Here is a 115,343-nt window from a genome sequence, read left to right as displayed (position 1 = left end):
ATGTAGGAAAACCGATACCAAGAGTTGCAACTGATAATCCTACTAAAATAGATGCAGCAGCGACACCTTTTTTCCAACTTTTCATCTTTTTCTTCGTACGTATCGATTGTTTTACATTTCGTTTTACTTTTTCCTTTTCAATTTCAGAAGCCCCAATTTCTTCTAGTTCTTTTTCATCTATATCAATATCATTTAATAGTTCATAAATGTCTTTCATATTGCACTACCTCCAAAACTAATATTCGTAGCATTTTGTTGTAGTTTCTTTTTCCCCCGGTACACTCGATTATCAATTGCTGCCCGAGTTAATCCTAACTTGTCACCTATTTCCTCTGTCTTCATACCAAGTAAATATTTCATAATGAACACCTTTTGATCTAGCGGTTCTAATTGATTAATGAGCTTCAATAATTCTTCCCTATCTTCCATAACGATTAATTCGTCTTCTGCTGATTTTTCTGTACTAATATAAAACTCATCTGAAATGATTTCTACTGTTTTAGTCGATTTCCGGTAATAATCAATTGCTTTAAACTTCGCAATCGCTGCGATCCACTTTTTAAAATCACTCGGCTCTCCATGAAATTTATTTGCGTTATTCCAAATGGAAAGAAATATATCGTTTATACATTCCTCTATGAGTCCATCATTTTGAATTGGGAGTAGAACTTTATGCGTGATCCCCTTTATGAGTGGTAAGTATGTATCGACAACAAATTCTAACGCGTCTTCTTTTTGCCGCTGTAATCTTTTTATAAAATTTTTCTCATTTGATTTCATGTAGCGATTCCCCTTATTGTTTTGTAAAAGCTTTTACATCCTATATAACGTCTGAGAAAATTTTTTCTCTCATCTTTTTTATTTTTTGTATGTAATGGAATACTTTCCCTTAGCCATTGTCTCATATAACTATGCGTTCAAAGAAAATTTTCTCAAGTCTGTAATTTAATTCATGTAGTACACTATTTATATAGTCATTTTTTAACTTGGTGTACATTTTATTTCGTTAATCTACTATTTTAATTTAGGAGATGAGATGTGTATGTGTGGAATTACAGGTTGGGTAGATTGGAAGGAAGACCTTTCAAATCAACATGTTATTTTAAAAAAGATGGCAAATCGTATTCAGCATCGTGGTCCAGATGCTGAAGGATTTTGGTTTTCACCTCATGCGGCCTTTGCACACCGGCGTTTAATTGTAATTGATCCAGAAGGCGGTACACAGCCGAAGACATTCCGTGCTGGTGATTATACGTATGCTCTTACTTATAATGGAGAAATTTATAATTTCCGTGAACTTAAAGAGCAGCTTCAAAAATGTGGGCATGCATTTGAAACCCATTCAGATACAGAAGTGTTACTACATGCTTATCTAGAATGGAAAGAAGACTGCGTACGACATTTAAACGGAATTTTCGCTTTCGCCTTATGGGATGATCAGAAGCAACAATTATTTTTAGCGCGTGATCATTTAGGTGTAAAACCACTCTTTTACACAGAAAGAAATGACAGCATTATTTTCGGATCTGAAATAAAAGCATTATTAGCGCATCCATCTGTTCCTGCTGAAATTGATGCGGATGGCATAAATGAAATATTTGGATTAGGCTTATTTCGAACTCCTGGATGTGGCGTCTTTAAACATATTCAAGAAGTGCGTGCTGGACATTGTATAACGTTTACACGTCATAAAAAAGTAGTTACGAAGTATTGGAATTTAGAAAGTAAGTTCCATACAGACTCTATAGAAGATACATCTTCGCATATTTTATCTATTTTACAAGATACAGTAAAAAGACAATTAATTGCCGATGTCCCTCTCGTCTGTATGTTATCAGGTGGATTAGACTCTAGCGGGATTACTGCACTTGCGGGTAAAGAATTTGCTGCGGAAAATAAAACACTTCATACGTATTCCGTTGACTTTGTAAATAGTGCAAAAGATTTCGAGCTGACATTTGCTCGCACTGGTTTAGACGCTCCTTGGGTAAAACGCGTTTCTGAACATGTCGGGACAGCGCATCATGATATTATTGTGAATGCTGAAGAATTAGCAAATCACTTATTCGTTCCCCTTCATGCGAAAGATTTACCGAGTGCTGGTGAAATGGAAACTTCACTATATTTACTATTTTGCGAAATGAAAAAAGATGCGACCGTAGCTTTATCCGGTGAATCGGCTGATGAAGTATTCGGTGGATACCCTTGGTTTCATCAAGAAGAATTACTATATGTAGATAAGTTTCCTTGGCTAACAAATTGGAAAAATACATCTCCTCTTCTACTAAATGAAGTAAGTAACCAATGTAATCTAGAAAACTATATTGATACACGATTCCAAGAAGCGATACTTGAAGTACCTACTCTTGAAGGGGAAAGTAAAAAATCCGCGAAACAACGCCAAATGTTTTATTTATTTTTAACAAGATTCCTTCCTTTCTTACTTGACCGTAAAGATCGTATGAGTATGGCTGTTGGATTTGAAGTTCGTGTACCGTTTTGCGATTATAGATTAGTTGAATATTTATGGAATGTTCCTTTCAACATAAAAAGTATTGATAATATTGAAAAAGGCATTTTACGTAGAGCACTACAACCAGCTTTACCTGACGATGTACGTAATAGAAGAAAAAGCGCTTATCCAACTTCACAAGATCCACACTACTTACAAACAATCCGTAATTTAACACTTGATATGTGTAGTAATAAAAACAATCCTATTTTCTCACTTATTAACCATTCCATCTTACTTTCAATTGCTGATCAAAGTAATAAAGAGATTAACAATTTTGAGGCAAGAAGTGCCATGGAGTATATGCTACAAGTAAATGAATGGTTAAAAACATATCATATTCATATTGCTTAACAAAAAGGAGTTCAAGGATAAAAGCCTTGAACTCCTTTTATATTAATTAGCACATTGTTTATTATCAGTATCAATAGACCACCCAATAATCGTGGCACAATCTCTACCTTTCCACTGCAGTACATTTGTTAATACTGGCTCAATCTGCAAGCTATTCCCGTCATGTAATATTTCTACTAAAGATTGATCATCATCAAACCTTCGTTTATCACACTCTAAAATACCGTCCGTTGCCATTACAATGTGATTCATTCCTTTTTCTAATCCTCTTACACCTGACGTAAAGCAAGGTGTATTTGCTGCAAAAATATTTTTCCTGCCAATATATTCGTAATTTTTCCGTTTATTTAATCGTCCTTTTCCATTTTTCGTTTTCTCAGAATGGAATAAATACGCGAAACAATCACCAACTGATAACCAATATAAAAATTCGCCTTTTCGTAAACAAATTAAGCAAGCGAGTTCCTCATCATCTTGATCACACTTTTTAATAAATAACTCATCTGTAAATAACGCTAATAAGTACATATGTGTATGATGAAAAGCTAAATGTATTGGATATGAGAATAACTCTTTTAGTTTTTCTTTTCTTTCCGAAATCGCTTCTATTATATAATCTATATTTTTTGTTTTGTGATGTGTATCAAAAATCATAACAAATTCAAAGTGTAATTCAGGATCCCACCAAGCCAGCACCGCATCTCCTCGTTCATATGCATCACTCTCTTGATTTCCCCCATATACGCCGACTGAAAGAGGACCACATTTTTCAACATGTATTTCATCTACATACATCTGTTCATGACTAATCCATTTGAATGTATTCACAGCTATCATCCTCTCTCTTGCTAAATGTATACCTTTACACATAGATTACCTTATATTTCAATAAAAATAAACTTTTTCAACATTTTTTATCCAAATAAAAGGATTTTATTTCTAAAACAACGAATATATCTTACTATACGATATAAAAAGGGGATTTATTATTATGAACAACATTAATCAACATTGGGAGAGCATTTATTATCACTTACGATACGAATACGAGGACAACCTTTCCCACCAAGCAATTCGTATTTTACAAATCGTTTCTCGTGAGAAAGATATAACAATTGGAAAAGTCGCTACTGAGCTTAGTCTTTCTCATAACACAGCATCTGAACATATAAAACGCCTTATTCAAAAGGGTTTCATCGTTAAAGAGAGAAATAAAAAAGATGAAAGAGTGGTAAACCTTACATTAACAATTGAAGGAATTGAAGTATTAGAAAAAAATACTTTACTAGATAAAGAAAAGATAAAAATATTAGAATCACAGTTATCAAAAGAAGAACAACAATTAATTGAAAAAGCATTTTCCTTATTAGCGAAGGAGGCAAAATATGCATTTCCTCGTTAAAATAATCGTTTCGGCACTTATTATCGGCGTTATCACTGAAGTCGCTAAACATTACAGTACGATAGGTGGCTTTATTGCTGCTCTTCCTCTCGTGAGTTTACTTAGTCTATTTTGGATTTCATTCGAAGGCGGAAATAAACAAGAATTGAGTCAATTTGCTTTAGGGGTATTATATGGATTCCCCGCATCAGCACTACTATTATTTATTGTCTATATTGGTTTAAAAAATTCATTTACACTTAGTACATCTGTCCTACTTGGTATAGGTGTTTGGTGTATCGTTTTTGCTTGTCAAAAATTATTTCAAACTTAGGAGGAATTAACATTCATAAATTTGTAGAAATAATGGGGCAAAATATAGAAGTACATATAAAAGGAGATGGTAAACAAACTGTAGTCATTCAAACCGGAATGACTTGCTCATTTTATGATTGGTTTCCTATTATAGAAAAGCTTTCAGAGCACTTTACAGTTGTTTCATACCATCGCCCAGGTTACGGAAAAAGTGATTTAGGCAATCAGCCGCGTACAATAAGGCAAGTTACAAAAGAGCTACATATGTTACTAAACAAACTAGCTATTCAAGAACCATTTATTCTAATCGGTCATTCCTATGGAGGATTATGTGCACAACATTTTGCGATGTTACATGAAGATAAGCTGCAAGCACTTATTTTAGTTGATTCTACTTCGATGAACTTACACCGTTTAGATGAACTTCATTTACCAATTTCTGATCAAACTGATTCTGATGATGTTTGGTTTCAAAAATATAATATATATTCCAAAATGGATGTAGACACACTTTATAATGAACTAAAACCTATTCTCACCGATCAATCAAAACAGCAAATTGAATTCTCTACCTCGCCTTCATTATATAAAGCGACAGCTTCTGAACTATCGGAGTGGAAAAACTGTGCTCTCTCACTAAAAGAGCTATGTAAAACATTAGAAATACCATTAATCGTTATCGGTAGAGATCCTCAATATTCTATTACTCAATTGACTAATGGTGGCATGCCAAAAGAGGAAGCAACACAACTTGAAGCAATGTGGCAAGAACTAATTCACGAACAATTACACCTCTCAACTAACAACCAATATATTCTTGCCGAACATGCTAGTCACGGTATAGAAAATGATCGACCAGATATTATTATTAAGGCGATTCATTTCTTACATATCAAAAAAGGAAGCAACTAAAGCTGCTTCCTTACTTATCTATTCATAATCTTCTTCATCATCGATTTCTTCGTAATATGAACTTCCATTACTTACATATATAGGGCCATTCGCAACATCAATACGTAGTACCCACGCCCATGGCACAGCTAAACGTTTATGTATCGCTCGCCAAAAGCTCATTGATTTTCTTTCGTACTCCTGGAACTCCTGAAGTAACTCTTTGTAGGAGGAACCGTCTAACTGAATATTTGCTTCTAACAAACGAGAATGGGCATAGTACTGTAACTCTAGTTCAGCAGCAATTTCCATTTCTTCTTCCGTTGCCATACCAATGATTGTTCCATCTTCTGGTGCAATTTCATATACGTTTTGAACTTCAATAAGCCCTTCTTTCTCTTTCTCAAACATGTAAACAGCCTCCTTTAACATATATTTTTTATGTTACAAAGTCATACTTCTACAATAACTTCTCTCTTTCCTCTTTTTTTGATAAACTTTTACAAAATATTTAACCGATGACCTGTTTTCTCTATTCTTTCAGCAGAAATGAAACGATTTTTATCAAAATTTAATTTATACACATCAGGCATATGAAGTGTTTTCCAAAACTCAAAATCATATTTCGAATTAAAATAATTCATGAGTAATACCATAATATTTCCATGCGTACCTATTACAATATTCTTACCTTCATATTGTTTTAATATATTTTGCATACATATTACAGCGCGCCTTTGTGCGATATCATTCGATTCTCCGCCTTCGTATGCAAAACTCCAATCTTCCCACACATTCTGCATAGCATCATTAAAATTTGATACTGGCTCTGTGCTCAATAATCTTTCACGCAAATCTTCTTCTGTTTGTATTGATAATTTATATGTATTCGCAATTCCTTGTACAGTTTGGATTGCTCTTTTGTACGGACTAGAAATAACAACATCAATATGTTTATCTTTTAATAAATGTGTTACATTCTCTGCATCACAGTGCCCTTTTTCAGATAAAGGTCGTTCCCGTTCTTCTTTTGTATATGTAGAATGGGCATGGCGAACGAAATATATTGTTGTCATTTTTCAACCTCCTTTCTTATTTTCAATTTATATTCAATAATAAGATTAGAAAATCCTGTATTACAAAAGAGCACTTTGCATAAGCGCTCTTTTGTTTACATAATAAAATTATTTCATTATAATTTATTTCTGAATTCCTCACTTATGACAATATCTCGAATAAAGTAATCCATATTACTTAGAAGTTTTTCAAATGCTTTTTCACTCAAATTGTTCATCATAAAGACAATCTCAATCTTATTCCCTTTTTTATCAGTACCATAGAAACTATTTGTTAATACAAATGCCGTAGAACCACCTTTCTGTCCAGCAAATTCGAACATACCCTCTCCTACGGTTCCTTTAAATATATTCTCAATCTCACCTTGCATTTGTGGTGTAAAATAATTTCTGCTATTTATCTTTTCCAGTAAACTCATGTAATCCTTCGCATTTGCACTTATAAACCGATCTGACCAAATACGCTGAAAGTCCATATCGGCTTTTAAAGATATCTCGCGTTTTGTCCATTCTTTCTCGTCTTTCATCCATTCATGTATTTGCCATACATGCTTAACATATTCATCATTAGACATATTACGTAGCTTGTCCAATGCTTTATTTTGAGGAATATGCAGTTCTTTTTCAACATAGCCCCTCATATATAATGCCCCTGTATACGTTGGATAAAATTCATCGTGACTATTTAAGCCTAACTCTTTCAAACTTTCATTTATCCGCGCTGCTCCAAGCTTGTCCAATAAATATGATGCATTCGCATTCGAACTATAATGGATCATTCCTTTCACTACTTCTTCTAAAGAAGTTTGACCACCCTTCACTAACTCTTTAACTTTTACATCATCTAGCCATGCAGGGTGTGCACCACCATCAGTATTTTTCACATAGTATTTTTCTAATTCTTTCAATGAAATTTGCTCGTCTTTTCTTATTTTCCCTTCAGCTACTTGCTTAGCATATTCAATTGCTATAACGATTTTCGACATACTTGCTAGCGGTAGTTTTTCTTTTTCATTTATTGATGTCAATGTTTCACCATTTCTTTTAACAATTAAAGAAGTTGTTTTATCATCCTTATGTTCTTTTATATAATTTAGCACATAATTAGAGTCTTCTTTGGAATTGACATATTCCTTCACTGAAAAGAAAGCTATACAGCCTACTATAGTAATTCCAGCTATAATTCCAACAACTTTTAATCCCCTCATGATACTCCCCCTAAAATAAACATATTATATATTATACTAAATAAATTTCCCTTTTTAAGTAATAATTAGATTATTTATACAAAAACACTTCTTTTCTTAAACAACAAAAAAACATGCCTTCATTAGGAAAGCATGTTTTGTGATATCCTTCACATTGTTTAGTTAAAAAATAAATGTTTACTTACCATGATGTAACATTAAATCACTAAGTTCTTCTTCAATGTGATTTAATTTCGCAACGCCTTCTTTCCATTTATGAATATAACGTGAAACCCCAACAAAAAACAAAACAATAATTGTGGAAAGAATAATACCATATACGATTGCTACAGTACTCATAGTTACACTTCCTTATAATTAGTAATGTGGTTATTAGTTATATTTTTATTATAAACCTTTTTCTTTTAAAATACTTCGATTTCAACTTTTTGTAACAAAATTGATTTTTCTAACATTTCGTTCGTGAAAATGGCATATTTTTCACAAATTATACAAAACTTCACCATATGTACTATTACCATATGAGTTATATTATTAAATAGAATAAAGGGGATGATATACTATGACGACTTGGTTTATTGTAATGTTAGTTGTATTTGGAGCATTTAAAATTATCGTTTCTAGCCTTCCTAACTCTGTTATTGAATCCATTATTAGTCGCTTTGAAACACATCCACAACTTGAAGAAGAGAATGTGACTATTACAATTCACGGAAATAACGTAGAAGGCGAACAGAAATCAAAAATTATTCATGATTTTAACGAAGGTTTATTTTTAGATCGCTATTATGCACCACCCCATAATGAAGGCACTCCTTTAATTATCCATGCAAAACGTGGTAAAAAAGATTTCACATTTTATATTTACAGTCATGAAGAGCATGTTGATGTTGTAAAGCAATATAAAAAGAAGGTAGTTGCTTATAGTTTACGCTCTAAAAACCTTCAAAATAGTGATATGTTCGTGTCAGCTGATTTAGCTTAATACTCATGTATAAAAAGGAATCCATGGCATATGGATTCCTTTTTACTATTTACTGAAAAATAAGCTCTGTCTTTAAACTATCTTTCGGTAACAACCAGCCTTTTTTCTCTAAACTCGCTATTAATAATTCCCTTTGTTTTGTCGCAATACTTTCTTCATTTGTTTTAAATGACACTTCTATTACGAAGTCATCTTCTAATTTCCCAGTATTACTTAATGGCCAAATTTCAATATTTGCTTTTATGTTTTCAAAATCTCCTGTATATCGCTTCATTAATACAGGACCGTAAATACGGGAATTCTTTAACATCTCTTCTCCCCAATTTGTATACAACCATTTGTTCATTTTCCCTGGTAATTTTTCTATTAACATGTTTTGAGCAGCTTGTTCATTTGGTAAATCAAGTATCCCATATCCTTTAGCACTGTAGCTTTTCTTATTTGAAATGCTTAATGTTTTCTTCTCAAATCCCCAATCTATTTCCGCCTCATAACTATCCGTATTACTATCGAATCCTTCTTTTTTAGCTACTTCTAGTGCATCTTGAATTACACCATTTTGAATAGGATATCTTTTTTTATATGTTAGTTCAAAATCTTTACTAAATTCTTTCTTTCGAATTCTAGCAAACCAACCTTCCTCGCTTAAACTTTTATTCGCAGTATCTAAAAATTGTACTTGTATTCTTTCATATTTTGTACCAGCCTGGAAATGTTCTAACACCTCTTGCTTCATCTCTTTGTTATCACCTAATACTTGTTCTGGCTTCAATAATAACTTCACTTCAAAACTAGGTTTCATTGGACTAGCTGCAAACCCTTCCTTAACGTTATAAAGGAAACAACAAAAGAAAATGCTTACGAATACAAATACTTTTTTCATATACCTATCCCCTTTACATTTCAAATGACTTCTACACGTTCCATTGCAAGTGAATATACATTTTCATATCCTGCTGTACTTAGCTTTTGTTGTAATCGATCCGTATCCTCTTTCAAAGCGTGCACTAGCACCGTATGTTCTGGTAATAATGTATTTAACATCTCTTTAACGTCTCTTATACTTTGGTGAACTTTATACACAACTCGATTCACCCTACATGTATTCCTTACATGCTCTTTCATAACTTTTTCTGCAAAACTCCCTTTCGCAATATGCCCAGTAAAAATAACGGCATTCCGTTTTTCATTCCGAAGTTGTTCATAATATAACTGCGCTCGTTTCGTTTGCATATTCGCATCACTCATTACAACTATTCCGTAACTATTTTGCATACTAATATCATTATCCATCACTATTATGTTTCTTTTTAAACTCTCCATAACCCATTTAAGTTCTTCATTATTTTTTATCCAATCTTTATATACGAACATCTCTTCAAACCCAGCCAAAATTTCTTTATCTACTATAAGCGGAAATTCTTTATATCGTTCATATAAATACAATACTATATCTTGTGCCCTACCAAGTTGTGGCAGCGGTAATAATGCTATTCCTTTATTTTGCATAACTCGTTCAATTTCTGCACATAGATCGTCTAATCTTTCATTTTGCGAAACATCCTCTGTGTGATAAGCGGCATCTACAATTGCAACTTTTATATTGTGGCCCAATTTCTCAGGTAAATTAGCTCGTAGTATATTAGACTCTGCTGAATAGTCGCCTGAATAAAATACGTATGTATTACACATATCAACTAAAAACCAAACAGCTCCTAATACATGCCCACTATATCCCCATTGAAACCGCAATGTAGGAGTAATTTGTACCCATTCATTTGGATTGCTAATCTCATCAATACATACATAATTTAAATCTTTTATGTGTTGGTCGCTATAAGGTAAATTCCACCCTTGCATCACATTATAGTTTCTCCATTTTTCATAATATAACGGCAGTTTCTCCTTCGTATAACGAGTCGTCCAAATTTTTTTCTTATATCCATACTTCGCTAATAAAGGTAAACCCATCGTATGATCTTCATGAATATGTGATAAAAATATCGCATCTAAAAATGGAGCAGCTTCTCTCTCTATTTTTGGATAACCATCCTCATAAGATCGATTAATACCACAATCAAATACTATTTTCGTCTCTTTATTTTTTACAAAATAGCAGGAGCGACCGTACTCTCCTGCTCCTCCCCATACTTCTACCCTCATCATGCTACCCCTTTTCGCTTTTGCTCCATATGTTGCAGCAATAATAAGCACATTGTTGTAAGTCCAACAGAAACAACAGCCATCGCCATGCCTATAGATACTTCACCCTGTTCAAATTGGGCAAAAATAAACGTTGCTGACGTTTCTACTGATGGAGGTAATACGAGAAGCGATGCTACTAACTCTCTTATCGAAATTGTAAATGTCATCGCCCATCCAGCAATAATGCCTGGGATAATAAGAGGCATTATTATTTTTCTAAAAATATAAATATAATTTCCAGAAAAAACACTTCCTGCCTGCATGAGAGAATCATCAATTTGTCCGAGTGATGATTTTACATATTGCACCGTGTAAGGTAAAAACAGAACAACATACGTTACGATAACCATGATTGGTGTATTGTAAATTGACATAGGCATATATGGTGAATTCCAAAATAGAATAAGACCTACAACCATAACGATTCCTGGTACCATATTCGGTAACATACCGCACATATCAAGCCATTTTTCAGAGGTTTTTTTCCCCTTTCGAATCATAAGTGCCAAAAAGACTCCAATCATTACCGCGATAATCGCTGTTACGAGTGAAAAAAGAAAACTATTCCATAAAGCCTCTAATCCCGGAGATCCTATTGTAAACAATGCCTCATAATGGCTTGTTGTAAAGTTATTTACATGTAAACCGCCGCCTCTTAATTTTGACAAAGAAGCAATAAGTATAGAAAAGTATGGAATTCCAATTGATACGATTAATAAACCAATTACATACATCCATGCTACAACGCGCGTAAATATAGACAAAGTATATCTTTTAGATTTCACACCTTTTCCACTAACCATTGCATATGAATACTTTCGATTCAATACATTTTGCATATACCAAATAAGCATACAAGCACTAAGTAATAAAGAAGATAATGCTGTTGCACTACTAAAATCAATTGGCCAACTCGAAATAAATTTATGGATTTCTGATGTTAACACGTGGAATCCTATTCTACGTCCGAATGTAGCCGGTGTTCCAAATTCAGCAATCGTCTTTACGAAAATGAGTAAAGCACCCATTACATAACTTGATACTAATAACGGCAATATTATTTTTCTTAAACGATAGAAAAAACTTCCGCCATGAACTGCTGCAGCTTCTTCTTTACTACTCCCAATCTGAAGTAACGTGTTTTTCAGCATGAAATAAAGAAATGGGAATAAATGCAGACTCATAATTAATACCATACCTCCTAAACTAAAAAACGATGATGAAACTGTCTTTAGCATAGGAAAAAATTGTTCAAAATAGCCGTTAGGTTGCATGAACAAAATCCAGCCCATCGATCCAATATACGGCGGTGTCATAAATGGAATCATAAAAACAATATCTAACTTACTATACTTTCCTACATCTGTTTTGCTCATAATAAATGCCAATGGAAATGCAAATATTGTAGCTCCTATTACAACGAGTACACCTAGAAGCATCGAATTTAGAAAAATCCCAGCTAATCCACCACTCTGTATCACTTCAAAAGGCTTTAAAAAATTCCAACTGCTATTTTCATATACACTAGAAAATAAAATAAGAAAAAGTGGAATGACGATTAACATCGCCACAAGTAATAATGCTACCGTCATTCCAACTTGTCTTACTGATACGAATCGATTTACCATGGAATCACCATCTTATTGAAATACTTTCTTAAATTGTTTTCCTATTTCATCTTGCTCTTTCTCAACTGTTTTCCAATCAATATTTAATACTGGAATCTCTTCTACATTTGGTCTATTTTCAGCTTTTATATCTGTTCTACCAGGCAATAAATACGCTTTAGAAACTTGTTTTTGTACATCATCGGATAATAAATAATCAATAAACTCTTTTGCACCTTCAACATTTTTACTATCCTTCATAATCCCAGCTGCACGTGGGCTAATAACTGTTCCGCTTTTTGGATATACGATATCAACAGGTTCACCCTTTGCTTTTGCGCTATACGTCATATAATCAACACCCGCAATGACCATATCTTTCGCACCTGTTACAACTGGGTCTAACGCTTCCTGATTTGCTCCTGCTACTGTAACTTCATTTTTCTTAAGCTGCTCAAATAAATTCCATCCATCTTGTCCATTCTTTTTCACGTATCCTGTTACAAAGTCTAAAGCTGAACCTGAAAGTGCTGGATCTGGAAGATTCACTTTCCCTTTCCATTCTCCTTTCGTTATATCGCTCCAATCTTCAGGCGCTGTCTTCACATTTTTTGTATTGTACACAATCCCTAATGCTGAAGCACTATACCCGAAATAATGTCCTTTATCATCTGACCATTCAGAACGCAGCTTATCAGCTTGTTTCGCTTCTTTATAAGCTAACGTTTGACCCTCTTTCTTTAATCCTTCCATCGCTGGTAATGATGCAAGTACGACTACATCAACGACTGGATTTTTCTTTTCAGCTTCCATTCTCGCTAAAATTTTACCAGTTGTCCCTTGAAACATTTCCACCTTTATACCAGTTTTCTTTTCAAAGTCTTTTTGAATTTTTTCTGCTAACCCTTTTGGCCCTGCACTATATACAACAATTTTCTTTTCAGTCGTATTTTTACTTTTCGCATCTGCATTGCCTGTCTTTGAACTACACCCTGTTACTACAGCCGAAAATAATAAAGTACATACAAATAAAGACTTAAGCGAACTGAATTTCTTCATACGATTCTCCCCCTATATGATGAATACATTTTTTTGGCACATATAACGATACTGGTTTACCGATGCTTAGCTTACTATTGTGATAGGCTGTCCAGATGCCTAAAGTCCCCATATTTACTTTCACTTCATAACGTTCTCCTACATATGTAACGTGCTTAATTTCACCTGTATACATTTCGCACACTTCATTTTTCGTCCAGCTCACATGCTCTGGACGAATCATTTTTTCACCCTCTACAAGCCAATTCGCCTTACCAACAAATTTGGCAACAAATTCATGAGACGGTTTCACATAAATATCTTCCGGTGTTCCTTTTTGTAATACTTCTCCTTGTTTCATGACAATAATTTGGTCTGACATTGACATTGCTTCTGTTTGGTCATGAGTGACATACAGTGCAGTTAAACCAATGGAATGAACGATATCCATAAGCTCTATTCTCATTTCTTCTCGCAAAATTGCATCGAGTGCACTTAGCGGTTCATCAAACAAAATAAAATGAGGTTTTGTTACAATTGCTCTAGCGAATGCGACACGTTGTTGCTGTCCACCAGAAAGTTCGTGTGGATACCTTTTCTCCATACCTTGCAGGCGAACTCGCTTTATCGCATCTTCTACTTTTTCTCGCAATTGATTCGTTTGCTTTGTAGCTCTTAAACCAAATGCAACATTTTCAAAAACAGTCATGTGCGGCCATAAAGCAAAATCTTGAAATACCATACCGATATTCCGTTCATGAGGAGATGTCTTTATCTTTTTTGCAGCAGAATACATGCACTGGTCTCCAAAATATATTTCTCCCTTATCTGGTTCTTCAAGCCCTGCTATCATTCTAAGTAAAGTCGTTTTCCCACACCCCGAAGGTCCTAAAAGTGTAGTGAATTCCCCTTGTTTCATTACAATCTGCAACGTCTTTAACGCCTGTATTTTTCCAAATGCCTTTTCTAATCCACTAATTGTAATATCCATTGCTTCACCTCTCTCCCCTCATTCTTAACCTGCTTTCATTCTATATGGAAGATTTATACTGAATGTTAATGTACTGTAAAGATTAAATTAAAAAACTTCTAATAAACTATTTATTTCTATAGATTTTTTCTATAGTTAAAATAAAAAAGGCGGCAATTCATAATGAATCTCTTAAAATTAGAAATTGTAGTACTTATTAAGAAATACAAAAAGCTTACAATCGTTGCAGAAAAACTTGGCGTTAAACAACCAACTATTACATTTCATATAAAAAGCTTAGAAGAAGAACTCGGTGTATCTCTATTCGAATTACGTTCTGGAAGGTATTTCTTAACAGAGGCTGGTGAGGCTTTGCACCATTATGCTTGTAAAATAGATGCACTTATGAAAGAAGCTAGACGTGTCACGCAAGAGTTTAAAGATTTTCATAAAGGTGCTATAACAATCGGCGCTAGTTATGTACCAGCGACTTATCTTTTGCCAGAAGTCGTTCATCAATTTCAATGTGAATTTCCCAATATAAAAATAACGCTACTAGTGAAAACAGCCCCTGAAATTCGAATGATGCTACAAAATCACGAAATCGATCTTGGGATAATTTCCGCTGCTCCATTTGATGAACCACTTTTAAAACAAACGAATATAATGCCCGATACACTTGTTCTTGCCTTTTCCAAAGAACATCATTTTTCAAAGAAAGACAATGTATCGTTACAAAATATCGAAAAGGAACGCATACTATTGCATCGTAATCCATCTACAACGAGAGATTTACTTACACAATGGACGTTGGCGCACAACATTACATTCCAATCTGAAATTGAATTAGACTCATTAGAAACGATGAAACAAATTTTAAAATATGGTAATGGAATTGCCTTTATTTCTAAACTTGCTATCGAGCAAGAAATACAACGAAATGAGCTATGCTATATACCAATCCCTGAATTTGAATTTCAGCGTAATATTTATACGATTCATCATGAGGACAGATGGAATTCTAAAATCATTTCTTTTTTACTACAGAGCATCACTTCATTTGCAACAAAAAATTAAAAGGCTGTCGTTATGCACGACAGCCTTTTAAACTATAAATCTATTTATTTTTCTTTGCCTCAATTTTTGCTTGCGCCTCTTCAGCCTTATCTAATGCTTCTGATACTTTCTTCTCTTTTTCTTTCACTTCATCTATACTATCGACAGCTTTAATAAGTTTATCGATTCCTTCTTCTTCTACCTTTCTACGCTTTGCCACTCTTTCATTTACTTTCTCTTCCACATCTTTTGCTTTTTGAAGCATATTCTCTGCATTTGATGTTACAGCTTTTTCAAGTTCATCATCTTTTTTCTTTTGTAACACTTCATTTGCAATGTCTTTCGCTTCTAAATACTTACCGTCTTTTAATGCTGTTGCTCCGTGATCCATTCTCTCAGCAACTTCTTTATATGATTTCGCTTCATTTCCTGATTTCTCTTTTTCTGCTTTTTCGAACCACATTGTTGCATCACTATACTTTTCATCTTTCAATGATTGCATACCTGTTTCAATATATGTGTCATAATTGCTACATCCAGCCATTACGACTAATAGAAAAAGCATAACAAAACTTAATTTTTTCATGCTGTTGTCTCCTTTTCTTTGCAAGCTCACTTTACTTTAACATACATGAAAAAGAGTTTCAAAAACTAAAATACTAATTTAGTCATTTTTATAATGATAAGTCAAATTTTTATTATTTTCTTATTTTTAAGCGGACACATCTACTTGTTTTTTCGCCATATGTTGCTTTACTCCAACTAATACAACTAACAATAACCCTCCACCTATTGTCATCATAACAATGCTAGTTGGCAACATATCTAATAGTAGTCCATATACAATCATACCAAGCGGTGCGATTGCAGTCGCAATTGTTTCAAGTAGGCCAAACACACGCCCTAGGTAGCTCGGATCTGTCGTTTTTTGCATATGTACTTGCATTGGAATGTTTACAATCATAATTGCTATACCAGTTAACATCATAAAAGCAATATAGTAAATAAAACTTGCTACTTTTGGAATGATAACTAACAATGGAAAGGCTGTACATAAACTTAAACCTGCAAACAAAAACAGTCCAGTATAAATAGAACGAAACGGATTATTCACTTCTTTACGCACTGATAAAGCAATCGCTCCCATTAGCATCCCGACTGCTAACATTCCCTCTACAGTACCGAGTTGCTTTGAAGATAAATGCAATGTATGGACGATAATGTACGGAAGTGCAACTGTTAGACCACACGCAAAAAAGTTTACCCACAATGCTATTTTCATTAGACCATATATTTCACGTTGTCTTTTTACATATAAAAAACCTTCTTTTATACTCGTCAAGAAATGCTCTGTACTTTCAGCCACTTCTTTTTTATATAAATCAAATACGATAAATAATTGCAAAATAACCGCTAAAAAGAACGTAATGCTATTTAATAGGAAAAACGATTTAATTGAAAAGAAACCATATACAACTCCGCCAATAATCGGGCCTAAAATATTTGATAAAGAAGCCGCCGTTTGATTTAAAGCACTCGCTTTTTGAATACGTCCTTCATCTACTAAACTCGGAATAGACGAAGTTAATGCAACAGAATAAAAACTTGCACAAATTGATAATAATGCTGCTGAAATATAAATAAAAAGAAGTGATGGCCCAAATATAGTAGCAAGAATAAACATACTAAGCATCGTTAAACTACTTAATAAATCAGTACCAATGACAAGCCATTTTCGATTCACACGGTCTGCTACAGCACCAGCAATTGGGCCACAGATCATCCTTGGAAGTGATCCGCAAACGAGCGTAATTGCAAAACCCATCCCTGAACCAGTAGTCTTTAATACATATAATCCCATTGCGAACGTATAAATACCTGCGCCTAATAAAGACGTCATTTTTCCAATCATCATTAAAATGATATTTCTAGTTGCAATCTTCATTCTTGAATCATGTTTTCCTATACTTATATCTCCCATTTTTGACTCTCTCCCCTTAAAAGTTAAATCGTGTTAAACTTATTATATAATCAACTTTCCAATTTTCACAACAAAAAGTTAAATACAATTAAACTTTTTAAATATAAAGGAGCAATAATATGGCAACTCTCGGTGAAAAAATTAAAGCATTACGAAAAGAAAAAAAGCTTACGCAAACAGCACTGGCAGGTTCGGAACTGACAAAAAGTATGCTTAGTCAAATTGAAAATGGAAAAGCTACACCTTCTATGAAAACATTACAATATATTGCGGAAAAACTTGAATGTGAAACGAGCTTTTTATTAGAAGAAGATGAAGAAGAAATTGTGGAACTCATTCAAAAAATGGAGCCATTAATAAAATCAAATAAATGCGATGAAGTATACAAGACTTTACTACCTATCGTTCAAAAAGAACTACCCCTTACTTTAAACACAGCACGTTTATATAAACAGTTCATAACTGGAGCGGCCATTATGAACGATTACAATATTGAATATTACGTTGAAACAGCTGTTTCTATATTTGAAAAATATACTTTGTATCGTGAAAGTACTGAAACGAAACTACTGTTTTACTATATGCTCTTCAAACGTAAAAAATATAAAGAATGTTTACAGATGATTGCTACAATTCGTGATGAATATAAAGCGAAGAATTTAGAAATGGATCTCATTACACATATACAACTATACTTAAAAGAAGCCATTATTTTACTCGCATACGGCAATTATAAAAAATGTGAAAAAGTCATTTTAGATGCACTTGCATTTTCAAAAAAACATCAAGTGTATTATAAAACAGATGAATTTTATCGCATTTTATCTTACCAAAAAGTCATTACAGCTGATAAAGAACAGTATTTATATTACATAAAAAAATCAGAGCAATTTGCCATTTTTACAGAAGATATTCTATCCATTGCGATTATTGATATTTTAAAAGCTTACTACTACAACACAATTACTAATGAATATACAATCGCATTAGAACATCTAGAACAATTCCGAGAAAAACTAAAAGATGAACCAATCTTTCAAGACGATGGATTATATTATCTTGAAAAAGGAAAATCTTTGTATGGCTTAAAACGTTATAAGGAAGCTTTGGCAATATTAAAACACGCTACCATACCAGATTATATGAGTCATCCACTTGATCAATCGTGGGTATTAACAGCTGGGTCTTATCGTGCCCTGTGTCATATAAAACTTCAAGATAAAACAGCTGCTCTGAAAGAAGCAAAAGAAGCAGTTCAAACGATAGATGGTTATCCTAATTCCATCTTTTCTTCATTTATTAAAGAAACATTACAAATAATACAAAAACTTTAAGAATGTCTCTAAATGGTATATTATTCCTCTTTTTTAGCAAAGATAATAATGATAGGAGGAATATAAATGAATATACAACGTGCAATAGAGCTTTCTGTGTCAGCGGAACAAGCCAATGTCAGTTTTCAAGGCATGCCTGTTATGATTCAACACGTCGATGAAAGCAATGAAACCGCCCGCATATATGAAGTAAAAAACCCAGAACGCGAATTAACTGTTCCAGTTAATAGCTTAGAGGAAATATAAGAAATGCCACTTCTCTTTTGAAGTGGCATTTTTCTTCTTTCAGATTACTTATTATAAATTTCTTCAACCCTTTATTTTACATGAGCTGAAAAAATAAGAATTTTCTACTTCTTTTCTTTTTGTGACCTGCTAAAATACAAACTATGGATTAATTATTCGTACTATACATTAAGGAGGAAAAATAATGGCATCTACTTTAGAAAAAAACAAGCCTTATTATGCAGTTATATTCACTTCTAATTTATCAAATGATACAACAGACTATAATACCTTTGCCGAAGAAATGGAGAAACTTGCAAAGCAACAACCTGGATTTTTAGGTGTAGAAAGTTCAAGAGGTAATTCTGGACTCGGAATAACAATTTCTTATTGGGAATCACTTGATGCGATTGAAAATTGGAAAAAGAACACCTTACATAAAGAAGCGAAAAAAAGAGGTCGTGAGCAATGGTATGAAAACTTCCACCTGCGTATTTGCCTTGTTGAGAAAGAATTTAAGTTTCAAAGAGGCACAATATAACTATGAAAGAAAAATTAGCTCTCGTTATTGTTCATGAAATATATGGTGTGAACGACCATATGCATCACGTTATCCAGCACTTTACTTCATCTCATATAGATGTATTCTGTCCTAACCTTCTACAATCGCAACATGCATTTCATTATCATGATGAAGAAAAAGCATATGAACATTTTGTAAATCATATTGGATTTGATTATGGAAAAAAGCAAATTGAAGAATTCATTTCTCATCTTTCTAGTATTTATACACATATTGGACTTATCGGCTTTAGTGTTGGAGCTACCATCTCATGGCTATGTAGTAACGATCCGAAAATAAATTTTATTATCGGATGTTACGGTTCTCGTATACGCGACTATGTTCACATAAAGCCTACATGCGCTACACTACTTATATTCCCTGAAAAAGAAGCTAGTTTTTCAGTATCCTCTTTCATTCAAACATTGCAGCAACAGAATAACCCTTTATTAGAAATAAAACAACTACACGGTGAACATGGATTTCTAAATCCGTACACTGAAAAATATAACGAGCACTCTACAAAACAAGCATACAATTTAATAGATTCATTTCTTGTAAAGTGAAACTTTAATCAGTGGGGGGTTATCCCCCACCTAATCTCTTTTCTTACGTTGAGTTTTAAGGTGTGGGTCTTACTGCCCATGCGTGATAAAAACAATCTTATAAAGGAGACTCGAATGACGCTGACATTACTCTTACTTATTTTCATACTCATTGCCTTTATCTCAGCGCTAACTATCATTTTTAAAACCGTAAAAAAAGGGAGATTTTTCAACCGCCCCTACTTACAATCTATTATCATTTGCATTTTATTTTTTACAAATTGGATTTTATATGTAACAACTTTTTATTCGTTACTCCCCGAGAAAGTTAGCGAGTTCATATTCCTGCCCCTTTGGTTTTTCCTTTGTATTTTAGGATTTATCGCTTTTTGGCACGAATGGAGAAATAATCGTGTGTTCTCGATATGTATTGGTTTTCTTTCCTTTATTAGTTTTTTATTTGGGTTATTGTTGTTAGTTCTTTCCGGAATGTAATAGAAGAAGGAAGAAAAGCCAACTTTCAACTTTTCTTCCTTCTATGTTTACCTTTAGTTTTCACTGTCACTGATTCACAAGGTGTATAATATATTTGAGGTGTCGCCTTATCAACAAACATCATAAACGTAACGAAACCGATAATAAAGAAAATAAACAACGTTAACAAAATTGCTCCTATCGTTAAAAGTATCATAACACCACCCCTATATTTTTTATGTTATTACACTTTTCGCTATGATATGAGCGTAATCCTTTTTAGAAAAAGAAACGTAACAAAATAATCACAATCACTCCTGTTAATACTGTACCTAATAAACTACGAGTATATATCGCTACAAGAAATGTTGGAATTGCTGCAATAAGATAATCCCACTGTATCGTCTCATGCATAAATAAAACTTGTGCTAAAAGCGCTGCTAATATCGCAATTGGTATGTAATTTAACCATTTTAAACCCCAGTCTGGAATTTGTAGTTTACTAAATACGAGTAGAGGTAAAATACGTGGCACGAGTGTGACAGCTCCTGCTGCTAGTAAAAGTAATAATACGTCTAATCTCATTTCCATTTTTCAATCACCACTCCAATCGTCGCAGCTAGTAATGTTGCGATAATAACCGCTATACTATCTGGCATAATTAAGTGTGAAACGTATGCAAGTATAATCGCTACAATTGCAACACTTAAATGAATTGCTAGCTTTGGTTTACTACTTATGAGCTGAAGTACAAATAATCCGATAAACATCGCTGGTAATGCATAATCCATCCCGTATGTATGTGGATCTGGTATCCACTCACCAAATAGCCCGCCAATGATAGTAGCAAGAATCCAGTTTAAATAAGCCGTTACATTTAGCCCAATCATCCATCTTTCGCCTAAATATCCTTTTTGCGCTGCATGCTGCACTGCGACGCCGAACGTTTCATCTGTAATTTGCGAACCAATAATGACGTTTTTTAATAGAGGTAGTTTCGTAAAGTACGGCGCGAGGGCAGCACTCATTAATAAATGGCGTAAATTAACAAAAAACACAGTAAAAATAATTGCGGAAGCAGGAGCACCGGCTGCATACATACCAGCTAATATAAATTGGGCAGAACCTGCATAAATTAAAGTCGACATAAATGCAATTTCAATGATAGAAAAACCTGTTGTTTTTGCAATTACACCAGCTGCTATACCGATGCTCAAGTAACCAAATACAGTTGGTAAACAATCTTTTACTCCTTGCTGAAATGTATCATCGCTCTGCAAAGCTACATGTGCCTCAGCTTTACTCATCTCTATCATCCTCCATTCCTTCTAAAGTTCGTTTTCCTGTTACGACATGAACTAAATCTATATTTTCACGCCATAACGTATCTAACTTATCAGCTCCAAATTCCTTTGTGATTTCTTCAACCATAATATCGTGTCGCACATACTCTGTAGCAACGAGAACTAGCGCTGGGTCATACGTTGTAACGGCCCATGAAGTGCTATCATTTGAGAAGTTCGCAATTAATACTTCCTCTCCATCACGAGCAATAACAGTTAAATGACCACCCATTCTCTTTTCAACAACGTGGGGCGTCATATAATTATGGTGAAATGTCGCTCCTATTTTTGTTTCTGGAGCTCCAAATAAGATTGAGAATATATTCACGCCTTCCTCTTCCTTTTGATGAATGTATGGCTCAATTTCATGCACTTGATCTTCCCATACAGAAATCCATAACTCTTCCTTTGCCCTATTAATTATATTGCATATCTCTTTTAAAACACGATCATTTGAGCGAATATGCGAAATTACATCTATTTGTCGCTCTTGTTCTAAACAATTTAATTTCTCATCTAAAAATTCAAATGACTTTTCAAAGTCTTTTCGCATTCGATTCATTAATTCGGTAGCTGGTACTGGTACATATTTAACTGGTTCAGAGGGTACAATATGCACCGCTCCTTTATCCATTAACTTACCGAGTACCTCGTAAATCATAGAACGAGGTACTCCTGTTTGTTTACTCACTTCATAGCCCGTTACTGGCGAATGTTTTAACAATCCAATATACGCTTTACATTCATATTGAGAAAATCCTAACTTTTGTAACTCCTTTATAATTTCATCCATCGGTAACCCCTCACAATCTAAATCGCCCTTACTTCAAAACGACGATTTTGCTTCCCTTTACTTTTTACTTTATCAATAACAAGTGTTCCTATTTCACTCGTATTTTTCACATGTGTGCCTCCACAAGCTTGTTCGTCTAAATTTTCAATTGTAACAATGCGGATTTCTTGGATGGTAGTTGGCAGGAGATTTATTGCTGTTTTAATCATTCCTACAGCATTTTCTGCTTCTTCGCGGCTCATATAACGAGTGGAAATTTCTTTATTTTGCTTAATAAGTTTATTCACTTCCTCAACAATTTCTTCTACTTCCACGCTCGATAACTCTTGTAACTCATTAAAATCGATACGTGCTTTATCAGGATAAATTTGATTTCCGGTGCATAGAGCTCCATACTTTTCATAAACAACAGCTCCGATAAGATGCAGTAAAGAGTGATGACGCATTAAATTATGACGTCTTTCCCAATTTATCTCTAATTTAACTGGACCTAATTTTACTTGAGCTTCATCTTTTATATAGTGAACTATTTCTCCTTGCTCCTTCTTTACTTTTTCAACTTCAAATACAGACCCATCTTGTACAATGACACCCGTATCACATTCTTGCCCTCCACCAGTTGGATAAAAAACTGTTTCCTTTACAAATACTTTATTCCCTTCTACTTTTATCACTTCTGTTTCGCAACTCGTTTTGTATGCATCTTCTAAATATAATGCCGTTGTCATACTCTCACCTCTTTAGTAGTTATAGTTATACCTACTAATATAAAAAAGAAGCTCCGTAAAGTCAATTGATAATTCTGAAATTTAAAATTAATAAAAGACTCCTTTATTAGGAGTCCACTATCTCAATATTTCATTCGCTTCTTTTTCATAAATTTTATCAAATGACGTCATAACGCGCTGTGATGCTTGAATCATCTTTTGATCTGTCATAAGATCGGCCATCTCTTTCGTCATATCTACATTTGAATTTTCTAGCATATGATTTTTTACTATTCCTGTTCCGTTCGGTAAATTAGCAATGTTTCCTTCTGCTAGTGTAAAGCTTTTATTTTCACGTTGTACGAGACGTGCATTCGTTTCTGCATCTACTGTTTTTGTCTGTAACTGTGCAATTACTATTCTCTTAATATCTGGTTTTTGCAAAGTTCCATCGTTTACTTCTCTATAAATTTCTCCATTATTAGATACGAAGAATTCAACATTTTCAGGAATATGAATACGCTCATTATTAACATCCATAACATAAGCACCTGAAGATGTTTGTAAATATCGATCACTATTTAATGTGAAACTACCATCTCTCGTTAAAAACGTTTCATCATTTTTAGAAGTAACAAAAAATGATGTTGTGCCGGCCGCGCCGTCATCTAAAAAGAAATCTGTAGCGCTATTTGTCATTTGTATATTTCCTTGTACTAAATTCACATGCGTTGCAGCTGGTACTACAGCGTAATCGACCGAACCGATATTTGTTACCGCCCCATCTCCGCGGCGATATGTGTCTTGTACATCAAATACTTTAGACGTCATATTTTCTGCTTTAAATCCTGTCGTTTGAGCATTTGCAACGTTATTCGAATGAACATTAATGCGCTGCATGTAATTCATCATGCCCATAGAACCTATATAAAGACCGTTCATATTCGTTTGAATAAGGCAAGCGCCTTATTCTTCACCTCTTTTCTACGATGTTTGTAACATTTGTTTTGCTAAATGTTCAGCTGTAGCGATATGTATATTTTTCTTTATGTCTTGGCCATCTGTCATTAATACAATAGGAGCTGATGATACTGCTGGAATTTTCAACAATTCGCCACTACTTGCTGTTTCATCAAATTTCGTAAACACAATACCATCTATATGAATATCTTTAAAGTTTGTAATAATTTCAATCATATCTTTGCTTTTCATTGAAGCTGATAACGTTAAACAAATATAATCTGGTTCTACTTGTCCCATTGTTTCAATCATTTCTTCCACTGTTTCTGACGTACGATAATTTTTCCCTGCCGTATCAATTAAAATATAATCGACGCGTGCTTCTTCTTTAAAATACGTAAGCGCTCTTGTCATTGCAGCTTCATCACGTACAGCAATTACTTCAGATCCAATTGTCTTTACGTTATCTTGCAATTGCTGTACTGTTCCTATGCGCGAATGATCTGTCGTTATAAAACCAACTGTTTTTTTCTTACCGTGAAATTGCCATGCCATTTTCGCGAGTGTCGTCGTTTTACCAACGCCAGTTGGACCGATTAATGCAATTGTTTGTACTTCTTTTTCAAAGACGTTTTCCGTATTGAAATGAGATTTCATATCTTCCAATATGTACCTGATAACTTCTTCTTCCGTAATCATCGTTGCATTTTCAAACTTTATTTTTAACTTTTCAGCATATGCATGAATGAAATATTGTTCCACATCGTTTTGTTCTAGCATCCGAATTACTTTTTGAATAATAAACGGTACAGATTCTTGATTTTCTTTCTTTGGAACTACTTCTTCTTTCTTTACTGGAACGACTTGTTTCACAACTTTTTTCTTTTTCGTTACTTTCGTTACTTCCGTTTCTTTCATCGGTTTCACAACGACGATTCCTTTTTCAAACAGCTTTAATAGTTTCTCTTTTTTTCTTGCCCATTCTTCACTATTTCCTGTTTGCATCGCCGCGTATGACATAGAAGTCGTTACGTTTTCTAAATTGTGCAGTACTGATTGAATTCCATTCGCCTTCACAATTTGTTCTGAAGGATCGTTCACAACATCCATTAACTGTTCATGAAATTGAGCTGTACCTTCATTCACTTCTTCCTGTTTTTCTTCTGGAAAAGCAACTAACATTTCATAATCCTTTTTCCAAAAAAACGGTATATTTCGTTTTACACTTTCATCGACAACATAATAATAATCTGTACCATATTGGTCAAATAACTTTCGATACAATTCATTTTTCGAAGCTGCTTTTATTCGCATTAACGCTTCTTTCTTTTCTGTACTTTCCATTACTTCACCCCCTACTATTCAATATAGGCAATTTGATCCACAACAATTTCTGGTGCTAATTCACTAATACAAAGTACTTGTGCTTCCACTTGATAACGTTCTAGCAGTCTTACAATCGCAAATCTAAAATCTTTTCTACGTGTTAATAACACTGGTTCTCTTCCCATTAAACGTGCTTGCTTAAAGACGCGCTGCACTTGCTCAACGACACGTGTTTCTAAATCTAAATCCCAGTTTAATAAGTAACCTTGATATGAATTATTCACAACATCCGCATCTAACTCGATTGAATCAGAGAAGAGCGCTGCATATATTTTTCCGTCCGGATTTTTCGCATTTTCACAAATAACTTTTGAAATACATTCACGAACAAATGATGTTACACCATCCACGTGGTTTTGATAAATTTCTTTGCCGTCAATAATACCTTCAATAATTGTTGGTAAATCACGAATAGAAATACCTTCTTTTAGAAGTTGTTTAATAACATTTTGAACAAGTGATAAATCAATTTCTTTTTTCTTAATCTCTTCTAATAGAACGCCATTATCATTTTCAAGCGAGTTAATTAAGTCTTTTACATGTTGGCGCTGAATTAATTCATGAAGATTACGTCTAACGACAACATCTAAATGTGTAATTAATATGCTAAGTGGCTCTAAAACTTGATAGCCTTTCATTTGTGCATCTTGCACCATATGCTCTAGAATCCAATATCCATCTTCACCGAAAATTGGATCTTTCGCTGGCTCTGCATCTAAATCAGCCATTACGTTTGGTGTTTTCAGTGCTAATAAATAACCTGATTTTAAAACACCTTCAGCCGCCTTCGCACCTTTAATTCGAATAATGTAACGTCCGCGTGGCCTAAAGCTCGTATTATCTTTAAAGTTAATTCCAGGAACGTTAATACCAAGGTCAGTAATAATTGACTTCCTCATAAGAACAACTTTATCACGCGCTGTTTCCCCGTTAATTTTTTGCTTTACAAGTGCTGCTAAATCTAAACCGAGTTCTACTATAATTGGATATTTATCCGTAAATACTCCGAATGAATCTTCCACTTGTTGCAGTTGTTCATCTTCGCCTTGGATCATTTCTATTTCTTTTTGAAGCTCGTCTTCTTTTTCTTTCTTTATTCGATTTTTATTACGAATTCCTAAGAAGATAATTGTTCCGCCAACGAGTGCGAATGGTAGAAACGGTAGCGGAGTAAAAATACCCATTGCGATAAATAAACCACCGAGCGCATATACAACGACTTCATGCGCTAATAACTCTTTAAAGATACCTTCTGTTACTGTATCCGGTGAACCGTCAAATACACGAGTTACGATAATACCAGTTGAAATCGCAAGCATAAGCGATCCAATTTGGTTTACGATTCCGTCACCGACAGTTAACTGTGTATAATGAAGAGCCGCATCCGCAAAGCTCATCCCTTGCTGCATCATGCCGACAATTAAACCGAAAATAATGTTTACGAATAAAATGACAATCCCGAAAATAACGTCCCCTTTAATGAACTTTCCGGCACCATCCATCGCCCCATAAAACTCTGTTTCCATATTTAATTTTTTTCGTTTTGCTTGTGCATCTTTTTCTGAAATAATACGCTGGTTTAAATCAGCATCGATAGACATTTGTTTCCCTGGTAAAGAATCAAGTGTAAAACGAGCTGCTACTTCAGCTGTACGAGACGCACCGTTTGCAACGATAAACTGGAATATGATTAATACTGTAAAAATAACGATACCAATTAATAAGTTTCCGCCAATTACGAACTGGCCGAACTCTTCAATAACATGACCTGCATTTCCATCTGTCAAAATCGCTCGCGTCGTCGAAACGTTAATCGATACGCGGAAAATCCCGATTAATAACAACATCGTTGGAAATGACTTTAATTCATCCCACTCGTTAATACTTGTCGCTCGCATATAAATAAGCACTGACATACTTAGTAGAAAAACGATAATGATATCAAGTATAAATGGTGGAAGTGGAATTAAGAGCGCCACTACGAATGACGCTGCTAAAAAGATAGAAAAATAGGTTCTTGCAGACTCTATCTTAAACAAAGAGATCTCCTCCAAACGCGCTATTATACTTCAAGTTCGTTCGTCTGAATTAAATAGCGCATAACTTCAATTACAGCTACGTATAAATCTTCTGGAATCGTCTCATCTTCCTCGACTTGATAATATAAAGAACGAGCAAGCGGACGGTTTTCCACCATTGGTATTTCTTGTTCACGGGCAAGCGTTCGTATATATAATGCGAGCTCATCTTCCCCTTTTGCAACGACAATTGGTGCTGCATCAACGTGTTTATTGTAACGAAGTACGACCGAAATATGAGTCGGGTTGTTTACAATAAACGTTGCGCCATCCATCTTCTTCGCAATTGTTCCTTGCAAGATTGCATGCATAAAGTTTTTTCGTTTCCCTTTAACTTGCGGGTCCCCTTCATTATCTTTATGCTCTTGTTTCACTTCTTCTTTTTTCATCTTAATATCTTGCTCGTACTCCCATTTTTGATAAATGAAATCAATAATAGAAAGAACGATTAAAATAATTAAAATTGCTAAGAAAATAAATTTAATTTGCCTAATAATTTCAGTAAGTGACGCAGTCCAGTTAAATCCAATCATGCTCACGATTTTCTCTAAATTCTTTTTAAAAAGAACGTAAGCGACGTAACCGATTAATCCCATATAAAACAGTGATTTCAAAATATCTACTAAACTTTTACGACTAAACAGTCTCGTGAAATAGTTTTTCGGATTAATACGTGATGCTTTCGGTTTAATGACTTTAGAAGAAAATAGGAACCCGACTTGAATCATATAATTGAATAAATGAAAAGCGTATACGAGTATTAATATCGGAGCCGATACTTTCAGTAATAAAATCCCCATTAAATAAAAATACTCGGTTGAATCTGTATTTTTTCCAATTTGATCAAACAGCACCGCTACGGAATTTGCAATCTCATACCCTAGCCAGTCCCCGAAGAAATAAACGACAACTGCTAATACGAGAATGGAAAATAAATTATTTAAATCTTTACTCCGGGCAATATTCCCTTCTTCACGCGATTTTTTACGCTTCTGCGGGGTGGCCTTTTCTGTTTTATTATCCTTTGCCATGCGCGTCCCCCTACTTCGTTAAGAAAAAGTTAAATAGTTTCGTATATTCTTCAAGTAATACATCCGTCATATTTTTAAACACATAACCGAGCATCGGTACACTCATCGCAATAAACAAAATACCACATGTAATTTTAATTACGTATGCATTCATAAAAACGTTTAATTGCGGAGCGTTTTTTGCAATTAAAATTAGAACAAAGTTAATGATGAATAAACTTCCCATAAGCGGAAGAGCAATTTCAACCGCTGATGTGATCGCAAATAATAGCGTTGCGAGTAGACTATCTAAGAAACTAGTCGTCAGCAATTTTGAAATCGCCTCTGTATATTGAAACGACTTTAAAATCGTGGCAACGAAATAATTAATGCCGCCAAGTGAAATAAAAATAATGAGAAAAAATATATCAAAAATGGTTGATAGTAAAGTAGACTGTGAGCCCGCATTTACATCAAACAAACTTGCTTGTGATAAACCGATATCAAAGTCTAAAATATGCCCGGCCATTTTCGGAATGTTCCACAGCATTTCTACAATTTTTGAAAGTGATAATCCAATTACAATTTGCGTTCCTGCATAAGCTGCAACGTCCCAAACTGTCTTGATGTGAGAGACATCCACTTGATCAGCCACTGTAATTGAAAGAGCAAGTCCAACAGTAACCTTCGCCATTGCTGGAATGGATCGGCCTGAGAAAAACGGTAAAAAATATAAAAATGAAGTAATGCGACAAAACGCAAAAAACGTTGCCGCCCATAATTCCATATTCATTTCAGTTCACCTATCTTAGTACGAACGCAATAGCGATGGGATTTTATCAAATAAATCTAAAATAAGCATCGTTAACTCTTGGAACATCCACGGACCTAAAATGATAATAACGAGCACAATACTCGCCATTTTCGGTAAAAACGTCAGCGTTTGCTCTTGAATTTGCATCATTGCCATAATAACCGCGATAATAATAACGACAATCAGACTTACAACGGCAATCGGCATTAAAATCATAACCCCTTTATAAAAAAAGGTTTGGAAAATATCTATAATTGGTGACGTATTCATTTATATGACTCCTATCACATAGCATCCAGCGCTTCAGGCGACCGTCTTAAACATAATATCGACGATTTTTGTATATCCACCTAAATATACGAAAACGAGTATTTTAAACGGTAAACTTAAAATCATCGGCGGTACCATCATCATCCCGAGGTACATTAAAAGTGTACTAATAATCAAATCTATAAATACAAACGCTAAATAAATGAACATCCCTGTAAGTAACCCTTTTTGAATTTGCGTTAACGTAAAGGATGGTACGAGTGTAAATAAGGAAAGATCCTTTAAATCTTTCGGCAACTCTTCTCCGCGTACTTTCAGCATCATTTTTAAATCATGCTTATACGTATGCTTTGACATATATTCTTTCATAATAGGAGCTGTCGTTTCCGCAGCTTGACTTACTGTTATTTTCTCTTTCGTCATCGGATCCCACACATCACTCTTCAGTTGCCCGAGTACAGGCTGCATCGTAAAGAGTGATAAAAATAATGCAAGTCCAACAAGCACTTGGTTTGGTGGTAAATTCATTACCCCAAGTCCTTGACGTGTAATCCCTAGAACGATCATAAAATAAGTAAAATGTGTAAATAATAGAACGATAGAAGAAGATAATGATAAAAGGGTAACGAGCGCAAATAGTTGTACACTTGAATTACTCGTAAACTCTTTTCCATTTTCGAAATTAATAAAACCGTTCGGGGCTGCATACGCTGGATTTACAAAAATAATTGAAAAAACGATAGAAAATACGAAAATAACGGCTAATAATGATAACTGTTTCTTTATTCTCATGATGGATCCTCTACTTTTTTCGTTTCACTCTTCACCGCGTCTTCTAGTGCTTGTTGAAACTGATTTCCTGTTCCGGTTAATTGCACAGACTGCACACCGTTATTACTAATAACAGTGAACACTTGCTTTCCGTCCACTTCAAATAAAAAGGCACTCGTTTGATGATTTAAATACACACCGTCTTTTACTTGAATATGGCCATTTTCACCCTGCTTAAAAAACTGCTGTTTGCGCGTCTTTTTCGTCATATAATATGCACCGTAGCCGAGCGCACCAAACAGTAAAACGACTTGAAATAAGGTCGTCATATACGACATATGACTCCTCCTCTACTCTTTATCTTGCATTTGACTTTGCGCTTTCATAAGCGCCGCTTGTTTCTTATCAGCTTCAATTTCAGAAATGATAATACCGAATTTCTCGTCCATTACGATTGCTTCACCGATGCCGACTTTCATATTACTTAAATACACATCTACTTTATGTCCTAAGTTTTTCTCTACTTCCAGAACATCGCCAACTTTTAACTGCTTTACATCACCAAGTGTAATAGATGACTTTCCAAGCTTTACACCAAGTTCAATCGAAATATCTGAAACAGTATCAATATGTGCTTTACCTGCTTCATTTCGCTTTCCTGCAAAATCTTCTAATCCCATTAATGACACGGGAGATACTTCATGCTTCATATGGATCCTCCTACTCTACAAAACTTTTAAATAGGAGCGCCTTACGCGTTCCATCTTTTCCAATAAAACAATTAAATTTATGCTTTCCATCTACATAACCAAGTAATTCATCCGAAACTTTCGTATGAAGCGGAATAATATCGCCTTCTTCAATTTGTTCAATCTCACTCATTGTCATTTTCTGCTCACCAATTGCAACGTGAACAGGTTTGTACACTTGATTTACTTTCATTTCCACTTCAGACGTATACTTTTTACGCTTGTCTGAAGAATGTTCGACAATATTTTCAGACGTTAACTTATCCATAATTTCTTCAACAGATAAGAATGGAATTCCGATACGCACCGTCGTATTCCAAAACTCTGTTTTCATATTTACGTTAAGTAATGAAATGATATCACTCGCTGTCGTAATCTTTAATGCATTCGGATCTGTTTCTGTCGTTACAAATTTCGGTTCAATCGCAACAACACTTTCAAATGATTGCTCTAAATTTTTACAAAGAAGTAAGAATATATTATCTAGCGTTAAAAACTCAAACGCTGTTAACGGTCTGCGCATCGTAAAGTTACGCTTACTATCTCCGCCAAGCCAACATTCATGAATATAAATAACGAATGCTAAATCAATCTCAATAACAATTTCTCCAAGCTCTGGTAAACCGAGATCAATTACGCAATATAAATAATAATCTTTCGGCATTTTCTCCACATACTCACTCGTAAATGGAACTTGCTCAACTGTTGAAGGTTCTAGTTCAATTGGAATACGCATACGCGCTGATAACGTCTGTGACGTCTGTTTTCCAAACGTAGAAGCAATCGCTTGCAAACTACGTAAATGCTCAACACCGAACTTCTCTGGTCTATTAAAATCATACTCTTGAAATTTCTCTTGCTTTCCTGCTTCTTGTGCGAAAGCTGGCATTTCCTCGCCTTCATTTACCGCCTTCAGCAGGGCATCAATTTGCTCTTGGCTTAATTTTTCGCCACTCATGACAATCCCCTTCCCTACCTTTTCAATTCAACGATTTCAACGTACATCTTTCCATTCTTCGTCAAAATCTTTCCGGTTCCAATCTCTTCATTCTCAAGCATAAGACGCACCGTATTTTTCGTTGAATTTTCAAGACGATACAATGTACCTTTCGTAATATGAAGCAGATCTTCAATTTTCTTTTTCGTATTTCCGATTTCAAAATAAATTGTTAACGGAATATCATCTTGTAATTTCAAATCTAGCCAACTCCCATATCATGTTCACGAAAATTTCATGTTCTCTCTATATATGAAACTTCTTATTTTGAAACGTCGATATTTAATATTTTTTTAATATATCCTTGCGTTTCTTTAAATGGCGGTACGCCTCCGTACTTTCTCACATTCCCAGGACCAGCATTATAAGAAGCAAGTGCCAATACTAAGTCGCCGTTATTTTTCTTTAAATAACCGCTTAACTCTTTCACGCCACCTTCAATACTTTCAGCTGGTGAAAAGGGATTCTTCACACCCATCTCCTTCACATTCGCTGGCATAAGCTGCATAAGACCCATCGCACCTGCATGTGACACCGTTTTCGGATTAAAATTAGACTCTACTTCAATCATTTTTTGAATTAACGTTTTTGGAATTCCATATGTACGACTTACTCGATCAATAATATCCTCATACTTGCCCTCATTGGAAGAACGTATTTTTTGAATATTATACTTCTTCGTTAATTCCCACGTATCAGCGGCCTCATTTTTCGTTTCTGGGAAACGTCGTTCAAACTCTTTTTGCGCAACTTGCACTTCATCTGCTTTCTTCGTTTCAGCCTTTTCTTCAAGCTTACTCGCTTCCTCTACTTTATTAATAGTTTCTGCCGGTTTATTAACAACCGCTTCTATTTTCGTAGATTGTACCGGCTGACTCATATCTTCTACTTTTGCCGGCTGCGTAGTAGCCTTCGTCTCCTTCGCAGGTTCACTCTGCAACTTCTCTTGAAAACGACTACTAACAAATGCTTGTGGACTACTTAGCTTTTGCTGAATTTGCCCTTTCTTATATGCAAGCACTTCTTTTACTATATTTCCAACTATCATAATATCACCTTTTCGGTAAACAAAGATAATCTAATATTAGAGTTTTTTTTTAAAGTTTGCAATAATCCTTTTAATAATTATGTAATAAAAAAATGAATATATTGTTAAACTGTTATTTTTTTATATTTATTAATTCGAATTTTTAGTTGACACCCGCTATGACAGGGATTACAATAAATCTCGAAATTGATTTTTTCGCATATTACCGTTTTTCAATTTGCAGAAAAGTCAATATAAAAAAATGGGGGTTTCTTAACATGAGAATTAATACAAACATTAACAGCATGCGTACTCAAGAGTACATGCGCCAAAACCAAGCAAAAATGAGCAATTCTATGGACCGTTTATCAAGCGGTAAACGTATCAACAACGCTTCTGACGATGCAGCAGGTCTTGCAATCGCAACTCGTATGCGTTCACGTGAAGGTGGCTTAAACGTTGCAGCCCGTAATACAGAAGACGGTATGTCTTTAATTCGTACAGCTGACTCAGCTTTAAACTCTGTGTCAAACATCTTACTTCGTATGCGTGACCTTGCAAACCAATCTGCAAGTGGTACTAATACTGATAAAAACCAAGCTGCAATGCAAAAAGAATTTGATCAATTAAAAGAACAAATTCAATACATTGCGGACAACACTGAGTTTAACGACAAAAAACTATTAGACGGATCTAATAGTACTATTAATATCCAAACTCTTGACTCACATGATAAAAATAAACAAATTACAATTTCACTTGATTCTGCATCACTTAAAAACTTAGATATTAAAGATTTAGCAATTGGCTCAGCAACAATTAACCAAACTGATCTTGATACTGCTACTAATTCTATGAAACGACTAGCTACTCCAGCCACAGATGGAAAAGTACTAGCTCAAGACATTGCAGATGCAAAAGCAGCCTTTAACAAAGTCCAATCTGCTTATACGCCAGCAGAAGTTGATAAAATTCAAGATGCTTTCAAAGCTTATGATAAATTAGCTGCTGATCCAGCATCAAAGGCTACTGATATTGCAGATGCCGCAAAAAATGTTAACACTGTATTTGGAACATTAGCAACACCTACGGCAACAAAATTTGATCCATCTTCTGCTGTTGAAAAAATCGACAAAGCAATTGAAACAATTGCTTCTAGCCGTGCTACTTTAGGTGCTACGTTAAACCGCCTTGACTTTAACGTAACAAACCTTAAGAGCCAAGAAAACTCTATGGCAGCTTCTGCTTCTCAAATCGAAGACGCTGACATGGCAAAAGAAATGTCTGAAATGACTAAGTTCAAAATCTTGAACGAAGCTGGTATCAGCATGCTTTCTCAAGCAAACCAAACTCCACAAATGGTTTCTAAATTATTACAGTAAGCCATTTGAGTTAGTTTCCTGAATAAACCTCTCTGCTTGCAGAGAGGTTTATTTTTTCTGTATAGATAGATTATTTATAAAACTTTTTTTTATGTGGAAGAGAGTATCCGCGATGCTTAGAAGCGGTCAGTGCTTATCTTGATCCCCTCTTATGTTAAAACACAAACAGTAAATAAGCATAAGCCCCTCTATCCTTCCATAACTGTTTATTAGCTTTAGAACACTAACTATATCAATCTATAAGGAGTGTCTATTATGCGTATTGGTACGAATGTTTTAAGTATGAATGCTAGGCAGTCGTTGTATGAGAATGAGAAGCATATGAATGTGGCGATGGAGCATTTGGCGACCGGTAAAAAGTTAAATACTGCTTCTGATAATCCCGCTAACATTGCAATTGTGACTCGTATGCATGCGAGAGCAAGTGGTATGCGCGTGGCGATTCGTAATAATGAGGATGCAATATCGATGCTTCGCACGGCGGAAGCTGCCCTTCAAACTGTGACAAATATTTTACAGCGTATGCGTGATTTAGCCGTTCAATCCTCAAACGGTACAAATTCAAATAAAAACCGGCATTCGCTGAATAAAGAGTTTCAATCTTTAACAGAACAAATTGGCTATATTGGCGAGACGACTGAGTTTAATGATTTATCTGTATTTGACGGTCAAAACCGCCCTATTACATTAGACGATATCGGTCATACAATAAATATGACGAAACATATTCCCCCTTCCCCTACACAACATGACATCAAGATTTCAACGGAACAAGAAGCAAGAACGGCAATTCGTAAAATCGAAGAGGCTTTGCAAAGTGTGTCACTTCATCGTGCCGACCTTGGTGCAATGATAAATCGTTTACAGTTTAATATTGAAAATTTAAATAATCAAAGTATGGCGTTAACAGATGCTGCATCTCTAATTGAAGATGCAGACATGGCGCAGGAGATGAGTGATTTTTTAAAGTTCAAATTATTGACTGAAGTTGCACTTAGTATGGTTTCACAAGCGAACCAAATTCCGCAAATGGTCTCTAAACTACTACAATCATAAAAATGAATCTTCCTTCTTTGGAACGATTCCATACAAAACAAAAGGGAAATACATATAAACTATGTATCTCCCTTTTATTTTGTACCCAAATTTTATTACTGTGTTACCGTCATAACTTGTCCGCTACGGTCAACCATTATTTTCATTTTACCGTCTTGTGCATTATATAGACCTAGTTTATGTAATTCCATTTTACAATCTTGTACGAAAGTTGGTAATTTACGTATTTGATCAATATCCGAACTTGTAATGAAATGAATTAAAAGCTGCGTCATACCTTTAATATCTTGTACAAGCTCTTCTTTCTCTCGTTTTAGCCTTTCATTTTCCAGTTGTAACGACTGCAATTCACCTTCTAGACTACGTGTATTCTTTGCTTCTCTAGAACGCCCTGCTGCCATGCTAGAAAGCTTATAAATACCTTCCATAAACTGATGTAGTTCGTCTTCTTTTCTTTCACTACATTGATTAATTGTTTCAAAGTTATCAACGATACCAGATATAACTGTTACAAGATTTTTTTCATCCTCTTTATGCTGGATTTCTTCTTTTAATTCGTACTCGTTTTCTTGTTTTCTTGCAGCGATTGTCTCTTTTACTGGTATATATTTTCGCTTTCGTCCTGGTTTTTGTTTTTCAATATTTTCAAACGGTATTTCACGTTTTTTTAATTTATAATACGTATTTTGCAATTGACTTTCTGTTTTTGGAAAAAGATTTAGTTCATTTTTACTTACGTATTTTGAAATATTTAAAATGTTTAAACCGTGACGTTGACAAAATTGATACACTTCATACAGTAGCTCTAGTTCAGACTTCAGCCATGTAATTGCTGATTTTTCATATGCTCGCATCCCGCCATTTTTTTCTATATCTATTTGAAATAATACCATTCTATTATGTAAATCAACTAATTCTTCATACTTTACTTGGAATTCTTTTTCTATTTTTTTAAATTCCACCTCTAGTTGCATATCGTTCATTTTATTATTTGACATGTTTTGCAAAAGACCTAATACATTAATTGCTGTGTGGTGATACATACTCTGTGCCACTCCCCCTCATCCTTTCACAATTCTCATCTGACTCCCATGTCTTTTAAGAAAATAGCAATTTTTACATATCCATATTATAACAGTTCGAAATTATCTGTCAAATAATAAACATACAAAAATGTATAGAAAGTATAAAAATTTGGAAAATGTTTTTTATTAATATGCAAAATTGCATATTAATTACATTTAATTATATTATATGGTATTTTGAATGTTTTTTCACCGAAAAAATTTGCGTTACCACGAAATATTACTAAAATAACAATCGAAAATACGTTTGCTTATATTTTTAAATCAAAAATCTCTAAATAAAGATTATTCACACATACAGCGACAAACACCCAAGAAACCTTTCATTTTTCTACCAGCTTAAAGTATAGAATACTAAAAAGGAATTAGCCATATGTAGCATTGGCTAATTCCTTCCTCTCTCTAACAGAATAGAGTTATAAACCCAGTCTTCAAATCCTCAATCAAAGTCTCACTTCTTCTTACTTAAAACTACTTCATACCTCTGAACTCACATCGCATGAGACTCTATTAAGCACTGAAAACTTCCTTACATAAGTAGTTCCTCTATTCCTACTAAATAGAAAAATGTTATACGCCAGCTCTTCTACTTACCTATAACCACTCCATATCTCTGGTCTCAACATCGCATAGGGCTCTATTAAGCACTGACCGCTCAACACTTAGCTAGAGCTTCTATTCCGGCTAAATAGAAGCTTTTAAAGCACTAACTTATCAACTAAACCAATTAGCTCTTGAATATCTGGCTTACTTACTTGAGCATTTGCTCCTACAGCTTCACCTTTATGGAATAATTCATTTGTAATTAATGAAGAGAAAATAATGACTGGTAAACGATTCATTACTTCACTATCCTTAACCACTTTCGTTAAATGATGTCCATCCATTTTTGGCATTTCAATATCCGTAATTAGCAAGTGAATATGCTCAAACATTTTTTCGCCTTGCTCTTTCGCTAATTTTTCAATTTGCGCTAACGCTTCTGCACCATTGCTGAAGAAGTTCATTTTTGTATATCCAGCTGATGATAATGTTTCTTCTAATATTTGGCGAAGCATCGCTGAATCTTCTGCAATGTAAATTACTTTTTCAGCTCGATCTGTTTTTTGTTCTAATCCTGCAATTGATTTATTGTCATAACCAGTGCCGCTAATTTCACATACAATTTTTTCATAATCTAATAGTAAGATGATTTTTCCATCTAGTTTTACAATACCAGATGTCGTTTCTTCTAGTCCCATAGATAATGAAGCTGGTTCATCAATTTGTTCCCACGAAATACGTTGAATACGATGCACTTCATCAACGCGGAAAATAACTTTCATTTGGTTTAATTCTGAGATGATAAATTTCGTTTGATCAAGTGGCTTTGTTGACTTTAAATTAAGAGCCATTGCCAAGTTAATAACAGGTAAAATTTCACCACGTACTTGAACAACACCTTCAACTGCATGATGAGATTCTGGCACAGTTGTAACAGGGAATGGATTAATGATTTCACGTACTTTCATAACATTAATACTAAATAGGTTTTCACCAACAGTATACGTAACAATCTCTAATTCATTTGTTCCGCTTTCTAATAAAATACTTTGTGCTTGTGACATAAAGGTGTCGCTCCCCTTCCATTAATTCCGTATATCTAATTATTAAGCTTTATAAAAGAGAAAAAGTCAACTACCTATATAAAAAATATAGATAGTCGAACAATTCATTTTATTAAAAAACAATTAATCTTGTATAAACGAAGCAAGTGCTTCTAATAACACTTCCTGCGCTCCTACAATTTCTGTCGGCATTGCTTCCCATTTTTTCGAAAGCTCCGTCTCTACTCTTATTCTCAGCTCAGAATTCATTTCTGCTAGCACATATTCTTTCGTTGCTATATCAACATCAAGTAGCGCAAGTGCATATAATTCCGGATCATTTATTTTTTCGAATAATCGTTTTAATACTACCGGTGCTATATGTTTTAATTTTTCAATATGAATTTCCTTATCCGAAAATAGTAACTCATATTGAATAAACGTAACATTTTCTTTAATCACTTTAAAATAACAATTATTTTTTTTATCATTTACAAAATAACCATTTGGATCTGCAATAATACTTTCTACTTTACGAATTAAATCTGGCAAACTATTCGCCGCCATTACAGTTCGCTGCTCAACCTCACTCGGCGAAATGAATGTAACGCGATACTTATTTTGCGCCATCCTCCTCACCTCTCCTTTTATAAAAATCTATTGTCACGTACTATCCAGAAGGCACTTGCCTACTATGAAATGATTATCTCATCCCCAACTATCTCAGTACGCCTTCATAGCTCTATTCTTACAACTAGGAGCTCTTCTGGATCATAGCTTTTTATCCACACTAAACTTTGCTTACCTCTTCTTATACTACCCTAGTAACTCTCCATACCTCTGTCCTTACACACCAGTCGATTCCCTATTAGGCACTAACCGCTCCAAAACAACGCTGGGTCCTCTCGTCAATCCTAAAAAGAGCTTTTAAGATCTTTTTAAGAACTTTTCAATAACTCTATGTTATTAAACCAAAACGCTATCTGCTGATCCGTAATATTTGGCAACATAACAAAAAACTCACGACACTTCATCTCATCCTTAAACAGTTGATACTTCCAAACAGTATCGCTACCAACACTTATGAAATAAAACTCATGGATACGGCCAATGATTGCTTGTTTTTCGCCAAATGAATACGGTGGCACTTGCTTAATTTCAAATTGATCTGGTAAATATACATGCTCTTCTCGTTCTATTTTTAATACTTGCTCGGCAAGTTCACGTTTATTTTCGAAAAAAGGCAATTGTAAAATTCGCTCTTGTCTTGTCATACGAATAAAAAACCCTTTCTACTCCATTACATTTTTTCCATGCGATATATTATCGAATTAAGTTTACAACTTCATTTAATACTTCATCTGAAACTTTAATTACTTTCGCATTTCCTTGGAATCCGCGTTGGTATAACATTAAGTCAACGAATTCTACAGATAAATCTACGTTAGCACCTTCTTGTGCACCACCGCGTACTTTACCTGCACCGTTTTGACCAGATGTACCAAGAGCTAAAATACCTGTTGTATTCGTCGCTGTATAGTTACCATTACCTGTTTTCATTAGTCCGCCTTCGTTCGGGAACATCGCAACAGCTAATTGACCTGCAGATTTCATACTTCCATCAGAATATTTTACCATCACATAACCACCATCAGCAATGAAGCAATCTTTAACCGTCGCTGCTGCTCTACCATCTACGTCTGTTACTGATAATGTTTTATCTGTTGGATGATTTGTTAAATGGCTTAAGTCTAATTTTATAGAACCGCCATCAAATGGAATATTGGCTCCTTGCTCTTTCGGATTTGGATTTCCAACAGCATCAAATGTCATATTACCACCTGCACCTGGAACATCTTTAAACTCTGTTTCTTTTTTCGAGTCATTGCGCATTTGTACTTTATATGTATAGTTATGTTCACTCGTTTGTTTAAACTCTACACGCATTGTCCATGTATTCCCCGCATTATCATATACAGGTAAATCTTGTGTAATTTGTTTTTCACCAGTTGGAATATTCCCTTTAATTGTCCCTTTTGATGTTCGAATACCACCAATTGCTGTTCCCATTGGAATTTGCAACGGTCCTGGAATTCCAGATAAATCAACTTCACCAGTTGCCTCATTTGCAGGGTATGCAAACACGTATTGACCTTCAGTATTCGTAATATAGTAATCTGAAGATATCCCAAACGTACCTTTACGAGTAAATTCCATATTTCCGCCTTTTGAATCACCTACAACGAAGAAACCATTACCTTCCATTGCTGCTTGTGTTTTGCCACCTGTTAACGTAATTGTACCATCACTATAATCCGTAACCGTACCACTCATTTTCACACCGTTACCAATACTTTTCGGATTCGTTCCTGCGTATTTACCGTCACCTTTTGCACCAATCGAATTGTTATATAGTAAATCATCAAACATTGCTTTTTGTTTTTTATAACCTACTGTTTGTGCATTGGCAATATTATTTGAAGTTACACTTAATGCATTTTGTGTTGCATTCATCCCTGTAATACTTGTATATAACGCTTTAATCATAACGTATGGACACTCCTTATGAATTTGTATTTTTTACTTCTTCAGTTACTTTTTGATCGTCTTTCTTTGCGTCTTCTGGGTTCGTTTCCCCAATCGGTTTATCAGACACTCTCTCAACGAAACGAAGAGAGACAACTTTATTATTAATAACGAGCTGTACATCGTTATTTTCCGCAAGACGAACTGTTTCTACTTGACCGGTTACTTTGTTTCCGTCACCGTCAACACCTCTTACGTATTTCCCTAAAAACTTCATTCCACCATCAAGTGCTGTTGAATACATCGTTGATTGCAGCTTATCTACTGCTTTCGTCATATTCTGTACTTGTTCCATAAGAGATAACTGCGCTGTCTGATTCATCATTTGATTCATATCCATCGCATTAAATGGATCTTGATGTTGGAAACTTGATAAAAACAATTTTAAGAAATCATCTTTCCCCATTACCCCAGGAGTCTTTTGCGCTCCTGCTGAAACTCCATTACTTTGTTGCACTGGCGATTGTACACCATTAACAGGTACATTACTTTTTTGCGCTCCTGCTTGTAACGGAATATGATTTGTACTCGTTGTATTTAATCCAACTGTTGGCACGCTTTATTCCTCCAATAATCCCGCAAATTCTGTTGATTGTTGTTTTTCATGATTTGTATTTGCTAATTTCTGTTTTTGCCTTTGCTCTTGTTCTCGCTGTTCTTTACGATTTTCATCTTTATCTGAATAGCTAATTTGAATATTGATTTCTTTTTCTTTTAACTTTAATCTCAATTCATCAAAAATGATTTCAACACGTTTTTTCGCATCGTGTTTTTCCATTTCTACGTGAACGTCAATTTGATCTCCGTGTTTTTTCATAAACACTGTTAATGTACCAAGTTTTTCTGGATTTAACTGGAATAAAACACGTTCTTGTTTCACTACAAATTTTTGCAGCGCTTCTACTTGCGCTTCCATTTTCTTTCCTAAGTCAGGTAACGAAACTTTCTCAGCACCACTATTTGATTTCCCTATTTGTTCGGTACTCGTCGTTTTATTTAATAATTCTGCACCTGCAGAGCTCGAATCGTTTAATGCATCAACTTCTGGCAACTCTACCTTTGCATCATCGCTCTCAAGTTTCGGAAGATCTACCTCTTTAAACTCTTCTTGTTCCTTTGCAATATTACAAGTTTCTGTTTCTACAGCCTTCAATGCTTGCATCGCTTGCTCTGGCATCTTCATTTTTTCTAATACCATTTGCATTGTATCTTCTAAACATATAGCATTTTTGATATTCATATTTGAAAGAAGTTCTTGTAATTGTTGTAATTCAGCTGCAGGTAATTCGTTAAGTTTAATATTGCCATATTCTTTATATAGCTCTTGTATTTTTTGTATGTATTGATATAACAATTCCGGCTGCACATGTAATTGCTCAATTGCAACCATTTGCTCAGATACAGCTAATAACAACTGTTCTGTCTCTTTTTTTTCTTCTTTCTTTACAATAGGTTCTTCTTCCGTTACCGATTTTTTAGAAAGAATATAATCTTTTCTCTCTTCTTTTGGTGCTTCTTCTCGTTTCGTTTTCTCCGTTTGCGGCTGTTTTTTATTTTCCATTCTCATCGTACGATCGAATGAAGAATCTTCATTTTTTGATTGTACTTCTAGCCCTTTTTCTTTTTGCGGAGGTAAACTTTGTTGCACCGGTAATACAGACTGTATCACTACATTCACCTCATCCATTCATACACATTTTCAAATCCAGAAGCATTTTTTCTTCCAGCTTTTCTTGTGCTTTCGCAAGCTTTTTGCAATCTTCTTGATACATCTCATCAATGACACGTTCTTTTTCTTTTACTTGCTCTAAAAGACTTTCATTTTTTTGAATAAAACCTTCCGTTTTTTTAATTTTCCGATTCCATTCTTCTATTCTTTCAGGTGAAAACGTATGTGAAGAAAGCATACCAGCCATAATACGTTGCCCAGTTTGTACGACTTTACTACGCGATTTCACAACATATAAATCATATTCTTTTTTTTGTTCTATTTTTCTTTTTTCAGCTGTTAATTCATACACTTCTTTTAAAATATGTTCTTTTTCTTGATTTATTTGCAATTTTATTGTGTCGTACTGCTGTTTATCCACCTGTTTTCATAACCCCTTTCTATTATAACGTTCTCTTTTTCTATTATATAGTTTTTTTCCAAAAAAATCTGTGAAATATTAAAAAACAAAAAAATAAGACCTCTTATGCAGAGGCCTTATACTATATGCTGTATCGCTTCAACGATATCATCAAATTGAAAACTATCCGATCGACCTTGCTTTAAAAATGTATTTATGCCTTCTACTTTATTTTTACATTCAAAAATATAAGCATTTTCTTCATTTTCTTGAATCGTTCCTAGCTTAAAATACAATTCATTTTCTTTATAAATTGATAAAATCTTTCTCATTTCATTTGCAAGTTGCCAATGATGTGGCGAAACAATTTCTTCCATAATCCTACTTACTGAATCTAATACTGAAATTGCAGGATAATGACTAAGCGTTGCAAGCTCACGCTTTAATACGATATGTCCATCTAAAATACCACGTGCTAAATCTGGTACAGGACCATTTAAATCGTCCCCATCAACAAGCACCGTATAAATACCTGTTATAGATCCCTTTTGTGTTTTTCCGGAACGCTCTAACAACTTCTTCATATAACTTTCCATTAACAGTGTTTTACCACCAATCGGTAACTCTTTAACAGCAATATCAACACTTCTTCGTGCATCGGCAAAACGAGTAACAGAGTCCATCATAAGTAATACGTTATTGCCTTGATCACGGAAGTATTCAGCAATAGACGTTGCAAGTTTCGCTGCACGAAGTTGCATAAGATGACTTTCATCTGACGTCGCTACAACAACGACGCTTTTTCGCATACCTTCCTCGCCTAACTCTTTTCGAATAAAGTCTTTTACTTCCCGGCCACGTTCTCCTACTAAACTAATAACATTTATATCAGCTTTTGCATTTTTTGCTATCATTCCAAGTAAAGTTGATTTACCAACACCTGACCCAGCAAAAATACCAATCTTTTGACCGATACCAATTGTTAGCATAGAATCAATTGATTTTATTCCTGTTTCAAATACATCGGTAATCTCTTCACGTTCAAATGCATGTATAGGTGGTGCATCTAGTTTTATTTTCTGTAATGGAATGTTTTCAGCTTCCTCATTTAACACTTCACCATTTGCACTTAACACTTTTCCGAGCAAGTGATTACCACGTGGTACAACAACATCTTCTGAAACTAATGTCACTGAATCTCCATAACATACTTTTTCTGTCTGTTCAAATGGAAGTAGCATATTATTTTCTTTTTCAATGGCAATCACTTCACATAAGACGTTATGTTCTCCAACGAAGCAAACATCTCCGATCTTCGCTTTCGGCCCTTTTGCTACGAAAAACTGTTCTTGTACACTATGAACTTTGCCTACTTTCGTATACAGCGGTGTTTCAATGAACTTATTCCATTTTTCGTTCTCATTCATTAACAGGCGGCTCATACATTTTGCTCCTCAAATAACTTCTCTTCTTCCCATTTCTGACGAAGTTTCGCAAATATAGGTGCAAATTTAAATTCAAAGAACTCTTTCTCTTCTTCCAGAACAAATTCACCAAACTGCAGGGAGAAATCATATTTCCATTCTACTAATTGTAGTAACCAATATTCTTTCGTATTCTCCTTCTCTTCTTGAATACGTTCAAACGTTTCTGGATGTACTGTAATGATTAATTTTTCAAACGAAGTTGGCAATGTTTGCACGATGCCAGTTAAAATAGGTAGCACATCAAGCAATCGTGAATCTACCGCTTGATTCACGATTTTTTCTGCTAAATGAAATGATTGATCCCATAATAACTCTGTCCATTCATATGCTATTTCTTGTTGTTCTTTTTGAAACTGCACACGCGCTGCTTCCATCTGTTCCATTTGTTCATGAATATGCATTTGAAATTGTTCTTTATCTTGTAATAACTGCTGACGCTCTCGTTCTAGCATTTGCTGCTCTTGCCTTAGCTGATTCATTTCCATATGTAATGATTCTTGCTGGGCGCGAAGCTCTGCATGATCTACTTGTAATTCTTCCTCTTCTATTTGGACTGAAGCTGGTTTTGGAAATTGTAATTCATACGTTTCTTCAGAAAAAGAAACAGAATTCTTCGGAATTCTGTTTTTAAATAAGGACATCCTCTTCACCTCTTTGAACGATAATTCTTCCTTCTTTCTCTAGCTTTTTCACTGTACCAGTGATCGTTTGCTGCGCTTTTTCAGCATCCGTCATCTTAAGCGGTCCTAAGCCATCTAATTCTTCTAGAATCATCTCTTTACGGTTTGAAGACATACATGTAAATAATTTCTCTTTAATTTCTTCTTTTGCAATTTTAAGTGCTTTCGCAAGAACACCGTTATCTGTAATTTCTTCTAATACACGGCGAAGCGCAAGATCTTCAAGACCAAGTAAGTCTTCAAAGACAAACATATTTTCTTTAATTTTCTCAGATAACTCATAATCGACTTCATCCAGTTTTTGAAAGACTGTTTTTTCAACACCTCGTGAAACATTATTTAAAATGTTTACGATTGTTTTCAAGCCATCAGTTTTATTAATTGCACTAAATGCCATATTATTTAATTTCGTTTTTAACAACTCACCAATTTGATTAATTAATTCACCATCAACTTGTTCTAGTTTCGCAATACCCATTACCGTTTCTACTCGCTTATGATCTGGCAATCTCTCAATTAATTGAGACGCAAGTTGCGGTTTAATATAAGAAGCGATAATTGCAATTGTTTGTGGTGACTCATCATTAAGCACTGTAAGAAGTGGTTCTAAATCTGTAAGTGAATTTAAGAATTCAAATGGATTATCTTTGTTATACCAAAGGTCTTCCAATAATTTTTCCAGTTCGTCTTCTGGCATGTTTTTAAATATACGACGAATATACTCTTTATCTGGAGTGACTAAGTTCAATTCTTTTACATTTAGTTCATATAAGAACTCTCCTAGTACATTCTCTAACGTTTCTGGTTTATATACACGAAACTTCGCAATTTCACGAAGTAATACTTCTTTTTCCTCAGCTGTCATATATTCAATGACTTTTGCTGCCACCCCTTCTTCTAATGTACGAATAAGGATGGCAGCTTTTTCTTTGGAGGAGATTTCATCTAACATCATTGTTCCTCCCTTACTGTCCGTTTAACCATTTTTTAATTACTTTTGCAGTACCTTCTACATGTTCTTTCGTAGCATCCTGCACTTGTTCATCTAACGTTGGTTCTTTCGGTTCTTCTGGTTCAGGTTTTGGCTCTGGCACTATTTTTTCTTCAGGAATTTCCAAGATACTTTCATTACTTGCAGCAATTTCCTCTTCTGCTAAGTATTCTTCATATTCCTCTTCTTCTTTCTTTCTCTTACGTCTTGCTAATAAGAACCATACTAGACCACCGATTACTAATAAGCCAGCTGTAATTCCACCGAATAACCACCAGTTCATACCACTTTTTTCTAGCTCTTTCTCTTTTTCGGCTTTCGGCTGATCGAACTGAACAGTTACAACGTTAACTTGACCATTTATAAAGTTACCGTTCGGATCAGCTTGAAGTCCTGCCGCTGTTCCGATTGCTTCTTTAAAAGTTGTCATATCAATTCTACGTTTTACTAACGTATCATTATCTACCCATACAACAACATTCGTTTTCGTTAATTCTGGGTGTTTCTTAATTGTTTCAACTGTTTTATCTATTTCATAATTTTCAATTTTGTTGCCATTTTTATTATCGTAGACAACTTTACCATTTTGATTATTGTTCGTACCGTAGTTTGGCACTTCACCGTTAGCTGTAATACCAGCACCTTGCTTCGTATCTGCCCCTTCTTGCGCAGTAGAGCTTTCCTCTTGCTCTTGTTTACTACGAAGTACACCTTTGTCACCATACTTCTCTGACTGACGTGTAACTTCATCGTAGTTTACAGATACTTTCGTATTCACTTTATATTCATTCGGTTTAAACATCGTCATTAACGTTGCATCAATGTCTTGCTTTAATTTACCTTCAAGTTGATGCTGCATCTCTACTTCTTTCTCGTAAGAAGAGGAACTACTAGAATGTGCTTCATCTGTCCCTTTTGAGATAACACCTTTTTTACTATCAATAACACTTACTTCTTCTGCTTTCACACCAGGAACCGCTGCACTTATCATTTGCTGTATACCCGCAACTTGATCAGCTGTTAACAATTGTCCACGCTTCACTCCAACCGTAATCGCCGCTGTTCCTTTCGCTTTTTCTTCATCAAAAATTGTCTCTTTTTCAGGCAATGTAATTTGAACATTTGCCGTTTCAACTGTCGCAAAGTTTCTTACAATATCTTGCTCCAATTGCTTCTTCGTACCGACAATTTGCTTCATTTTTTTATCTTGCTCACTTGAACCGAGCGAGCTTTCTAATAAAATTTCCTCACCGCTTTTCGAATTAAACGGTAAGCCCATCCCATTCATTTCTTTTCGAACCCATGGAGCATCATTCTTTTGCACACGAATTGAACCATCGGCCGCTAATTGGTAATCGACACCTAACTTCGATAATTCTGCTGTAATCTCTTGTTTATCTGCATCATTTAAATTTTGATATACAACAACATATTTATCTGGCAAGGTGAAGTATAAAAGTGCTCCTGTTACAATCGCTAAAAGCGCAGCACCGATTACTAACTTATGCCACGTTTTTAACGATTGGATAACATTTTTCATCTTTTCCATTTAAACACACCCGTCCACTTTCCTAAATTTGCATATTAATTAGTGACTTATAATTTTCAATAAGATTATCACGTACGAGAGCAGCCGTTTTCATTTGAGACTCAGCTTTCTTTTGCTGAATTAAAACGTCATGTGTTTCTCCTACCCCTTTAGTTAGTAAATCATATACTGCTGTTTGTGCATTGTTTTGTGTTTGATTCATATCTTCCAATAAATCAATAAACTTTTTCTCCGGAGCTACCGATGTTTGAGAAGTTTTCGGTGCACCAATTGACTGAATTGCTCCAAATGGTTGTGTATGTAACATTGGTTGAATTTTCATATTACTATCTTCCCCCTTATCCTCGGCCAATTTCTAAATCTTTATCAAGCATTTTTTTATTCGCATTTAATACACTCATATTCGCTTCATACATTTTTTGAGCAACCATTACATTCGTCATTTCAGCAGTTACATCAATATTGGGATAACGTACATATCCTTCTTCATTTGCGTGCGGATGCGTCGGATCATACACTAAATTTTCCGTTTTGTCTGCTTCAATACTTTTTATTTTTACTCCATTAGTAGGAGCCCCATCTAACATACTTGCAAAACTATTGTTTGATTCTAACACCACACTACGACGCTCATATAGATCTGCCCCCGGAGCCGCCGTCGTATTTGCATTTACAATATTGTTAGAAGTAACTTCCATCCACTTTCTCGCTGTCGTTAGTCCTGAGCCACTTGCATTAATTGCCTGAAACATCCGTTGTCTCTCCTTCTACTTTTAACGTCCGCGTGCCGCTTGGTTAATTGCATATTGTGTATTAATTGCGTTAATTGAAATACCGTATAACTGATTTGCTTTCATTAAATCTAGCATTTCTGTCGTTACATCCACACTATTTCCGTCTTTATTCGTTTGCATTGATTTTGTTTGAATCTTTGCATATGTATTTTTCGTATTTACTGTTGGTAAGTGCATTTCATTCGTTTGATATAAATCTGGATTGCTCTTTAAATCAGCCGCATTATTTTTATATAACGCACTACTTTTATTCATCTGCTCAGCAAATGTTACATCCTGTGCTTTATAGCCAGGTGTATTTGCATTTGCAATATTACTAGAAACAGTATTTCGTTTCGTCACTAAATAATTCATATAATGGCTTACATCACTCACTAAATCTGGCATATTCCACACCCTTTCTTTTCTAACGTAATGATCCACTGATAGAAGTTTCACTTCATTATTTATTTTCTTATATGCGTTTATTAAAATATTTACTATTATGTACCCTTACATATTTTATTCCATTTTTTCATTGTTGTCTTTAGAAAAATACAAAAATATAAAAAAGAATGCAAAAAACTGTATACACATAGTAATCTATAGAACATTTCAATATATAAACTACAAACTAAAGTCCATTTTTCTATTATTTAGATTACTATTATTTTTTCATCACAGTCATAAAATGAAACCTCAATCAGTGGAGTTCTTTATGTAAACGAAGGAATAGACCCCCTTTTAAAAGGGGAATCTGTTTCCAGACGTTATTATTAATATTTACCGTAAAATGAATTAGCCTTCATTCGCCCATTGTTTTCCATAATCATTTCTTCTAAAATCCTTTGCTTATCCCGAATATGCTGAGCTGCCTTAATAATTAGCGGGCTTACTTCTATTGCAACTTGCGCACGCGTTTCTTCATCCAATGTCATCATCCAGCGATTTAACATCTCACTCTTCTCAGCAAACTCTCTATCTGACACTTGCAATTCACCGATTTCATTAAAACAGTCGACAAACGTCCGATAAATATCATTGTTCATTTTCAAGTGCTCCGCGGTAGCCGTCTATTAAATCTTGTAACACTTTCACAATTGCATCAATATCTTTCGCTTCACGCGTTACTTTCATCGTTTGAATTTGAATGCTAATCCAATCATATAAACCATAGAGACTGTCATATAAATCTTTCGTAATCTCAGGATTTAATTGAAGCTTTAGTTCTTCAAAAATACGTTCTAATTTTTCAAGAAGTGCGTCCCCTTCTTGTAGTTTAAAAGTATGTAAAAGTTCTTCTAAATTACGAAACTCTACAATACATCTTTCATAAATAAAAATTGTATTTTTAATTGGGTTACTCGTCATAATATCATTTTGCATATAACGTTGCCATGCTTGCATACGATCACTTCCTCAACTTTCATTAATCATCACTTTTTTGTTTTGTCATTGCTTTAATTGTTTTTAGTTGGCTATCAAGCGCCGCCAATGTACTTTCTAGCTTTTGATACTTCTTCACAATTTCATCTTGCTTTTGTTTATTTTGCATATCAATATCGCTAATTTTTCTATCTAAATCACTTACACGCGAATCTATACTCTTTACTCGTTCCCCAACGACACCTTTATCACCGAAAAGCTTTTCAAGCGGGGCCTCCATCATTTTCCCTAAACCATTTGAGCTAAAGAAAAACTGTTTAGCTGTATCTGGCTTTTCTTTTAATGCCTTTGTTAGAGCTTCATCATCGACTTCTAATGTCCCATCCTGCTTTATTTGGATACCAAAATTAAATAAATAATTATCATCTTGAGAAAATGTTACAACGCTATTCATTACTTGACGTATGCTTTGCATAATTACTTGTCCCTGGAAGGCTCCACCTTTTCCAGCAAAAAGATCTACTGTAGAAACCGCTTTATTATAATCTGCCACCATTTTTTTAATAAGGTTGGATGCGTCGGTTACATTTGAATCACTTACTGTAAATTTTAAATCTATTCCTTTTGTGTCTGTACCAGTTCCACCGTCCGTTACCTTCGATTCAGTTACTTTTAATAACTCCACTTTTACACCAGGGAGTGTTTCAATTGTATTACTAGCACTTTTCCCTTCAATGCCATTAATACTGTATATTGCATCCTGTGCTTCATTAATGACGTTCACTGCTTTACCATCCACTGTAGATAAACCCATTTTTTGGAACAAATCAGATTTTTCACTTGTAAACTTAATTTCGCCTCCCATTCCCTCATTTTTAGCAGACATAAATACTTTGCCACCAAGCGTATATGCAGAAACACCATAGTCACCATCATTAATTTTATTAATTAAGTCCTTATAAGTCATATCCGTTGTTACTTTAAGTGGTTTCCCATTAATTTCTAATGTTTCTTCTGCAGGTAATTTTTCATCAATTTTAATATCATTTGAAGCAATTTGATGGCGTTGCGCAAGTTGCTTAATTGTCATATTGAATGTTCCCGAGATTGCTCCGCCATCAGCTATTACATTAATATAGCCATCCTGTGTTGTTGTAACTTTTTTTTCATTTCCTTTAAATGATGCTAAGTTTTTAAATGTTTGTGTAAAAGAACTAAATTCTGTTTTTAAACTTGTGTATAATTGTTTATCTTGTGTAAGTTGTTGTTTTTCCGTTGTATAGGGTGTTTTTTTCATATTTAATGCTTGTAGTTCTAATTCTACAAGATTAGAAGTATCGATCATATTATTTCCGAGGTTCCAAATTTGTTGTCTACCGCCAATACCTGTTAATGTTCCTGCCATGTTGTATCACTCCTTATTCGTTTACATATAATCTAAAATGCTCGTTTTACTCATCGTACTAACTGCTTTAAGCGTCGCTTCATACGTTGCATTTATATATGCTAAGTCAGAAATTGCGACCGCTAAATCGACATCCTCAATTTCTTTACGATTTTCTTGAAGCGCTAAATTTTGTTCACTTAAAATTGTTTTAAACGTCTCCATTGTGTTCATTGTTGAACCAACTTCAGTTGTACGGTTAATGATGCCATCTAAGTTTTTCTTATTTTCTCCTAATAACGGTTGTAACGCTTTTTGGTCACCTTTTTGCATCGCTTCGCTCATCTGTTTTAACGTTTTTATAACCGGGGATAATAATGCTTCTCCGTTACGGAACGCTTTGAATTCATAACCGTCATTTAGTTGCCAGTTCACATCATTTTTTCCGCCCTGGTATGTACCATCTTCTGTAAATGGTGGCTTCTCTGCACTATCACCACCGAAAATATAACGGCCTTGCTCTTTCGTATTCGCTAAATATACAACTTGTTTTAAAATTTGATCAATCTCTGCACCGATTGCTTTCAATTCTTTTTCACCATTTTGCTCACTTAATGCTTGTACTGTTAATTGATCTGCTCTCGTTAAAGATTTCAAAACACCTTGTAAAGTATTTTCAGTTTGTGTTAATACATTTTTCGAATCCGCTATATCTTTTTGCATTTGCTCCATATTTGCCAATGAATGTTGAATCGCAAATGATTTACTCGCTGCAAGTGGGTCTTCACTCATAAGAAGATTTTTCTTCCCTGAAGTTACTTGATTTCTATGGTATTGTTGTTGCACATTCAAATCCATTAACTGATTCTTTGCCCAGTTTGCATTTTGAAATGTAGATACTCTCATTTCTATCTCCTCCTTATATATTTCCAATCAATTACTATCACTTATCGAATAATCGAAAATAGACTATCAAACACTTCATTCATCGTAGTAATAGCTTTAGAATTTGCGACGAAGTATTTTTGGAAGGCCATTAAATTTACCATTTCCTCTTCCATATTTACCCCTTCGACGCTCATTTTTTCTTGCTGAATACCTTCTAGTAAGTCGCCATGAATTTTTTGATAAGCATTCACTGCACTTTTATCAGAGGCTACACGAACTATAAATTGGTCTAATGCTTGTTTATAAGAAAGACCTTCTTTATAATCTCCATCTGTAATTGCTGCTAGTTTATTTGCTGTTTCAGCAGATATTTTCATTTTCGAAACATCTTTTTGGAATTCTGGATTTAACTTCATATCCTTCGCATAATCTCCAACGAAGAAATCTTTTCCCATCACTGTATTCACTTGATTTTTCACTGAACTCATTAAGTCTTCGAGATTTTTTTTATAATCAACAATCTTTGCTTTCGTATCAATCGCTGACTTTATCGCTCCGCTAGTTACAGAGATTTCTGAACCGTAAATCTCAACTGACATTGGGTCTTTTTCTTTATTTAATTGAAGTGGATATGTATCTTGTCCATTTACTGTTAAAATACCATTCATTCTAACACTCGCGATATTAGGATTCATAGATTCATAAGATACTTCGATGTTTGCATACTTAGACATCTCTGTAACGATGCGATCTCGTTCGTCTAAAAGTTGATTCGGCACTTGTGTACCCGCTTGTCCAATTTTATGATTCGCTTCTGCTAAACTAGCAGCCAGACGATTAAATTCATTAACATGCGCTTCAATATCTTCTGCTGTCTGTGCTTCCACTGTATCTAAGTTTTTCGCAAGACGATTCACTTGACTTGTGAACTTCCCAGTTTCAGAAATTAATGTATCATAGTAGTTTGGTTGCTCTGGATTTTTTGCTACTTCACGAAAGGCATTAAAGAAACCGTCCATTAAACTAGATAATGAATTCTTCCCTGTCGTTCCAACCATAGACTCTACACGTGATAAAGTCGAATTCATATAGTTATAGTAAGAGAGCTGAGATAATTGATCATTAAACTGCTTCGTTTTTACCTCATCAGTAATACGGTCAACACCTAGCGTTTGTACACCGTAACCAATTCTCTGTTCTGGCGTATGACCATTGCTTGCTCCAACAGATCCGTAATTCACCATTTGACGAACATAACCCGGTGTATGAATGTTAGACAAGTTTTGTTTCGTTGTTTGTAACCCCATTTGAGCCGCTAACATACCCGATAGCGGTGTATTATAATCAGATAATCTCATAAAGCTTCACTTCTCCTTTACAATAGTTCATTCATAAAGATTTGCGAATTATTGTTTCGCTCTAAGTTATATTCAGAAACAGAATCCACAATACTTTCTGTAGTTTTTAATAGTACGTTTAAGTAATATTGATTTTTCAAAAGAATCATTTTTACATTCTCTTCTAATTCAGTTACGTTTTTTTGTAATTCTTCCATTTTTTCAATTTCTTCTTGAGAAAAATACGAAAATAACGCACTTACACGAAACGATTCAACCCCTTGTTCTTTACAGAACTGAACAACCATTTCTTCAAATGAGCTTGATAACCCTTTTAAACCATCAATGTACTGCAATTGCTCTACTTGCAACTTTTGAACTGCATTTACATTTTTATTTTTTAAATTATCATATATTTGCTCTCCAAGCGCTTGAATATTTTCATACGCTTTTTGAATAATAACGAGTTTTTCATATAATTGTATGTACATATAGCTTCCTTTCTTTTACAAGACTAAATTCACAATTAAACCATGGATTTCTCCAATTTGATTTAACATTTCTAAATGTCCTGTTTTCGTATTAATTAAATTCATAACATCTTCTAATTCATTCAATCCCATTTCTGCCTGTTTCACAATCGTCATTTTCTGTGAATATCCGTAACGCGGGTGACGAGACATGACATCTTTATACTGCAATACATTATCAACGTAAAAATTCAAAAATGATTTTACTGTATTTTTGTATTCCATTACATTATCAAGCGTTAATTCCATTTCAATTTTCTCTTTAATTTCTCCAATATTATCGACAAACGCTTCCATTTGTTCTAGCAATTTATCTTTTTTCGGATCTGCATGCAAATTATCCGAAAATGCAAGTCCTGTCCTGACATTTGCTTCTTTCGGCATTTGAGTAGCAGGCGGTATATGCGATAAAATTGGATTATGCGAGATAGAACGTAGCATATATATCACCTATTTATTTTTTTATTTCTTCCTAAACTTAATCGTAAAATCCAGTTATTTATAATTATACTCTGAACAGTAATATTTTGCAGTTATTTTTTATAAAAGATATGTTACAATTTAGCATGAGGTGGCACAATTCTATGAATATTTTCCTTTGTGGTTCAAATCAATTAACAGCATTAGATCAAGAAGAAATTAAAAAATTTTTAACTGACTATGCTCACAAACATAAAATTTACATATTATGTTATAAATCTATTGAAAATGAGGTTCTTCGTTTTTTCGTTGAGAATGAAAGACTCGCTCAAAATTTATGCCTTTACACGCTGCAACCATTGCAAGCAATTACAGATGAATTTCAAGAAGTCGTTGATTACTTAAAAAAACACGGAGCCGAATATGTTGCTTTTGATCATCCTTCCGACTCCATTTACCGATCAGATTATATGTTTTTTGTTAAACAAATTATTGAAGACACTGATTTAGTTCTCTGTTTTTATAATGGTGACAAACATACATCTGTCATCCCTGTCGATGTTGCAAAAGAAGCAGGTATTGATGCTGTCATTTATGATTTACCAGGATTACATGAAAAGCAAATGAAAAAAAGCTTTGAACAAAAAATTCGTATGATGTAAAGGGGGAGGCACAATACCATTATTGTGCCCATTGTAAATATGATAATTGAACAAGATTATGATCATTTTATCGCGAGTTTTAAACAACAATTCAATATGGACATCGCTTCATATAAACAAGATAGAATGCGCCGTAGAATCGATGCTTTCATTTCGAGAAAAGGCTTCGAAAACTACACTAATTTTTTAAACAAATTACGCGCTGATCAAAATTTATTTTTAAATTTTATTGACTATATTACAATTAACGTTTCAGAGTTTTTTAGAAATAAAGAACGATGGCAAACTTTAGAGTCGAAAGCACTACCAAAATTACTCGAACAAAATAGCGGAAAATTAAAGGTATGGAGTGCCGCTTGCGCTGCTGGTGAAGAACCATATACACTCTCTTTAATTTTATCAAAGCATCTAGCTCCATTTCGTTTTGAAATTCAAGCAACAGATCTTGATTTTCATATTTTAGAAACCGCAAAACGCGCTCAATATACAGAACGTTCGTTAAAGGAATTACCTACTGATTTGAAAGAACGTCATTTCACAAAAGAGAATGGTCTATATTCATTGCATCAAAACATTAAACAAAACGTCTCGTTTAAACAACATGACCTTTTAATGCAGTCATTCGATACAAATTATGATTTGATTATTTGTCGTAATGTAATGATATATTTCACAGAAGAAGCAAGAGTAAAACTTTACGAAAAATTTAGTCGTTCTTTACGAAAAGGCGGTGTACTATTTGTTGGTAGTACGGAACAAATTTTAACACCCGAACGTTACAATCTTCAGCGATTTGATACATTCTTCTACGAAAAAATATAAAAGAGGTCGTCACAATGGAGTGACGACCTTTTTACATAACTCGAATTAAAATAATACCGACAATCCATATGAAGAGAAAAAGAAACGTCATAGACCATTTATGTTCTTGCATCGTTTGTTTCAACGACTGTGACAATTGTGTCATGTTCATTTCCGCAAGCGCTCTCCATACACTTACATCCCGATCTTTAGCAATGCGGTCTGTAACGCTAATTAAAATTGTTTCGTTAGACAATTTCGTTATATAAGCAGTAATAACCGTTACCATCAAATTTATATTTCCTTCTGAAGAATCACTTTCCACTCTAGAGATAAGTGCACTTACATCTAGTAAAGGAATATGTACTTTTCTACCAAATGATAGTTGTACTTCAGCGAAATCATATGTTCCATCTAACAAAGGAAGTTCTTTTATGTGCGCCTGCTTAATAAGTCCTTGTAGGCTTCTAATTACTTGTTCAAACACTTTTTCTGATTGCTTTCCTTCTTGAGATAATGTATGTAACTTTTTAAAAAGTTGTAACACTGTATCCATCTCTTTAGAAAGCATTTCCTTCATAATCTTTCCATCACTTAAACTTGCAAGTAAAATACCTATTTCATTATTTTTCGAAATAATTTTAGACTGTCCAGTAAACACTAAATTGCTACGCTTTCGTTCTTTCTGGATTTCATGCTCCGAAATAGCTGCAGGCTGTTTTAATGGTTGTAGCGTCTTATCTTCAATTGTCGTACGTTTAATCTCCATTTAAGCGCCTCCACTACTATGAAATAATTAGCCCCATTCTTTATTACTCTTTAAAACTAAAAACAGTACGAACAAACCTGACATGATAGTAAACACATCCGAAGCTTGTACTCCCTGTTCACCTTTTTCTTCTTCCTTGTCTTTCGTTTCTTCTTTTTGTTCTTTCTTTTTAGAGACAACTTGTTTGTTACTTTTCTCTTTTTGGTCCTTTGCCTTATGTACTTCCTTGTTGTCTTCGAACGGCTCTTTTATAACGTAAGTAAATTCCTCTTTCTCTTTCAACGGTTCTTTTATAAACTTATTTACTTTCTCATCTTGCTTCGGAATTTGAACAACCGGCAATTTTTCTTCTAGAAGCGGGTTTTTGATTTTCAAATCTTCTTGCTTCTCATTTTCTTTCTTATCTTCTAATTCATTTTCTAGTTTATTATCTAATTTCTCTTCTTTCTCTTTCTCTTCTATCTTTTTATCATCTTCGTTTTTTGGCGCCAAAACAGAAATGGTATATTCACTTTCTTCAACAAGTTTATTACCTGCTGCATCTATTATCTCTACAAGTAATTCGTATGGCCCAGTCGGCAATGCTTCTGTTATTTCAAATACTTTTTCCCAATCCATATCATGCTTGTTGTAGTCTAATAAAAACGAAAGCTCTTTATTTTCTTTCCCTTTTAATGTAACGCGCACTTCTTTTACAACCGATTCTATATCTGACGCTTTTACTCGTATATGTATAGAATCTCCCTGTTTTCGTTCAACTAAGTTCTCTTTTACTTCATCAATAGTAACTTTCTGTAACTTTGGCAATTCTTTATCTATAGTTGGCGTTTCATTTTTAATACGAATGAGCGGGACTTTCACTTCATTTTTTACGATTTCTTCTTTCTCATTCTCTTTGTAACTTTGAACGAGCTGAAGATTCCAATCACCTTGCAAATCAAAATCCTCTGCTTTATAGTTAGCAACCCAGCTCTTCGTTTCTTCATCATACTCAAAAGATAGTATTCTTTCTTGCGCATATTGCTCGCCATTTTTTTGTAACTGCAATATACCTTTCATACTTTCAATGTTTTTCCCATTTGGTTCTACAGCAATTCGCACTTCTTCGCCAACTCTAAGCTCCGGCTTATTTACTGTAATAATTCCTTGTTCTGTTTCTATCTTTCTTTCATTCAATTGTTTATTTACTACTTCTTGTTGCTCTGCTTCTTTTTGTTTCTCTTCATCTTGCTTCGTTTCCACTTGTTCTGACGATTCTTGAGATTCCTTATTTTCTTCTTGTACATTCACTTCATTTATTTTTTGATCTGACTCAATTTGTTCCTCAGCCTGACTTTGCAAGGGGAAGAACAAGCACACATGTATGCATAGCCAACTCATTAGAAAAAACTTTACGTTTTTCATCTACTAGTTCAAACTCCTATTTCAATGCCTTATAGTGATTTCGTCACTTTTACTCCAAAAAATCCATCTACATTTACAAGTTCACCATACGCCACTAATACATCATTTACATAAATACGAATCGGTTCCTCAATATCCTCATCTAGTACAACTGCTTCATTTTCTTGTAAACTTAATATATCTTGAATCGTTTTCACTGTACTTCCAAATACAAATTTCACGTTCATTTCTACATTTTGTAGAATGGACGTGTCCATATATACTGGTTCCATTTGTTTTACTTCTTTAAATTCAATAGGTTGCACAACTGGTTCTACAATTTTTTCTTCTTCAATTTCTTCTGTGGCAATCTCTTCTTCTTCCACCATCGGATACAGAAGTCGCCTTACCATTTCTTTCGCTTCGGAAATTGGCAAAATTTGATACATCTTCGATTGAAGCAAATCGCCAATTTCAAGATTGAACGTAATTTGAACGAGTTCGTCCACTTCCATTGACTCTCCCAAATATTCCATTTCTTCTTTTAACGTTACAAATTTAACATTTGGCGGCGTCATGTCCATTTTTTCTTGAAACATTTCTGACATCGCCGTAGCAGCATGACCCATCATTTGGTTCATAATTTCTTTAATACCGCTCAGTTCTAATTCAGTAAGCTCTTTTTCTGGGTCAACTTCCCCTGTTCCCATCATCATTAAATCTACCATTGTTAAGGCAACATCTTTCGTAAATACGAATACATTCTCATTCTTTAGCCCTTCAACAAAGTCGACATTTAAAATAACAAATGGTACTGGTACTCCATCATAATGACGAACATTGATTGCTTCCACATTTGGTGTACTAATTGTAACTGGCTGATTTAAAAGCGTTGACAATACTGTTGAAGCGGAGCCAATTGAAATATTTGCAATTTCACCAAGCACATCTTTCTCTTCTTGTGTTAAATGCTCTTTTTCAACTTCTTCTACAATCTCAGTTTCCACTACTTCTGCTGGTTCGTCTGTTTCTTCTACTCCACCAGATAATTGCATTAATTTATTTACCATTTGTTTCGCATGCTCAACTGAAACAATTTGTACAAGTTTAGAGTTTACAAGATTATCTATCTTTAAATCAAACGATACTTTAACAATCGTATGATTCCCATCGATTTCAGAGATTTTCTCCATTTCTTCTGATAACTTTACAACTTTAATCGTCGGCGGAGACATATCTACTGTATCTTGGAAGAATTCCGACATAGATGTAGCTGCGAATCCCATCATTTGATTCATCGCTTCTTGTACAGCACTTAGCTCTAATTCACCAAGTTCTTTTCCGTCCTCGACTTCACCTGTTCCCATCATCATTAAATCAGCAATGGACAATGCAACATCTTGCTTAAGAACAAGAAGGTTTTCCATATCTAATCCTTTTGTAAAATGAATGTTTAATACAACATGTGGAACTTCGACATCTCTTGAATCATATAAATCTACCAACTCTATACGAGGAGCAGTAATGCTTACTTGCCTATTTAAAATTGTTGATAATACAGTCGAAGCTGAACCAAATGATATATTTGCAATTTCGCCAAGAATATCGCATTCTTGGGGCGTTAAATGCTCATTTTCTTTTTCTAGCACAATCGTGCTCGTATCCCCTTTTGTGTGTTGCTCAGGCATTTTCCCTGCCTCCTCATTTCTGTTTTTCTATCAAATAATATAAACTCTTATTTTATGTTAGCAAACTCATTAGTATAAAACGTTACTATGTATGTATCCCATTATTAGATTCGTAACGATTAGCCAAAAAGCTCCCCAATTGTATACAAGTGGGGAGCTTTCCTTCATTCCTATTATAAACCTTCTGGGTTTAAAATGAGGACCACTCGTCCATCACCGAGAATCGTCGCACCAGAGAAATAGTTAGAACTCTCTGCAAAGAAGTCACCTAATGACTTTAAGACTATTTCTCTTTGACCGATAATTGTGTTTACAATAAGTCCATAGCTGCGATGTGTGTTACGAACAATTAACACAGGAACCATTTGACCATCATATGACGCAAACGCCTCATCTACTGTTTTTTCACCAAATACAGTACTTAAATGTTTCACTTCAATAATTTGATTACGATAATTTAATACATCTTTTCCTTGTAAGGATTGGATGTCTTCTCTCTTAATTCGAATTGCTTCAACGATATTTCCAAGAGGTAAAGCATAACGCTTATCATTCGTTTGAACAAGCATAGATTGAATAATAGATAACGTTAATGGAAGTTCAATTCTAAATGTACTTCCCTTTCCTTCCTCAGAATCAATAATTAAATGTCCACCTAAACTATGAATCGTATGTTTTACAACATCTAATCCGACACCGCGTCCAGAAAGATCTGATACAACTTCAGCTGTACTAAATCCTGGTTGGAAAATAAGATCAAACACTTCACGATCTGTTAATCTATTCGCATCTGCTTCAGTTACAACGCCATTTTTAATCGCTTTTTCTAATACTTTCCCTTTATTAATACCGTTTCCATCATCCGTAATTTGAATAACGACATGATTTCCACTATGAAAGGCTTCTAATTTAATCGTACCTGTCTCATTTTTACCTGCATCACGTCGTTTTTCAACAGTTTCAACACCGTGATCGATTGCATTTCGAATTAAATGAACGAGCGGATCACCGATTTCATCAATAACAATTTTATCTACTTCAGTATCTTCACCTGTAATTTGTAAATCGATTTTTTTCCCTAAATCTTTCGCTAACATACGTACCATACGCGGGAAACGATTGAACACAGTTTCAATCGGCACCATACGCATATTTAATAGTACATTTTGAATATCTTTTGAAATATCGCCTAATCGATTTAAATGTTCAATTAGCTCCTTGTTTTGAATCGTTTGAGCCAATTCATCAATGCGCCCACGTTCAATTACACTTTCTTCAAACATATTCATTAATCTTTCGATTTTCTCTAATTGAACACGAATTGAACGATTCTCCACTTTAGCATTTTTCGTTTTTGTAGTACTTTTAGCTGGCATAGCACTTGAAGGTTGATTCGTTGCCTCTATTGGTGATTCTACCTGCGTAGCCACAGCTGGTTGTAGCTTTTCTTCTACTTGCACAACTTCTTGTGTAACGACTTTTTTAGAAGCTACTTCCTTCGATATAGGTTCTCCTTGCTTTACTTCCACTTTCTCAATTTCAGAAACATGAAGTACTACTTGTTTCAATTCTTCTATACTACAATCCGTATCCATAAATACTGTAAATTCAAATCCGAAAGCATCTGCTTCAATTTCTTCAATACTCGGAGCTGTTTTTTGTATATTCCCTACATTTTGCAATGCTTCAATACACATAATGGCACGTACTGCTTTTAAAATCGCTTGCTGTTCAACTGTTATATGCACTTCATGCGAAACTGCATCATCGTTGTCTATATGATTTTGCTCTATATGTTCCGTAGGAGTTTCTACATTGCCGTTCAATAACGCTTCTAATTTCTGTTTAGTTGAGGCTACATCAATATTGCCCATTCCACCTTGTTGCACATCTGCAACCATCTTCTCCAAATTATCAATGCACTCAAAAATCACATCAATAATATCCGCATTTACAACTATATTTCCATGACGAATTTCATCTAACACATTTTCCATCTTATGCGTTAAATCAGCCATCTCCGTAAATTCCATACTCGCAGACATACCTTTGAATGTATGAGCGGAGCGGAATATTTCTCCCACAACATCCATATCAGCAGGATTTTGCTCTAACACTAGCACATTTTCATTTAGCGACTGTAAATGTTCTTCTGACTCTTCGAAAAATATATTTAATAGATCTGTTTGCATTTTTATCCCCTACCTGTCTAACAAACATTTCATTTATGTATAACAATTTAGTGTTTTATAATGAGAAAAAAGGGGGCCACACGTCGATCCGCTATCACTGTTTTGATTCCTTGTGGCACCCCTTCTATATTAACTATTTGCTACTTTTGTTAAAGCTTCAATTACACGATCGGCTTGGAATGGCTTTACAATAAAGTCTTTTGCCCCGCCCTTAATTGCATCTAATACCATACCTTGTTGTCCCATTGCAGAACAAATAACAACCTTTGCACTTGAATCAATTTTAATAATTTCTTTTAATGCTTCAAGCCCGTCCATTTCTGGCATAGTAATATCTAATGTTACAATATCAGGTTGAAGTTCTTTATACTTTTGAATCGCTTCTACCCCATTCTCTGCTTCGCCGATAACTTCAAAGTCAGCATTACTTTTTAATAAGTTTTTAATCATCGTTCGCATAAACATCGCATCGTCTACTACTAAAATTTTATGTGCCATTCTTTTTAATTCTCTCCTTCTATGTATAAATATATCTTAATATTTCACCTTATCATTCTCACTCATTATACAAAATAAAATGATAAAATTTAATATTTTTTTAAAAGAATTTTCGTATTTTTATTATTTTATTATTAAAATAATAATATACTACTCTTTTATATAAATAACAACGCGACGGTTTTTTTCCCAGTTTTGCGGTGAATCATTTGGTACAATTGGCTTTGTGTCTGCATATCCTACCGCAGCTAGCCTTTTATCATCCACATTATACACTTCAATTAAATGGTGAATCATATTTGCCGCTCGTGCTGAAGATAACTCCCAATTAGAAGGGAATTTCTCGTTATGAATAGGTCTACTATCTGTATGTCCCTCTACAACAATTGGGTTAGGTACGGATTGAAAAAATCCAACTAATTGACTTATTATCCCTTTCGCTTCGGGCTTAACGTTTGCATCGCCTGTATCAAATATTAAATTATCTACTATAACGACGCTTACCCCTGTATCCTCCCGATATACATTCACTTGACTAATACCGTTATTATCTACATACGCTTTTAACTTCTTATATAATTCATCCATTCTCTTTTTTGAGATCATTTTTTCATCATTTTTTTCATGTGAAATATCTGGTATTGTATTTTCCATTACTTTTGCATCTACTTGCCCCGTATCACTAAACTTTTCAAGCATCTTTGACAATTTTACTGCATCTTGCTTTGATGTAGCAACTAGTAATACAAAGAAAGTTAATAATAACATCGTTAAATCTGTAAAAGTCGTCATCCAACGAGGTGATCCCTTTTGCGGTCCTTTACTCATCATACCACTCCTTGAAATATTAGGCTGCTCCTTTTACCTTTTTTACCTTTGTTTCGTATACGTATGTATCCAGTTTCAACTTTAATTTAGAAGGGATTTGTCCACGATACAATTCTGAAATTGCTTCTATTATAAACTTCTTCTCTGTATATAAATCTTCAATACCACGATATACTTTTTCCGCAAGAGGGATTGCAATCATATTCGCAAGTACAGACCCATATAATGTCGTTAACATCGCAACTGCCATCCCTGTACCAATTTGCGATGTATCTTGTAAGTTTTGGAGCATAATGATAAGACCAATTAAAGTCCCTATCATGCCCCAAGCTGGAGCAAAATCACCAATTTTATCTAATAATGCTGCTCCTTTTCTTAACTCATACACTTCCGTTTCAATATCTTTCAATAACACTTCTTTTAATTCATCTTCATCGTAACCGCTTAACATTAATCGAATTCCTTTTTGAATAAAAGGATTATCCACTTGCTCTCCATCTACCTCTAAAGAAAGCAAGCCGTTCTTTTTAGACTTTTTCGAAAAATCGACAAACAAATCCGTTAACTGTTCTAAATCTTCTTCTCTTCTATGTAAAACAGTAAAAATGCTTTTCGTATATTTTTTTATTTCTCCAAATCGATATGCCACAACAATTGTCGCTGTTGTTCCCCCTATGACAATTAAAATAGATGAAACATCTAAAAAGTTTTTGAAAGCTTTTATTCCACCGCCGCCAAGCATAATTGCCGCTATCACTATAATGAAACCTACTATAATGCCCACTGGGCTAGAAATATCAAACTTCCTTTTTCTTCTTTGTGGTCTAGCTAATACTTGATTTTTCTCTCCCATATTTCTGCCCTTTCCTTTCCATTTTTATATAACATTTTTTTATTTTAATAATACGTTTTCACATATAACATGTATTATACGCTCATCATCTGTTTATCGCAATATACTCATGAAATTGACACATTTCATTTCTATATTAGAATTATATTATGAATAAATGAGGAGGATCACGATGGAACACAACATTTTACAAGTCATTGCATTAGCAGAAAAACTAAAATATGAAATGCGACATAGCTGGCTTTCCAACGGACGTCAAGAAAGTGTTGCCGAACATACATGGCGTATGTCTCTAATGGCCATTTTAGTTGAACCTTATTTGGATCAAAAAGTAAATATTGAGAAATTACTTAAAATGGTTATTATTCACGACCTAGTCGAAGCCGAAGCTGGTGATATCCCTGCATTTGATACAATGAATAGTCATGAATTACAGCTACAAAAACAAAAAAATGAACTAGAAGCTATTTTAAATATTAAACAAACATTAACAGGTTCTCTCGGTGAGGAATTATATGACTTATGGATAGAGTTTGAAGCGAAAGAAACGTACGAAGCAAAAGTTGCTAATGCACTCGATAAACTTGAGGTGAAAATCCAGCATAACGAAGCTGATATTGATACGTGGCTACCAATTGAACATAAAATGACGTTCCAAGTAGCAAAGCATACAAACTTTGATTCTTTCCTATCTAAATTACAAAAAATTATTGAACAAGATGGAGAAAAGAAGTTAATTGCTGCCGGCATTGATGTTGAGGCATGCAAACAATAATGAAATAAGACACTCAACAAGAGTGTCTTATTTCATTATTGTTGATATAGCCTGCTTATAAATAAGCTGTTGTTTTCCATCCACTAAGATTAAAACTGTAAATTTATCCACTCCAACAATTTCTCCTACTATTCTAACGCCACTCTTTAAGAAAATGGTAACTGTGCCTTTTTCTTCTTTTATTTGTTTATACAATTCTTCCTGTAAATGTTCCAATTACTTTCCTCTCCTTCCTGTGAAACATCTTAATATAAAAAACTATAAATTTCATTTATGCACTTTGTCTTTTATGTTCATAAACTTATTAATAAGTATATCTAAATCACGACTAAATAACAAAACTTTATCATGATCCAATCCGTGTCTCGCAACAAGTTGAATTAACTCTTTCTTTTTGTTTTCTATTTTATTTTTTAATTGTCCCATCTCCATCTCTATACTAAAACTCCCTTTTCCCATAATATTACTTGTAAAATTATAGTACATATTCTCTCATAAAAAAATAAGAAAATGGTTTTTTTTACAATTTTTTATTTTTTATGCCTAAATTATGAATTACGTAAAGGTTTATTTACAAATCACTAACATGCAATCCTAATGAATCTACAGGCATTTGTCTAATTATAAATGAGACTGGCTCGTTTTCTATACAAAAAACATACTGTATATAGTAGTCCATGAACCATATAGATTAACTTACTAAAAAGGGGGAAAACATATGAGTTATGGTGGAAGTTGCGCTGGTTTCGGCGGTGGATTTGCTTTGCTTATCGTACTATTCATCCTTCTAATCATCATCGGATGTAGCTGTTGGGGTGGCGGCGGATACGGATATTAATATATCCTATCCTTGAAAAATGAACGAAAAACTATAGAAAAACAGCTCAAATATGAGCTGTTTTTTTTCATACTTTCGTATGAATTTATATCCCTCTTATTTGCGATTTCAAATAATAAAATATCGTTTAATATGGAGGAAGAAACATTTTACTAAGGAGGATTACAATGATTAAAGGTCTTTACGAAGCACAATTACCTGTTGGACTTCCTACAGAGGAGAAAGTGCATGTAAGCGAATGGAAAAAACAAGTTCAAGCATCATCAATACATAAGGATTAATCTATTTATGTCAGTTTCTTATTCCACACTTCTTAAAACAAATAAAAACTTCAATAAACTATTTTATGGGCAAACATTAAGTGTACTTGGGGATTGGTTCCATACGGTAGCTTTATTAACATTTGTCTACAGCATAACGGAATCGCCGTTTATGATCGCACTTACTTTTATAAGTAAAAGTTTACCACAGCTTCTTCTTAGTCCATTCATAGGCGGAATTGTAGATCGTTTCTCTAAAAAGAATATTATGATTTTTACCGATATTACACGGGGAATTCTAGTCCTTACATACTTACTCGCAGGCTATAAAATTGAGATTATTTTCATTGCTAATATATGTTTATCTGTACTTTCTTGTTTATTTGAACCGGCTAAACAAGCAACCCTAAAAAATATCGTACACCAAAATCATTTCGTAACTGCTAACTCTCTTTCTAGTACAATTAATGGTTTTATGTCTATTATGGGGGCTTCTTTGGGCGGAGTAATTGCACAATCTTTACATATTGAGTTCGCTTTTTTAGTAAATAGCCTATCATACTTTATTTCAGCCTATTTTATTTATAACATGAGTATTCCTGCTCATGATACTTGTAACAAGAACAAAACATTTTTCACTGATATAAAAGGTGGTTATACATACATATTACAAACAAAAATCATTTTAACATTAATTCTTGTCGGCATTTCATGGGGGATTATTGGAGGCGCTTATCAACTACTTCTAACGATCTATGCCGAAAAAATTTTCCATACGAACATTGGGATTTTATATACGGTTCAAGGGGCTGGGCTTATGATAGGAAGCCTTCTCGTTAATCTTTATATATCCCATAATAAAGAAAAAATGAAAAAAGTATTCGGTTGGGCCTACTTATTACAAGGAATTTTCTTTCTCGGATTCATTCTATCCGATCAACTTATTATCGGTATCATTACTTTATTCTGTATGCGTATAGCAGGAGGAATTATCGTTCCACTTGATACGACATTACTTCAAACTTACACACACGAAAATATGATAGGTAAAGTTTTTTCATTCCATTATTCTATTTACGGATCTCTTATTCAGTTATCGATGTTTTTTACAGGAGGACTGTTAGAAATTCTTTCTCCTCAAATGATTGGCTGTTTATTAGCTACATGCTGTATTTTTGTAAGTTTTATATGGCTGTTCTTGTTTTACCGCGGGGATCTCAGTGAATAATTTAATGATAATCAATACATTTTGATCCCACTCATTATTTGTTTCCCCATAATAAAATTGTTTAAAAATACAAGTCAGATTTTTTAGTTAAAGAGCCTTATATGGCAACACTATTTGAGAAAAAACTAGATATTTATGTTAAAATACAAATAAGTTTGTGAAATATTGCACTTAAATAATAGACTTTAACTAGTTAAACTTGATTAAATAGGAGGGCTGTTTTGGGTATCACATTCATTTTCATATGTATTATATTAGTGGCTTCTATTTTGCAAGCAAGTACAGGTTTTGGCTTTTCCATAATGGCAACCCCTTTCTTACTTATGTTATTTCTACCACAAGAAGCTATACAAATAAATATTATTTTATCTTTAATTATCTCCATTTCACTCATTTGGAAAATAAGAATGGACGTTGATTTTGTTCTACTGAAAAGGTTTATTTTTGGAAGTATAGTTGGTGTTCCTTTTGGCATTTTAATTTTCATTTCCGTTAACATAAACACTTTTAAATTAGCAGTTAGCATCCTACTCTTACTATTAACATTGTTGCTAATATGCAACGTTAAGGTTAGATCAACACAATCTAGAGATTTCATAGTTGGCGGATTATCTGGTCTTTTAACGACAAGTATCGGTATGCCAGGTCCTCCCCTGTTACTTTATTTTACAGGAACTAATACTGAAAAAGAGAAGTTAAGAGCAACTACATTAGCTTTTTATCTGTTTATATATTTCATTAGTCTAGTAACCCAAATACTCTTTACTGGCACAAACAAAACCATTTGGGAATCAAGTTTTTATGCCATTCCAATTGTATTTTCAGGTTTGTTTATAGGTCAAATTATTTTCAAATGGCTTAATCAACGAATTTTTAAAATATTTACGTATATTCTTTTGAGCTGCACAGGTATATATCTTCTTATTGAAAGTTTGCATTTGTTATAAAAGGTGCTTTAGTTTGTGCCATAACAGATATGTTCAAACAAAATTATTGCTGTATTTTCCGGCAGGGTATTCCATATCAAAACTTAAATAACTTTATTGACAGTTTACAATTAGCAATAATCTTTCTTTCATAAGATAAACATTTCAAATCAAATACTAAATAAAACGATAAACAGCGGCTATTATGCCGCTTTTACTTACTATTGGCATTTCATTCTCATTTTCTATCACTTTTGTAAAAAATTATTAATTTTTATTTCTATGTATATGATAACAAACAAAATACCTAAGTTCAGAAAGAATAAACAACTTTCTGGCCTTAGGTATTTCTCCTTCCCAAAAAGACAAACCTACATCACAGGTTTGCCTCTTTACTCACTTCTTATTTAATCCTTTTTCACTTAAGAACTCTTTCATATGCATTCTTTTTTCTTTAGACATAAACGAACTCATTGATTCCGTCCATGTTACGTTTTTCTTGTTTGATGATCTTTCTTTATAATACGCGCTCATCGTTTCATCATATTCATTTAATAATTCATCATATTTCTTTTCATCATATCCATTTTCATGAAGGATTGCTGCTACTGGTAAACGTGGTTTCACTCCATGATCTTCATCTGGTACGCCGACTGTCATTCCGAATACAGGATATACTTTATCAGGTAAATGAAGCAGTTCACTCACTTCTCTCGGATTATTACGAATACCACCAATATAACAAATACCGTATCCTAGCGATTCTGCTGCTAGTGCTAAGTTTTGCGCAAAAAGCGAAGCATCTACCGTCGCAACGATAAAGTCTTCTACTCCCTCATGCTTTATCTCTGTACTATGTTTTTTACATGCAATTTCAAGTCGTTTTAAATCTGCACAACAAACAAAAAATGCTGCACAGTCCTTCACATGACGATTTCCGGATAGCTCTGCTAGTTTAGCCTTTAATTCCTGATCTGTTACATATATAACAGAATACGCCTGTACAAAATGTGATGAAGCTGCATGTTGCGCAGCGTGCACCATCTTTTCTACTACATCTTTCGGAATTGATTCTTCTTTATATTTACGAACTGAAACATGTTGCTCCATCTTATGTATGATCTCATTCATGAAAATCACTCCTTTTTTCTCTTCATAATGAAAAATTAACATATCTTTTTCAATTTTCACAACTTATAAGCACAAAAAGAGCAATTCTTTTTGAATTACTCTTTTTTAAAACGTTTATCGATACGGTAAATGAAATTATACTTATCTTATTACGCCGTTTTCAAAACTTTAATACCTTTTACGATATTCCAAATGAAGTAGTAAATTCCTACAAGAATGAACACTGCATATGTGATAGCCATTCCAATTCCAGCACCGTCAGATTGATTGAAACCTAAACCGTACATGCCTGATACTGCTAGTCCTCCAAATAAGATTGCGTATGGGAAAACATGTGACCAAAATGCTTTTTTCGCGTGATACTTCACTTCATCTTCTGCAACAAAGTACACGATAATTGGTAGTAAAAATGGTGCAAAAAAGATACTAAAGTAACATAACGAAGATAAAATATTATTTCCTTTCATCCGATTCACCTCTAAATAGTTTTTGTTACCTTCATTATGTCAGGAATTCATTCTAGAAACTATCGCTTTACCTTTCACGAACGTGACATATTTGTAAGATTTTCCTCAAACTAAATCCCGCCTGAAGTTTCAGACGGGATTACTTTCACTATATTCGATTCATAAACCAATACTGTGTAATTGCTAAATATTCTCGTATATTCGATGGAATGATAATTGGTTTCGGTGTTTTTGCCGGAAGACCTTCTAATTGTAAACCTTGTTTGGCCGCTATTTTTTTCGCTCTAAACATGTGAAAATCGTTTGTTACGATCATACCTTTTTTCATATCGGCTGGAATTAACGGTCTTGAGAATGTAATATTCTCATCTGTACTCGTAGATTTGTCCTCCATTATAATGCGGTCTTCTGCGATATTTTGTTTTATTAGTCCTTGTTTCATTGCTAATGCTTCTGAAATGTCTTCGCCTTTTCCTTGTCCTCCAGATACGATAGCGATTGTTTTCTCATGTGATTTTAAATATTCAGCTGCTTTATCAATACGATATTGCAATGAATAAGATGGTTTCGTCCCATTTACTTTCGATCCTAGTACAATTATGTAATCAGCATCGTAAGTTGCATTCATATGCCCATGCTTATAAATGTGATATTGTAAAAAACCCGCATACACGGCGCAAATCATTATAACAACTAAAATGCCCTTCATTATTTTCTTCTTTCTCATATTCATATACTCCTATTTTCTTTTACTTCCTTCATGATAATATCCATTTATTTGTTTGTATACAGACAGATTCCAATAAACCCTAATTTATCCTCTGAAAGGTAATATTTATATTACTTTCGGGAATAGTAAGTACAACTTTACACGAAGGAGTGTCTCTATTGCTTCTCTTTTTATGTAACGTGTCGTTCTTTTTTATCTTATTTTTACTATCGCTTAAGTTACTCGGTAAATCCGCGTTAGCACAACTAACTCCTCATGATTTTGGGGCTATAATCTTTTTATCTTATTTAGCTTTCCAGGCCATACCCGTCTCTGGTGCTTTACAAGCATTTCTCGGTATGGTTGTTATCACATGTTTACATTTACTTCTTACAAAATTAAGCCTATTCAACAAACTAAATCGTTTTATTCTTGGACACCCTATCATTTTAATTAAACATGGTGATATTATTTTTGAGAACTTACAAAAAAGTAGATACCCCATTGCAGAACTACTTTCTAATCTTCGCGTTGCAGGATATCCAAGTGTTCATGAAATTGAATACGCTATTTTAGAAGCGAACGGCGCTATTAGTATTTTACCAAAAAGAGAACTTGTACCATTAACTCCAAAAGATTTAAACATAGAAGTTAAGTATGCTGGATTACCAATTGCACTTATCGTCGATTCACAAATTCAATACGATAACTTAAAGTTAATACATAAAGATGAAAAATGGTTATATAAAGAATTAAAAGAAAAAGGAATTACAAATATTAAAAACGTTGCCTTTGCTTCTGTTCAAGAAACAGATGGATCTTTTGCGATTAGTTTAAAGGAATAAAAAATCCCCTTAATTGCTTAAGGGGATTTTCTTCATCATATCGCTTCTTTCTCTCCTGCCATATTTAATGGCACAGGATGTTTCATACGATTCATCGTAAATACGATAATTGCTGTCATTACTTCAGCAACTGGCATAACGAGCCAAATTCCATTTATACCAAATAATTTCGGCATAATCCATAACAATGGAATAATAAATAGTAATCCTCGGCTCATTATAATAAGTACTGATTTCTTCGTTTGTCGCACTGATTGGAAATACTCTCCATACACAATGTTATAACCTAAAAATACGTATTGGATAAAGAATAAGCTAATACCTGTTAAGGTTAACTCCAATAATTCTGGAGATTGAACATCAAATAAACCAATGATATATTTCCCGAAGAATAATCCGACAATTATCGCAATGCCTCCGAGGACAACTGCAATTTTCACAGCAAACTTCAATCCTTCACGAAGTCTCTCTGATAAATTTGCCCCATAATGGAAACTAGCAATTGGCTGTAATGCTGCTCCAACACCAAAGAATAATAGTAATGTCATTGCATGAATACTATTCACCATCGCATAGGAAGCTACTCCTACTTCTCCTGCATATTGGACGAATGCGATATTAAAACCAATCGTTACGATTGCAACCGTACTTTCTGCTGTAAAACTTGGGAAACCAATCACCATAATTTGTTTGACAGTATCCCATTCAAAATGGAATTTCGTCCACTTTAAAATACTACTTTTTCTAAAGAAATGAGTTAATAATACAAGGAAACCAATCGCTGCCGAAAGAATAGTCGCTGAAGCAGCACCTGTTACGCCCCATCCAAAGATAAAAATAAAGATATAGTCAAACACTATATTTAATACAGCTGTTACAATAAGACCAGCCATTGCTAAATTAGGATTTCCATCATTTCGTATGAATGTACTTAAAATATTTTCTAAAACGTATATCATTCCAAATGTTAATAATACGTGTAAATAGTCTAACGCATATGGTAGAATCACTTCATTTGCACCAAATAAATATGCTAAATCTTCTATTCTCCATAAGCAAATCGCTGCTAAAATCCCTACGATAACAACTGCTACCGTCATGGATTGAGTAAAAATAGACCTTGCTCTTTCTCGTTTATTTTCGCCTAATGCAATGGAGTATAACGTTGCCCCGCCCATTCCGATCCATAATGAAATAGAGAAGAAAATCGAAAATGCTGGAATAGCCACGTTCACTCCTGCTAAACCGTTCGCCCCAACTCCTCTACTAATCATGACCGCGTCAATTACAATATTCACTGACATTAATACCATTCCAAGAACGGCTGGTATTAAATAAGAAATAAATAAGCTTTTTATCGGTTTTTCTCTTAATTTTTCTGTTGCTTCCATACTCTAATATACTCCTTTTTTTCAACTCTCTTTTCTTAGTTTAAACCTTCAAGTAACTTGAAGGTCAAGAGAGAATTAAAAAACAGGTAACTGACTTATACTAATGAATGTAAATTTGTAATCAATTCAAAGGTTTTCATCTTATTTTTTCACTACAGGAATTTGAATTTCTGTTACTTGCTCCTCTGGATTTTCTGTTACAGACCAATCAATCAATCCAATCTCAATCGAATCTCCATGTACTTCGTAACCTTCTTTATCAATGTATGTAAGTAACTCCTTGTACGTTGCATCTGTTTCTTCATACGGTCCATGATGATAAGAGCAAGCATATAAACCTTCTTTAATTTCATCTGAAGTATGCACTTCATACGGCATATAATCCAAAAGAATAAATACACTGCTATATGCTTGAAACTCATTTTGCATTAATCCTTTTTTCGCAACAGTTACACCAATATCTCCAGAAAATAAACTATCATCCATTTGCCTCATATTTTTTTGTAACGAATGGATGTAGTACTCAAACATATCATCCGTCGTATTTGGAGCAACCGCAATTGCTGTAATTTTTCGCTGCGGAATCTCTTTAATTACCATTTGTTCAGCTTTTGCTTTTGTTGCTTTCTTAATTAAATGAATTCTGTGCTCCATTTTCGCCAAAGCATACTCAATTTCTCTTTGTTTCTTCAGCATCATCTCTTGTTGTTTTTCCAGTAAATTGAGTGCGTATGCTGGATTTCTTTCATCAATATATTTCTTAATTTCCTTTAACGGAATATTTAACTGGCGTAAAAATTTAATCGTATCTAACAATGAAAATTGATCGATTGTATAATAACGATAATTCGTTTGAGGATCGACAATGGACGGATGAAAAATTCCTTTTTCATCATAATACCTTAATGTAGATTCTGCGATATTATGCATTTTCGCCATTTCTCCAATTGTAAAACGTTTATTTAATAACATCTTTTATTTCCTTCCATTTCTATTTATTTCATTATATGTTCATTTTCTCTTCAAAACAAAAAAGAATTCCCATACGAGAATTCTTTTTTACTATTAAACCTCTATTATTATAGGAAGAATCATCGGCTTTCGTTTTGTATTTGTATATATATACTTCCCTAATGCTTCTCTTACCTCCCTTTTCAAAATACCCCAGCTATTCACATTCTCTTTCTTTAAATTATTAATCGTAATAACAGCTAATTTATTTAATTCTCTTAGAAATTCTTCTGAATCACGGACATAGACAAATCCACGAGAAATAATATCTGGACCTGAAATTATTTCTCCATCCACTTTATTAAAAGTAATAACTATAACGAGCATTCCATCTTCTGAAAGTTGTTTACGATCACGTAATAATGCATTTCCAACATCTCCAATTCCTAATCCATCTACATATATATTTCCTGCCTGTATTCTTCTAGATTGAATTGCCACTTCATTACTTATATCTACAACATCTCCATTACGTACAATAAAGATATTTTCCTTTTCAATACCAATTGATTCTGCTAACAAACTATGGTGATGTAGCATTCTAAACTCTCCATGAATTGGAATAAAATATTTTGGCTTCATTAATGTAAGCATTAACTTCAACTCTTCTTGATATGCATGACCGGATACATGCACTCCAGTAGAACTACCTGATCCGTAAATCACCTTTGCTCCTAATGCAAATAAATTATCGATAATTCGAGAAACGTTACGTTCATTTCCTGGGATAGGGGTCGCGGCTATAATAACCGTATCTTCTGGTAAAATATCCACTTGCCTATAGTTTCCACTAGCTAAACGCGCTAAAGCTGCCATTGGTTCTCCTTGACTTCCTGTACAAAGTATTGCAACCTGCTTTGGATCTAAACGATTTACCTCATTTGCTTCAATCAACATACCTTCTGGAATATGTAAATAACCTTTCTCTAGAGCAACCTCTACTACATTTACCATACTTCTCCCTAGCAAAGCTAGTTTTCGATTTGTTTTTATACATGCTTCAACTATTTGCTGAACACGATTCACATTAGAAGCAAACGTAGAAATAATTACTTTTCTATTTGCTTTCATAAATATTTCCTCTATCCGTTCTCCTACTGACCTTTCTGATGGAGTAAAACCTGGGCGTTCTGCATTTGTGCTTTCAGATAATAAAGCTAGTACACCTTCACTTCCTATTTTAGCCATTTTATGAATATCAGGATGTTGATTATTTACTGGTGTTAAATCAAATTTAAAATCACCTGTATGTACTACAGTACCTTCTGGTGTATGAAAAACAATACCGAGACAATCCGGAATACTGTGGTTCGTTTTAAAAAAAGTTGCCTTAATAGAACCACAATCAATTTCTGATTCTGAATGAATAACGATTAATTCCGTATCATTTTGAAGATTGTGTTCCTTTAATTTAATTTCAATTAAACCTAACGTTAACTTTGTTGCATAGATTGGTACATTTAGTTGTTTTAAAAAATATGGTATTCCGCCAATATGGTCCTCATGCCCGTGCGTTACTATTAAACCGCGAATTTTTTCTTTATTTTCTTGCAAATATGTGACGTCTGGAATTATTAAATCAATCCCTAATAAACTTTCATCTGGAAATTTAGATCCACAATCAATGACGACAATATCATTTTCATATTGGATAGCATACATATTTTTTCCTATTTCATTTACTCCACCTAAAGCAACAATAGACAAGTTATTTTTTAATGCCTTCAAATTATAAATCCTCCCTTTCACAGTTATAGTTCGTGAAATAGTATGTAGACTTTATTATTTGTAATGGAAAAGGACTTCATACTATTTTATACATATAAAATTCACACACTACTCTTACACCTATATCCCAATAAGACAGCTTCTTCCTCAAAAAGCTCCCATTTTTTCATTGATTTTTTATAAAATCTATTATATATTAATTACAGGTTCAAATTACGAGTTCAAAAGAACTTGTAATCAGACCCTTTTGTTTAATGGGTTTTACATATTTTCATTAGGCAAATTCCGAGAAATCGTATGATAAAATTAAAAATGACGAGGAGAGGATCAGATGGAATTCGAATTTTTCTTTCAAATTGCACTTATTTTATTAAGTACAAAGCTTGCTGGTGATCTTAGTGTTAGATTAGGTCAACCTTCTGTACTAGGTAAATTAATTGTCGGTATCGTTATCGGTCCAGCTGTATTAGGTTGGATTGAAAATTCAGAGCTTCTAACTCAATTAAGTAATGTCGGGGTTATTCTCTTAATGTTTATGGCTGGACTTGAAACAGACTTAGAAGAATTAAACGCAAATCGTAATTCTTCTTTAGCAGTTGCACTCGGAGGTATCATTCTTCCATTCGTAGGTGGTTACGTTTCCGGCCTTATTATGGGAATGGAACAAGGAAACGCTGTATTCTTAGGATTACTTTTATGTGCGACAAGTGTTAGTATTTCCGTTCAAACACTTCGCGATTTAGGAAAGATGAAAACACGTGAAAGTACAACTATGCTAGGCGCAGCTGTATTTGATGACATTCTTGTCGTTATTTTATTAGCATTTGCAATGAGCTTCTTAGGTACTGATGATGTTAACTTAACAATGGTTATCTTGAAGAAAGTAGTATTCTTCGCTTCTATTATTTTAATCGGATGGAAAGGTGTTCCTGCGATTATGCGCTGGTTATCACCACTACGCGTATCTGAGTCTATCGTGAGCGCGGCCCTTATCATCTGTTTCTCATTCGCATATTTCGGCGAATTATTAGGAATTGCTGGTATTATCGGTGCTTTCGCTGCTGGTATTGCAATTTCTCAAACAAACTACAAACATGAAGTAGAAAAGAAAGTAGAACCAATTGCTTACGCTATGTTCGTTCCCGTATTCTTCGTTAGTATCGGTATGAATATTACATTTGACGGTATCGGCAATCAAATTTGGTTCATCTTAGCATTAACTGTTATCGCTGTATTAACGAAATTAATCGGCTGTGGATTCGGTGCACGAATGACTGGATTTGACGCTAAGTCTTCTGCAATTATCGGTGCTGGAATGGTTTCTCGTGGTGAAGTTGCACTTATCATCGCAGGAACAGGACTTTCTTCAGGTCTATTGGCACAAGATTACTTTACAGCAATCGTTATTGTCGTTATTTTAACTACAATGATTACACCACCAATGTTAAAATACACTTTTGGTGCAAAAGATAAAGCAATGAAAGCAAGTAAATAAATTTACTATAATAAAAGGAGATTGCTATTTTATAAGATAGCAATCTCCTTTTTGTTTTATCTTTAAACAATCCCGTTCTTTTTTAACCATTTTTCAAAAATAATTCGTGCTTCATCATCATTAATATCATTACTAAATGAATACACCTTAATACCATAATCATCTATATATTCACCCAATTTCATTTCCTCCACTTTCTTATAAAAATCGTCTGCCTCATAGTGCGGAATATGAGCATCCCAAACTGGTTCATTTATTCTTTTGTACGCCGTCACTTCTAAATCATATCCGTCTTCATAATATCCGATGTGATAATGTTTGTTAGGATCATATTTCTCCATTAAAAGTCCCCTCCTACTAAACAAGAGCGAGCCTTATATTACAGCTCGCTCCTCTCTCTATTTATTAAATACGCTCCATCGCTGTCTTCAACGTTCCAACAACGAAAGCAATCTCTTCACTTGAAATAACAAGAGGCGGCGCTAATGTTAAAACGTTATTATATCCTGCTGTTGTCATACCGTTTCGTCCTATAATTAAGCCCTTTTCTTTACAAGCATTTACAACACTTGCTATTTTATCATTATCAATTGGCTCTTTCGTCTCTTTATCATTTACTAATTCAATCCCAACTAATAGACCTTTTCCTCTAATATTCCCAACAAGTGGATGTTCCCCAATTTCATCTTTTAGTTGCTCTAATAAAAGGGAACCCATTTGTGCAGATCGCTCAATTAAATTTTCATTTTCCATAATCTCTAAATTTTTAAGTGCTAATGCACAAGCTGCTGGATTTCCACCAAATGTATTAATATGGCGGAAAAATTCATATTCTCCTTTACCTTTAAAAGCCTCATATATTTCTTTTTTCACAGCTGTTGCAGATAATGGTAAATATGCGCTCGTAATACCTTTTGCCATTGTAATAATATCTGGCTTCACATCATAATTCATAAATCCGAATGCTTTTCCTGTACGTCCAAAACCGCAAATCACTTCATCACTAATAAGCAAGGCACCGTGTTTTTGACACGTCTCATGAACAGCTTTCATATAGTCTTGTGGTGGCATTAATATGCCCCCGCCTGTAATAATAGGTTCCATAATAAACGCAGCAATTGTTTCACTTAATTCCCACGTCATAACACGATCGACTTCTTTCACACATTCTACATCATAAATATGCTGCCCTTCAATTTCAGGCATACGGTAACAATCCGGTGGTGTTACATGTAAAAAACCTGAAGCAAACGGCTCATATTGATATCTACGCTGCGCTTGTCCCGTCGCTGCCATTGTCGCCATTGTATTCCCGTGATACCCACGGTAACGTGACATAAATTTATAACGATGTGGTTCACCTTTTTGAGCATAGTATTGTCTTGCTATTTTAAAAGCTGTTTCGTTCGCTTCTGAACCACTATTTGAGAAGAAAATAACATACTCTCCCCCAAGCCACTCATTTAACTTTTCAGCAAGCTTTATAGCTGGCTCATGGGATTGTGACATTGGAAAGTATGATAATGTTTGTAATTGCTTATAAGCCGCTTCTGCGAGCTCTTTTCTTCCATATCCACTATTCACACACCAAAGGCCACTCATACCATCTAAATATCTTTTTCCTTGTATATCTTCAACCCAGCACCCTTCAGCTTTTGCCCCTACCATTGTACTATTTGGACTAAAGGGACGCATTCCGTGCCAAACATATTGCTCATCTTTTGCTAATAATTCATCAGTTTGCTTCGTTTTCATCATTACTTCCACCTTCCATAACAACTTATTTTTCACAAAAGCTGCGCTGGTGCCATGATGACTTAAATTTCTCCCTGCTATTTTCATTCCACAAAATTAAGACAAATCCTACTTACAAATCAGTAATATTTACAAGAAAATGACAAAAGAAAAAAGAGCTTTTCTTATCTATCGAAAAGCTCCTCTTTTATTTAATGTGAAGACGCATCGCTAATGCCATGACCAGTATTAGATTTCACTAGAATTTCATCAAATTTCGCTTCATCTTCTTTCTTACTAGATAAAACCGTTCCTAAATATGCTGCAAGAAATCCGAGTGGAATTGAAATAATTCCTGGTGTCGTATATGGGAATAACGCTTCCCCAACAAAAATAGCTTTTCCAGCTACAGGGTTCCAAACATTCGGACTCAACGCTACGAGAACAATTGCTGATACGAGACCTACAATCATACCCGAAATAGCACCCGTTGTATTAAAACGCTTCCAATATATTGTAAATAAAATTACTGGTAGATTTGCACTCGCTGCAACTGCAAATGCTAATGATACTAAAAATGCTACGTTTAATGTTTGGGCAAATAATGCAAGTATGATAGATAGTATCGCTACTCCAATAGATGCATAACGAGCCATGGATACTTGCTCTTTTTCCGTTGATTTTCCTTTACGAATGATTTCATTATAAAAATCATGAGCGAATGCTGATGCTGCTGTTAATACAAGACCTGCCACTACAGCCAAAATCGTTGCAAAAGCAATTGCTGATACGAAAGCAAATAAGAAGTCTCCACCTAACGCTTTGGCTAATAAAGGTGCCGCCATATTACCAGCTGGGTTCGCTTTAATAATCGCTTCATTTCCTACAAACGCTGCCGCACCAAATCCTAAGAAAATCGTCATAATATAAAATGCACCAATTAACCACGTCGCATATACGACAGATTGACGTGCAGTTTTTGCATCACGTACTGTAAAAAAGCGGACAAGTATATGTGGTAATCCAGCTGTACCAAGTACTAGTCCTAAATTTAAAGACAGTGTATCAAGACCATCCTTATACTTTACACCTGGATTTAAAAATGAATCTTTTAAAGGGGTAGCTGTTTTCATTTGAGCGAACATTTCAGTCACGCTGAAGTTGAATTTTGCGAAAACGATAACAGAAATAATAAACGTACCAGCCATAAGTAATACAGCCTTTACAATTTGTACCCAGCTCGTTGCTGTCATACCACCAAAAATAACATACACCGTCATAAGTGTTCCAACGATTAATACAGATGTCGTATATTCAATCCCTAATAATAACTTAATAAGTGCACCCGCGCCAACTAATTGTGCAATCATATAAAAGATAGAAATCGTCATCGTATTAAGAGCTGCAACTCCGCGAACTTTTTTCGCATCAAAGCGTGCTGCAATCATATCCGCCAAAGTGTACTTTCCTAAATTTCTAAGCGGTTCTGCAACAAGATATAGTACAACTAAATAAGCAACTAAAAAACCGATACTATAAAAGAATCCATCAAACCCAGTTAATGCGATTGCTCCAGCTATACCGAGAAATGAAGCAGCAGACATGTAATCTCCAGCAATGGCCAGACCATTTTGCCAACCAGTTAATCCCCCTCCAGCCGTATAAAATTCACTCGCATTTTTCGTTTTTTTCGATGCAAAATAGGTTATGACGAGCGTACCAAGAACAATAATTAAAAATAGTGCAAATGCAGTAGTATTCAAGTTCAGCCCCTCCCTTTTTGCATATCTTGCAGAATTTTCCGGGAGATTTCATCAAATGATTCTGCTTTTTTGCTATAAATCATACATAGTGCCCATGTCATGATAAATTGGGAAAAAGCAAATACCCACGCCCATGTAACGTCTCCAAATGCAGGTGTATTAAGTACCTTTGAATACGATGTTAAAATAGGTAATGCGATAAAAAAACTAAAAAAGAAAATACTCATTGGAATGATAAACTTCTTTTTCGTATTTAATAACAATTGAAATTCTTCCGACTGAACGACCTCTGTATAATTCACCTCATTTTGCAACTTACGTGCTGACGTATCGTCTCGTTTCATTAACCGATCCCCTCTCTTACTTGAAATACACTTCCCCCTTGCATAACCGAAGACTAAATTTTATAAATATTCAGAAACTTACATTCATTTTAGACAATCCATGCATTCATGCAAAGATTTTTTGATAGACATTTTTCGGCAATTTCCCCTAAATTTTTAATATACTTTTTCAAAATAAAGTGACACTTTACTTATTTATCCTCATTAAGACAAAAGCAGTGCTTAACGCACTACTTTTGTCTTTTTTTCCTTTTCTAAATTACGAGCCGTTTCGCTTAGCTCAACATCTTTTCCGTCTTTAAGTGTTCCAAATATAAAATCGAATACTGGATTTGAAACACCAAACCAAAACTTTTCATTTTTATAATGGTGTAATATATGTTGTTTTTTTAGCCATCTTCCAAACTTAGTGACGGGACGAATCGGTCTATGAGCAATATAATGTTTCCATTCGTAAACGAGCAGCATAATAATCATTCCGATTCCAAATGAAAGTGTAATAGTAACACTTTTTGTAATACCATATGCTATAAGTAAATATATAGTAAAACTAGGTATACTAAACCATACAGGTAAAAACAAAAGTTTTAAATCATCTGGATATACGTGGTGATCATAATGCAATCTTCTTAACATTTTTAATAGAAATGTGTTTTTAGGTGGCTTTATATGGAATAAAAAACGATGTGTCATATATTCATTAAGTGTATAGAAAACAATCCCAAACATACATGCTAACATGCCAAACCACGTAAAAAATTGCATTTTTAAAATAATAATGAAAACAAATAGAATGCTATACATAATAACGATATCATGTTGTAAAAAGAACTCTTTCCCCACTTTCTTCATCTTGTTTCCCCCTTTTCCCAAAAAACAGCCGCAACATATCGTTACGACTATTTCTTTTCTATTCTTATTCTATTCACTTTACAAATTTGCCTGCTGTTCTATTGTCGAGAAAAAATTGTTTGGTCCAAATATATTTTGCTTCGGAATAATATGTTCCACTGCAAACACTGTTACTTCTCCTCTTTGCACTTCTCCAATAATGAGCCCAAATATTTCATGATTTACTGCAAACGTCGGTTGCTTTGTTTGTAACAATCTTGCAGCATTATGAAATACCGCTTCATATAGTGGATTTCTATCAGTAATTTCTTTTCGGATTTTTGGCGCTAACGTAATTATAATTTCTTTTCCGTCAATAGTGGTTCGATACATAAAAATCTCCCCTTCAATCTTATGTGAACAACTGTAAAGCTTTGTATGCAAAATGTATAGAGTAACCTACTAAAATAATACCTGCTCCGGCTGTTATGTAGCCAAGCGCTTTTGGTTTTAATAAAGTTCTTCCAAAATGTACAGAAAAAGCAATATTTAAATTCCATAAAATAATACCAACAATAATGCAAAGACTGTACAAAAAAGCTTCTTGTTTCGTTACCTTCGTAAGTAATGAGCTAAGTGTACTTCCGTATATACCAAACCAAAAAACAAGATTTAATGGATTGGATATCGCAATTAAAAATCCTGCCATAAACGATTGCTTAAGGCCACCTACCTCTTCTTTTTTATATTCCATATTCGAGTCGAAAATTCCTTGTTTTACACTTTGAAATCCTAAATAAAATAACAAGAAAAAACCCGTGCAATACATGAAGGCTTGTACATATGTATACATAAACACAGAAGATAAACCGAAATAAATGAGAAGCATAAATAAAACATCTGCAGTCATTCCACCAATTCCAACAACCCAAGCGTGCCAAAACCCACGTTCAATTCCTCGTTTTAACATTTCAATATTAATCGGCCCTACTGGCGCAGCTAATGATATACCTAATACGATTTGCTGTATAATTGCTCCAAACATCGCTCTATCCTTTCTACTCTCTTTACTACTAGTTAATGATGTAATTTGAAAAAATAGACTAGCTTTCATAATAAAATACCCTTTTTTATCCAAAATATACAAAAGAGCCATCTAGGTGATGGCTCTTACTTTTCTATCCTATGAAGAAAAGGACATTTCCCTTTTATTGGCTCTACATCGTCTCCTATGAAATATTGTTTCCATTCACGATGCTCCGGGTCACCATAATGACTAATGTTAGGATGTTTCGGCAATTGATCCCACTTTTCAACTCGCTCACGGACCATTTGTCTTGAATATGCTCCTTTAGGACGATCTCCCTCTAATCCATCAAAAATAGTGCGTGGCTGAAACCCAATAACGAGAGAATTCCCTAAATGTCTAGTTTTTCGTTGTTTATAAGCTGGCGCATTTCCAAATGCGAATATTGGCTCACCACCAAATGAAAATTCCCATAAATAATGGTCTGGATCTTCAGGAATTTGCTTTGGCCATGCTTGATTATCGTTTTCATGTAAATACTGTAACACTTTCCAAAAGGAATCACGGTAATATTCGAGTGGCTGTTCTTCACATTCCGGTTCTACAAAAAGGAAAAAGCCCCTTCTTACAATCGGCCTCTCTTTCATTAACTCTAAAAAAGATAACATTGTATGTGGCAAATGACTCCAATCATTATGAGAAAGAAATGAATAACGAAGTTCATTCTTTTTCAAAGCTGTTAAACCGAAATAACATGGAAAAGTTGGTTCTAACACAACATTTGAAAAAATCTCAAATTCTTTTGCAACCCAATCCGGTATGTCGGTTCTCGTTCTCATTCCTTCATTATCTAATAAGTAAGACTTATTCATTCTTTCACCTCATTATGTATAGCATTCAATTAAGAATATTACATACTCGGCCTGTCCTATACCTATTTAAAAATTTGACTGAAAAATTATTTAAAAATACAAAAAAATAAAATCGCTTACTTGACTAAATTCTCCCAATTCGTGTATATTTAAATTAATCATTTAGCAGAATATTCAAGAATATAGCATTTTTAGTTTATATTATTTTTTAAAATGAATTTCACTAAATGAAAATAGTAAACGCTTTTAGGAGGAATTGTAACATGCAAGGAAAAGTAAAATGGTTTAACAACGAAAAAGGTTTTGGATTTATCGAAATGGAAGGCGCTGACGATGTATTCGTACATTTCTCTGCTATTCAAGGCGACGGCTACAAAGCTTTAGAAGAAGGTCAAGAAGTATCTTTCGACATTACTGAAGGTAACCGCGGACCTCAAGCTGCTAACGTAGTAAAACTTTAATCCAACATATAACAGGAGGTTACCTTACTTGGTAACCTCCTTTGTTATTCCTTTGTATATTTCCGTTTTACAGAGCAAAAACTATGTGAAATGCGCACTATACAAAGGAGGAATTATTAATGGGATCAGAAGTAAATGATTTTGAAGAAGTGAAATTCCGTGTAGAAACAGCACAAAAAATGGTAGGATCAGCAACAATTTCAATGGATCCAGATACATTAGAGCATGCTACTACTGCTGTAGAAGCAGCTCGCTCTCAGCTTGAAATTATGAAATCTGTTGCGACTGATTTAGATGAACCATTTTTAATGAATGAGGAAAAGAAATTAAATAAATGTGAGCATCAACTAAACGAAGCAAGACACTAAAAAACATCCAGAGAATTTTCTCTGGATGTTTTTCATGACAACTGGTCCCCATACTTTTTCAATGTTTCTCCAACTGTACATTGCCTTATACAAAATGAATGAGCGTAATACTTACTATTTGTCTTTCGATTATGTTCTCGCAAAAAACATCCTTCACAATACGTTTCTAATAAGTCATTTACCTCTGTAATGAGTTGCTTTTTATCCACCTTTGCACCTCTCTATTCAGTTATTTCTTTATGACTATCAATAACTGTTCCTTCCAATGCTTGCGTAGCTAATTGATGTGCTTCTTTATTTTGTTTTCTAGATATCGGCTCACATATAAGTTTTAATTTCATTTGCTTCGCCTTTTGTTCAATTTGATCTAAATAATGATTTAAATGTTCATCATAACAAGGCCATTCTCCGGCTAATTGCTGCAGTACCACTTGTGAGTCTCCGCGAAGTGTAACTGCTTCATACTTAATCCCTAGTTCCTCGAGTATATTCATACCGTATAATAATGATGCATATTCCGCTTCATTATTATCATATATACCTTCTATATATGCATTGCGGCGAATGCGGTAGTTTGTATTTCCTTTTTTATAATACACACATATACCAACCCCAGCTTCTTTCGTTTGCACATCATACCCACCATCAAAATAAACGAGTATTTCTTGGGGCTCTTCCTCTACTTGCTTACTTAACTTTTTCATCTCTTTTAATGACCATTCTGCGTCCATTTCATCATAAAATGAAAATTCTTTTACTCTTCCTGTTTTCTCAAAATCCTCTGCAAATTGAAGTACTTCTTCTATACTCATATACTCTGTTGTTAATTCCGTCTGCAACCCGCGCTTCGTTTTATACAACCAATGAATTTTATATTTCATACTACATTCCCCTTATATAAGACTTCTTATATGTAGCCAGCTAATGAAAGCCTCACTTTATTTTATTATATTTTATCTAGAGTCACAGCATAATATTCAATATGATTACATACAAAAAGAGCTATCCCATAGGAATAGCTCTTTCATCTATTACATAAATCTTTCAAATTGTACTCGCTTATTAATCCAGTACATTACAGGCATACCGATCGCCATTACTACGAATTCACCTGCTGCACATGTTAACCAAGTCCACATAAATGGTAGATCAAATGCAAGATGAAGTTCAATTGCAATCATAAACATTGTAATCGTAAAGATAACTGTATTAAAAATCATACGAGCCCAAACACCTTTAATAAACCGCATAGAAATAATCGTTGCAACTAATGCAAGAATAGATTGACCTACTCCAAATACTAAATCATAAGCGATCATAGGTGAGAAAAAGAGATTCGTTAAAAATACACCTAATACAATTCCGTAAATTGCTTTCTTGTTAAATACAACGAGATGATTAAACATCTCTGAAATACGAAACTGTACATTCGTAAAGCCAAATGGCTGAATAAGCATAGAAACAGCAATATATAATGCCGCTAAAATACCATTACCGACTAAAGTTCTAATATTCATGACAAAATCTCCTTAGTTTTTTTACGTGGGATGGTTTCGAACCACGTTATTCGTTTTTTAAGCAACAAGATTATATTTTACGTGGTAGCCCCTCTTTCGTCAATAGATTCCTATCGTGAACTACCTTTTTTCTTTTAGACAACGTATAATAAAACATATGAAAGATTTAGGAGGTTTCACTTCATGACAGCAACAATTCAAAATGAAAAAGTGATCGTTTCCATTTCTGACAAAGGTGCAGAATTACAGAGCGTTCGCTTAAAAGAAGACAACATAGAATATTTATGGCAAGGTGATTCTACTTATTGGGGACGCCGTGCACCAATTTTGTTCCCAATTGTCGGTCGATTAGTAGATAATACATACTACGTAGACGGTAAACCATATTCATTAACACAACACGGTTTCGCCCGTGATCTTACTTTCTCTGTGAAAGAACAAAGCGAAACAAAGATCACTTATACCGTTACTAGTAATGAAGAAACATTAAAAAAATACCCATACGAATTCGAATTACTCGTTTCTTATGAGCTAGATGGACAAAGTGTTCATGTAACATATGAAGTAAACAATCCTACTTCAAAAGAGATGTTCTTCTCAATTGGAGCACACCCTGGATTCAACTTCCCTTTATTGGACGGTGAATCATTTACAGATTATCACTTATCGTTTAATGGTTTGGAACGCTTAGAAACAAGCGTATTAGAAGGACCTTATCTTTCAAACAAAAAGCAATTAATCGCTGAAAATACGACTGAATTGCCACTTACATATGATTTATTCAAAAATGATGCGCTTATTTTTGAACATATGAATACGAATGAAATTTCGATTCGTTCTCATAAACATAATAAATTTGTAAAAGTAGAATTTGATGGATTTCCCTTTGTCGGCGTATGGACACCAGGGAATAACGCACCTTTCTTATGTATTGAACCTTGGTATGGAATCGCTGATGAAGTAAATCCAGCAAAAGATTTCAAGGACAAAAAGGGAATTCAATCTTTACAAGCGAATGAAACATTTACATGTCGTTACAGCATCACAATCGGATAACTACTCTATCCCCTACTTCAAAAAAATATTTAAGTAGGGGATAATCTTATAATTTGGAGGTTTCTCATTTTGATTGAAGTATATATTGATGGTGCATCAAAAGGAAATCCTGGTCCTTCTGGTGCAGGAGTATTTATTAAAGGCGTTCATCCGCCTGTACAATTATCAGTACCACTTGGAACAATGTCCAATCATGAAGCAGAATACCGCGCTTTACTTCTAGCATTAAAATATTGCATTGAGCATAATTATAGCACTGTCTCTTTTCGTACAGATTCGCAGCTTGTTGAGCGGGCTGTTGAAAAGGAATACGCAAAAAATACAATATTTGCACCTCTTTTAGATGAAGCACTACAGTACATAAAAAACTTCGATCTCTTTTTTATTAAGTGGATTCCAAGTAGTCAAAATAAAGTAGCTGATGAATTAGCTAGAAAAGCTATCTTACAAAATTAACGGGGGTATGAGTGTGAAAAAAGAGTGGATTGCTCCTCTTGCTTTATTATTTGTCTCTTTTATTTGGGGAGCTACGTTTGTTGTCGTTCAAAACGCTATGTCTTTCGTTGGTCCATTTACGTTTAATGGTATTCGCTTTTTATTCGCTGGAATTATTTTATTATTCGTTCAAATTATTTTTTCACAGAAAACTTCAAAACAAGAATTAAAACATAGTAGTTTAGCTGGATTAATGGTTGGGTTCTTCTTATTTGTTGGCTATTTATTACAAACATTTGGCTTACTTTATACAACTTCTTCAAAAGCAGGTTTCTTAACTGGGCTAAGCATTGTTATGGTCCCAATCTTATCATTTATCTTTTTAAAACAAAAAGCCACCATTTTCATCGTACTTGGTATTGCTGTAGCTACAACAGGTTTGTACTTATTAACAGCTGCTGATTCTTTCCAATTAAATATAGGAGATATACTTGTTCTTGGTTGTGCAGTCGCTTTCGCTGCCCATATTCTTATTAACGGCTTCTTTTCTAAAAAAATATCACCTTTATTATTAAGCACATCTCAAGTATTAGCTGTTGGTATATTTTCTTCTATTTGCGCTTTTTTGTTTGAAGATTGGGAAAAGTTATTTTCAATATCACTATGGACGAATCAATCCTTTTTATTCGCACTCTTTCTAACTGCCCTGTTTGCAACATCTATTGCTTTTTTCATTCAAACATCGGCACAAAAACACACTTCTCCAACGAGGGTAGCAATTATTTTCGCAATGGAGCCCGTTTTTGCTGCATTAACAGGCGTTCTCGTTGCAAATGAACAACTTTCTATTTCTGCTATTATCGGATGTCTATGTATTTTTCTAGGCATGATTTTTGTTGAATTACCTTCCAAAACAAAAAAAGAAGCGCAGGCTGCGTGAAGTTACGCTTGTAACTTCCGCATAAAAGCCTTAGCGCTTTTTTTATCTGTAATTTCTTCCTCTTTCAATCGTTCTAATAACGCAACGAAATAACTACCATCAAACTGCAATTGATGTTTAATTGTCGCTTCTATTGCTGCGTTCACAATCCCATCAGACGCACCAGTATATCCTTGTCCAAACATAATAAACCCTTGTGCTTCCTCTGATAATTTAAATCCTTTCGTATGTAAGAATGAAAGATAATCTTCTACTGTTTGCATGTTATTCCCACCTACTCAAAAATTCTCCATCTCCTATCATACATGTTTTTACACGCTATGAGAATGAAATTTCTTTGACAACTTTGTAAATCAATCTTCTACTTCGCTTACAATGGAGGATTTTCTAACAATCTGAAGGAATATGTACAGTGGAACTTATTTCATATTAAAGGGGAGACACGATGAAACAAGCACTATTAATTATCGACGCTCAGCAAGAATTAATTGATGGAAATGAGCAAGAAAATGAAGTTTTTCGTAAAACCGAGCTATTATCTACACTAAATATAGCCCTGCAGAAAGCAATAGATTCAAATGCTCTTATTGTTTTCGTAAGAGATATCGATGTTGCTTCTGGTAGTGGCGAAGGATTTGAAGTACATAATCAAATTCAAGTACCCCAGTCTGCAATCTTTATTAATAAAGCAGCAACCAATTCATTCTACGGCACTTCTTTACTTGAACTTTTAAAAGAAGAAAACATTAATCATATTGTTATAGGCGGATGTAAAACAGAACATTGCATTGACACTGCAGTTAGAGCAGCAACTGTACAAGGATTTGACGTTACATTAATTAAAAACGGTCATTCAACAACTGATTCTAACGTATTGTCTGCAGAACAAATTATTAGTCATCACAATAAAACTTTACACGGTCATTATAACGTTGATCATTTTTCTATGGTGAGAGATATCGAGGAAGACCTCTTTCAGCCGACTCATGATCAATATCGTGATTAGCGAAAAAGAATCCTTCATTCAGAAGGATTCTTTTTCACCCAAAAATTTGTGCTGCAATGCTATATAACTCATTATTCCTTTTTAATAATTGACCGCTATTTTTCATCATAATTGGTGGTGTATTCACCTTTTTAAAACCAGCAATCTCTAATACTTTCATGAAATCTTTCTTTCCTTCTAGTACATCAATTCTTAATTTACCATTATGCCCTTTTGCTAAATCATGTACAATTCTCATTGCCATCTCATCATTTTTAGCAACAACCGGCCCTATTATCTTATTTTCTGGTGTTTGTATGCTTAAACCGTAACCTAATACATTTTGTTCCTTGTCCTTTACAACGATACACTGTTCACTTTGCATAATTCTTTTCTTTAAAAACTCTTTTCTATTTGTTCCAAACGCATATTCATCTATTTTTATTATTTTTTCTAAATCACCCTCTTCATAATTCATCACATAATCTTCATTTCTTATACAATAATCTTTCGCATTGTATGAGTTACATATGTATTTAGAAACATAACTTACTGCCCTAAATCCTAACTTTTCATATAAAGGTTTCCCTTCATCCGTAGCAATAAGCATAATTGGAGTATGAGCTGATACGCTTTTAACGCACGCTTCCGTTATTATCTTTCCAATCCCTCTCCCCTTATAATCTGGATGTACAATCACCATTCCGATAGACGCTAATTTCTCCCCATATAATATTATTGCCGCGCTAGCAATTAGTTCCTCTCTCTCATTCCAAACACCGTATACAATCCCTGCGTTAAAAATAGTCTCAATTTCTTCTCTGTTATAATCCCACCCAATATAAGAAGATAGCGCTACAATGTCGCTTATTTGTTCTTTCCTAAGACGCTCCACCCTAATTTCCAATTCACTCATACTCCATCCCCTTATCTAGACATTTAAATCATTATTACGAAATCAACTTGTACATGTTTCCCTTTATTTGTCACACACATATGTTATTTTGACCAAGACTATATTGTAAATGAGGTGACAACATGCCCATTACGAATCGATTTTCTACCACCACTAACGGCGCACTCGCTATTACAGGTAATACTTTAGGCTTAAGTAAAATCAGCAATCAAAACCGTGCTGGTACAATCGGGGCAATTGGTGCATTCGCAACTACGAATACTGCTTTACAAGTAACTACTTTTCCTGCTGGTACAACATTAAACTATACACAAAATAGTTCTACCGCTATTTTAAATATCCCTGCTGGTAGTACTATTCTTTACGCAGAACTCGTTTGGGGTGGAAACTATTTATCTCGTGATCAAAACATTACGAGTGTATTAGGAAACCCAGTTTCTTTTACAACACCTGTTTCAACATACTCGATTACTCCTTCATCTGTTACGGCTTCAAATCAAACTTTCGTTTCAAACTCTATTACATTTGGCTTTTACACTCGTTCAGCAGACGTAACAACTCTTATTCAAGCGGGAGGTGCTGGTTCCTATACTACAGGAGCGGTTCCTGGACTTGTAGATCCTATAGATGCTTCTAATGGAACAATTAATTCGGCTGGATGGACGCTTATCGTCGCTTATCAAAACGGGACATTGCCAGCAAGAAACTTAACCATTTATGTAGCTGGTAACCGTGTTTCTGCAGAAACTGGTAGTGCCGATGTATCTGTTTCTGGATTTTTAACACCTTCAGGAGGACCAGTAAGCGGGAGATTATTTTTAAGTTCTACCGAAGGAGATGCAGATTTAACCGGGGATCAAGCTTTATTTGGACCAAATTTCAGTTCATTAAATGCTTTATCTGGGCCAAATAATGCCATAAATAATTTCTTCGGTTCTCAAGTTAATAATGCTGCAGGAAACTTAGATACAACTGGGACATTTGGAACGCGAAATCAAAGTGCTTCTACAAGTACAAACATCTCCGCAGGAAGACAGGGCTGGGACATTACTTCCATTGATATTTCTCCTTATTTAACAAACTCACAAGTATCCGCCGCAATCCGTTTAACTACTAACGGAGACGCATATATGTTAAATACAGTAGGCTTACAAATTAATATAAACTCACCAAATATACAAGCGACGAAAAGCGTAAATAAAAGTGTTGCTGCAATTGGAGATATTCTCACTTATACAGTTACTATCCCTAACACCGGGCTTCTTCCTGCCAATAACGCTATTTTTATAGATAGTCTCCCTAATGGTACTTCTTTTATACCCGGCACTGTAACAGTAGATAACGTACCACAAACAAATGCAAATCCTGCGGCTGGTATATCTCTTGGAACAATTAATAATGGTGCTTCTCGTATAGTAACTTTCCAAGCTACTGTCGTTTCTCTTCCAAGTCAAAATCCTATCTCTAACACTGCTAATATTACATTTCAATATACACCAATCGCCGGAGGAACAACTTTTAATGGTCTTGCAACAAGTAACTCTGCTGGAACACAAATTAACCTTGCAGATATTAATGGAACAAAATCAGTTAACAAACTTTTTACCGATATTGGTGAAACATTAACTTACAGTATTGCCTTAGCTAATATAGGAAATATCGCTGCAACGAATGTGATATATACGGATCCGATTCCTAGCGGGACTACTTTCATTCCAGGGAGTGTAACTGTGAACGGAGTTACTCAAGCTGGCGCAAATCCCGCTAATGGTATAACAATTGGTTCAATTGCCGCAAATTCCACTACTACTATTTCATTCCAAGTGCTCGTTCCTTCTATCCCTCAAACAAACCCAATATTAAATAGTGGAACAACAACATATCAATACATTCCTGTACCTAATCAACCAGCAGTAAGTGGGACTGATACGACAAATATTGTCTCCACTCAAGTGAATAATGCTACTGTAACAATGACGAAAGCAGTAGATAAAAATTTTGCAGATATTGGTGATACACTAACGTACACCGTTTCCTTTACAGGTACAGGTAATACAAATGCGAACAATGTTATTTTTACAGATATCATCCCTACTGGAACAACTTTCGTTCTAAACAGTTTAACAATAGATGGCACGACACAAGTGGGTGCAAATCCCGCTACCGGCGTGAACATTGGATCCATAACAAGCGGCACAACAAAAAATGTTGCATTTCAAGTAGTAGTAAACACAATACCCACGTCAAATGTCGTATCTAACGGATCAAGCGCTTCTTATCAATATACTGTCAATCCTAGCCAATCACCTGTTACAAAAAATATTTCTTCGAATCTCGTTTCCACTCAAATTAACAATGCGAATGTAACATTAACAAAATCAACAAATAAACAATTTGCTACAATTGGTGAAACAATAAGTTATACAATCCTTATTACAAACAGTGGAAATACGGCCGCTAATAACGTTCAACTAACAGATCCACTTCCAAACGGAACGATATTGACTCCTGGTACTGTAACACTAAACGGAGTTTTACAAAATGTAGATTCTCTCGTTGCTTTACCTATCGGCACAATCCCTGGTGGGGCTACTGTTACCCTTTCTTTCCAAGTAACAGTCATCAATATTACGACCCAAAATCCTATCATTAATAACGCCTTCGCTTCTTATCTATATACTGTAAATCCAAGTTTGCCACCGACTTCAAAAACAGCAAATTCTAATTCTGTTGCATCAACAATTAGACTAGCAAATCTCCATGTTAATAAATCTGTAGATAAAACGTTTGCGGAAGTTGGCGATGTATTAACTTACACCTTTGCTCTTACGAATGATGGAAATGTTGCAGCGAACAATATATTACTATCTGATTCAATTGCGAATGAAACCGCCTTTGTCCCAAACAGCGTTATAGTTAACAGTGTTACTCAGCCAGGCGTTACACCAGCTAGCATCAATATTGGTAGCATCAATGCTAATACTACAATTACAGCTTCATTCCAAGTAGTAATAACTAGCATTCCAAATCCAAACCCTATTTCAAATAGCGCTTCCATCTCCTATAACTTTATCGTTGATCCAAACGCTTCACCTGTAAGTAAGAACACTACTTCAACTACTACATTTACTCAAGTAAACGATGCAAATGTCATTTCAGCCAAAACAGTGGACCGAGCGTTCGCTACCGTAGGGGATATATTAACTTATACTGTTACTTTGACGAATGCAGGAAGTGTTTCTGCTGATAGTCCTACTTTCGTAGATACGAATCCAGACGGTACTACCTTTATTCCAAACACTTTTCTTATTAATGGTGTACTCCAAAATAACGCAGATCCAAATATAGGTGTTCCACTACCTTCCATTGCTGCTAATGGCTCACTTACTGTCTCTTATCAAGTAACCGTCACCTCTTTACCAACACAAAACCCAACATTAAATTCATCTAGTACACAGTATAGCTTTATTCTAAATCCGGGCGATCCACCAACTATAGAAACATCTGTAAGTAACACTGTAAGTACACAAATTAATTTAGCAAATGTAGTGATTGTCAAAGAAGTAGATTTAACTATCGCCGATGTCGGGCAACCAATCACATATACAATTTCTTTAGCTAATCTTGGCAATACTACAGCAAATAATGTTATTGTTACCGATATAATCCCTAATGGCTCCACTATCGTACCAAATAGTATTTTTATAGGTGGTACTTTACAACAAGGTGCAGACTCTAGTACCGGTCTTCAAGTCGGCTCCATTCCTTCAGGTGGTTTTACAACGATTGTTTTTCAAATAAGTGCAAATGGGCTACCTTCACCAAACCCAATTCAAAACAGCGCTTCACTTCAATATAGCTTTATCGCTGATCCAAATTTACCTGCTCTCGTTAGAAACGCTGCTAGTAATATAGTAACTACACAAATTAATACTGCTAATATCGTTGCTACAAAACTAACGAGTACAAACTTCGCTGATGTCGGTGATGTCATACTATATGCAACTATTTTAACAAATAACGGGAATATCCCTGCTGCTAATGTAACGTTTACAGATATCATTCCAGCGGGTACCCTCTTCATTCCTAATACTGTAACGATTAATAATGTCCCTGTAGCTAACGCAAATCCTGCCACCGGCATTTCAATTGGTACGATAGGAGCGAATTCATCACGCACCGTTGCATTTCAAGTTTTTGTACCAACTATCCCTGCTGTAAACCCAATTACAAATCAATCAGGCACAACATTCCAATATACGTATGATCCATCCAAACCTGCTGTGATGCAGATGGTTGCTTCTAACACTGTACAGACAACTATTAATAACGCCTCAATTGCCGCTACTAAATCTGCAGATAAACAGTTTGCTAACGTAAATGATATTATTACGTACACGACTACTTTAACGAATAACGGGAACACACTTGCATCAAATGTAATATTTACAGATGTAATTCCAAACGGAACATCGTTTATTCCTAATAGTGTTACTGTAAATGGGAATAGACTGCCTAATGTCAATCCAGCAAGCGGAATTGCAATCGATCCAATAAATCAGAATGCAAATACGATCATCTCGTTCCAAGTACAAGTAAATTCTATACCGAACCCAAATCCAATCCCGAACCAAAGCAATACAACGTACCAGTACGTCATAGACCCTAACTTACCTCCAGCATCCGCCAATACGTTAAGTAACGTAATAACAACTCAAATTAATAACGCTACGATTATCGCTACAAAATCAGTGAACACACCGAATGCTGCAATTGGAGATATCGTTACTTATACGATTGCAGTAACAAATACAGGTAATACCCCTGCTAGTGCAACTGTTTTAACAGATGGGCTTGGCGCAGGAGCTTCATTTATCCAAAACTCCGTAACGATCAATAATGTTCCACAACCAGGATTAGATCCATCACTTGGTGTTCACTTGGCAGATATTTCGCCAGGAGATACTGTATTCATTACTTTTCAAGCACAAATTTTAGCGATACCACCTAGTGGCACATTAACAAATAATGCTCTTGTAAATTATGAATATACCGTAAATCCAAACCAATCTCCTGCTGTTGGTAGCACTGTAACAAATACAACAGTTACACCAATTATTGACGCTACTTTAGTAATAAATAAAAGCGCTAGTACAACTTTCGCTACAATTGGTGATACAATTACATTCACTTCAGCTGTTACAAACAACGGAAATACTACTGCGAACAACATTATTTTTACTGATACAATTCCAAACGGTACTACCTTTATCCCAAATAGCTTTAAGATAAATGGTGTAACCGTTCCGAATGCAAATCCACAAAATGGTATCAATATTGGTAACTTGAATTCAAATGCATCTGCTACACTCAGTTTTCAAGTAAACATTGCAACACTTCCAAACCCTAATCCAATCCCGAATAAATCATCGCTTCAATATAGCTTTATTGTAGATATAAATGAACCGCCAGTTTCACGAACAGTTCAATCTAATAAAACCTTTACACAAGTAAATACTGCTTCTGTTATCGCAACAAAAACTGCAAGCAGTGCTTTTGCTGCTGTTGGAGATACAATTACGTATACAACTACCCTCACCAATAGCGGAAATACTGCCGCAAACACACCTGTTTTTATCGATATATTACCACCTGAACTTTCATTCGTTCCTGATAGCGTACAAATTAATACCATCCCACAACTTGGATTTAGACCAGATAGCGGGATTTCTTTAGACTCAATTCCAGTTGGAGGAACGACAACAATTAGCTTTCAAGCTATCGTTGGCTCAATACCAGTTACAAATCCAACTTTGAACCAGTCTAGCACGACATACTCGATCATTGTTGATCCTACCCAGCCGCCGGTGACAGAAACAGCTACAAGTAATCCAACTTTAGTTCAAATTAACGAAGCGATTATTCAAGCAACGAAAAGTGTGGATCGGCTATTTTCTGACATAGCACCTGGAAATTCATTTTTAACGTATACAGTTTTATTAGAAAATGTAGGAAACACAACTGCTACGAATATCATTTTTACAGATCCGATTCCAAATGACGCAGTATTTATAGAAGATAGCGTTCGAGTAGGCGGAGTTTTATTACCTGGAGTAAATCCAGCGAACGGGATACCAATTGGAGATATTATTGCAGGAGATTTTATAAATGTTACCTTCCGTGTGCAAGTAGTTAGCATTCCAAATCCAATTTTCACAATTGGACCAGGCGGACCAAACTCACCGGTTGTAAACGGCGCTTCTATTGATTATAAATTTATGACAGGACCTAATTTACCACTTGTTTCACGAAATACGACATCTAATTCTGTTTCGACACAAATAAATTCTGGAGAAATTGTGGCAATCAAATCTGTAGATAAAACTTTCGCAACGATTGGTGATACAATTTCTTATACAATTACATTAAGTAACCCTGGAAATGTCACTTCACAAAATATAATTTTCACGGATACTTTACCTGATGGGACGACATTCATATCTGGCACTCTTACAAACGATTCTGGTACACAGCAAATCGGAAATCCATCTAACGGGATTCAGATTGGAAATATAAACCCAAATGGAACGGCCGTGATTACTCTCAACGTACTTGTTACAAACATTCCAAGTATAAATCCAATTTCTAATTTTAGTTCTGTACAATTTGCACATGTAGTTGATCCTAGCCAACCTGCCGTAACACAAACGAACGTATCTAATGCTGTTTCGACAACAATTAATAGTGCAATATTAACGACCCAAAAAAGCGTTGATAAATCTATCATTTCTGTTGGAGATACGATTACGTATACAACAACTATTACAAATACAGGAAATACGACTGCAACGAATATAACGTTCACGAGCGCAATTCCAGCTAACACTACCTTTATACCAAACTCAGTCAAAATAAATGGGGTTCAGCAATCTGGTGCGCAACCAGCACTTGGAGTAACTATACCAAATATCGCTCCTGGTGTAACAGTAACCGTTACTTTCCAAGCAAATGTTCTTTCTGTTCCCCCTTCAAGTTCAATTATGGGTAATGACACAATTTTATATTCTTATTCTGTCGATCCAAACGGAACTCCTATTACAACTTCTACTTCAACGAATATCGTTACAAACCCGGTACTAGATGCTATGATAACGATGGCAAAATCGGTCGATCAAACAATTGTTACACTAGGTGATACCATTACCTATACAACCATTTTAACGAATAATGGCAATACAAATGCAACTAATATTACTTTCACTGATCTTATTCCAGACGGCACAACGTTCATTCCGAATAGTGTCACAATCAATGGCAGTACACACATCGGACTCGATCCTAATACAGGTATAACAATCGGATCAATTGCTCCTAACAAATCAATATCTATCGCATTTCAAGTTACTGCTACTTCTACACCAAACCAAAATCCTGTAGCCAATTCCGCTACTGCTTCTTACACATTTATCGCTGATCCAAATGCACCGATTGTTTCAAGAAACGTTACTTCAAACACAGTGTTTACTACGATTAATACAGCTAACATTCTTTCATTAAAACAAGTCGATAAATCCTTTAGTCGTATTGGAGACACACTCACTTATACTGTCATTTTAACAAACAATGGAAACTCATCTGCACAAAATGTTATATTTACAGATACAGTGCCAAGCGTCACTACATTTATTGCAAACACATTTTCTATTAACGGAGTTCCTCAAAGTGGGGCGGATCCATCGAACGGTGTGAATATTGGGACAATAACAGCCGGGACTACAGTAACAGTTTCGTTCCAAGTTACTGTAACATCATTACCAAACCAAAACCCAATTGTAAATTTCTCATCAACATCGTATCAATTAGTCTCACCACCTGATGCAGAAACTTCAATTAGTAATCCTGTTTCAACCCAAATTAACGAAGCAATATTGTCTATGACGAAAAATGAAAGTGTATCCTTTGCAGATATCGGGCAAACTGCTTTTTATACTACTTCTATTACCAATGTAGGCAATACCGATGCAACTAATATTGTATTCACAGATACATTACCAAGTGGACTCACATTTGTTCCTAACACATTAACTGTCGATGGCGTTTTACAACCTAACGCGGATCCAAATACAGGTGTATTACTTGCAACACTTCCACCAAATGAAATATATAGTATCGTCTTTCAAGTTACAGTGAACAGCATTCCCCCTAGTAACCCAGCACCAAATACAGCATCAACGACGTATGAATTTACTGTTGATCCTGTTAATCCTCCCGTTTCAAGTGCAGCTACTTCCAACACTACACTCCTTCAAATAAACAACGCAACTATTATTAGCACCAAAACAGCCAATCTTACTTTTGCGGATGTTGGTAATACAATAACATTTACACTTAACCTTCCTAATACCGGGAATGTGACCGCAACTGATGTAACTATTATCGATATTCTTGATAGCAATTTAAGTTTCGTTCCAAATAGTTTCACAGCTAATGGGCAAATCATTCCAAACGCCGATTTATCAACTGGTGTAAATATTGGTTCCATTAATGGTGGTAATACGGCAATCGTTACATTCCAAGCAACTGTTATTACACTTCCAACACTTAATCCCATTTCTAACTCTGCTTCTACCACATATCATTATGTCGTTGATCCTAGCCAGCCACCTATTACAACTTCTAATCAATCTAATACAACGACAACACAAATTAATAGCGCTATCCTTACTGCACAAAAAAATTCAAATGTATCTACGGTAGATATCGGGCAGGATATTACCTACACCGTTACAATTACAAATAGCGGAAATGTGAGTGCAACAAATGTTATTTTTACCGACCTTATTCCAGACGGAACTTCCTTTGAACCGAATAGCTTTACACTGAACGGAACTAGCATCCCAAATGCAGATATCATTACAGGCGTTCCAATCGGTGATATCGCGCCAAACGAATCTGTCATCGTAGCATTTCACATTATCGCCAATGAAATTCCGCCTATAAATCCAATTACTAATCAAGCTAGCGTTAGCTTTCAACATATCGTTAATCCAGCTAATCCCCCAGTTTCAAAAAATATTATTTCTAACAATGTTACAACAAAAATTGAAAGTGCTATTTTAAATACTATTAAAATAGGAGATAAAACTTTTGCGACGATTGGTGATACGATTACGTATACAACGACTATTACGAACACAGGCAATATTCCTGCTAACAACGCTATATTCTCAGACCCTTTACCATCGTGGACACAATTTGTTGCAGGATCAGTTATTGTTGATGGCACTCCATTACCATCCGCTTCGATTATTAACGGTGTTGGCATAAATATAATCAATCCAAATCAAACTGTTACAATCATATTTCAAGTACAAATCGTAAGTAATCCAACAACGTTCACACCTGAACTCCAAAACTTAGGATTTGTTAACTTCCAATATAACGTAGGCAATGCATTACTGGCTCAGCCTGGCAATGTGGAAACGAATGTCTTCGTTACTTCTATTAATACAGCAATACTTTCAGCTGTAAAAACTGCTAATACAGCCTTTGCAAATATTGGAGATACGATCACTTATACAGTTTTGATTCAAAATAGCGGCAATACAAACGCTACGAATGTAAATTTCTCAGACCCAGTTCCAGCAGGAACAACCTTTGTTGAAAATAGTTTTGCTGTAAATGGAAGTACCATTCCAGGTGCAAATCCAAATAACGGAGTGAATATCGGAACAATTAGCGCAGGTAGTTCCTTAACCGTTACTTTCCAAGTCATAGTTACATCAACTCCACCTTCAAATCCGATTACAAACGTAGCATCTATTCAATACACATTCATCGTTGATCCGGCCTCTCCTCCTGTTACAGGCACGATAAATTCTAATAGCGCTTCAACACAAATTAATAACGCGACTGTTACAACTGTTTTACAAGCAAATCGTTCAATTGTGTCTATCGGGGATGTAATTACGTATACAGCAATATTAACGAATACTGGAAACTTCCCTGCAAACTCTGTATTACTCATTAACGGAGTTCCTGAAGGAGCATTATTTGTTCCAAATAGTGTTACGCTCAACGGGATTTCACTTCCAGATGCAAGTCCAACTCTCGGTATTCCCGTTGGTATTATCGCACCAGGTGATTCCGCTACTATTACGTTCCAATTTCTTGCAAGTTCTATTCCACCACAAGGAGCAATTATAAATCAAGCACTTACAAGTTACACGTATATTGTCGATCCAAGTCAACCTCCTGTTACAGCAACATCCTCGTCTAATACGGTTAATACAGCTGTTGTTGATGCATCGTTATCCGTAATTAAAAGTACAGATTCTCTCGTTCAATCTACTGACGGTACAATCACTTACACAGTAGTCGTTCAAAATAACGGAAATACTACTGCAAATACAGTTACTTTAACAGATTTGGTCCCCGAAGGAACTGCCTTTATTCCGAATAGCGTAACTATTAATAGCGTTTCCGTTCCAGATGCTGATCCTAACATAGGAATACCATTAAACTCCATCACACCGTCAGAAATCGTCACTGTAGCATTCCAGGTTATCGTTCAATCTATTCCAAGCGTAAACCCAATTTCTAATACAGCCCGTATTGACTATACTTTTATCGCCGATCCAACTGCTCCTATCATCTCTCGAACAATTACGTCTAATCCTGCTTTCACACAAATTTCGGATGCGACTATCCTTTCTTTAAAAGCAGTCAATGCACAGCAAGCAACAACAGGTGATATTTTGACTTACACAATAACACTAGAAAATACAGGAAATATTCCAGCTACGAATCTCATATTTTCAGATACGATCCCCCAAGATACTACATTCGTAGAAAATAGTTTTACACTTAACGGAACAACTATACTTGGTGCCAATCCAAATGTAGGTGTTACTTTACCTACTTTAGCAGCAAACGCTACTCACCTTATTTCGTTCCAAATTCTTATTAACGATTCATTCTCCCAAGAATCGATTACAAATCAATCCAATACAACATATACAATCCAACCAGACCCAGGGCAACCGCCTATTACTGAAACATCTACTAGTAATATCGTTATTACAAATTTCGTGCAAGCACAATTGACAATTACAAAAACATCCAATCCAACAACTGTAGATATCGGTGGAACTATACTTTATATTTCTGAAGTGAAAAATATCGGTAATGTTGACGCAATAAATATTAATTTTACAGATTCTATCCCTGCTGGGACTACATTCGTTCCCGATAGTGTCACAATTAATGGTGTCCTTCAGCCAGGTGTAAACCCTGAAAACGGAATACCGATTGGAACAATTCCAGCAAACAGTTCCAAAACGATACTATTTCAAGTGCAAACAAATAATCCACCGAATGAAACTGAAATTGTAAATCAATCTTCAGCAACTTACCAATATGTAAGTATTCCTACAGCCCCACCAGTAAATCGCTCTGCAAATTCTAACATTGTTACAACATCACTTCAAAATGCAAATATTATTTCTGTTAAAAGTGCGGATGTAAATTTCGTATCAATCGGGCAAATGATTACCTACACAAATACACTTCAAAATATAGGAACCGTTCCGGCTAACAATATCGTGTTCATTGATACCATTCCAGAAGGTACTATATTCATTGAAGATAGCTTAGCAATAAATAATGTAATTCAGCCTGGCGTGAATCCTGAAAACGGAGTAACTCTCGGCACGATACAACCAAATGAAACAGTCACTATTTCATTCCAAGTACAACTTACAAATATACCAGAGGGCAATACAGTCATTAATATTTCAGACACTTCGTACGAATACCAAATTGACCCTAGTTCTCCAATTATTCAGCGTAGATCGTTATCAAATGCAGTAAATACTGAAGTGCGAACGGCAAATGTTAGTGCAATTAAATCCGCTAACAGATCCATTACACGTATCGGTCAAATCATCACATATACAGTCGCAGTTACAAACGCCGGTACAATACCTATTACAAATACTCTCCTACTTGACGCAATTGCTTCTGGCACCACATTCGTTCCAAATAGCATTCTTGTAGATGGCGTACCAAGACTTAACGAAAATCCAATTACCGGTATCAATCTTGATATAATTCTTCCAAATAATACGATTATTGTTACGTTCCAAGTAAGCGTAGTTTCTATACCGCCACAAAATAACATTAATAATATCGCCGTCATTCACTATGAGTATCGACCAGACCCAAGCACACCACCAATTTCAGAAACGACCTCTTCCAATGCTACAAACATACAATTTATTGATGCTATTCTTATTGCTACAAAGTCCACTAATACTGTATTAGCTAACATTGATGAAACCATTGAATATACAGTATTCATTCAAAATAATGGATCGACTACAACTAACTCCATCTTTTTTACAGATACTATAGCGAATGGAACAGTATTTATTCCAGGAAGTGTAATAGTTAATAATACTGTGCTTCCTGCAGCAGATCCAAATATCGGCTTTTCCATTCCTAATGTCGCAGCAGGTCAAATGGCTACAATAACATTCCAAGTTTCCGTTACGAATTTACCTGCTGTAAATCCAACACCTAATACTGCAAACATCGTCTACGACTTTATTTTCAATTCTGACTTTGCACCAATTCAAAAATCTACTACTTCCAATACTACTTTTGTTCAAATTAATGATGCTGATATCGTTTCACTTAAAACTGTTGATTTGACCTCTGTAACGATTGGTGACATTTTAACTTATACAACAACTTTAACGAATACGGGGAATACGGATGCAACTGCTGTTGTATTTACAGACAATATACCTGATGGAACAACCTTTATTGACGGTAGCGTTTTAGTAAATAACATTCCTCAGCTTAATGCCAATCCAAGTGCTGGTATACTTGTAGGAACGATTGCTCCTAACACTTCTATCCCAGTCACATTTTCTGTTACCGTCGTAGCTCTTCCAGCCAGCGGTCGTGTTCAAAATCAATCAACTTCTCGTTATACAATAAACGTGGAAGAACAAATATCGACTAGCAATATTACCTTCACTGAAGTTATTTCTGCTAATGTAATTGCGACAAAAACAACACCTATCCAATATGCTGACCTACAAACTATTATCCCTTACACTATTTCCATTACAAACAATGGGAATATACAAGTAGAAAACATTATTGTTACAGATATCATCCCAGCAAATACGAGCTTTATAGAGAATAGTGTTATCGTGAATGGCAACGCTCGGCCAAATGACAATCCACTTAACGGTATACAAATTGATAACATTCCGCCTAATACGACAGCAACCATTCTATTCCAAGTACGGGTTACTTCGATTCCACAAACAAATCCAATCTCTAACACGAGTACAATTGAATATGAATACACGGTACCAGATCGACCACCTATTACCGAAACTATTATTTCATCAGCTGCCGCAACAGAAATTAATCACGCAAATTTGAATAGTAATAAAGCTGTTGACCTTGCATTTGCAACGGTTGGTGATACGTTAACGTATACGATTACACTAAATCAAACCGGTAATGTTGCAGTAAATGATGTAATCATTCAAGATATTATTCCTCAAGGTACTACGTTTATAGAAAATAGCGTCATTGTAAACGGAGAAACTCTTCCAGGAGTGAATCCAGTAAGCGGCATACCAATTGGTACTATAACTATTAGTGGAGATGCTATCGTTTCATTCCAAGTAACTGTGACTTCTATTCCAACACCAAATGAACTAAACAACAACGCAATTACTACTTTTAACTATATAGTCAACCCAAATAACGTACCTGTTACAAATACGACTACAACAAACACCGTCACAACTACTGTCCAAAATGATAATGTCATTGCGATAAAAGCTGTTGATTTCACAAGTGCCTTACCCGGTCAAACTTTAACGTATACCATCACGATTACTAATAATGGTAATATCATTATCGAAGACCTTCTTTTAGTAGACACAGCACCAGCAGATACGACATTTGTTATTGGTAGTGTTACGATTAACGGAATCAATCAACCTAATGCGAATCCGGAAAATGGTATTACGTTAGGAAATCTTGCTCCAAATGAATCTGTTATTATTACATTCCAAGTGACAATTTCCTCTTCTACTCTTCAATCTACAATCAATAACGATGCTACTATTTCCTATACGCCTATTGTCGGTCCAATCCAACCACCTATTACGATTACAAAGCAAACAAATACCGTTACAACGACAGTCGTTGATCCGATGGTTGACATTGAAAAAATAGCTGACAAATCTATTGTCGTTATAGGAGATATCATTACATTCACATTAGCGATATTTAATCACTCCCCAATTCCGACAATCAGCACTTCCGTTATAGACACAATTCCAGCTGGTACAACATTTATAGAAAACAGTGTAACAATTAACGGTACTCCCGTTCCAAATATTCGTCCAGACACCGGTATTAATATCGGCTCTTTACCTGCAGATTCAGTAGCAATTATAACATTTCAAGTTCTCGTAACTTCTATTCCTTCAAACAGTACAATTATAAATTCTGCAACAGTTACCGCTGCCTTTCAATTGACACCACAGGATCCAATTATTACTTTCATTGTTAATTCAAATATTGTTCGTATACCAATTCAATTTATAACTGCAACAGTCACGAAAAATGCTTCCGTCAGCTCAGCTTATTTAAATCAATATTTTGATTACACGGTACGCATTACAAATACTTCCAAAATTTCAATCTCAAATATTTCTTTACAAGATACTATTCCAGTAGGTTTACACTTTATAAATGGCACTGTCTTTATTAACGGTGAACGCTCTCCACTAGCGAATCCGAATATCGGTTTCCTAGTCGCTACTAATTTGGAACCAAACGAAACAATTATCGTGTTATTCACAGTACAAGTGATAAGCCCACCTGTTAATAATCCATTTAAAAATACGGCCAATATTTCATTACAACTTCAAGTCTCGCCTACCGACCCACCAATTACAGTAACCGTTACAAGTAACGAAAACATCGTCACCTTTGTTCCAGAAAATCCAGATGAAGCACTTCCAAATTTAAATTGCTTCTTTGACGGTGAACGCTTCATTCGCATTACTCCTCGAAATGTGCGAAATTACCTTTGGACTTGGATTTGGTGGAAGTAATTGAAACAAAAAAGAGATTGTAGTTTGGTTGAAACCAAATTACAATCTCTTTTTCATTACCTATATCCCACTACGTTGTAACTCGTCCAAAGATATACGATTACACACCATCTCAAGTTATTTTAGTCGTAATAAGTTGGCCAGCTTCATTAATAGTAACTTTCCATTTCACTCCACTAGCAGTCTTCATGATTATACCTTTACTTGCCTCTATTTCAATATCTCCAAACATTCTTCCGCCAGTTGTCGCTAACCAAGCACTCCCATTTTCCATAGAAGATCTTGCAAAGATACGATTAATTCGAAAACGTTTATGATCTTGAGAATAACCACTTAATGTAATTCTAACTTTATATAACTGACTCGCCTTCATATTCGATATAATTGTATCGCCAACATTTAATGGAACATCCAACGCGATAACCCAACTTCCAGTTGCGCTTAATGCATATTCAATTTTAATTTTCTTTGGGCTCTCTCCCCACCCAAAATACATTCCAAAACAATTTAACATTTGTATTGGTTTTTTCGTAAAATCCAGTTCAATTACAACTGGGTTACTATCTGGAACGTCAATATAGTTTACACTTTGTTCATCTATTAAATTAAAGCAATTTGCGAGATTCCCCCCGTAAGGCACTTTCCCACTTACTTGCTTAATCGTATACTTCTGCTGAGCATTTACTAAAATATCATCTTGATTCCCTATTAAATGTGGTTTATTTAACGTAATCGGTAACTGAATTCGAAGAGATTCTTCATAGGTAGACTTACAAACATTGTATTGTCCTTTATCTACAATAGTTGTAGAAAGTAAATTTGAAAAAAGGTAGTTACGATGCGAATTAGAAGAAAATTCAATGACAATCTGTTCACTACTCATCCGGTACGTATCCCAAATCATACAATCAAATGTATTATACGCACCTGAACAACGAATTACTTTTTTCGTTTGTTGTCTACATTGCACTTGAATATCATGAAACGTATTTCCTGAACTTTCATTTGGCAAATCACTATTTCCATCTACTTCAATCCCATACACACATCCATCAATAAATATAGATTGAAATACATTAGCGTTAATCCAGCAAGGTGTATTGATATCATCTATATACTCTGTTTTCAAATATATTGCAGTTTGAAAGTTTTTAATTTGAATAAATTTAACTTGAAAGAAACTAATATAATCCCATGCCTTTTGACAATAAAAATGTATAGCTTTTCCTTTATACGATGAAGTTGTATTTATTATATTTATATTTGATATAACAGATTGATTAGGTACTTCGATTTGTTGTGAACCAGAAACATAAATAACAGCAGATTGAAACAATGTATTTATAACTTGAATAGTACCACCAACTATCGAAGCGTTACTTTGTAGCTCAAATGCATTAAAATCCCCATCAATTTGCAGCGTTACGGTAGGATCTAACTCTAATCTTACGTTTGATTTAATAACAATCGGCTTTACAATTTTGTACGTATTTACCCCTGTAATTCTAACCGTCGAAATTCGATTCGCTACACAATAATCAATAGCTTGCTGAATTGCTAATGAGCTATCATTTCCCGAGTTTGGAACTGCGCCAAAACAATCAATGTGAACGCTACTTTCTGGCGCACAATCTTCTTGGGAAGAAATATATTCTGACAAAATAAATTCACTCCTCATATTACCTTTTTTCATATAATATGTGAGTTCTCTCTTAAAAGTTTCTATAATAAAAAAAACAAACGACCTACCCGGTCATTTGTTTAACTCATATATATTTTTCGTTTCTTCTATCATTTTAGCTAACGAGAAATACCTCACTGCTTTCTCTCTTGCTTTCAATCTAATATCATTTACCCTTTGTTCATCCCCTTGTAGTTCTTCAAGTGCACTTGCGAATTCACATTCACAATATTCAGATATTAAAACACCTGATTCTCCATCTATTACCGCTTCATGTATTCCACCAACATCTATTGAAACAATTGGTGTCCCTGTAGCCATCGCTTCAATTACTACCATTGGAAACACTTCACGAAAAGATAATAAAAGTAAAGCATCCATATTCCCTATAAACTCATGCGGCTCTGAAATATTCCCTAGCATCTTCACCCTTTGCTGTAATCCATATTTTTCTATTTCTTTCATAATCAATTCTTTCTCTGGTCCATCACCAGCAATATAAAACATAAAATCATTTCTCTTTTTCAACACATTTGCAATTTTGACAAATAGTTGATGGTTTTTCTCTTTGGATAATCTAGCTAATATCCCTATTTTATATGTAGATTCTTTCTTTTTCTGCTGGAATAAAAACTTTTCAATATCGACACCGTTATAAATTGTATTTATTTTTTCTTCTGCTACATGAATTGAAATTAAATTATTCTTTTCAAACTCACTTACTGTAATAATATTGTTCACATATTTATTCATGAAATAACGAAAAAGCGTTGGCATTTTTTTTTCTAATATCGTTACATTATGTTTCGTATAAACAATTTTCATCTTTTTTTTAATAAACTTTTGAAGTAGAAAAGCATATAATACCATTCGCAAACTATTTGCATGAATAAGTTCTATCTTTCGTTTACAAATTTCGTTTCGTAAATAATAAATATTTCTCAAATGATTCCATCGACTAAGTAATATAAAATTTTCTTTTCTAGTAAGAGATTCATATAGTTCTCCATCACCTGCAGCTGTATAAATCTTAAAATCATCATAACGCAAATTACTTTCCAATTTACAGAAATAGCTCTCGGCTCCGCCAGTTATCAATTTATCTGTCATCAACAGTATATTCATAATTGCGTCTTCCCAACTACATTGATTTTATTTTTTTTATAAGCATGATAAGCATACTTACTAAAATAGTAAAAAATTTGCACCGAATTCAGTCGTTCTTGTTCCCTTAACAATTTCCAATACCGGAAAGCTGCTCTAATTTTATTTCTAGAAACAGAATTTGTAACAATTCTATATTTTGCTAACACTTGCTGTATCCCTTTTGCTTCATACCCTTCATGTAATAAGTTCAGCCATAACGCTGTATCTTCCGGCTGTATACTAGGCATTTCGACATATGGAATTTTTTCACGATCAATCATCACTGTTAAACAACCGATAATTGTATTTCCTACTAAATAATGATAGTCAACAGATTTTGGTGCACTCACTTCACGATTTAATTCATTACCGTTTTCATCAATTAAACTATACGACGCATATGAAAAAGCAATATTCATTTCTTCCATAAATAACAATTGTGTCTTCAATTTATGCGGCAACCATATATCATCGCTATCTAAAAAGGCAATGTACCTTCCTCTCGCCTCTTGGATCGCTAAATTCCGAGCTTTAGCAGCACCAACATTTTGTTTTAATGATAATAACCTAATACGTGAGTCTCCTTCTATTATATCTTTAATTTTTGTAGCAGATTGGTCGGTTGAACCGTCATCAACGATAAGCATTTCCCAGTTTTCATACGATTGATTCTGTACAGATAAAATTGTCTCACCTATAAATCGCATACTATTATAAGAAGGTGTTATTACAGAAACATAAGGCGGCTCGTTATGTGCTGATAGACATTTTACCATCTATCTTTCCCCTTCCTTCATATATTGAAATATACTTCACAACAACTGCTAAAAATAAAAAGAATGCTTCGTTAATAATGAGTGACAATGACATCATCTGAAATATAAATGCAATCATAGTCAATAGAAGATATGGTTTTTCACGAAACAAAGTATGCTGCGCTAGCTTGAACATTAATATGAATAAAAACGCGCTATATAGAAGAAAACCAATTGTACCCGATTCAGACAAGATTTCTAAAAATGTATTGTGTACATATAATTTTTCATTAAATTGATACTCATAATAATTCGAAAAGTTAAAAGCACCGATTCCGATATATGGATTGGATAAATAATATTTAAAAGCAGCTTCCCATAATGTAAATCTACCACTTCCATTATCATGGGAAAAATCAGAAATTCGTTTATTTAATATGTCATCTAATTGCCCCCCCATTACACTATTCGATAAACTAAAAATAACTACACTAAACAATACTAAACTTATAATTATTTTTATTTTTTTAGCGAAACTAGACATACATATATATACAAAAACGACAAGCACAAGCGCTAGTATACCACCCCTTGAAAAAGTTAATAAACTCGTCGTAACACATAAAATTAACCCTAGAATGTTAGTGATATTTTGTAAATTCGTCATATAGTACATAAAAAATATTGTATTATAGAAAATAAAGATGTTAGGATCATCTAGCAATCCAATTAACCGTGGATATCCTCTATCCACTAATAAACCAGCAAAAATTTCTCTCTCTTCTCCACCGTATAAACTAAAGTATTGTAAACCGATTATATAGAGTATTAGACTTACAACATTAAATACTACTCCTACATAAGCAATAGATGATTCAAGTACCACTATTTCAGTATTCCCCAATAAATTTCTCATTATAAAATAGCATCCTAAAACGAGTAGCACGCCAAAAATCATACGAATACTAGCATTTAAATACATAGAAAGAATTCCACTTAAACAATAAATGAAATAAAACAGTAAAAATATAACTTCATGAAAATATAATTTTTGAATATGAAAGTCTTTAATTGTTAAACAAAAATATATGACTAAAAAAATCATATATATCTTCAATGAAAATCCAATATATACATTGTATTTACTTAACATAACAAATAATATTAGAAGAATAATCCATCCCATCGATACTTTCATATTATTTTCCATAGGCTATATCCCCTGTTTCGTAATATAATCCTTTTTGCGTATTTTTCTTATAAAAGAAAGAAGAAGTTTTTTTAGCTCATAATCATATAGGAATATGGCAGCTAGTACAATTAGTATATTAAGAACAAGCGCAATTAAATGATATGTATGCAATATATATTGCACTCCAATAAAGGTTACACCAAAATAAATTGTATACGGTATTACAATTTGGAATACAATTTTTTTCTTCACTACACTCACTGCTATATATCCCACTAAAGCGACTATTTCAAATAAAACCATAGCGTATGCTGCTCCTATCACTTCACCAAGACTACTAAAGCTATAAAGCATAACCCCACCTATCACCAATGCTACACACTGCACAACAGTTCTCTTATTTTGACATCCACTCGTCGTTAAACCGTCAGCAATGGCAATATTTAAACTTTGTAGCACAATAAGAAATGATAATATTTGGAGTGGCTCTACTGCATTGCTCCATTCTTCATGAAAAAATATAGAAATAAAGTATGGTGCTAAATGATATAAACCGATCGTCATACATATTCCTACAATCGCCATTGATTTAATTTGAAGTAAATTTAATTTCGTATGCTCTTCTATATTATTCTGGTTATAATGCTTAAAGAGCACTGGAAAAAATGCACCTGCAATTACCCCTGGTACTTGATATAAAGCTGACGGCATCCGGTACGCCACTGCAAAAACACCTACCATACTTAATGGCAATGTATAGTTAAGCAAGATAGGTGCTAATTGTGGCGTACTCATTATTAAAAAACCGCTAATAATAAAGGGAGTTAATTGCCAAAATAACGCTTTATGAATTACGACTTTCATATTCATTTTCGTCTTTTTTCTCATGATATATATACTGAATAAACCACCGATCATATACCCAAAAGCATATAAACGAGCCGTTACATACACCGGTAACTCTCCGAAAATACAAAAACATGTAATTATAATGACAACTGATGCTGATACAACTTTTATGAGCGCTATATACTTCATACGTTCCGTCAGTTGAAAATAGGCAATCCCTATGTTTTGCCAAGTTAATCCTATTAACATGAAAAACATTACGTTTATCATCATATAAATTAAATTTTTATCCGCATACATATAATGAATAGCAATATAACCGATTATAGAAATAAGAATAAGTAGAATCATCCTTATTTTTATATACGATGATAAAATCTTCTCTAAATCTGCTCCATCCTTTGCCCCTTCTCGAAGAAACGTATTACTAAGTCCTAAGTCTGTAAAGAATAACATAACAAACGTCACTGCTATGGCAACACTAAACATCCCATAATGTTGTGCGTTAAAAAAGTTTGCTAAAACAATTAAACTGACGGCCTGAAGAAGGTTAGCTAAAATTGTACTATAAAATAGATGGATAATATTGTTTAGAATAGATCTACCCATACAAGTTCTCCTTTGCAAGTAACCTACTTACATATGTTGTTTGTTTACATATTTATCTTGCACCATTACCGTTCAATACAATTAAAACGGTTTTACATAAAATACGGATGTCCATCCGAAATGTTTTCATTTCAATATACTCCATGTCAAGCCTCAACTTTTCCTTTGGATCAAGATTATACCCTCCATTTATTTGTGCCCATCCTGTTAATCCTGGTTTTACTATTAAACGTTCCTTAAATTCTGGAATATACGCATCAAATTCATTATAAAAAAACTCTCTCTCTGGTCTAGGACCTACAAAAGACATATCTCCTCTTAAAATATTTAAAAGTTGTGGTAATTCATCAATTCTCGTTTTTCTTATAAACAATCCAACTTTTGTAATTCTTGAATCATGTTCTTTTGCCCATTGTGGGCCATTTATTTCAGCATCCTTTACCATTGATCTTAATTTAAATACATTAAACTTCTTCCCGTTTATACCTAAACGTTCTTGAAAGTAAATTGGAGCCCCTGATGTTTCTAAAGTAATCATAATACAAAAGAACAACATAATTGGTATCGTTAATAGTAACAATATGAGTGAAAATATAATATCAAACAAGCGTTTTACACTTCGATTCAATATGCTAGGCTTTTCTTGAGCCGGAATCGTATACAACTTGGCTTGATTTGTTTCACGAATCATGGATCGTTACCCCCACATTCAAGAATATAAAATTATACCTATTAATTCACATTCTTTCCTATTTATATCCGCTATTACTTTTTGCACTGTACGTAGTGAATCTTTTCGCTTTTTAACTGCTAAGACCACTCCATCGCATTTCTCTGCAATAATGTGCGTAGCAGGAAGATCAAATACTTCAGAAGAATAAAAGAAAATGTAATCAAAATCTTCTTTCCACTTAGCAATCGCATTATCAAATTCATCCATAGCAACTAAGGGCGTCCCTGTGTGTACTGTTTTTTTTGCAGGAATACAATATAAGTATTTAGACAAATTACTAGAAAAAGATTCATAATTGCAGGGGGAAGAGCTTATTATATCGTTTACGGTTATCATGTGATCACTTTGCAATAATACATGTAATTGAGGGTCAGAAAAATTCACATCAATAAGTAACACCTTTTTCTTCATTTCCGCAAACACTAGACCCATATTTACTATAAGCGAGGCAACAACCCCTCTGTCCTTCGTTGAACTAACTGTGAACAGTTGTTTCCCAGATTTTTTCAGCTCGTGATACACCGTATAAAACTGCTCTTTCATCAGATCATCATGCAAATCGGATGGCAGCTGTTTCTTTGTCCTAAACATCGACATGTTCACCTCGATATATAGATGATTGTTTATCAACCTCTGTAGGTTTCTTTTTTCTATTCGGTTTCATATTTATGTGACCAATAACAGAGACTGTTGTTATTTTCTCTAAATCTTGTTCCGTGTATATACGTTCATCAAAATAATCTTGAAATACAGCTAAACCTATCCCAACAAAAAAACTAACAATTAAAGAAATAGGAATGATTAGTTGAAATTTTGGAAACATTTTTTCAGCCTGTTCCTGTAACTCAGGATCCGTCAACACTTTCACACCTTGTACATTTGTGTACTGTTGAAAACTTTGTTGTGATTGCTCTGCCAATGTCTTTACAATGTCTTTCACGACTTTCGGATTGGAATCTTTTACTGTAACAGTTACAATTTGTGAGTTGTCTGTATTCACCACCGAGATTTTTTGTGCTAATTCATAACTTGATTGCTCTAATTTCAAAGTTTTTTTGACTGTTGATATAATTAATGGGCTTTTTAAAATATCAACATACGATGTTACTAGTTGCTTATTTTCTTGTGTTTTATTTGTTGAATTTTCCTTATTAAACTCATCTAAATTCCCAACAAGAATTTGCGTTGAATATTGATATGACGGCTTTAAAACATACATAGAGATAAGAACTAAAGAAGCGGTTAAACAACACATCGTTAAAATAATCGTTACGAATCTTCTTTTCAGTAATTGTTGAAAATCTTTTATACTCATTTCTTGCTTCAATTATTTCACCGCCCTTTTCTGAATAACATCCTGCAATTCACTCTTTACAGATAACCCTTTCTCTCTTCTATCCACTTGTTTTGTTACATACTTTCCGACTCCGAATGCAAATTTTTCTACATATACATACGAAAGCATTGCAAGTATAAACGAAAAAACAAGTGAAAAAATTAAAATAATAGGCAACGGTAATATTTCATGGAGCATGTATATAAGGGAAAACAACGATATAATATGGTATAAATAAAGACTGTAAGAAATCTTCCCCAAATATAACAAATATTTATTATGTAGCAAGGACGACAAAGTTGATATTGACAAACTTAATATGACAAATAGACTTGCACTTATCGCCACTACGTAGTCTCGAAATATAAAATTATTGAGCACTTTAATTTCTCCTATAAGCCCTTCATACATAAAAAGTAAAATCGCAAATAAAAACCATGCAATTTTTGTGTTTTTAGTACAATTACTATAAAAAACTATTAAATTATTTTTATACTTCGCAACTAGTGCTCCTAGTAAAAACAGTACTGTGTAATGCAATGTTAATGCATAGCTTGTTAATGTTAAGCCCGAGCGAAACAAAAATAATATTACGACAGAACATATACTAAAACTAAACAATAATAGTAATGAACACCTTAACGTTTTTCGTAAGCAAATCATCAAAATTAACGGGAAAATTATTGATATTCGCATTTCATGGACAAGTGACCAAATCACACCGTTATATGCATCTGTATTATATTTCCCAACCAATAAAATATGTTGCGCTATTAAACTTGAAGAACTTTCAATCGTCCACGAGCGATTAAACCATTCACTTAAATAAGAAATACCATATCCACTAATTGTAGTCTGGCATATAATAGCTATAATTAGTGCTACAATATAGGGAATGTATATTCTGCATATACGTTTTAAAAGGTATGATCCATAACTACTATAGTTTTTTTGAATAGATTCATACAAAACAAATCCGCTCAAAACAAAAAAGATAATAACAGATTCATTACCACTACTAAAAATTAGACGAGCAGGCGTTTCTTTTAATAGATACACAACAAATGGTTTATTATCTTCATAACTGTAATTTTGAAATGCTGAAAAAATCATTAAATGATGACCAATCATTACTACTAATGAAGAAATCCCTCTTATAGAGTCCAATTCTTCGTATCTTTTCATCTTTTTACATCAACTCCTAATGAAATGATAATAATCATTTCAAAGCGACATCTTTATTCATATTCCTCTCCTTTCTTTTCATTCCAATTTTTCATATTAAAATGATTTTATAGTATAAATTTGAGTGTATTGTAACATTTTTTGTAATATTTTGAATAGAAA

General features: G+C 34.4%; 119 protein-coding genes and 1 riboswitch (1 of these 120 running past the window's edge). Of the genes, 28 read left to right on the top strand and 91 right to left on the bottom strand.

Annotated elements, in window-relative coordinates; translation table 11 throughout:
- Together DN404_RS21665 and DN404_RS21660 are read right to left on the bottom strand one after the other, a co-directional pair.
- A protein-coding gene (locus DN404_RS21665; RefSeq protein ID WP_149215446.1) for a DUF4179 domain-containing protein crosses the window boundary here: on the bottom strand, nucleotides 1-217 show its 5' end (the start). It extends 929 nt beyond the left edge of the window; 217 of the gene's 1,146 nt are visible here — the first part of the coding sequence; it begins with the start codon at nucleotides 215-217; its stop codon lies beyond the left edge, outside the window.
- Nucleotides 214-780 (bottom strand): sigma-70 family RNA polymerase sigma factor, encoded by a 567-nt coding sequence (locus DN404_RS21660; RefSeq protein ID WP_016122244.1) that lies wholly within the window; start codon nucleotides 778-780, stop codon nucleotides 214-216. The genes DN404_RS21665 and DN404_RS21660 overlap by 4 nt, the downstream gene beginning before the upstream one ends.
- A gap of 262 nt (nucleotides 781-1,042) precedes the next feature.
- Between DN404_RS21660 and asnB the strand changes: the two genes are divergently transcribed.
- Complete coding sequence (asnB, locus tag DN404_RS21655; RefSeq protein ID WP_149215445.1) at nucleotides 1,043-2,866, top strand: asparagine synthase (glutamine-hydrolyzing); 1,824 nt, start codon at nucleotides 1,043-1,045, stop codon at nucleotides 2,864-2,866.
- A gap of 42 nt (nucleotides 2,867-2,908) precedes the next feature.
- On the opposite strand, the gene DN404_RS21650 is transcribed toward asnB, so the two are convergent.
- Complete coding sequence (locus DN404_RS21650; RefSeq protein ID WP_002023784.1) at nucleotides 2,909-3,736, bottom strand: PP2C family serine/threonine-protein phosphatase; 828 nt, start codon at nucleotides 3,734-3,736, stop codon at nucleotides 2,909-2,911.
- 121 nt (nucleotides 3,737-3,857) lie between these two features.
- Between DN404_RS21650 and DN404_RS21645 the strand changes: the two genes are divergently transcribed.
- From DN404_RS21645 to DN404_RS21635, 3 genes are read left to right on the top strand one after another with little or no spacing between them, the layout of a single operon-like run.
- Entirely contained in the window at nucleotides 3,858-4,268 is a 411-nt protein-coding gene (locus DN404_RS21645) for a MarR family winged helix-turn-helix transcriptional regulator (protein WP_149215444.1), read from the top strand.
- On the top strand, nucleotides 4,252-4,581 hold the full coding sequence (locus DN404_RS21640; RefSeq protein WP_149215443.1) for a DUF3147 family protein: 330 nt from the start codon (nucleotides 4,252-4,254) through the stop codon (nucleotides 4,579-4,581). Before DN404_RS21645 ends, DN404_RS21640 begins: the two co-directional genes overlap by 17 nt.
- Entirely contained in the window at nucleotides 4,542-5,474 is a 933-nt protein-coding gene (locus DN404_RS21635; protein ID WP_149215442.1) for an alpha/beta fold hydrolase, read from the top strand. Before DN404_RS21640 ends, DN404_RS21635 begins: the two co-directional genes overlap by 40 nt.
- Before the next feature lie 18 nt (nucleotides 5,475-5,492).
- On the opposite strand, the gene DN404_RS21630 is transcribed toward DN404_RS21635, so the two are convergent.
- The 5 genes from DN404_RS21630 to DN404_RS21610 form a co-directional block, all read right to left on the bottom strand.
- Nucleotides 5,493-5,864: a hypothetical protein gene (locus DN404_RS21630; RefSeq protein ID WP_000461779.1), complete on the bottom strand. Its 372-nt coding sequence runs from the start codon at nucleotides 5,862-5,864 to the stop codon at nucleotides 5,493-5,495.
- A gap of 89 nt (nucleotides 5,865-5,953) precedes the next feature.
- Nucleotides 5,954-6,529 (bottom strand): histidine phosphatase family protein, encoded by a 576-nt coding sequence (locus DN404_RS21625; RefSeq protein WP_000208265.1) that lies wholly within the window; start codon nucleotides 6,527-6,529, stop codon nucleotides 5,954-5,956.
- Between the two features lie 116 nt (nucleotides 6,530-6,645).
- Nucleotides 6,646-7,737, bottom strand: a complete 1,092-nt coding sequence (locus DN404_RS21620; protein WP_044306861.1) for a serine hydrolase — start codon at nucleotides 7,735-7,737, stop codon at nucleotides 6,646-6,648.
- 177 nt (nucleotides 7,738-7,914) lie between these two features.
- The gene (locus tag DN404_RS21615; RefSeq protein WP_000108701.1) at nucleotides 7,915-8,076 is read right to left on the bottom strand and encodes a hypothetical protein; all 162 of its coding nucleotides are present in this window, start codon (nucleotides 8,074-8,076) and stop codon (nucleotides 7,915-7,917) included.
- 65 nt (nucleotides 8,077-8,141) lie between these two features.
- On the bottom strand, nucleotides 8,142-8,258 hold the full coding sequence (locus tag DN404_RS21610) for a hypothetical protein (RefSeq protein ID WP_001987133.1): 117 nt from the start codon (nucleotides 8,256-8,258) through the stop codon (nucleotides 8,142-8,144).
- A 41-nt stretch (nucleotides 8,259-8,299) separates the two neighbouring features.
- On the opposite strand from DN404_RS21610, the gene DN404_RS21605 reads away from it, so the two are divergent.
- A complete protein-coding gene (locus DN404_RS21605; protein ID WP_139849107.1) occupies nucleotides 8,300-8,722 on the top strand; it encodes a YfmQ family protein in 423 nt (140 codons plus the stop codon).
- Between the two features lie 49 nt (nucleotides 8,723-8,771).
- Here DN404_RS21605 and DN404_RS21600 read toward each other — a convergent pair whose 3' ends face one another.
- From DN404_RS21600 to DN404_RS21580, 5 genes are read right to left on the bottom strand one after another with little or no spacing between them, the layout of a single operon-like run.
- On the bottom strand, nucleotides 8,772-9,605 hold the full coding sequence (locus DN404_RS21600) for a hypothetical protein (RefSeq protein ID WP_071739715.1): 834 nt from the start codon (nucleotides 9,603-9,605) through the stop codon (nucleotides 8,772-8,774).
- 20 nt (nucleotides 9,606-9,625) lie between these two features.
- Nucleotides 9,626-10,888, bottom strand: a complete 1,263-nt coding sequence (locus tag DN404_RS21595; RefSeq protein WP_149215441.1) for an MBL fold metallo-hydrolase — start codon at nucleotides 10,886-10,888, stop codon at nucleotides 9,626-9,628.
- Nucleotides 10,885-12,555, bottom strand: coding sequence for an ABC transporter permease (locus DN404_RS21590; protein ID WP_048558349.1), 1,671 nt, complete (start codon nucleotides 12,553-12,555; stop codon nucleotides 10,885-10,887). The genes DN404_RS21595 and DN404_RS21590 overlap by 4 nt, the downstream gene beginning before the upstream one ends.
- 12 nt (nucleotides 12,556-12,567) lie before the next feature.
- Nucleotides 12,568-13,593 (bottom strand): ABC transporter substrate-binding protein, encoded by a 1,026-nt coding sequence (locus tag DN404_RS21585; RefSeq protein WP_025709170.1) that lies wholly within the window; start codon nucleotides 13,591-13,593, stop codon nucleotides 12,568-12,570.
- Nucleotides 13,571-14,563: an ABC transporter ATP-binding protein gene (locus tag DN404_RS21580; RefSeq protein WP_149215440.1), complete on the bottom strand. Its 993-nt coding sequence runs from the start codon at nucleotides 14,561-14,563 to the stop codon at nucleotides 13,571-13,573. The genes DN404_RS21585 and DN404_RS21580 overlap by 23 nt, the downstream gene beginning before the upstream one ends.
- A 162-nt stretch (nucleotides 14,564-14,725) precedes the next feature.
- On the opposite strand from DN404_RS21580, the gene DN404_RS21575 reads away from it, so the two are divergent.
- On the top strand, nucleotides 14,726-15,619 hold the full coding sequence (locus tag DN404_RS21575; protein WP_001050611.1) for a LysR family transcriptional regulator: 894 nt from the start codon (nucleotides 14,726-14,728) through the stop codon (nucleotides 15,617-15,619).
- Between the two features lie 40 nt (nucleotides 15,620-15,659).
- Here the strand turns inward: DN404_RS21575 and DN404_RS21570 are convergent, their stop codons facing one another.
- Nucleotides 15,660-16,184 carry a COG3014 family protein gene (locus DN404_RS21570; protein ID WP_000736443.1) on the bottom strand — a complete coding sequence of 175 codons (525 nt, stop codon included), beginning with the start codon at nucleotides 16,182-16,184 and terminating at the stop codon, nucleotides 15,660-15,662.
- A gap of 126 nt (nucleotides 16,185-16,310) precedes the next feature.
- Nucleotides 16,311-17,579: an MFS transporter gene (locus tag DN404_RS21565; RefSeq protein WP_000502468.1), complete on the bottom strand. Its 1,269-nt coding sequence runs from the start codon at nucleotides 17,577-17,579 to the stop codon at nucleotides 16,311-16,313.
- 119 nt (nucleotides 17,580-17,698) lie between these two features.
- Between DN404_RS21565 and DN404_RS21560 the strand changes: the two genes are divergently transcribed.
- From DN404_RS21560 to DN404_RS21540, 5 genes are all read left to right on the top strand, one after another.
- Nucleotides 17,699-18,913, top strand: a complete 1,215-nt coding sequence (locus tag DN404_RS21560) for a helix-turn-helix domain-containing protein (protein WP_149215439.1) — start codon at nucleotides 17,699-17,701, stop codon at nucleotides 18,911-18,913.
- 66 nt (nucleotides 18,914-18,979) lie between these two features.
- Nucleotides 18,980-19,159, top strand: coding sequence for an H-type small acid-soluble spore protein (locus DN404_RS21555; protein ID WP_001025733.1), 180 nt, complete (start codon nucleotides 18,980-18,982; stop codon nucleotides 19,157-19,159).
- Between the two features lie 184 nt (nucleotides 19,160-19,343).
- Nucleotides 19,344-19,679, top strand: a complete 336-nt coding sequence (locus DN404_RS21550; RefSeq protein ID WP_149215438.1) for an antibiotic biosynthesis monooxygenase family protein — start codon at nucleotides 19,344-19,346, stop codon at nucleotides 19,677-19,679.
- 2 nt (nucleotides 19,680-19,681) lie between these two features.
- On the top strand, nucleotides 19,682-20,266 hold the full coding sequence (locus DN404_RS21545) for a dienelactone hydrolase family protein (RefSeq protein ID WP_063536048.1): 585 nt from the start codon (nucleotides 19,682-19,684) through the stop codon (nucleotides 20,264-20,266).
- Between the two features lie 114 nt (nucleotides 20,267-20,380).
- Entirely contained in the window at nucleotides 20,381-20,740 is a 360-nt protein-coding gene (locus DN404_RS21540; RefSeq protein ID WP_080470667.1) for a hypothetical protein, read from the top strand.
- Nucleotides 20,741-20,765: 25 nt separating this feature from the next.
- On the opposite strand, the gene DN404_RS21535 is transcribed toward DN404_RS21540, so the two are convergent.
- The 17 genes from DN404_RS21535 to DN404_RS21455 form a co-directional block, all read right to left on the bottom strand.
- Entirely contained in the window at nucleotides 20,766-20,936 is a 171-nt protein-coding gene (locus tag DN404_RS21535) for a DUF3951 domain-containing protein (protein WP_000602244.1), read from the bottom strand.
- 62 nt (nucleotides 20,937-20,998) lie between these two features.
- Nucleotides 20,999-21,310 carry an AzlD domain-containing protein gene (locus DN404_RS21530; RefSeq protein WP_017672964.1) on the bottom strand — a complete coding sequence of 104 codons (312 nt, stop codon included), beginning with the start codon at nucleotides 21,308-21,310 and terminating at the stop codon, nucleotides 20,999-21,001.
- The gene (locus DN404_RS21525; RefSeq protein ID WP_149215437.1) at nucleotides 21,301-22,026 is read right to left on the bottom strand and encodes an AzlC family ABC transporter permease; all 726 of its coding nucleotides are present in this window, start codon (nucleotides 22,024-22,026) and stop codon (nucleotides 21,301-21,303) included. Before DN404_RS21525 ends, DN404_RS21530 begins: the two co-directional genes overlap by 10 nt.
- Nucleotides 22,019-22,855 (bottom strand): TrmB family transcriptional regulator, encoded by an 837-nt coding sequence (locus DN404_RS21520; RefSeq protein ID WP_000343354.1) that lies wholly within the window; start codon nucleotides 22,853-22,855, stop codon nucleotides 22,019-22,021. The genes DN404_RS21525 and DN404_RS21520 overlap by 8 nt, the downstream gene beginning before the upstream one ends.
- 17 nt (nucleotides 22,856-22,872) lie before the next feature.
- On the bottom strand, nucleotides 22,873-23,583 hold the full coding sequence (locus DN404_RS21515; RefSeq protein ID WP_000205380.1) for an alanyl-tRNA editing protein: 711 nt from the start codon (nucleotides 23,581-23,583) through the stop codon (nucleotides 22,873-22,875).
- A 117-nt stretch (nucleotides 23,584-23,700) separates the two neighbouring features.
- Nucleotides 23,701-24,504 (bottom strand): flagellar basal-body rod protein FlgG, encoded by an 804-nt coding sequence (locus DN404_RS21510; protein WP_001013937.1) that lies wholly within the window; start codon nucleotides 24,502-24,504, stop codon nucleotides 23,701-23,703.
- A gap of 42 nt (nucleotides 24,505-24,546) precedes the next feature.
- The gene (gene flhF, locus DN404_RS21505; protein ID WP_000446174.1) at nucleotides 24,547-25,866 is read right to left on the bottom strand and encodes a flagellar biosynthesis GTPase FlhF; all 1,320 of its coding nucleotides are present in this window, start codon (nucleotides 25,864-25,866) and stop codon (nucleotides 24,547-24,549) included.
- Nucleotides 25,867-25,880: 14 nt separating this feature from the next.
- Nucleotides 25,881-27,947 carry a flagellar biosynthesis protein FlhA gene (gene flhA / locus DN404_RS21500; RefSeq protein WP_000472585.1) on the bottom strand — a complete coding sequence of 689 codons (2,067 nt, stop codon included), beginning with the start codon at nucleotides 27,945-27,947 and terminating at the stop codon, nucleotides 25,881-25,883.
- 23 nt (nucleotides 27,948-27,970) lie between these two features.
- On the bottom strand, nucleotides 27,971-29,017 hold the full coding sequence (flhB, locus tag DN404_RS21495; protein WP_001040114.1) for a flagellar type III secretion system protein FlhB: 1,047 nt from the start codon (nucleotides 29,015-29,017) through the stop codon (nucleotides 27,971-27,973).
- 10 nt (nucleotides 29,018-29,027) lie between these two features.
- A complete protein-coding gene (locus tag DN404_RS21490) occupies nucleotides 29,028-29,789 on the bottom strand; it encodes a flagellar biosynthetic protein FliR (RefSeq protein WP_001055718.1) in 762 nt (253 codons plus the stop codon).
- 15 nt (nucleotides 29,790-29,804) lie between these two features.
- On the bottom strand, nucleotides 29,805-30,080 hold the full coding sequence (locus DN404_RS21485) for a flagellar biosynthetic protein FliQ (protein ID WP_001098080.1): 276 nt from the start codon (nucleotides 30,078-30,080) through the stop codon (nucleotides 29,805-29,807).
- Nucleotides 30,081-30,113: 33 nt separating this feature from the next.
- Nucleotides 30,114-30,872 (bottom strand): flagellar type III secretion system pore protein FliP, encoded by a 759-nt coding sequence (locus DN404_RS21480; protein WP_001220582.1) that lies wholly within the window; start codon nucleotides 30,870-30,872, stop codon nucleotides 30,114-30,116.
- On the bottom strand, nucleotides 30,869-31,189 hold the full coding sequence (locus DN404_RS21475) for a hypothetical protein (RefSeq protein ID WP_000121176.1): 321 nt from the start codon (nucleotides 31,187-31,189) through the stop codon (nucleotides 30,869-30,871). The genes DN404_RS21480 and DN404_RS21475 overlap by 4 nt, the downstream gene beginning before the upstream one ends.
- Nucleotides 31,190-31,201: 12 nt before the next feature.
- Nucleotides 31,202-31,561 carry a flagellar motor switch protein FliN gene (gene fliN / locus DN404_RS21470; protein ID WP_000680010.1) on the bottom strand — a complete coding sequence of 120 codons (360 nt, stop codon included), beginning with the start codon at nucleotides 31,559-31,561 and terminating at the stop codon, nucleotides 31,202-31,204.
- Nucleotides 31,562-31,571: 10 nt separating this feature from the next.
- Nucleotides 31,572-32,558 carry a flagellar motor switch protein FliM gene (gene fliM, locus DN404_RS21465; protein WP_016117526.1) on the bottom strand — a complete coding sequence of 329 codons (987 nt, stop codon included), beginning with the start codon at nucleotides 32,556-32,558 and terminating at the stop codon, nucleotides 31,572-31,574.
- Nucleotides 32,559-32,572: 14 nt separating this feature from the next.
- Nucleotides 32,573-32,797 carry a flagellar motor switch protein FliN gene (locus DN404_RS21460; RefSeq protein ID WP_000775712.1) on the bottom strand — a complete coding sequence of 75 codons (225 nt, stop codon included), beginning with the start codon at nucleotides 32,795-32,797 and terminating at the stop codon, nucleotides 32,573-32,575.
- 62 nt (nucleotides 32,798-32,859) lie between these two features.
- A complete protein-coding gene (locus DN404_RS21455; protein WP_000635223.1) occupies nucleotides 32,860-33,645 on the bottom strand; it encodes a lytic transglycosylase domain-containing protein in 786 nt (261 codons plus the stop codon).
- Between the two features lie 257 nt (nucleotides 33,646-33,902).
- Between DN404_RS21455 and DN404_RS21450 the strand changes: the two genes are divergently transcribed.
- On the top strand, nucleotides 33,903-35,006 hold the full coding sequence (locus DN404_RS21450; RefSeq protein WP_044584279.1) for a flagellin N-terminal helical domain-containing protein: 1,104 nt from the start codon (nucleotides 33,903-33,905) through the stop codon (nucleotides 35,004-35,006).
- 255 nt (nucleotides 35,007-35,261) lie between these two features.
- Nucleotides 35,262-36,062, top strand: coding sequence for a flagellin N-terminal helical domain-containing protein (locus DN404_RS21445; protein WP_098434663.1), 801 nt, complete (start codon nucleotides 35,262-35,264; stop codon nucleotides 36,060-36,062).
- 95 nt (nucleotides 36,063-36,157) lie between these two features.
- On the opposite strand, the gene DN404_RS21440 is transcribed toward DN404_RS21445, so the two are convergent.
- The 22 genes from DN404_RS21440 to DN404_RS21330 form a co-directional block, all read right to left on the bottom strand.
- Complete coding sequence (locus DN404_RS21440; protein ID WP_140159076.1) at nucleotides 36,158-37,105, bottom strand: DNA-binding domain-containing protein; 948 nt, start codon at nucleotides 37,103-37,105, stop codon at nucleotides 36,158-36,160.
- A gap of 740 nt (nucleotides 37,106-37,845) precedes the next feature.
- A complete protein-coding gene (locus DN404_RS21430) occupies nucleotides 37,846-38,754 on the bottom strand; it encodes a chemotaxis protein (protein ID WP_000075943.1) in 909 nt (302 codons plus the stop codon).
- A 123-nt stretch (nucleotides 38,755-38,877) separates the two neighbouring features.
- Nucleotides 38,878-39,363: a hypothetical protein gene (locus tag DN404_RS21425; RefSeq protein WP_000068301.1), complete on the bottom strand. Its 486-nt coding sequence runs from the start codon at nucleotides 39,361-39,363 to the stop codon at nucleotides 38,878-38,880.
- Between the two features lie 308 nt (nucleotides 39,364-39,671).
- On the bottom strand, nucleotides 39,672-40,007 hold the full coding sequence (locus DN404_RS21420; RefSeq protein WP_000198170.1) for a DUF3964 family protein: 336 nt from the start codon (nucleotides 40,005-40,007) through the stop codon (nucleotides 39,672-39,674).
- Between the two features lie 49 nt (nucleotides 40,008-40,056).
- On the bottom strand, nucleotides 40,057-41,280 hold the full coding sequence (locus tag DN404_RS21415) for a flagellar hook protein FlgE (RefSeq protein ID WP_000588321.1): 1,224 nt from the start codon (nucleotides 41,278-41,280) through the stop codon (nucleotides 40,057-40,059).
- Nucleotides 41,281-41,296: 16 nt separating this feature from the next.
- Nucleotides 41,297-41,875, bottom strand: coding sequence for a flagellar hook assembly protein FlgD (locus tag DN404_RS21410; RefSeq protein ID WP_001143460.1), 579 nt, complete (start codon nucleotides 41,873-41,875; stop codon nucleotides 41,297-41,299).
- A gap of 3 nt (nucleotides 41,876-41,878) precedes the next feature.
- Nucleotides 41,879-42,988, bottom strand: coding sequence for a flagellar hook-length control protein FliK (locus DN404_RS21405; protein ID WP_044584277.1), 1,110 nt, complete (start codon nucleotides 42,986-42,988; stop codon nucleotides 41,879-41,881).
- 10 nt (nucleotides 42,989-42,998) lie between these two features.
- A complete protein-coding gene (locus DN404_RS21400) occupies nucleotides 42,999-43,409 on the bottom strand; it encodes a hypothetical protein (protein WP_000360855.1) in 411 nt (136 codons plus the stop codon).
- A gap of 116 nt (nucleotides 43,410-43,525) precedes the next feature.
- Complete coding sequence (gene fliI, locus DN404_RS21395) at nucleotides 43,526-44,830, bottom strand: flagellar protein export ATPase FliI (RefSeq protein WP_000088693.1); 1,305 nt, start codon at nucleotides 44,828-44,830, stop codon at nucleotides 43,526-43,528.
- Nucleotides 44,827-45,516 carry a FliH/SctL family protein gene (locus tag DN404_RS21390; protein ID WP_149215436.1) on the bottom strand — a complete coding sequence of 230 codons (690 nt, stop codon included), beginning with the start codon at nucleotides 45,514-45,516 and terminating at the stop codon, nucleotides 44,827-44,829. The genes fliI and DN404_RS21390 overlap by 4 nt, the downstream gene beginning before the upstream one ends.
- Nucleotides 45,503-46,507 (bottom strand): flagellar motor switch protein FliG, encoded by a 1,005-nt coding sequence (gene fliG, locus DN404_RS21385; protein ID WP_065224024.1) that lies wholly within the window; start codon nucleotides 46,505-46,507, stop codon nucleotides 45,503-45,505. Before fliG ends, DN404_RS21390 begins: the two co-directional genes overlap by 14 nt.
- Nucleotides 46,508-46,520: 13 nt before the next feature.
- Nucleotides 46,521-48,095, bottom strand: a complete 1,575-nt coding sequence (locus tag DN404_RS21380; protein WP_149215435.1) for a flagellar M-ring protein FliF C-terminal domain-containing protein — start codon at nucleotides 48,093-48,095, stop codon at nucleotides 46,521-46,523.
- Nucleotides 48,096-48,117: 22 nt separating this feature from the next.
- Entirely contained in the window at nucleotides 48,118-48,417 is a 300-nt protein-coding gene (gene fliE, locus DN404_RS21375) for a flagellar hook-basal body complex protein FliE (protein ID WP_000701670.1), read from the bottom strand.
- A 16-nt stretch (nucleotides 48,418-48,433) separates the two neighbouring features.
- The gene (flgC, locus tag DN404_RS21370; protein WP_149215434.1) at nucleotides 48,434-48,847 is read right to left on the bottom strand and encodes a flagellar basal body rod protein FlgC; all 414 of its coding nucleotides are present in this window, start codon (nucleotides 48,845-48,847) and stop codon (nucleotides 48,434-48,436) included.
- Nucleotides 48,848-48,868: 21 nt separating this feature from the next.
- A complete protein-coding gene (gene flgB, locus DN404_RS21365) occupies nucleotides 48,869-49,327 on the bottom strand; it encodes a flagellar basal body rod protein FlgB (protein WP_370512803.1) in 459 nt (152 codons plus the stop codon).
- 317 nt (nucleotides 49,328-49,644) lie between these two features.
- Nucleotides 49,645-49,917: a hypothetical protein gene (locus DN404_RS21360; protein WP_006922667.1), complete on the bottom strand. Its 273-nt coding sequence runs from the start codon at nucleotides 49,915-49,917 to the stop codon at nucleotides 49,645-49,647.
- Nucleotides 49,907-50,275 carry a flagellar export chaperone FliS gene (locus DN404_RS21355; protein WP_001149516.1) on the bottom strand — a complete coding sequence of 123 codons (369 nt, stop codon included), beginning with the start codon at nucleotides 50,273-50,275 and terminating at the stop codon, nucleotides 49,907-49,909. The genes DN404_RS21360 and DN404_RS21355 overlap by 11 nt, the downstream gene beginning before the upstream one ends.
- Nucleotides 50,276-50,297: 22 nt before the next feature.
- On the bottom strand, nucleotides 50,298-51,659 hold the full coding sequence (locus DN404_RS21350) for a flagellar hook-associated protein 2 (protein WP_006922666.1): 1,362 nt from the start codon (nucleotides 51,657-51,659) through the stop codon (nucleotides 50,298-50,300).
- Between the two features lie 21 nt (nucleotides 51,660-51,680).
- Nucleotides 51,681-52,544, bottom strand: coding sequence for a flagellar hook-associated protein 3 (locus DN404_RS21345; RefSeq protein ID WP_001266413.1), 864 nt, complete (start codon nucleotides 52,542-52,544; stop codon nucleotides 51,681-51,683).
- A 41-nt stretch (nucleotides 52,545-52,585) separates the two neighbouring features.
- The gene (gene flgK / locus DN404_RS21340) at nucleotides 52,586-53,884 is read right to left on the bottom strand and encodes a flagellar hook-associated protein FlgK (RefSeq protein WP_001239713.1); all 1,299 of its coding nucleotides are present in this window, start codon (nucleotides 53,882-53,884) and stop codon (nucleotides 52,586-52,588) included.
- A gap of 17 nt (nucleotides 53,885-53,901) precedes the next feature.
- Entirely contained in the window at nucleotides 53,902-54,354 is a 453-nt protein-coding gene (locus DN404_RS21335) for a hypothetical protein (RefSeq protein ID WP_149215433.1), read from the bottom strand.
- Between the two features lie 15 nt (nucleotides 54,355-54,369).
- Entirely contained in the window at nucleotides 54,370-54,834 is a 465-nt protein-coding gene (locus DN404_RS21330; protein ID WP_000946323.1) for a YaaR family protein, read from the bottom strand.
- A gap of 143 nt (nucleotides 54,835-54,977) precedes the next feature.
- Between DN404_RS21330 and DN404_RS21325 the strand changes: the two genes are divergently transcribed.
- Complete coding sequence (locus DN404_RS21325) at nucleotides 54,978-55,475, top strand: flagellar motor switch protein FliG (RefSeq protein WP_001020110.1); 498 nt, start codon at nucleotides 54,978-54,980, stop codon at nucleotides 55,473-55,475.
- Between the two features lie 39 nt (nucleotides 55,476-55,514).
- Nucleotides 55,515-56,297: a CheR family methyltransferase gene (locus tag DN404_RS21320; RefSeq protein ID WP_021728666.1), complete on the top strand. Its 783-nt coding sequence runs from the start codon at nucleotides 55,515-55,517 to the stop codon at nucleotides 56,295-56,297.
- Between the two features lie 31 nt (nucleotides 56,298-56,328).
- Here the strand turns inward: DN404_RS21320 and DN404_RS21315 are convergent, their stop codons facing one another.
- From DN404_RS21315 to DN404_RS21285, 7 genes are all read right to left on the bottom strand, one after another.
- Entirely contained in the window at nucleotides 56,329-57,045 is a 717-nt protein-coding gene (locus DN404_RS21315; RefSeq protein ID WP_149215432.1) for a hypothetical protein, read from the bottom strand.
- A 27-nt stretch (nucleotides 57,046-57,072) separates the two neighbouring features.
- Nucleotides 57,073-58,449, bottom strand: coding sequence for a transglycosylase (locus DN404_RS21310; protein WP_149215431.1), 1,377 nt, complete (start codon nucleotides 58,447-58,449; stop codon nucleotides 57,073-57,075).
- A 29-nt stretch (nucleotides 58,450-58,478) separates the two neighbouring features.
- The gene (locus DN404_RS21305; RefSeq protein WP_149215430.1) at nucleotides 58,479-60,116 is read right to left on the bottom strand and encodes a flagellar motor switch protein; all 1,638 of its coding nucleotides are present in this window, start codon (nucleotides 60,114-60,116) and stop codon (nucleotides 58,479-58,481) included.
- 173 nt (nucleotides 60,117-60,289) lie between these two features.
- Complete coding sequence (locus DN404_RS21300; protein WP_001192608.1) at nucleotides 60,290-62,308, bottom strand: chemotaxis protein CheA; 2,019 nt, start codon at nucleotides 62,306-62,308, stop codon at nucleotides 60,290-60,292.
- Nucleotides 62,309-62,437: 129 nt separating this feature from the next.
- Nucleotides 62,438-62,806 (bottom strand): response regulator, encoded by a 369-nt coding sequence (locus DN404_RS21295; RefSeq protein ID WP_000940565.1) that lies wholly within the window; start codon nucleotides 62,804-62,806, stop codon nucleotides 62,438-62,440.
- 150 nt (nucleotides 62,807-62,956) lie between these two features.
- A complete protein-coding gene (locus DN404_RS21290; protein WP_000033627.1) occupies nucleotides 62,957-63,634 on the bottom strand; it encodes an OmpA family protein in 678 nt (225 codons plus the stop codon).
- 19 nt (nucleotides 63,635-63,653) lie between these two features.
- The gene (locus tag DN404_RS21285; protein ID WP_016122211.1) at nucleotides 63,654-64,487 is read right to left on the bottom strand and encodes a flagellar motor protein MotP; all 834 of its coding nucleotides are present in this window, start codon (nucleotides 64,485-64,487) and stop codon (nucleotides 63,654-63,656) included.
- 172 nt (nucleotides 64,488-64,659) lie between these two features.
- Between DN404_RS21285 and DN404_RS21280 the strand changes: the two genes are divergently transcribed.
- Nucleotides 64,660-65,262, top strand: a complete 603-nt coding sequence (locus DN404_RS21280) for an HD domain-containing protein (protein WP_000400766.1) — start codon at nucleotides 64,660-64,662, stop codon at nucleotides 65,260-65,262.
- Nucleotides 65,263-65,289: 27 nt separating this feature from the next.
- Here DN404_RS21280 and hfq read toward each other — a convergent pair whose 3' ends face one another.
- Both hfq and DN404_RS21270 read right to left on the bottom strand, forming a co-directional pair.
- Nucleotides 65,290-65,478: an RNA chaperone Hfq gene (gene hfq / locus DN404_RS21275; RefSeq protein WP_025688342.1), complete on the bottom strand. Its 189-nt coding sequence runs from the start codon at nucleotides 65,476-65,478 to the stop codon at nucleotides 65,290-65,292.
- 51 nt (nucleotides 65,479-65,529) lie between these two features.
- The gene (locus DN404_RS21270; RefSeq protein ID WP_000291688.1) at nucleotides 65,530-65,748 is read right to left on the bottom strand and encodes an aspartyl-phosphate phosphatase Spo0E family protein; all 219 of its coding nucleotides are present in this window, start codon (nucleotides 65,746-65,748) and stop codon (nucleotides 65,530-65,532) included.
- A 232-nt stretch (nucleotides 65,749-65,980) separates the two neighbouring features.
- Here DN404_RS21270 and DN404_RS21265 point away from each other — a divergent pair, with 232 nt between their 5' ends.
- The 3 genes from DN404_RS21265 to DN404_RS21255 all read left to right on the top strand — a co-directional run bounded on the left by DN404_RS21265 (nucleotide 65,981) and on the right by DN404_RS21255 (nucleotide 68,535).
- Nucleotides 65,981-66,100, top strand: coding sequence for a YjcZ family sporulation protein (locus DN404_RS21265; RefSeq protein WP_000120179.1), 120 nt, complete (start codon nucleotides 65,981-65,983; stop codon nucleotides 66,098-66,100).
- 288 nt (nucleotides 66,101-66,388) lie between these two features.
- The gene (locus DN404_RS21260; protein ID WP_149215429.1) at nucleotides 66,389-67,588 is read left to right on the top strand and encodes an MFS transporter; all 1,200 of its coding nucleotides are present in this window, start codon (nucleotides 66,389-66,391) and stop codon (nucleotides 67,586-67,588) included.
- A gap of 221 nt (nucleotides 67,589-67,809) precedes the next feature.
- Nucleotides 67,810-68,535: a sulfite exporter TauE/SafE family protein gene (locus DN404_RS21255; protein ID WP_076876097.1), complete on the top strand. Its 726-nt coding sequence runs from the start codon at nucleotides 67,810-67,812 to the stop codon at nucleotides 68,533-68,535.
- Nucleotides 68,536-68,910: 375 nt separating this feature from the next.
- Here the strand turns inward: DN404_RS21255 and nfsA are convergent, their stop codons facing one another.
- The 3 genes from nfsA to DN404_RS21240 form a co-directional block, all read right to left on the bottom strand.
- Nucleotides 68,911-69,645 carry an oxygen-insensitive NADPH nitroreductase gene (gene nfsA / locus DN404_RS21250; protein ID WP_016122206.1) on the bottom strand — a complete coding sequence of 245 codons (735 nt, stop codon included), beginning with the start codon at nucleotides 69,643-69,645 and terminating at the stop codon, nucleotides 68,911-68,913.
- Nucleotides 69,646-69,794: 149 nt separating this feature from the next.
- A complete protein-coding gene (locus DN404_RS21245; RefSeq protein WP_000678055.1) occupies nucleotides 69,795-70,112 on the bottom strand; it encodes a magnetosome magnetite crystal formation protein family in 318 nt (105 codons plus the stop codon).
- Nucleotides 70,113-70,260: 148 nt separating this feature from the next.
- Nucleotides 70,261-70,839, bottom strand: a complete 579-nt coding sequence (locus DN404_RS21240) for a YdcF family protein (protein ID WP_049108357.1) — start codon at nucleotides 70,837-70,839, stop codon at nucleotides 70,261-70,263.
- A 161-nt stretch (nucleotides 70,840-71,000) separates the two neighbouring features.
- Here DN404_RS21240 and DN404_RS21235 point away from each other — a divergent pair, with 161 nt between their 5' ends.
- Entirely contained in the window at nucleotides 71,001-71,666 is a 666-nt protein-coding gene (locus DN404_RS21235; protein ID WP_000923924.1) for a DUF421 domain-containing protein, read from the top strand.
- A gap of 35 nt (nucleotides 71,667-71,701) precedes the next feature.
- On the opposite strand, the gene DN404_RS21230 is transcribed toward DN404_RS21235, so the two are convergent.
- The 3 genes from DN404_RS21230 to DN404_RS21220 form a co-directional block, all read right to left on the bottom strand.
- Entirely contained in the window at nucleotides 71,702-73,057 is a 1,356-nt protein-coding gene (locus tag DN404_RS21230) for an MATE family efflux transporter (RefSeq protein WP_149215428.1), read from the bottom strand.
- Between the two features lie 141 nt (nucleotides 73,058-73,198).
- Nucleotides 73,199-74,029, bottom strand: a complete 831-nt coding sequence (locus tag DN404_RS21225; protein WP_000925935.1) for a MerR family transcriptional regulator — start codon at nucleotides 74,027-74,029, stop codon at nucleotides 73,199-73,201.
- Nucleotides 74,030-74,122: 93 nt separating this feature from the next.
- A complete protein-coding gene (locus DN404_RS21220; protein ID WP_000645618.1) occupies nucleotides 74,123-75,796 on the bottom strand; it encodes a ribonuclease J in 1,674 nt (557 codons plus the stop codon).
- Nucleotides 75,797-76,127: 331 nt separating this feature from the next.
- On the opposite strand from DN404_RS21220, the gene DN404_RS21215 reads away from it, so the two are divergent.
- On the top strand, nucleotides 76,128-77,291 hold the full coding sequence (locus tag DN404_RS21215; protein WP_000393889.1) for a cation:proton antiporter: 1,164 nt from the start codon (nucleotides 76,128-76,130) through the stop codon (nucleotides 77,289-77,291).
- A gap of 62 nt (nucleotides 77,292-77,353) precedes the next feature.
- Here DN404_RS21215 and DN404_RS21210 read toward each other — a convergent pair whose 3' ends face one another.
- The 8 genes from DN404_RS21210 to DN404_RS21175 form a co-directional block, all read right to left on the bottom strand.
- Nucleotides 77,354-77,632, bottom strand: coding sequence for a DUF3986 family protein (locus DN404_RS21210; protein ID WP_149215427.1), 279 nt, complete (start codon nucleotides 77,630-77,632; stop codon nucleotides 77,354-77,356).
- Between the two features lie 64 nt (nucleotides 77,633-77,696).
- The gene (locus DN404_RS21205; RefSeq protein WP_000850962.1) at nucleotides 77,697-79,046 is read right to left on the bottom strand and encodes an aspartate aminotransferase family protein; all 1,350 of its coding nucleotides are present in this window, start codon (nucleotides 79,044-79,046) and stop codon (nucleotides 77,697-77,699) included.
- A 191-nt stretch (nucleotides 79,047-79,237) separates the two neighbouring features.
- Entirely contained in the window at nucleotides 79,238-80,788 is a 1,551-nt protein-coding gene (locus DN404_RS21200; RefSeq protein ID WP_001098240.1) for a solute symporter family protein, read from the bottom strand.
- 2 nt (nucleotides 80,789-80,790) lie between these two features.
- Nucleotides 80,791-81,132: a DUF485 domain-containing protein gene (locus tag DN404_RS21195; RefSeq protein ID WP_000817366.1), complete on the bottom strand. Its 342-nt coding sequence runs from the start codon at nucleotides 81,130-81,132 to the stop codon at nucleotides 80,791-80,793.
- A gap of 222 nt (nucleotides 81,133-81,354) precedes the next feature.
- Nucleotides 81,355-81,984, bottom strand: a complete 630-nt coding sequence (locus DN404_RS21190; RefSeq protein WP_000755401.1) for a sterol desaturase family protein — start codon at nucleotides 81,982-81,984, stop codon at nucleotides 81,355-81,357.
- A gap of 78 nt (nucleotides 81,985-82,062) precedes the next feature.
- Nucleotides 82,063-82,356, bottom strand: coding sequence for a hypothetical protein (locus DN404_RS21185; protein WP_000286361.1), 294 nt, complete (start codon nucleotides 82,354-82,356; stop codon nucleotides 82,063-82,065).
- Nucleotides 82,357-82,375: 19 nt separating this feature from the next.
- Entirely contained in the window at nucleotides 82,376-83,119 is a 744-nt protein-coding gene (locus tag DN404_RS21180) for a LysE family transporter (RefSeq protein ID WP_001196841.1), read from the bottom strand.
- Between the two features lie 14 nt (nucleotides 83,120-83,133).
- Nucleotides 83,134-83,862, bottom strand: a complete 729-nt coding sequence (locus DN404_RS21175; RefSeq protein ID WP_001043767.1) for a YqcI/YcgG family protein — start codon at nucleotides 83,860-83,862, stop codon at nucleotides 83,134-83,136.
- 263 nt (nucleotides 83,863-84,125) lie between these two features.
- Between DN404_RS21175 and cspB the strand changes: the two genes are divergently transcribed.
- Nucleotides 84,126-84,323 carry a cold shock-like protein CspB gene (gene cspB / locus DN404_RS21170; protein WP_001161731.1) on the top strand — a complete coding sequence of 66 codons (198 nt, stop codon included), beginning with the start codon at nucleotides 84,126-84,128 and terminating at the stop codon, nucleotides 84,321-84,323.
- A gap of 119 nt (nucleotides 84,324-84,442) precedes the next feature.
- Nucleotides 84,443-84,691: a DUF2564 family protein gene (locus DN404_RS21165; protein ID WP_000534392.1), complete on the top strand. Its 249-nt coding sequence runs from the start codon at nucleotides 84,443-84,445 to the stop codon at nucleotides 84,689-84,691.
- A gap of 32 nt (nucleotides 84,692-84,723) precedes the next feature.
- On the opposite strand, the gene DN404_RS21160 is transcribed toward DN404_RS21165, so the two are convergent.
- The 3 genes from DN404_RS21160 to DN404_RS21150 form a co-directional block, all read right to left on the bottom strand.
- Nucleotides 84,724-84,900 (bottom strand): zinc-finger domain-containing protein, encoded by a 177-nt coding sequence (locus tag DN404_RS21160; protein ID WP_002023738.1) that lies wholly within the window; start codon nucleotides 84,898-84,900, stop codon nucleotides 84,724-84,726.
- Between the two features lie 12 nt (nucleotides 84,901-84,912).
- Complete coding sequence (locus DN404_RS21155) at nucleotides 84,913-85,572, bottom strand: ribonuclease H family protein (protein WP_000875557.1); 660 nt, start codon at nucleotides 85,570-85,572, stop codon at nucleotides 84,913-84,915.
- 150 nt (nucleotides 85,573-85,722) lie between these two features.
- Entirely contained in the window at nucleotides 85,723-86,208 is a 486-nt protein-coding gene (locus DN404_RS21150) for a QueT transporter family protein (RefSeq protein WP_001026471.1), read from the bottom strand.
- A 6-nt stretch (nucleotides 86,209-86,214) separates the two neighbouring features.
- Nucleotides 86,215-86,259: riboswitch (PreQ1 riboswitch) on the bottom strand.
- 132 nt (nucleotides 86,260-86,391) lie between these two features.
- On the opposite strand from DN404_RS21150, the gene DN404_RS21145 reads away from it, so the two are divergent.
- The 3 genes from DN404_RS21145 to DN404_RS21135 all read left to right on the top strand — a co-directional run bounded on the left by DN404_RS21145 (nucleotide 86,392) and on the right by DN404_RS21135 (nucleotide 88,639).
- Entirely contained in the window at nucleotides 86,392-87,264 is an 873-nt protein-coding gene (locus DN404_RS21145; RefSeq protein WP_061113376.1) for an aldose 1-epimerase family protein, read from the top strand.
- Between the two features lie 69 nt (nucleotides 87,265-87,333).
- Nucleotides 87,334-87,720, top strand: a complete 387-nt coding sequence (locus DN404_RS21140) for a reverse transcriptase-like protein (protein ID WP_149215426.1) — start codon at nucleotides 87,334-87,336, stop codon at nucleotides 87,718-87,720.
- A gap of 13 nt (nucleotides 87,721-87,733) precedes the next feature.
- Entirely contained in the window at nucleotides 87,734-88,639 is a 906-nt protein-coding gene (locus tag DN404_RS21135; protein WP_000712609.1) for a DMT family transporter, read from the top strand.
- Between the two features lie 2 nt (nucleotides 88,640-88,641).
- On the opposite strand, the gene DN404_RS21130 is transcribed toward DN404_RS21135, so the two are convergent.
- Nucleotides 88,642-88,902: a DUF6123 family protein gene (locus DN404_RS21130; protein ID WP_001195212.1), complete on the bottom strand. Its 261-nt coding sequence runs from the start codon at nucleotides 88,900-88,902 to the stop codon at nucleotides 88,642-88,644.
- A 182-nt stretch (nucleotides 88,903-89,084) separates the two neighbouring features.
- Here DN404_RS21130 and DN404_RS21125 point away from each other — a divergent pair, with 182 nt between their 5' ends.
- Complete coding sequence (locus DN404_RS21125; RefSeq protein ID WP_006928708.1) at nucleotides 89,085-89,645, top strand: cysteine hydrolase family protein; 561 nt, start codon at nucleotides 89,085-89,087, stop codon at nucleotides 89,643-89,645.
- 34 nt (nucleotides 89,646-89,679) lie between these two features.
- Here the strand turns inward: DN404_RS21125 and DN404_RS21120 are convergent, their stop codons facing one another.
- Entirely contained in the window at nucleotides 89,680-90,540 is an 861-nt protein-coding gene (locus DN404_RS21120; protein ID WP_149215425.1) for a GNAT family N-acetyltransferase, read from the bottom strand.
- 122 nt (nucleotides 90,541-90,662) lie between these two features.
- Here DN404_RS21120 and DN404_RS21115 point away from each other — a divergent pair, with 122 nt between their 5' ends.
- Nucleotides 90,663-105,695, top strand: coding sequence for a DUF7507 domain-containing protein (locus tag DN404_RS21115; protein WP_149215424.1), 15,033 nt, complete (start codon nucleotides 90,663-90,665; stop codon nucleotides 105,693-105,695).
- A 112-nt stretch (nucleotides 105,696-105,807) separates the two neighbouring features.
- Here the strand turns inward: DN404_RS21115 and DN404_RS21110 are convergent, their stop codons facing one another.
- The 9 genes from DN404_RS21110 to DN404_RS21070 form a co-directional block, all read right to left on the bottom strand.
- Nucleotides 105,808-107,355 carry a glycoside hydrolase family protein gene (locus DN404_RS21110; protein WP_140421636.1) on the bottom strand — a complete coding sequence of 516 codons (1,548 nt, stop codon included), beginning with the start codon at nucleotides 107,353-107,355 and terminating at the stop codon, nucleotides 105,808-105,810.
- A 93-nt stretch (nucleotides 107,356-107,448) separates the two neighbouring features.
- Nucleotides 107,449-108,501 carry a glycosyltransferase family 4 protein gene (locus DN404_RS21105; RefSeq protein WP_149215423.1) on the bottom strand — a complete coding sequence of 351 codons (1,053 nt, stop codon included), beginning with the start codon at nucleotides 108,499-108,501 and terminating at the stop codon, nucleotides 107,449-107,451.
- Nucleotides 108,498-109,298 (bottom strand): glycosyltransferase family 2 protein, encoded by an 801-nt coding sequence (locus DN404_RS21100; protein WP_000237687.1) that lies wholly within the window; start codon nucleotides 109,296-109,298, stop codon nucleotides 108,498-108,500. Before DN404_RS21100 ends, DN404_RS21105 begins: the two co-directional genes overlap by 4 nt.
- Entirely contained in the window at nucleotides 109,273-110,487 is a 1,215-nt protein-coding gene (locus tag DN404_RS21095; RefSeq protein WP_086389319.1) for an O-antigen ligase family protein, read from the bottom strand. Before DN404_RS21095 ends, DN404_RS21100 begins: the two co-directional genes overlap by 26 nt.
- 3 nt (nucleotides 110,488-110,490) lie before the next feature.
- Entirely contained in the window at nucleotides 110,491-111,927 is a 1,437-nt protein-coding gene (locus DN404_RS21090) for an oligosaccharide flippase family protein (protein ID WP_149215422.1), read from the bottom strand.
- A 52-nt stretch (nucleotides 111,928-111,979) separates the two neighbouring features.
- Nucleotides 111,980-112,618 carry a sugar transferase gene (locus DN404_RS21085; protein WP_000617653.1) on the bottom strand — a complete coding sequence of 213 codons (639 nt, stop codon included), beginning with the start codon at nucleotides 112,616-112,618 and terminating at the stop codon, nucleotides 111,980-111,982.
- Between the two features lie 18 nt (nucleotides 112,619-112,636).
- Nucleotides 112,637-113,257, bottom strand: a complete 621-nt coding sequence (locus DN404_RS21080; RefSeq protein ID WP_071740364.1) for a CpsD/CapB family tyrosine-protein kinase — start codon at nucleotides 113,255-113,257, stop codon at nucleotides 112,637-112,639.
- Entirely contained in the window at nucleotides 113,244-113,987 is a 744-nt protein-coding gene (locus DN404_RS21075; RefSeq protein WP_000807063.1) for a YveK family protein, read from the bottom strand. The genes DN404_RS21080 and DN404_RS21075 overlap by 14 nt, the downstream gene beginning before the upstream one ends.
- Entirely contained in the window at nucleotides 113,988-115,181 is a 1,194-nt protein-coding gene (locus DN404_RS21070; protein ID WP_149215421.1) for an acyltransferase family protein, read from the bottom strand.
- Between the last annotated feature and the right edge of the window lie 162 nt (nucleotides 115,182-115,343).

It is taken from the genome of Bacillus sp. TE8-1, assembly GCF_008368855.1.
In the GTDB taxonomy this organism is placed as follows: Bacteria; Bacillota; Bacilli; order Bacillales; family Bacillaceae_G; genus Bacillus_A; species Bacillus_A cereus.
The sequence above is the reverse complement of the archived record's forward strand: the minus strand, read 5'-3'. Positions and strand labels throughout refer to the sequence as shown.

Bases quoted from the DNA above. Each gene is read 5' to 3' on its own strand.
- DN404_RS21610 (WP_001987133.1), bottom strand. From the start codon at position 8,258: ATGGTAATAGTACATATGGTGAAGTTTTGTATAATTTGTGAAAAATAT.
- DN404_RS21480 (WP_001220582.1), bottom strand. From the start codon at position 30,872: ATGAGAATAAAGAAACAGTTATCATTATTAGCCGTTATTTTCGTATTT.
- flhF (WP_000446174.1), bottom strand. From the start codon at position 25,866: ATGGAAAGTACAGAAAAGAAAGAAGCGTTAATGCGAATAAAAGCAGCT.
- DN404_RS21090 (WP_149215422.1), bottom strand. From the start codon at position 111,927: ATGGGTAGATCTATTCTAAACAATATTATCCATCTATTTTATAGTACA.
- DN404_RS21525 (WP_149215437.1), bottom strand. From the start codon at position 22,026: ATGAGTAAAGCTGAGGCACATGTAGCTTTGCAGAGCGATGATACATTT.
- DN404_RS21575 (WP_001050611.1), top strand. From the start codon at position 14,726: ATGAATCTCTTAAAATTAGAAATTGTAGTACTTATTAAGAAATACAAA.
- DN404_RS21650 (WP_002023784.1), bottom strand. From the start codon at position 3,736: ATGTGTAAAGGTATACATTTAGCAAGAGAGAGGATGATAGCTGTGAAT.
- flgC (WP_149215434.1), bottom strand. From the start codon at position 48,847: ATGTTTCAGGCAATTAATGCAAGTGGCTCAGGACTAACGACAGCGAGA.
- DN404_RS21600 (WP_071739715.1), bottom strand. From the start codon at position 9,605: ATGAAAAAAGTATTTGTATTCGTAAGCATTTTCTTTTGTTGTTTCCTT.
- fliG (WP_065224024.1), bottom strand. From the start codon at position 46,507: ATGTTAGATGAAATCTCCTCCAAAGAAAAAGCTGCCATCCTTATTCGT.
- DN404_RS21085 (WP_000617653.1), bottom strand. From the start codon at position 112,618: ATGATTCGTGAAACAAATCAAGCCAAGTTGTATACGATTCCGGCTCAA.
- nfsA (WP_016122206.1), bottom strand. From the start codon at position 69,645: ATGAATGAGATCATACATAAGATGGAGCAACATGTTTCAGTTCGTAAA.
- asnB (WP_149215445.1), top strand. From the start codon at position 1,043: ATGTGTGGAATTACAGGTTGGGTAGATTGGAAGGAAGACCTTTCAAAT.
- DN404_RS21425 (WP_000068301.1), bottom strand. From the start codon at position 39,363: ATGGCGCAAAATAAGTATCGCGTTACATTCATTTCGCCGAGTGAGGTT.
- DN404_RS21210 (WP_149215427.1), bottom strand. From the start codon at position 77,632: ATGGAGAAATATGATCCTAACAAACATTATCACATCGGATATTATGAA.
- DN404_RS21570 (WP_000736443.1), bottom strand. From the start codon at position 16,184: ATGAAAAAATTAAGTTTTGTTATGCTTTTTCTATTAGTCGTAATGGCT.
- fliN (WP_000680010.1), bottom strand. From the start codon at position 31,561: ATGAAGCATGAAGTATCTCCCGTGTCATTAATGGGATTAGAAGATTTT.
- DN404_RS21145 (WP_061113376.1), top strand. From the start codon at position 86,392: ATGACAGCAACAATTCAAAATGAAAAAGTGATCGTTTCCATTTCTGAC.
- DN404_RS21330 (WP_000946323.1), bottom strand. From the start codon at position 54,834: ATGCTACGTTCTATCTCGCATAATCCAATTTTATCGCATATACCGCCT.
- DN404_RS21440 (WP_140159076.1), bottom strand. From the start codon at position 37,105: ATGTATCACCACACAGCAATTAATGTATTAGGTCTTTTGCAAAACATG.
- DN404_RS21320 (WP_021728666.1), top strand. From the start codon at position 55,515: ATGATAATTGAACAAGATTATGATCATTTTATCGCGAGTTTTAAACAA.
- DN404_RS21265 (WP_000120179.1), top strand. From the start codon at position 65,981: ATGAGTTATGGTGGAAGTTGCGCTGGTTTCGGCGGTGGATTTGCTTTG.
- fliM (WP_016117526.1), bottom strand. From the start codon at position 32,558: ATGAGTGGCGAAAAATTAAGCCAAGAGCAAATTGATGCCCTGCTGAAG.
- DN404_RS21230 (WP_149215428.1), bottom strand. From the start codon at position 73,057: ATGGAAGCAACAGAAAAATTAAGAGAAAAACCGATAAAAAGCTTATTT.
- DN404_RS21080 (WP_071740364.1), bottom strand. From the start codon at position 113,257: ATGTCGATGTTTAGGACAAAGAAACAGCTGCCATCCGATTTGCATGAT.
- DN404_RS21560 (WP_149215439.1), top strand. From the start codon at position 17,699: ATGGCAACTCTCGGTGAAAAAATTAAAGCATTACGAAAAGAAAAAAAG.
- DN404_RS21355 (WP_001149516.1), bottom strand. From the start codon at position 50,275: ATGCAAGCATGGCAACGTTATATGCAAAATGATATTATGACGAGTAAC.
- DN404_RS21285 (WP_016122211.1), bottom strand. From the start codon at position 64,487: ATGGGAGAGAAAAATCAAGTATTAGCTAGACCACAAAGAAGAAAAAGG.
- DN404_RS21270 (WP_000291688.1), bottom strand. From the start codon at position 65,748: ATGTACTATAATTTTACAAGTAATATTATGGGAAAAGGGAGTTTTAGT.
- DN404_RS21150 (WP_001026471.1), bottom strand. From the start codon at position 86,208: ATGAATATTAGAACTTTAGTCGGTAATGGTATTTTAGCGGCATTATAT.
- DN404_RS21450 (WP_044584279.1), top strand. From the start codon at position 33,903: ATGAGAATTAATACAAACATTAACAGCATGCGTACTCAAGAGTACATG.
- DN404_RS21595 (WP_149215441.1), bottom strand. From the start codon at position 10,888: ATGATGAGGGTAGAAGTATGGGGAGGAGCAGGAGAGTACGGTCGCTCC.
- DN404_RS21345 (WP_001266413.1), bottom strand. From the start codon at position 52,544: ATGAGAGTATCTACATTTCAAAATGCAAACTGGGCAAAGAATCAGTTA.
- DN404_RS21350 (WP_006922666.1), bottom strand. From the start codon at position 51,659: ATGGCAGGAACATTAACAGGTATTGGCGGTAGACAACAAATTTGGAAC.
- DN404_RS21280 (WP_000400766.1), top strand. From the start codon at position 64,660: ATGGAACACAACATTTTACAAGTCATTGCATTAGCAGAAAAACTAAAA.
- DN404_RS21260 (WP_149215429.1), top strand. From the start codon at position 66,389: ATGTCAGTTTCTTATTCCACACTTCTTAAAACAAATAAAAACTTCAAT.
- DN404_RS21415 (WP_000588321.1), bottom strand. From the start codon at position 41,280: ATGATTAAAGCGTTATATACAAGTATTACAGGGATGAATGCAACACAA.
- DN404_RS21225 (WP_000925935.1), bottom strand. From the start codon at position 74,029: ATGTTATTAAATAAACGTTTTACAATTGGAGAAATGGCGAAAATGCAT.
- DN404_RS21300 (WP_001192608.1), bottom strand. From the start codon at position 62,308: ATGCAAACAGATCTATTAAATATATTTTTCGAAGAGTCAGAAGAACAT.
- DN404_RS21325 (WP_001020110.1), top strand. From the start codon at position 54,978: ATGAATATTTTCCTTTGTGGTTCAAATCAATTAACAGCATTAGATCAA.
- DN404_RS21185 (WP_000286361.1), bottom strand. From the start codon at position 82,356: ATGTATCGAACCACTATTGACGGAAAAGAAATTATAATTACGTTAGCG.
- DN404_RS21485 (WP_001098080.1), bottom strand. From the start codon at position 30,080: ATGAATACGTCACCAATTATAGATATTTTCCAAACCTTTTTTTATAAA.
- DN404_RS21535 (WP_000602244.1), bottom strand. From the start codon at position 20,936: ATGATACTTTTAACGATAGGAGCAATTTTGTTAACGTTGTTTATTTTC.
- flgK (WP_001239713.1), bottom strand. From the start codon at position 53,884: ATGAGATTATCTGATTATAATACACCGCTATCGGGTATGTTAGCGGCT.
- DN404_RS21490 (WP_001055718.1), bottom strand. From the start codon at position 29,789: ATGAATATGGAATTATGGGCGGCAACGTTTTTTGCGTTTTGTCGCATT.
- DN404_RS21420 (WP_000198170.1), bottom strand. From the start codon at position 40,007: ATGACAAGACAAGAGCGAATTTTACAATTGCCTTTTTTCGAAAATAAA.
- DN404_RS21305 (WP_149215430.1), bottom strand. From the start codon at position 60,116: ATGCCTGAGCAACACACAAAAGGGGATACGAGCACGATTGTGCTAGAA.
- DN404_RS21390 (WP_149215436.1), bottom strand. From the start codon at position 45,516: ATGTCCTTATTTAAAAACAGAATTCCGAAGAATTCTGTTTCTTTTTCT.
- DN404_RS21070 (WP_149215421.1), bottom strand. From the start codon at position 115,181: ATGAAAAGATACGAAGAATTGGACTCTATAAGAGGGATTTCTTCATTA.
- DN404_RS21360 (WP_006922667.1), bottom strand. From the start codon at position 49,917: ATGAACAATGATATTTATCGGACGTTTGTCGACTGTTTTAATGAAATC.
- DN404_RS21100 (WP_000237687.1), bottom strand. From the start codon at position 109,298: ATGGTAAAATGTCTATCAGCACATAACGAGCCGCCTTATGTTTCTGTA.
- DN404_RS21115 (WP_149215424.1), top strand. From the start codon at position 90,663: ATGCCCATTACGAATCGATTTTCTACCACCACTAACGGCGCACTCGCT.
- fliI (WP_000088693.1), bottom strand. From the start codon at position 44,830: ATGAGCCGCCTGTTAATGAATGAGAACGAAAAATGGAATAAGTTCATT.
- DN404_RS21660 (WP_016122244.1), bottom strand. From the start codon at position 780: ATGAAATCAAATGAGAAAAATTTTATAAAAAGATTACAGCGGCAAAAA.
- DN404_RS21095 (WP_086389319.1), bottom strand. From the start codon at position 110,487: ATGGAAAATAATATGAAAGTATCGATGGGATGGATTATTCTTCTAATA.
- DN404_RS21105 (WP_149215423.1), bottom strand. From the start codon at position 108,501: ATGAATATACTGTTGATGACAGATAAATTGATAACTGGCGGAGCCGAG.
- DN404_RS21175 (WP_001043767.1), bottom strand. From the start codon at position 83,862: ATGAATAAGTCTTACTTATTAGATAATGAAGGAATGAGAACGAGAACC.
- DN404_RS21565 (WP_000502468.1), bottom strand. From the start codon at position 17,579: ATGGGAGATATAAGTATAGGAAAACATGATTCAAGAATGAAGATTGCA.
- DN404_RS21515 (WP_000205380.1), bottom strand. From the start codon at position 23,583: ATGACAACGGCATTATATTTAGAAGATGCATACAAAACGAGTTGCGAA.
- flhB (WP_001040114.1), bottom strand. From the start codon at position 29,017: ATGGCAAAGGATAATAAAACAGAAAAGGCCACCCCGCAGAAGCGTAAA.
- DN404_RS21455 (WP_000635223.1), bottom strand. From the start codon at position 33,645: ATGATAGTTGGAAATATAGTAAAAGAAGTGCTTGCATATAAGAAAGGG.
- DN404_RS21555 (WP_001025733.1), top strand. From the start codon at position 18,980: ATGAATATACAACGTGCAATAGAGCTTTCTGTGTCAGCGGAACAAGCC.
- DN404_RS21120 (WP_149215425.1), bottom strand. From the start codon at position 90,540: ATGAGTGAATTGGAAATTAGGGTGGAGCGTCTTAGGAAAGAACAAATA.
- DN404_RS21520 (WP_000343354.1), bottom strand. From the start codon at position 22,855: ATGGATGAAATTATAAAGGAGTTACAAAAGTTAGGATTTTCTCAATAT.
- DN404_RS21215 (WP_000393889.1), top strand. From the start codon at position 76,128: ATGGAATTCGAATTTTTCTTTCAAATTGCACTTATTTTATTAAGTACA.
- DN404_RS21125 (WP_006928708.1), top strand. From the start codon at position 89,085: ATGAAACAAGCACTATTAATTATCGACGCTCAGCAAGAATTAATTGAT.
- DN404_RS21430 (WP_000075943.1), bottom strand. From the start codon at position 38,754: ATGTCACAAGCACAAAGTATTTTATTAGAAAGCGGAACAAATGAATTA.
- DN404_RS21295 (WP_000940565.1), bottom strand. From the start codon at position 62,806: ATGGCACATAAAATTTTAGTAGTAGACGATGCGATGTTTATGCGAACG.
- DN404_RS21180 (WP_001196841.1), bottom strand. From the start codon at position 83,119: ATGGCTCTTTTGTATATTTTGGATAAAAAAGGGTATTTTATTATGAAA.
- DN404_RS21475 (WP_000121176.1), bottom strand. From the start codon at position 31,189: ATGTCGTATATGACGACCTTATTTCAAGTCGTTTTACTGTTTGGTGCG.
- DN404_RS21155 (WP_000875557.1), bottom strand. From the start codon at position 85,572: ATGAAATATAAAATTCATTGGTTGTATAAAACGAAGCGCGGGTTGCAG.
- DN404_RS21550 (WP_149215438.1), top strand. From the start codon at position 19,344: ATGGCATCTACTTTAGAAAAAAACAAGCCTTATTATGCAGTTATATTC.
- DN404_RS21130 (WP_001195212.1), bottom strand. From the start codon at position 88,902: ATGCAAACAGTAGAAGATTATCTTTCATTCTTACATACGAAAGGATTT.
- DN404_RS21205 (WP_000850962.1), bottom strand. From the start codon at position 79,046: ATGAAAACGAAGCAAACTGATGAATTATTAGCAAAAGATGAGCAATAT.
- DN404_RS21335 (WP_149215433.1), bottom strand. From the start codon at position 54,354: ATGTACATACAATTATATGAAAAACTCGTTATTATTCAAAAAGCGTAT.
- DN404_RS21630 (WP_000461779.1), bottom strand. From the start codon at position 5,864: ATGTTTGAGAAAGAGAAAGAAGGGCTTATTGAAGTTCAAAACGTATAT.
- DN404_RS21640 (WP_149215443.1), top strand. From the start codon at position 4,252: ATGCATTTCCTCGTTAAAATAATCGTTTCGGCACTTATTATCGGCGTT.
- DN404_RS21380 (WP_149215435.1), bottom strand. From the start codon at position 48,095: ATGGAAAAGATGAAAAATGTTATCCAATCGTTAAAAACGTGGCATAAG.
- DN404_RS21620 (WP_044306861.1), bottom strand. From the start codon at position 7,737: ATGAGGGGATTAAAAGTTGTTGGAATTATAGCTGGAATTACTATAGTA.
- DN404_RS21605 (WP_139849107.1), top strand. From the start codon at position 8,300: ATGACGACTTGGTTTATTGTAATGTTAGTTGTATTTGGAGCATTTAAA.
- DN404_RS21580 (WP_149215440.1), bottom strand. From the start codon at position 14,563: ATGGATATTACAATTAGTGGATTAGAAAAGGCATTTGGAAAAATACAG.
- DN404_RS21645 (WP_149215444.1), top strand. From the start codon at position 3,858: ATGAACAACATTAATCAACATTGGGAGAGCATTTATTATCACTTACGA.
- DN404_RS21240 (WP_049108357.1), bottom strand. From the start codon at position 70,839: ATGAGAAAGAAGAAAATAATGAAGGGCATTTTAGTTGTTATAATGATT.
- DN404_RS21615 (WP_000108701.1), bottom strand. From the start codon at position 8,076: ATGAGTACTGTAGCAATCGTATATGGTATTATTCTTTCCACAATTATT.
- fliE (WP_000701670.1), bottom strand. From the start codon at position 48,417: ATGAAAATTCAACCAATGTTACATACACAACCATTTGGAGCAATTCAG.
- DN404_RS21585 (WP_025709170.1), bottom strand. From the start codon at position 13,593: ATGAAGAAATTCAGTTCGCTTAAGTCTTTATTTGTATGTACTTTATTA.
- DN404_RS21195 (WP_000817366.1), bottom strand. From the start codon at position 81,132: ATGAAACGAGACGATACGTCAGCACGTAAGTTGCAAAATGAGGTGAAT.
- DN404_RS21625 (WP_000208265.1), bottom strand. From the start codon at position 6,529: ATGACAACAATATATTTCGTTCGCCATGCCCATTCTACATATACAAAA.
- DN404_RS21245 (WP_000678055.1), bottom strand. From the start codon at position 70,112: ATGAAAGGAAATAATATTTTATCTTCGTTATGTTACTTTAGTATCTTT.
- DN404_RS21540 (WP_080470667.1), top strand. From the start codon at position 20,381: ATGACGCTGACATTACTCTTACTTATTTTCATACTCATTGCCTTTATC.
- DN404_RS21315 (WP_149215432.1), bottom strand. From the start codon at position 57,045: ATGGAGATTAAACGTACGACAATTGAAGATAAGACGCTACAACCATTA.
- DN404_RS21445 (WP_098434663.1), top strand. From the start codon at position 35,262: ATGCGTATTGGTACGAATGTTTTAAGTATGAATGCTAGGCAGTCGTTG.
- DN404_RS21510 (WP_001013937.1), bottom strand. From the start codon at position 24,504: ATGAACGGTCTTTATATAGGTTCTATGGGCATGATGAATTACATGCAG.
- DN404_RS21590 (WP_048558349.1), bottom strand. From the start codon at position 12,555: ATGGTAAATCGATTCGTATCAGTAAGACAAGTTGGAATGACGGTAGCA.
- DN404_RS21530 (WP_017672964.1), bottom strand. From the start codon at position 21,310: ATGGAAATGAGATTAGACGTATTATTACTTTTACTAGCAGCAGGAGCT.
- DN404_RS21310 (WP_149215431.1), bottom strand. From the start codon at position 58,449: ATGAAAAACGTAAAGTTTTTTCTAATGAGTTGGCTATGCATACATGTG.
- DN404_RS21165 (WP_000534392.1), top strand. From the start codon at position 84,443: ATGGGATCAGAAGTAAATGATTTTGAAGAAGTGAAATTCCGTGTAGAA.
- DN404_RS21190 (WP_000755401.1), bottom strand. From the start codon at position 81,984: ATGAAGAAAGTGGGGAAAGAGTTCTTTTTACAACATGATATCGTTATT.
- DN404_RS21545 (WP_063536048.1), top strand. From the start codon at position 19,682: ATGAAAGAAAAATTAGCTCTCGTTATTGTTCATGAAATATATGGTGTG.
- DN404_RS21290 (WP_000033627.1), bottom strand. From the start codon at position 63,634: ATGAGTAAAGGACCGCAAAAGGGATCACCTCGTTGGATGACGACTTTT.
- cspB (WP_001161731.1), top strand. From the start codon at position 84,126: ATGCAAGGAAAAGTAAAATGGTTTAACAACGAAAAAGGTTTTGGATTT.